This is a genomic window from Streptomyces sp. NPDC048172, assembly GCF_043202595.1.
Classification (GTDB): domain Bacteria; phylum Actinomycetota; class Actinomycetes; order Streptomycetales; family Streptomycetaceae; genus Streptomyces.
This window is the reverse complement of the sequence record NZ_JBIDAT010000001.1, coordinates 727,990-841,682: the sequence shown is the minus strand read 5'-3', so window position 1 is coordinate 841,682 and position 113,693 is coordinate 727,990. Positions and strand designations below refer to the sequence as shown.

The window sequence follows — 113,693 nt, the reverse complement described above, 5'->3', positions numbered from 1 at the left end:
CCGCCTGGGGCGACCACCCGTACCCCGTCTACGCGCGCTGGATCGAGCGGGCCGAGGAGCTGGCGGCGCGGGAGCCGGAGCCGTCGGTGGCCACGGCGGTACGCGCCAACCGGCTGGCCCTGGCCATGTACGGCGGCGACCCGGAGGTCTGGGGCCCCGCCGAACGGTTCCTCGGCGCCGCCGGACCCGGCACCGACCGCCGCCAGACGGCCCGCGCCTGCGGCAACTTCGCGGACGCCGCCACCTGCGTCGGCCACTACGGCGCCGCGCACCGCTTCCGCCGCGAGGGGCGGCGGCTGGCGGCCGAGTGCGGAGCGGCGTTCTTCGGCGGCATCGTGGAGGGCACCGCGCTCCGCCTCGACTGGTACGAGGGCCGCTGGCAGGGCCTCGCCGAACGGGCCCGGCACACCCTCGACCGGGTACGGGACGTCTCCGGCATCGCCGCCGACGCGCACCTCGTCCTCGGCCTGCTCGCCTGCACGCGCGGCGAGTGGGACGAGGCCGCCGCCGAACTGCGCGCCGCCGGTCTCGCCGACCCCGCGAACGCGCCCGCGCCGATACTGGCCACCGCCTCCGGCGCCATGGCCCGCCTGCTCCAGGCCCGCGGCGAGCCGGACGCGGCGCGTGCGGAGGCCGGGCGCGGCATCGCCAGGATCCGCCGCAAGGGCCTCTGGTCCTGGGCGGGCGACCTCGCGCCGCTCGCGGTGACGGTCCTGGTGCGCGGCGGACGCCTGCCGGACGCGGAACGGATCACCACCGAACTCGCCGAGGGCATCGAGGGCCTGGACGCGCCCCTGGCCTCGGCGGCGCTACGGGCCTGCCGCGGCGCCCTGGCGGCGGGCGACGGCCGTACCGGCGAGGCCGCCGCGCTCTTCGACACGGCCCGTACGGCGTACGCGGCGCTGCCCCACCCCTACGCGGCGGCGCGCGCCGGAGAGGCCGCGGCACGCTGCCGCCTGGGTACGGACGAGGAGGCCACCCCTCAACTCCTCACTTCTGCCGAGGAGTTCGAGGCCCTGGGCGCGACCCGCGACGCCGCGCGCTGCCGCCGCGTGCTGCGCGGCAACGACGTCGTCCTGCCGTCCCGGCGCGGGCGCCGCGGCTACGGCGACCAGCTCTCACCCCGCGAGCGGGACGTCGCGCGGCTGGTCGCGCTCGGCCACACCAACCGGGAGATCGCCGACGTGCTGTTCCTCTCCCCGCGCACGGTCGAGCACCATGTCGCCAAGGTGCTGCGCAAGCTGAACCTGGGCTCGCGGGCCGAGGTCGCCGCCACCGCGCTCTGATACCTACCGAATCCCGCATTGTTTCCGCGCCCTCTTCTGCCAACTGTAGGAGCGAACCGCGCCGTTGGCCCATACCAACGGCGTCCCCCACAGCAGGAGGAGAGGCATGCGAGGAAGACTGCTCCTCAGATCCGTCCTGGTGGCCGTACTGGCCGTGATCGCCGGAATGCTGGCCACCGGCGCCCAGGCCGCACCCCCGCCCCAAGACCAGGCCCAGACTCAGCTCAAGGGCGAGGGCATCACGGCCGCCGAGTTCAAGGAGATGACGACCCCCAAGACCATTCTCGCGGCGGCCAAGCTCCAGCAGGCGATGGAGCCCCCGCCGGGCGGCTGGGACGTGCCCAGCGACCGCGCCTACCACCTCGACGCGTCCTGCCAGGGGCAGGGCGGTGTCATCGGCCAGGGCGCGGCGGCCTGGAAGGGCCTGAACGAGACCTCGGGCGAGGACACGCCCGTGGAGTGCCGCAACAGTTACATCACCGACTGTGGCGGTGGCGGCAACATCGTGGGCTGCAACTGGGGTCAGGGGCAGCGCATCGCCCTCTACCTCGGCGGCGTCGGCGACCAGGCCCTGCTCGCCGCGCACGAGTTCGGCCACGACTGGTACGGCCACTCCAGCTACCAGTGCGCGGGCTGGGGCAGCCCGGAGGAAGTAATGGCCCCGTCCATATGCACGCTGAACAAGAAGAAAGAGCGCATCGACTGAGCCCGAACGTTCCCCGCGCCCCGTCAGGGGCGCGGGGACGCCGGTCCCCAGACGTCGGGGCTTGCCCCTTCTCCCTCAGGGGCGCGGGGAACTGCGCGACAAGCCACGACGCACTCGCAGTCCGCGAAGCACAGCCCGGGGCAACCCGAACCCGGCCCCGTTGCGCGGGGCACCCGGCGAAGGGGGCTGCGCTTGCCAACCCTGCTCCCCCAAGCTCTTCGAGCAGGGGGGACCCCCAGCGCAGACTTCCCAAGCACAGCGAGGGAGAAGCCAAGGCCTGCCAAGCTCAGCGGGGCGGAGGGAGAAGCGAGGTGGCGGGGTCAGAAGAGGCTGAGGAGGGCTTCGGTGGGGTCGGCTGAGGGGGCGCCGGATTCGGGGCGGGACATTTCGAACCAGACCGTCTTCCCACGGGGCGTACGCCGACTCCCCCAGCCAGAGCTCAGCAGATCCACGAGCTGCAGACCACGCCCGCCCTCGTCAGTGTCGTGCGCCCGACGGCGCCGAGGCTGGACGGGCCCGGCGTCCCAGACCTCGCACACCAGCGTGCGGTCAAGGAGAAGGCGGAGCCGGATGTCGCCCTCCCCGTACCGCATCGCGTTCGTCACCAGCTCGCTCACCAGCAGCTCCGCCGTGTCGCCGAGCGCGTCGAGCTGCCATTCGGCGAGCTGTTCGCGGGTGAGTTCGCGGGCGCGGGAGACGGAGCGGGGCTCGGCGGGGAGCCACCAGTCGCCGACGTACGCCGGGTCGAGGCCGTGCACGCGCGCGACGAGGAGCGCGATGTCGTCCTCGCCGTGGTGCACGTTCAGCGTGCGCAGCACACGGTCGGCGGTGTCCTCCAGCGGCTCGCTCGCGTCGGTGAGCACCGAACGGAAGGCGTCGAGGCCCTCGTCGAGCGGGTGGTCGCGGGACTCGACGAGCCCGTCGGTGTAGAGCGCGAGCATCGCGCCGTCCGGCAGCTCGACCTCGATCTCCTCGAAGGGCTCGCCGCCGACGCCGAGGGGCACGCCCTTGGGGACCTCCAGGAGCAGCGCGGGCTCGCCGGGTTCGACGAGGACGGGCGGCAGATGGCCCGCGTTGGCGAAGGTGCAGCGGCGGGAGACCGGGTCGTAGACGGCGTAGATGCAGGTGGCGAGGTAGACCTCGGACAGGTCCGTCTCGGCGGCGCCGGCCCGCTGGGAGCGGGAGCGCTGCGAGCGCGGGGTGCCGCCGAGGCCGCGGGCGATCTCGTCGAGGGCGCCGAGGACTTCGGCGGGCTCCATGTCGGTGAGGGCCAGGGTGCGCACGGCGCTGCGGAGTTCGCCCATGGCGACGGCGGAGCGCAGGCCGCGGCCCATCACGTCGCCGATGACGATCGCGGTGCGGTGGCCGGGGAGTTCGATGACGTCGAACCAGTCGCCGCCGACCTCGGTGGCGGGGTTGCCCGGCAGGTAGCGGCAGGCGATGTCGAGCCCGGCGGCCTCGGGGTCGTCGGGCGGGAGGAGGCTGCGCTGGAGGATGAGGGCGCGCTCGTGCTCCCTGCGGTACAGGCGGGCGTTGTCGATGCAGACGGCGGCGCGCGCGGCCAGCTCGGCGGCGAGCGCGCCGTCCCTTTCCCCGAACGGTTCGCTGCCCTTCGCGCGGGAGAACTGGACGAGGCCCAGCACCCGGTCCCTGGCCACCATCGGCACGGCCAGCGTGGACTGCACGACGGCGCCGAACTGGGCCGGGACCCCGCCGTCCTGTCCGGGGATGTTCTGCACGCGGCCGGTGCGCAGCGCGGCGGCGAAGGGCGAGCTGTCCGCGTAGCAGTGCGTCGAGCCGACCGTCACGGGCCCGGTGCCGCCCTGTTCGCCCGCGGCGCTCTGCGCGGCGGGGGACGAGGCGGGGGCGGGGGCGGGCGCGAAGGGGCCGTCGGAGACGGCGCTCGCGTAGGCGACGCGACGCAGCTCCCCGTGGGGCGCGGCGACCGGCCCGCCCCGTCCGCCGCCGGGCAGCCCGGGGCCTACGGTGCGGGGTTCCTCGCCCGCGAGCACGTCCTCGTAGAGATCGACGGAGGCGAGGTCGCAGAACTGCGGCACGGCGACGCCGAGCAGCTCGCGCGCCGTGGTCTCCAGGTCCAGCGAGTTCCCGATGCGGGCGCCCGCGGCGTTGAGGAGGGCGAGGGCACGGCGAACGTCGTCCGGTTTTCCCGCAGCCTCCACTGGCATGTCACTCAACGCCGCCCCTTCCCATGCCCGGTGTGCCCCCGGTCCGAGCAGTGTGACAGCCCCGGAGGGCCTGTGACCTGCTCTTCCCGATCGCCGCATGTTTTTCTGCCGCGTACGGCAAAATGCGCGCTTCCCCCGACGTTCACGGGGGTCACCTCTCTCTCCTAACCAGCGAACGCGGTGTCGAACCCCTGCGGAATGTCCCCTCCTCAGCCGCTCTCACACCCCCCGTCACACAGGCCACCGCACGCCTCCCCACGCCACCCCGCCGCACCTCGCGCGACGACCCCGGCAACGCCGTTCAGGGCAGCGGGAGTTCGAACCAGACGGTCTTGCCCGTGTGCCCGTGCCGGGTGCCCCAGCGGCGGGCCTCGCGGGCGACGAGCTGGATTCCGCGTCCGCCCTCGTGCTCCTCGGTGACGACGCGCTCACGCGGCGGCTCGCGCAGCGGGTCGGACACCTCGACGGTCAGCTGGCCCTCGCGCACCATCCGGACGCCGATGGGCCCGTGCGCGTACCGCAGCGCGTTGGTGACCAGTTCGCTGACGAGCAGCACGGCGGTGTCCTCCAGCGCGTCGAGCCGCCACTCGCGCAGGGTGGCCCGTACGGCCTCGCGGGCCCGGCGCACGGCGTAGCGCTCGGTGGAGAACGACCAGGCCACGGCGGTGTCCCGGGGCAGCGGGCCCAGCTCGGCCATGAGCAGGGCCACGTCGTCCGCGGTGCCCGCGTGCTCGGTCACGGGGTTGTCGACGAGCGCGTCGCACTCCTCCTCCAGCGAGCCGAAGCCGCCGGAGCCGTCGTGGCTGAGCCGGGCGCAGAGCCGGTCGATGCCCTCGCTGATGTCCTCGTCCCGGTTCTCGACCAGCCCGTCGGTGTAGAGGACGAGGACGCTGTCCTCGGGCACGTCGACCTCGGCGGAGACGAAGTCGACGCCGCCGACGCCGAGCGGGGCGCCGGAGGGCAGGTCGATGGTGCGGGCGCTGGCCGTGCCGTCGGGCGCCCGGGTGACCAGCAGCGGGGGCATGTGCCCGGCGCGGGCGACGGTGAGCGTGCCGCTGCCGTCGCCGCCGCCCCCGCAGCTCGGCGCGGGCTCGTAGACGGCGTAGACGCAGGTGGCCATGAGCGGGTCCTCGAAGCCCTGTGCGAGGTCGTCGCCGAGGTCGCTGACGCGGGCGAGCAGCTCGGCGGGCGGCAGGTCGAGCCCGGCCAGCGTCCGTACGGCCGTACGGAGCCGTCCCATGGTCACGGCGGAGTGCAGCCCGTGCCCCATCACGTCCCCGACGACGAACGCGACCCGGCCGCCCGGCAGCGGGATCACGTCGAACCAGTCGCCGCCCGCCTCGTTCCCGCTGCTCGCCGGCACGTAGCGGGAGGCGACGCGGATGCCGGGCGGCTCGGTGAGGTGCTGGGGCAGCAGGCTGCGCTGCAGCATCAGGGCGCCCTCGCGCTCGCGGGCGTACAGCCGCGCGTTGTCCAGCGAGGTGCCCGCGCGGTCGGCCAGCTCCATGGCGAGCGCGAGGTCGTCGTGGTCGAGCGGCGTGCGCTCGCCGCACCGGGCGACGGCGAGCAGCCCGAGCACGATGCCCCGGGCCCGCAGCGGCACCGCCAGCAGCGACCGCATGTCCAGGTCGATCGCGGTCCTGAGGCGGGGGTCGTTGGCGCGGACGGAGGAGATGATCTCTTCCTGCGAGGTGACGAGGTGGGGCGTGCCGGAGTCCAGCGCCATGCCGAAGAGGGAGCCGGGCTCGTACGTGGTGGTGTGGCTGAGCGCGAACATCCGCTCGACGGCCTCCCCCTCGTACCGCGCGGCGATGCCGACCTGGTGCAGCGGCGTACCGGGCAGCGGGTCGTGCCCCGGCAGGTCGCCGCCGCGCAGCACCTGGCCGAGCAGCAGCACGCCGGAGTAGTCGGCGAAGCGGGGCACCAGCGCCGAGGCGAGCGCCTGGGAGATGGCGCGCACGTCGAGCAGGTCGCCGAGTGCGACGCCGACGTCGTCCAGCAGCGCGAGGCGCTCGCGCGCGGTCTCGACCTTCTTCAGCGCCTCCAGCCGCTCGGTGATGTCCATGATCGTGCAGCTCACGCCGAGCACCTGGCCGCCCCGGTCGGTGAGCCTGCCGAACGAGACGGAGCGCGCCCCCTCCCCGTCGGGCGCGGGCAGCACCATGTCCACGACGGAACGGCCGGTCTCCAGCACGACGGACTGGACCCGGGAGATCTCCTCGGACATCGAGGGCGGCAGCACGTCGAGCACGGTCTTGCCGAGCAGCTCCTCGGGGCTGGAGCCGTGCAGCCGCGCGAGGGCGTCGTTGATGCGGACGAAGCGGCGGTCGCTGTCGAAGAGGGCGATGCCCAGCGGGGAGTACGCGAAGAGCGCGTCCAGCGCGGCGAGGTCGTGCTCGACGGCGCGCAGCCTGCTGGTCTCCACGATGTTCGCGAGCACGAAGGGGTGCCGCTCGGTGTCCTCCAGCAGCGTCGCGCGCCCCTCGCACTCCACGAGGTGCCCCTCGCGGTGCCGGATGTGGAGGATGCCCCGCCAGTGGTGCCGCTCGCGCAGCTCGGCCCGGATCCGCCCGTCGGCGTCGCCGCCCTCGACGAGCTCCTGGATGGGGCTGCCCGTGATCTCCTCGGGGCTCCAGCCGAGGATCTCCTCCGTCATCGGGCTCCACAGGACGATGTCGCCCCGGCCGTCGAGCATGACGATGCCGATCCGCAGGGTGTCGAGGAGCGACTCGGGCCCCTCACCGGGCTCGCTGGCCTCACCGGCCTCACCGGCCTCGCCTGCTTCACCGGCTCCTGTGCTCGTCACGCTGCCCACGCCCCCAGCTCGCGTAGCGGTCTCACCGGGCTTTTCCGGGCAAGATGGACTAATTATCCCTCTTGGCGTGGTGCCGGACCCCGGTGATGAGGCGGTGGAGTGAGAGCGGGAGGGGCGGGGACGGTCAGTGCCGGTTCTCCATGCGCTCCACGACGTATCCGTCGGGCGCGCCGGGCTCCCTCTCCTTGCCGAGCCGTTCCGCGAGGTGCTGGGCCTCGGCCCGGGTGGCGTAGCTGCCGACGCGATAGCGGTTGCCGTTGCCGTCCTGGCGTATCAGGAGCCAGGGGAGCACCACGTTGCTGTCGCCGCTCACACTTCGCATATGCCGGAGCTTACGCCCGACCCTCACTCAGTGCATTCAACTTTGCACAATGGGCCAACATTTTCGGCCACACGTTCGCCCCCGGTGACCACGAGGGTCCCCGGGGGCGTGAGAGGTGCGTGCGAGGCGCGCGAGCGAACGTACGCCCGGCTACCCCACGGCGGCTCCCCGGCTACCTCACCGGCAGGTGGTACGAGACCCGGAACCGGTCCGCCGGGACCACCACGTCGGCCGTCTCCACGGCCCGGCCCCCCGCGAAATACGTCCGCGAGATCACCAGCACCGCGTGGCCCGGGACGCCGCCCAGGTCGACGGTCTCCTCGGCGCGGCCGGGGCGGGAGGTGACCTCCTCCGTCACGTTGTCCACCACCACGTCGATGGCCGCCATGCGCTCGACCACGCCGCGCCCGCCCAGCGGGCCCTCCTCGGGGAGCATCACCGGGGTGCGCCCGGTCAGCCGCAGCGGCTCCCAGGACGTCGAGAGCATCGCCGGATCGCCCTCCATCCGGAAGAGATACCGGGTGCGCATCACCCGCTCCCCCGACTCGATCCCGAGGCGCTCGGCGACCAGGGGCGAGGCGTCCTCCTGCCCGCTCCGCGACTCCCAGGTGCCCTTCACGCGCTCGTCGGACTGCTCCTGGCGGAACGGCGTCGAGTCGCCGATCGACCGGTATCCCGTCCGGGAGATGCGGCGCGGCACGGGCGCCTCGCGCACATACGTCCCCGAACCGGAACGCCCCTCGACGAGGCCCTCGGCCATCAGCACCTTGCGGGCCTCCAGCGCGACGGTGTCCGAGACCCCGTACTCCTCGCGGATGCGGGCCTGGGAGGGGAGACGGGCGTGCGGCGGCAGCGAGCCGTCAGCGATCTTCTTCCGCAGGTCTCCGGCGACGCGCAGATATGCGGGCTGCTCACCGAATGGCACGTGCGCCCTCCCCGTCCTTGCACTTCTCTCGGCAGGTTGACAGTGAGCAACAGCTTGGCAACTCAGGGTTGTTGGCCGCAACAAACGGCCAAAGTTTCACCCGATGTGATGAGTTGCTGCTCAGGGAGCGCACAAGCCTCACGCCAGGCGCACATCTGCCCCTGCCGAAACGATCCCGCTCCCCCCGGCGTCACGGTCCGTACCCGGACGGCTGACGCGCGCCCGTCACAGCCGCCAGCAGCTCCCCCACGGACCCCGCGAGCCGCCGCGGCGTGAAGGTCCCGGGGTGCTCCAGCAGCAGGCGCGCGAGATTCTCCGCGTTGTCCCGCACGAGGTGCGAGAGCAGCTCCGCGTCGAGGCCGGACGCACCGGCGCCGACGCGGGCCAGACGGTCCTTGACGACGGCGAGGACCTGCCCCCGCACGCGCTCGCGCCCCTCGCGGACCGCCTCGCGCACGCCCTCCGGCGCCCCCTCGATCGGGAGCAGGACGAGCCGGGAGATCTCCGGCTCGCGCGCGACGCTCTCCAGGTACGAGGTCAGCCCCGCGGCGAGCGCGGCACCGAGCCCGTCCGCGTCCCGCGCGGCGGCGAGGGCCCTCTCCACGCGCTCGCCCGTGACCTCCTGGGCGCGCCGCATCACCGCCCGCTGCAGCCGGGCCCGGGACTCGAAGATCGCGTAACTGACGGACTTGGCCACCCCGGCCTCGGCCGCGACGCGCTCCATCGTCATGCCCTGCCAGCCGTGCTCGGCGATCAGCCGCGCCGCGGCGTCGAGGATCTGGGCGCGCCGGACCTCGCGCGGCAGACGGGCGGCGTAACGGCGGCGCTCCGCGCCGGAGTTGTTCGGACTGGTCACGTCCCGATTGTACTCAAACGAATATTCCCACTGGTACATTCAGCCCATGGGCGGACTCAGGCTCAACTCCCTTTCCGGACGGCGGGTGTTCCTCACCGGCGCGGCCGGCGGCATCGGCCGGGCGACCGCCGAGCGGGCCGCGGCCGAGGGCGCCGTGCTGCTCCTGACCGACCGTGACGCCGAGGGGCTGGCGGCCACCGCCGCGGCGGTGCGCGAGCGCGGCGGGACCGTCGCGTTCACCGGGGCGGCCGACATCTCCTCGTACGAGGAGGTGCGGGCCATGGCCGAGGAGATCCACGGCGCGGGCGGCCCCGTCGACGTCGTGATGAACATCGCCGGGATCTCCACCTGGGGCACCGTCCAGACGCTGGAGCACCGGCACTGGCGGAAGGTCGTGGAGGTGGACCTCATGGGCCCCGTCCACGTCATCGAGTCCTTCCTGCCCGCGATGACCGAGGCGCGCCGCGGCGGCCACCTGGTCAACGTCTCCTCGGCGGCGGGGCTGCTCGGGCTGCCGTGGCACGCGCCGTACAGCGCCGCCAAGTTCGGCCTGCGCGGGATCTCCGAGGTGCTCAGGTTCGACCTGCGCCGCCACCGGATCGGGGTGACCCTCGTCTGCCCTGGGGCCGTCGCCACGCCGCTCGCGGAGACCGTCGAGATCGTCGGCGTGGACCGGGACAGCGCGGCGATGCGGCGGCTGCGGGCCCGCTTCCTGGCACGGGCCGCCGCGCCCGAGGAGGTGGCGGCCGCGATCATCGACGGGGTGCGCCGCGGCCGCTACCTCGTGCACACCTCACGGGGCGTCCGCCTGCTCCACGGCCTGCAGCGCTACGCGCCCCCGCTGTACGTCCTCGCCATGCGGATCGCGAGCGCAGCCGTCGAACGACTGCTCGGCCCGGAAGCGCGTCGCGCTTCCCCTCCCGAGGGAGACCGCAACCACGGCCCCGCACACCGCCACGGAGGCCCGCGATGACCGGCCCGAAGCACCAGGCCGCCCCGGAGATCCGCGGGCCCCGCATCGCAATGCTGCAGCGCCACGCGCCCCCGCCGTACGTCCTCACCATGCGGACCGCAAGCACGGCCGTCGAACGACTGCTCGGCGCGGAGGCGCGCCGCGCTTCTCCCCGCGAGGGAAACCGCGACCACGGAGGCGCCCGATGACCCGTACGCCGCGCGAGGTCCCCGGCGTCGACGGGCCCCGCATCGCGCCGGGCTCCCGGCGCGAGGTCGGTGTCCCCGTCTGGCTGCTGAGCCGGGCCGCCGGGCTCGTCGCGGGCACCCGGCCGCCCGCGCTCTTCCTGGTCCTGGGCCGTCACCGGCGCCTGTTCCGTGGCTGGCTGCGGTTCGCCGGGCGGCTGATGCCCGGCGGGACGCTGCCGCGTCGGGAGAGCGAGCTGATCATTCTGCGCACGGCCCATCTGCGCGCCTGCGCCTACGAGTTCGAGCACCACCGGCGCCTCGGCCGCCGCGCGGGCGTGACCCGCAACGACCTCGACCGCGTCGTCGTCGGGCCCGCGGCGCCGTCCTGGACCCCGCGCGAGCGGGCGCTCCTCGCGGCGACCGACATGCTGCACGAGCGCCAGGACCTCGACGACGCCGCCTGGGCCCGGCTGCGGGAGCACCTCGACGAGCCCGCGGCGATCGAGTTCCTGCTGCTCGTCGGGCACTACCAGATGCTCGCGACCACCCTCACCACGCTCCGCCTCGAACCCGACGTCACGCTCCGGGGGCGGGATCTCCGTCCGTGGCGCGCATCGCGAAGAGCATGAGCGTCGCGCTGACGCGGACCGCGCCCTCGGTTCCCGGAGGCAGCGCACGCGCGTGGATCTCGGTCCCCAGGTCCACGGCCCGCTGCCGGATCTCCTCCCACGCCTCGGGGGCGACCCACACCTCGGCGTCCGTCATCTCGCCCCGTACGCCGGTGTCGCGCTGGACCGTACGGCGGCGGAGCTCGTCGGCGAGGGCCGCCGCCAGGACCGCGTACTCCTCCGCGCTGCCCTCGCCGAGCCGGTCGCCGCTCTCGGGGTCGTGCCGGTACCGCTTCGCCGTACCGCCCCGGACCGTGACCTCGCCGACGGCGTCCACGAGTCCGGCCGCGTGCAGCCTGCGCAGGTGGTAGCTGACGTTCGCCTGGGACTGGCCGAGGGCGCGGGCGGCCTCCGCGGCGCTGTACGCCTGGCCGGTCAGCAGGGACAGGAGTCGCAGCCGCAGCGGGTGCGCGAGCACCCGCAGGCCGCCGATCTCCTCGCGGGACGGGGCGGAGTCGGACACGCGCCCAGTCTGCCTCACGCGACCGGAACCCTCTGCTCCCCGCCCGTTCGGGAGCCGTCCTCCCCCTGTGCGCCCCGCACCGTCAGCCCCCGTACCTCCCGGCTGCACAGCGCCCCGACGGTGACCAGCGTGACGAGCGCGACCCCGGCCAGCAGCGTCGGCCGTACGCCGAACCGCTCCGCGAGCGGGCCCGCCGCCATCTCGCCGACGGGCAGCGCGAGGGTCGAGCCGAGCGCGTCGTAGGAGTAGACGCGGGCCAGCTTCTCCTGGGGGACGTTCTCCTGGAGCGAGAGGTCCCAGGCGACGCCGAACTGCTCGATGGCGACGCCGTTCACGAACATCGCGACCAGCAGCAGCACCAGCGTCGCCGACTCCGCCAGCGCGAGCAGCGGCAGCGCGTCCAGCGCGACGACGGCGACGCCGATCCGCAGCGCGTGCCGCGAGCGCGAGCGCGCCACCAGGAAGCCGCCCGCGAGCGCGCCCGCCATCTGCGTCGCCAGCACGAACCCCCACGCCGTACGCCCGAACGTGCCGTCCGCGACCGTCGGGCCCAGCACCTGGATGCCGCCCGCCGCCACCGCGTTCACCACGAAGAACTGGAGCACCACCACCCACACCCACGTACGGGAGACGAACTCCCGCCATCCCTCGCGCAGTTCGCGCAGCGGACGCGCCCGCTCCGCCGGGGCGGCCGCGAGGGCGAGGGCGAGGGCGCCCAGGCTGCGGCCCGCGAGCCCGTACGCGACCGCGGCCCCGAGGAACGCGGCGCCGTTGAGCGTCATCCCCCACCCCGGCCCCGCGAGCGCGGCGAGCATGCCGCCGAGCGAGGTCCCGGCGATCATGCCGGTGTTCACGCCCATCCGCGCGTACGCGTTCGCCGGGCGCAGCTCCTCGGGCGGCACGGTCAGCGGCAGCAGCGCCGCCGAGGCCGGTACGGAGACGGCCGCCACCGCGCCCTGCACGACGCTGAGCACGAGCAGCACGCCGAGCGACGCGTGGTCCGCGAGGACGACGACGCCCACCGCGCACTGCGTCAGCGCGGCGGCGAGCGCGGCCCCCTGCAGCACGAGCGCGCGCGGCAGCCGGTCGGCGAGCAGGCCGCCGAAGAGCAGCAGCGCCACGTTGCTCACCGAACGGGCGCCGACCACCACGCCCACGTCCACCGCCGAGCCGCCGAGGTCGAGCACGGCGAAGGCGAGCACCACGGGTGCCATCGCGTTCCCGAAGAAGGTCAGTGCGCGTCCCAGCGCGAGCCGCCGGAATGCCGGTCGGCGCAGTGTCGTCGTCTCCACGCGAGGAGTGTGCGCCGGGGGACGCCCTACTGTCAAACACTTCTTTGGGGGTCGTTGACGCTTGCGCTCAACCACGGTTGAACGGCGAGGCTGCGCACACCCGCATGTAAGGGTCCGAATGGGAGGTCACCCCTTGCCAGGAGAGCAGCCCCGTACCGTCGCCGACGCCGCCCGCGCGCTGCGCGCGGGCGCGACCAGCAGCGTCGCCCTCACCGAAGCCGCCCTCGCCGAAGCCGCCCTCGCCACGGCCGACGCGCTCGGCGTCTATCTCGCCCGCTTCGACTCCGAGGCCCTCGCCGCCGCGCGCCGCGCCGACCGCGAACTCGCCGCGGGCCTCGACCGCGGCCCCTTCCACGGCATACCGGTCGGCGTCAAGGACGTCCTCGCGACCGCCGAGGGGCCGACGACCGCGCAGAGCCTCGTCCCGCCGGACGTCGGGGACGTCGGGGACGCCGGGGACGCCGTCGCCGTCGCGCGGCTCCGGGCCGCGGGCGCCGTGGTCACCGGCAAGACGACGACCATGGAGTACGGCTGCGGGGTGCCGGACCGCACGAAGCCGTTCCCCGTGCCGCGCAACCCCTGGAACCCGGACCGCTGGACGGGCGGGTCGAGTTCGGGGACGGCGGCCGGGATCGCCGCCGGGATGTTCCTCGCCGGGCTCGGCACCGACACGGCGGGCAGCGTCCGTATGCCCGCCGCCTTCTGCGGGGTGACGGGGCTGGTCCCGACGTACGGCCTCGTGCCACGCACCGGCTGCGTGCCCCTCGCGTACAGCCTCGACCGCGTCGGCCCGCTGGCCCGCACCGCCCACGACTGCGGCCTGCTGCTGGACGTGCTCGCCGGGCCCGACGCGGGGGACCCGGAGTCGGCGGACGTACGGACCCCGCCGCGTACGGACCACTCGCCGGAGGACCTGGAGGGGCTGCGCGTCGGGGTCGTACGGGAGGGGCACGCGCCCGGGGACGCGGACCCGGCGGTGGCGGGCGCGTTCGACGCCGCCGTGCGCGAGCTGGAGGAGCTGGGCGCCCGGACGCGCGAGGTGGCGCTGCCGTACCTCGCGGAGATGATCACCGCCACCGTCGTGATCGCGACCAGCGAGGGGCTGGCGCACCACCGCGCCGGACTCGCCCGCCGCTGGGACGACTTCGGCGCGGGGACGCGCGGACTGCTCGCGCACGGCGCGCTGTTCTCCGGCGCCGACTACGTACAGGCGCAACGTGCCCGGCGCGCGGCGCGCGAGGCGCTCCGCGCGCTCTTCCGCACGGTCGACGTGCTCGTCTCCCCCACGGCCTCCCTCGGCGCCCCGCCCCTGGAGGCCCTGACGACGGCGGAGGGGCACCAGGACAACGAGACGCTCTTCGCGAAGGTCCACACGCCCTACTGGAACGCGGTCGGCCTCCCCGTGCTCGCCCTCCCCATGGGCTTCACGCACGACGGACTGCCGCTCTCGCTCCAGGTGGCGGGCCCGGCGTCCGGGGACAGGACGGTGCTGCGCGTCGGTGAGGCGTACCAGCGCCGTACGGCGTGGCACCTGCGGATGCCCCGGACGCCCTCGCGGCAGCTCGCCGAGGAGGCCGCGCGATGAGCCGGGATCCGGTCCCGGAGGCCGCCGTCGGTGCCGCGCTCGACGCGGCCGGACTGCCCGCCTCCCCCGCCGAGCGGCGCGCGCTGGCACGCGCGCTCCACGCCCTGCGCCCGGCGCTCGACGCCCTGCACGCGCTGCCGTTGGCGCGGACAGCGCTGCCCGCGACCCTCTTCCACGCCGGAACGGCGGACCGGTGAGCGCGCGCGAGGACGGCGGGTCGGGGTACGTGCTCGCGCTGGCGTGCGCCGGTTCGTTCGTCGTGGTCATGGACGCCACGATCGTGTCGGTGGCGCTGCCCGACATCCGTACGGGCCTGGGCTTCAGCCCCTCCGGACTGCCCTGGGTGGTCAACGCGTACACGCTCGCGTTCGCCGGATTCCTGCTGCTGGGCGGGCGGCTGGCCGATGTGTTCGGGCAGCGCCGGATGTACGCCGTGGGCATGGGGCTCTTCACCGTCGCACGGCTGGCTGCCGGACTCGCCGCCACGGACGGGCAGTTGCTCGCCGCGCGCGCCGCGCAGGGCCTCGGCGGGGCGCTGCTGATGCCGGTGACGCTCTCGCTGGTGACGACCACCTTCACCGAACCGGCGCGGCGGGCGCGGGCGCTGGGCACCTGGAGCGCGGTCGGCGCCGTGGGCGCCTCGTCCGGCCCCGTGCTCGGGGGCCTGCTGACCGAGTGGGCGGGCTGGCGGTGGGTGTTCTTCGTGACGGTCCCGGTCGGCGTGTGCGCGGTGGCGGCTGCGGGGCGTGTGCTGCCCGCGCGCGATCCGGGGCGTGCCGGTCGTACGCGCCGCCAGTTCTCCCGGCTGGACGTCACGGGCGCCGCGACCGCGACCACCGGCCTCGTCGGCGTCGTCTACGGGGTGATGCGCGCGCCCGACACCGGCTGGGGCAGCGCCCAGGTCCTCGGCCCCCTGGCCGCCGGGACCGCGCTCCTCGCGCTCTTCCTCGTGCACCAGGGGCGGTGGGCGCGGGAGCCGCTGGTGCCGCTGAGCCTCTTCCGGCTGCGGGCGGTCAGCAGCGGCAACGCGGTGATGTTCCTGCTCGGCCTCGGCTTCTTCGCGAGCCCCGTGCTGCTGTCGCTCTATCTCCAGGACGTGCACGGGTACGGGCCGTTGCGCGCCGGGCTCGCGTATCTGCCGGTCGGCGCCGCGATGTTCGTGGGCGCCACGGCCGCGAGCCGGGTCTCGCTCCGGCTGGGCCCGCGCCGGGCCGCCGCCGCCTCGTGCCTGCTGGGAGCGGCGGGGTGCGGCGCCGTGGCCGCGCTGACGGGCCCGCACGCCTCGTACGCGCTCTCCGTGATGCTGCCCGGCACGCTCTTCGGCCTCGGCACGGCCGCCGCGTTCACGCCGATCACCGTGGCGGCGACCAGCGGCGTGCCCGTACACCGGAACGGGCTGGCCGCCGGAGTGCTGAACACCGTCCGCCAGACCAGCGGCGCCGTCGGCCTGGCCGCGCTGAGCACGCTGGCCGCCGCGGTGACGGCGGCGGCCGAGGACCGCCCCTCTTCACGCGCGCCCTCCCGTACGGCGCTCGCCGAGGGCTACGCGACGGCGTTCGGCGCCTCGGCCTGCCTGCTGGCGGTCGCGGCGCTGCTGGCGTGGCTGACGATGCCTCGCGAACCACGCCGCGACGGCACCACAGGCAGCACCGGCAGCACCGGCAGCCCCACGGTCACGCGGCCGGAACCTCCGCCCACTCCCGGAATCCGGGACAGTTCTCGGGACTGGTCTCGTGGGGGCACGCGAGGAGGTGCGTGAGGTAGGCGTGCGCCGTGTCCAGCGCCGCGCGCCGCCGCTCGATCTCGGCGATCCGCTCGGTGACGGACCCCTGCCAGCCAGGGCCGGTCGCCAGGAGGCCGGCGATGTCCTCGACGCTCATCAGCCCCGTCTCCCGCCAGTGCTTGATGAGCGCGATGCGGTAGAGCTGGTCGGTGTCGTACCAGCGCTGCCCGCCCGCGCGCCGCCGTGGGGCGATCAGGCCGCGCCGTTCCCAGTAGTGCAACGTCGAGAGGGCCAGCCCGAAATGGTCGGCGGCCGCGCGAATGGGAGTGAGCGCCTCAGCCATGCCGCCAGCGTAACCAGTGCCAGGGGGCGGGCGGCGGTCGTAGGACGGAGGTCGGATGCGGTCCCGCCCACGGCTGGAGGAGCCGGGCGCGTACGGACTGCCAGGGTGAGCCCATGACGACGTCCCACACACCGCACACGACGCACACCTGGCCCGGCCATCTCGCCGTGGGCGCCGTACGGTTCGCGCGGCCGACGGCCCGTTACGACGCGATCGTGGCCTTCTACCGTGACGACCTGGGCCTCCCCGTCCTCGCGAGCTGGCGCGGCCACGCGGGATACGACGGCGTGGTCCTCGGCCTGCCCGGCGCCCCCGTCCAGATGGAGATCACCCAGCACGGCACGCCCCCGCGCATCCCCGAACCGGACCCGGAGAACCAGCTCGTCCTCTATCTGCGCGGCCCCGAGGCCCGCGACAGGGCCGTCGCCCACCTGGAGGCCCGCGGCCACACCCCCGTACCGGCCACGAACCCGTACTGGCCCGACAACGGCGCCGTCCTCTTCCAGGACCCCGACGGCTGGCTCGTCGTCCTGGCCCCCTGGGTCTTCGGCGAGGAACCGCCGCCGAGAGGTTGAGGAGCCGCCCGCCTCACGCGCCACGCGTACCGGGCGACGCGTACCGGGCGACGCGTACCGGGCGACGCGGACGATCATCTCCACCATGACGGACGTCAGCGTCGACCCTCAGCAGCACAAGGAGGACGTCCTCACGGAGCTGAGCCTGCTCTTCGTCGCCTGCACGCGGGCCAGGGAGGCTCTGCACGTGTCGTGGCACGGCCCCCCGAGTCCCTTCCTGGCCGAGACGTCGGAATTCGCGCGCTGAACGCCTCGGCCACACCCTCCGCGACAAGGACACCGACCAGTTCTGGCGTCCGCTCCGACGCCAGAACTGAGCCGTGAGGGCCTGGGGCCCTACCCGACGGCGGCCTCCGCCCCGTCCGCGCGTACCCCCGCCGCCTTCTCCCGCCGTACGGACAGCCGGTGGGCGAACTCCGAGAGCGCGAGGGCGAGCAAGGCGAGAGCCGCGGCGACGTACCCGAGGCTGGTCGCCCCCGCGGCGGCGAGGCCGATGCCGCCGACCGCGCCCGCCAGGGCGATGGCGAGGTAGAGGATCGAGGCGTGCAGCGACACGAGGACCGGCGCGAGGCCCGGGTTCAGGGCGATCAGCCGGTGCTGCTGGGGCGCGCTCATGCTGAAGCCCGCGACCGCGAGCACCCCGATGTAGCCGACCGCCGGGCCGAACGAGCCGGAGAACAACGGCAGTACGAGCAGGCATCCGGCGATCCAGAGCAGGCACAGCGCCATGACGCCACGCCCGCCGACGCGGTCCGTCAGTACGCCCGCCAGGTAGCTGCCGACGATCGCGACCACGCCGAAGGTCAGCATCAGCACGGCCACGCGCCCGCCGGACCCGCCGGTGGCCTCCGCGAAGATCTCGGCGATGTAGGTGTAGAGGACGTACACCGCGGTGAACGCGACCATCGTGGTGGCCAGCGTCGTCAGCGCCCTGGGGTCGGCGAGCGGCGCGAGACGGTGACGCAGGCTCTCCGGCGGCGGGGTCACGATGGTGCGAGGCACGAGGCCGAGCAGCGCGAGGATGCCGACGACGGCGAGTCCGGCGACGAACCACATCGTCGCCCGCCACCCGAACTGGCTGCCGAACGCGGTGCCGAGAGGCGCCCCGAACGCCGTCGCCGCCGTAAAGCCCGTCAGGACGACGGCGATCGCCCGCCCGCGCCGCTCCGGCGGCACCAGCGCCGCGCCCGACGCGGCGGCCACCGGCACGAACAGCCCCGTCCCCGCCGCCGCCACCGCCTGCGCCACCAGCAGCAGCCCGAAGGTCGGCGCGAGCGCGGCGCCGACCGTGCCGACGAGATAGACGAACGCGGCGCATACGAGCGTCACGCGCCGCGACCACCCCGCGGTGAACGTCGCCAGCACGGGGCCCAGGAGGGCACAGGCCAGCGCGTAGACGGTGACAACCTGGCCCGCTGTCGCGAGCGAGACGTCCAGCGAGGACTCCAGGTGCGGCAGCATTCCGGCCAGCACGAATTCATTCGTGGCGACGGCGAATACCCCGAACCCGAGAATGGGAACGCTCCACCGGGACACTTTTCCCGCCGTAACAGATTCCGCGTCAGACACCCGAATCCTCCAGTGATCAAGCCCCGTAAAACACTCGTCAAACCCCTCACATACTCGACGCCCCACTTCGCGAAGTCCAATAGCGGAATGATCTGACTGCTATACTCGCCGCTTATGGAGATAAGGCAGTTGGAGTATTTCGTGGCTGTCGCGGAGGAGCGGAGCTTCACGCGTGCCGCCGCCAGACTGCATGTCGCCCAGCCGGGTGTGAGCACCCAGATCCGCCAACTGGAGCGGGAGTTGAAGCAGGAGTTGCTCGACCGGTCGGGCCGCGCGGTGCGCCTGACGGACATCGGCGCCACCGTCCTGCCGTACGCCCGCGAGGCACTGGCCGCCCTCTCCCGGGTCCGCGAAGCGGTCGACGAACACGCCGGTCTGCTCCGTGGCCGGGTTTCCCTCGGCATGGTGACGTCCTCCGCCAGCGCCTACGATCTGCCGCGCCTTCTCGCCGAATTCCACAAGAAGCACCCGGCGATCGAGGTCACACTCGCCGAGGCGGCCTCCGACGAACTCCTGAATTCCCTCCACGCGGGCCGTTTCGACGCGGTCGCCATTTCCCCGCCGACGACGGACCTCCCGGACGTCGGCACCCTCACGGTCGCCGACGAACCCCTCGTCGCCGCCGTCGCCCATGCCCACCCCCTCGCCGGCCGCACCACCCTCCGCCTCGCCGAACTCCGCGACGAACCCCTCATCACCTTCCACGAGAGCGTCGGAGCCCGTGCCACGGTCGAGGCAGCCTGCACCGAGGCGGGCTTCCCACCCCGCATCGCCTTCGAGGCCAGCGACCCGGCCCTCCTCGCCGACCTGGCCACCACCAGCCTCGGCGTGGCGATCCTCCCCGCCCCCTACGCCCGCACCCGCCCCGACTCCCTCCGCACGATCCCCCTGACCGACCCCCCGATGCGCGCCCACATCCTCATCGCCTGGCGCACGACGGCCCCCATGACGCCGGCGACACGAGCCCTCGTCACACATCTACGGGACGCGGTGGAGGCACCCGGACCACTCCGCTGAACCGCCGTCGGACGAGGTCGTCGGCGACGGACCAGGGGCGAGCGAGCTACCAAAGTCGACGGCTCAGCGACTTTTGGCGACTGCCGGGCGGCCGGGGCCGTTCCTAGGCTTCTGTTCATGGTCAACGAGCAGCCCGCCCGCGAACGCACCGCCAAGTCTCCCGCCGGAGCCCCCACGAAGCTCGGTCACTCCCGTACCGACTCGGTCCTGCTCCTGGGCGGCCTGCCCCTCCTCGGCGCAGGACTCGGCCTCCTCCTCCCCCTCCTGGCCCGGCAGCTGGTCAAGCTGCCGACGCTGCCCGTGGAGAAGCTGATCGAGTTCGTGGCGACGCTCGACGAGACGTGGCACTTCCTGGTCCTGGCCGGTGCCGGTGCGGCGCTGGGCGTGGTGGGCGGCCTCCTCGCGCTCACGGAGTCGATGGAGATCACGCTCACCGATTCCCGGATCGAGGTCGAAGGGGACGGCACGGACGAGAGCTTCGCGCGCGACGACGTCTCCGCCGTCTTCGTCGACGGCAAGGAACTCGTCGTCCTGGGACGGGACTCGGGCCACCTGCTCCGGGGCGAGCCCGCGGCCGCCGCCGCCGAACTCGCCGCCGCCTTCCGCGCCCACGGCTACCCCTGGCATGACGCCGACCCGTACGCGGCCCTCTACCAGCGCTGGATCCCCCACTCCCCCGAGACGGGACCGGAGCTCAACGCCCTCCTCACCGCGCGCAAGGACGCCCGTAAGCGGAAGGACGCGGACGACGTGCGCGACCTGACCAGCGCCGCCGAACGCCTCGGCTACACCCTCCGCGACAAGAACACCGACCAGTTCTGGCGCCCGCTGGTCCCCGTCGGCGAGCAGCCGAGCCCCGTCGGCGAGTAGCCGGGGCTCGCCGTCCCTCAGGCCCGGACGGCCTCAGGCTCGGACCGCGGCGAACTCCCTGCCGGAGACGGCGCCCGGATCGCTGATCATCGTGCGGGCCTCGCGAGCGGCGAGCGTGACGCCGTTCGACGAGGCGAGCCCGGCCTCCCGGTGGGCGCGCTGATGGCGACCGATCGATGCCCGGATGATGACGCCCGTGCTGAGCCCGAGGAGAACGACGGCAGCGAGCGACCCCAGCATCAGGAACCCGGTGTCGACGCCCGCCCAGGTCGACACGATCCCGGCCACGAACCCCGCGAAAGCCACGTAGGACACGTAGAGGAAGACCTTCGCCCTTCGCTCGCCGGAGGCGCTGGCACGCTGCAGCCCCTCCTCCATGGCATCGAGCTGCTCGATCTTCGGCGTCCGTTCCGTCGCGAACTCCTGGAACAGCTGCTCGTGCTCCGCGCGGCCCCGGGACCGCTGCTTGATCACCGTTCCGTCGGCGGCGATATGCCACTGGATCGTCCAGGGCTTCTTCTGTTCCACGCTCCACACCGCCTCGTCAGCAGGCGACGGCCTTCACCTCGCCACGTGGGCGACGATGCTACTTCCTCGCTACTCCCAGCCGTTCCTGCTCCTCCTCCACGATCCGGCGGGCGAGCTCGGTGTCGGACACGTCCACCGCGTCCGACGTCGCCTCGGCCATGGCGCTGCGGCGGGCGTGGGCGTCGAACAGGCGGGTCTTGGCCTCCAGCATCCGCACCAGGCGCTCGTCCACACCCCCGGTGGCGAGGAGCCGGTGCACGCGCACCGGCCGCACCTGACCCATGCGATGGGCCCGCGCCACCGCCTGGTGCTCGGTGGTCGGCTTGAGCTGCGGCTCGCAGAGTACGACCACCGAGGCGGCCTGCAGATTGAGGCCGACCCCGGCCGTCTGGATCTGCGCCAGCAGCACGGCCGGGCCCTCGGCCGCCGCGAACTCGTCCACCAGCCGCTGCCGTCGCGCGGCCGGGACGTCTCCGGAGAGCGGCCCGAACACGGTGCCGCGCACTTCGGGGTCCGCGGCGAGCGCGTCGTCGACGGCGCGCAGCACGTCCTTGAAGTAGGAGAAGACAACGGTCCTCTGCCCGCTCTCCCCGGCCTCCCGTACGAGCTCGCACAGCCGTTCCAGCTTCGCCGAGCCCTCCGGGCGCAGGTAGGCGGCCCTGCGCATCGCCATGAAGTTGCCGGAGCGGACGGCGTCGCGGTACGCCTCCTCGTCCGTGGCGCTCAGCTCCTCCCACTCGTCGGTCTGCTGGAGGCTCGGCAGCTCGGTGAGCACGTCGTCCTGGTTACGGCGCAGATAGACGGGCGCGACGGCTTTCCGGAACGCCACGGACCCGGCCAGCGCGTCCCCCTCGCCCAGGGCCTCGGCGACGTCGCGGTGGAGCATTCCGACGAGGTTGCGGAACTCCGCGACCCGGTTCTCCATCGGGGTCCCGGTCATGAAGAGCACACGTGCGCAGTGGTCCGCCCACAGGGCGACGGCCTGGGACCGTTTGGCCTGCGGGTTCTTCACGGAGTGCGCCTCGTCCACGACGAGCAGGCCGATCTCCCCGCCGCCCGGCGCCGGAAAGCCGCGCAGTGCCTCGAACGTCGTGACCCCGACCCCGCCCCTCCCCTTCCAGTCGCTGAACGCCTCCTGCCGCTCGGGCCCGTGCAGCACGGTGACCGGCAGCGCGCTACGGGCCTCGATCTCCCGTACCCAGTTCACGAGAACGCTCGCCGGGCAGACGACCACGAAGTGGCTCTCCCCCTCGGCCGCCAGATGCGCCAGCACGGCGATCGCCTGGATCGTCTTGCCGAGCCCCATCTCGTCGCCGAGCACCACCTTGCGCTGCGCGAGCACGAACCGCGCGCCGAACGCCTGGTAGCCGCGGAGCGAGACCCGCCGCCGCGAGTCGTCCAGCCGCTGCGTCCGTACGCGCTCCGCGACGTCCTCCGGCAGAAAGCCCTGCGCCGCCGCCACGTCCGGCTGCCGCCCGGAGATCTCCGCGAGCAGGCTGTAGAACTCGGCGGAGCGCAGCTCGAACTCCACCCACGCCGCGGCCTCCGACACGGGCCCACGCAACAGATCGACCGAGGCCTGAGCCAGCAGCCCAGGCACCCCCTCCCGCTCCGCCTCGTCCAAGAGCGCGCTGATCTCCGCCACGGCGTCCCGCGCCCGAGCCCGCTTCTTCCGCCCGGCGACGAGCATCCGGAACCGCCCGGCAGCGGGCCGCGCCTCGGAGAGCAGAGGCCCAAGCCGCTCTACAAGCTCGGAGGCCCGATCGACGGCCCGCCGAGCCTCGGACCCGGCCTCCACGAGAAGGCACAGAGCCCGGACGAGCGCGGTGGTCCCCGCCTCGGGCCGGTCCACATCAATATGAACGGCGACCGTCTCGTGCACGGCCTCGGCCAGCCGCCGCGCCGCGGCGAGCATCTGCTCGACGGTGCGCTGCCCGACCCCCGGAATCTGCCGCAACCGATAAGGACTGGCGGCCAGCACGTCCCCCACACTGCTCAGCCCACTGGCCTCGACCCCCCGCAACCGCAACCGCCCCTCGGTCACATCCTGCAACCGAGCCACGGGAATCCGGCCCAGCTCCTCCTGAACCACAGCCTCCTGCAAGGGCCTGAGCGCCACCCGCACCCCTTCAACGGCGCCCCCGTAATCCCCCACGACCCCCCGAGCAGCCGCCTCCAGCCGCCCACCCTCACGAAGAACCCCCCGCTCCACCTGCCCCACGCGCCCGCCCCTCCCTCACCAACGATCGGGGCATCCTCCCACCGCTCCCCCCCCCCCCGCTTTCGCGGTCAGCGCCCTCTGCCGTTGGGAGCGTTGGAATGGCTGAAGGCGCCACGTAATATGCCATTGGAGGTAACGAGCATGGCGGCGACGCTGTACAAGGACACCGGGTACGTCCTGTCGCACCTGATCGAGGAAATCAAGCACGGCAGCATCGCGCTCCCGGACATCCAGCGCCCGTTCGTCTGGTCCGCTGCCAAGATCAGGGACCTCTTCGACTCGATGTACCGGGGCTATCCGGTCGGCACTCTGATGTTCTGGGAAACCGGCTTCGAGGTCGGGACACGGCAGATCGGCGGCCGCGAGAGCGAGCGCGTCCCGCGTCTTCTCGTCGTCGACGGCCAGCAGCGTCTGACCTCGCTGTTCGCCGTACTGACCGGGGAGCAGGTGATCACCAAGACGTTCGAGAACCGGCGTATCCGCCTGGCGTTCCGCCCGTCCGACGAGACTTTCGAGGTCACCGACGCGGCCATCGGGAAGGATCCCGAGTTCATCCCAGACATCACCGCCCTGTGGAACGGCAACTACAAGTCGACTCTCCGCGCCTTCTTCAAACGGCTCGCCGAGAGCCGCGGCACGTCGCCGACGCATGAGGAACAGGATCATCTCGAAGAGCGGGTCGACCGCGTCCGCGACCTTCGGGACTTCCGCTTCCAGGTGATCGAACTCGGAGCCACCGCCGACGAGGAACAGGTGGCGGACATCTTCGTCCGGATCAATTCCGAGGGCGTCAAGCTCAGCCAGGCCGACTTCATCCTCACTCTGATGTCGGTGCACTGGGAGAAGGGCCGACGCGAGCTGGAGTCCTTCTGCCGAGCGGCCGTCGACGCCACCGTGGCCGGCCCTTCACCGAAGAACCCGTTCCTGGAGCCGAGCCCCGACCAATTGCTGAGGGTCGGGGTCGGACTCGCCTTCAATCGCGGCAGGCTCCAGCACGTCTACAGCATGCTCCGCGGCAAGGACCTGGAGACCGGAGATGTGAGCCCAGAGCGCCGCACGGAGCAGTTCGAGGTCCTGCGTCAGGCCCAGAACGACGTCATCGACCTCACCAACTGGCACGAGTACCTGAAGTGCCTGACCGCCGCCGGTTTCCGCAGCCGCAAGATGCTCACCTCGGAGAACGCGGTCGTCTTCACCTACATCCTGTGGCTGATCGGCCGGGCCCGCTTCGGACTGGACTACGCGACGCTACGCGCGGTCATCAGCCGCTGGTTCTTCATGGCCCACACCACCGGCCGCTACACCACCTCGCCGGAGAGCCAGGTGGAGGCCGATCTCGCCCGTGTCGCCGCCCTGGACCCCGAGGTCCCCGACTCCTTCTGCGCGGAGCTGGACCGGATCGTGCGGTCCAATTTCACAGGGGACTACTGGGAGATATCACTGCCCAACCGGCTGGACACCTCGGCGTCCCGGTCCCCGGCGTTGTACGCCTACTACGCCGCGCTCAATCTGCTCGACGCCGAGCCGCTGTTCAGCAAGCTGAAGGTCCGTGACCTGATGAGTCCCGACGTGGTGACTCCCCGGGCGGTGGAACGGCACCATTTGTTCCCGAAGGCGTTCCTGGGCCGCAAGGGCATCACGAACACCCGACAGGTCAACACGATCGCCAACATGGCCTTCCTGGACTGGCCGGAGAACGCCAAGATCGGCTCTGACGACCCCCTCGACTACTGGCCGGCCATGACCCACGGCCTGGGCCCCGAGCGGCTCAAGCAGCAGGCGTACTGGCACGCGCTGCCGGTCGGCTGGGAACAGCTCGACTACACCACGTTCCTTGAACGGCGCCGGGTGCTCATGGCCCAAGTCGTCCGGGACGCCTTCGACCGGCTCTGGGGCGACAGAGCCCCCTCGACATCCACGGCCGTCGAAGACCTGATCCGGACCGGCGAATCCCAGACCGTCGAATTCAAGTCCACCGCCCGCTGGAGCGTCCGAGCCCAGCAACTCGACCGCAAGCTCGAACACGTCATCGTCAAGACCGTGTGCGCCCTCTTCAACGCCGAAGGCGGAGTCCTCCTCATCGGCGTCGACGACGACGGACACGCCCTCGGCCTCGAAGCGGACTGGAGCACCCTGGGCCCACGAGGCAACCGCGACGGGTACGAACTCTGGCTGAGACAGCTCCTCGACACCAACCTGTCCCAGCAGACCGCCGGCCTCGTCCGGATCCGGTACGAGACGATCGACGGCAAGGACGTGTGCGCCGTATCAGTGGCCGCCTCCGGCAAACCCGTGTTCGCCAAGCCGGACAACGGGAAAAGGGCCACGGACTTCTGGGTACGCATTGGCAACGCGTCGAAGCAGCTCCACGGCGACGACATGGCCACGTACCAGGCCCAGCACTGGGGCTGACGAGACCGGCGCGAAGTCGCGGTTGCACTACTGGGGGGTACGAGTGATAGACAGGGTGTGGTTGTGTCCCCTGAGGGGCCCTCAGTTGGAATCTGCATACGCGAAGCAGGGGGGAGCACGATGAAGTTCGACATGGGCAGTTCGACTCTCGGCACACTGACCCACGAAACGGACGGCTCAGCCGGTGATCTCACCACCCTGATCCAGTTGTTGATCTCTGCGGCCGAGCCGCTGGAGGGCAAGTTCAACGGGCAGGGAAAGATCGCGTTCGATGAGTTCAAGCGGAACTCCGACGATATCTCCAACGCGCTGAACAGCGCCCTGAACGCCATCCTTGGCGGGCAGTCCGGCATGGACCAGTCGTTCGGCGAAGGCGACCAGGAGCACGGCGACAACGCACGGCAGGCGATCGGCGCCGCCAACTTCGACGCGGCGCGATTCTCAGGTCGGTGACGCGATCGGTGCGGGCGACGCGCCCGTGGCACCGCACACCCAAACAGCTCGACCTGCCCGCGCGTTGGTAAGTCGGCAAGAGCGAGAGCCGCACCCATCCGAATTCAGCGGCTCACGATTCGAGGGGGTAATGCGCAATGGGAAGGTCCGATGACCGTCGCAGTTATGACACGGGGGCTTCCGGGGACGCGCAGACGAACATCACGGCGGTGATCTCCCGCCTGGAGACCGTGATCGGCCAGCGCGACCGGGCCGTGAAGCGTGCCATGGCGGACTTCCAGGCCGATGGAGTGTCCGATCAATATCACGGTGTGGAGCAACGGTGGAATCGCGCCGCGAGTGAAGTGCGCACCATTATCCACCTGTTGAAAGGCGTGCTGGAGAAGAACGACGGCACCGCCGCACAGACTTTGACGCGCGCGAAGAACGTGGTCGACAACATCGGCTGAGTTCCGGAGCCGCCCGGCGAGCGACCCTCGGGATCGCCGAGGCAATGGGGGGAGACAAAAGAGCATGACGGGTTGGGACATCAGAGCATCAGGCGTGGCCAGCACGCTCACGGAAACGGGAAAGGCGGCTGACAAGCTGCCTGGGCTGGCGAAGACGCTGGGGAAACACCTTCAGCAGGCCTCGCAGCATGCCGGAACCATCCGCTCAGGGTTGTCCAGTGACGGAGAGGTGGAACAGTGCGTCGCGGGGCAGCCTGGCCCATCAGGAGCCACGACGGGCCCCATCGCCGCGGCGCTGGCGCAGTTCGTCACGGCCAAGAAGGCTGACATCGAATACCTGGCCCAGCGCAGCGGAGAGTCGATGCAGGGAGCCGCTGACGCGACCAGCGCCTACCAGCGGGGCGACCTGGACATGGCGATGGACTCGCAGCGCGACGCCATGCTGGTCTCGGACCTCCCCAGCGACAAGGTCACCGTCGAAAGTCCCCGTAACTACTGGTAGCCACGTGGAGTAGGCCGACTGTGATCGACGCATCACTGGTACCGAGATTCACAGGAAATCTCTCACAGCTCGAGTCCGACGTGATGGACCTGCGTCTGAGCGCCAATGCCTTCCGGACGACCGGCCTGGCCGTGCACAGCCGCTTCCAGAGACTGGCGGGGTCCTACGAGGCGCCGGAGGCGGAGAAGCTGTTCCGCTCGACGAAGCCCGTCGCCGACAACGCGGACGACTTCGCGGCGGAAGTCGAGACAGTCGCGGACGCGCTCGACGAGTACGCCTCGGAGGTACGTCCGCTCGTCGCCAAGTTGAACCGGCTGCGCGGAAAGGCCGCCGCCTTCGAGAAATCGGTCGAGGACGACGAGAAGTGGACCGAGGACGACGACAAGGTCGATGAGCACGAGGCGCTCCGCGGCGAGATCAACGCGACGGTCGCCGCCTTCCAGGCAGCCGAAGTCGCCTGCTACAACACCATCATCGCGCTCGCCGGAGGCCATGATCTGAAGCTCGGCAACGGCAGCGGCGGCGGCTCGTGGACGTACGGGAACACCGCAGGCCAGCTCGACGAGCACGGGGCACCCTGGGGCACTCCGGAGACCGAAACGGCCGGTGGCTGGACCGACCCGCTGTTCTGGAAGGAGGCGGGCGCCGGGGCCAAGCAGTTCCTCTGGGACGGTGTGATCGTCGGCGGGGCCGGAGGCGCCATCCACGGCACCTGGAAACTGCTGACCGACCACAAGACACAGGCCCAGGCCTTCAACGTGCTGAAGGGCGCCGCCTCGTACGGCCTCTACCGGTGGGACGGCAAATACGCGCCGGGCTGGGTGAAGGAGGGGCGTGCCGGGCTCAAGGACTTCGGCAAGGCCATGGTCGCCTGGGACGACTGGAAGAAGAACCCGGCCAAGGCCTCGGGGATCACCTTCTTCAATGTCGCCACGCTCGGCAGCGGCGCCCTGCTGAAGACGGGCAAGGCCGCCCAGGCAGGCAAGCTCGCCACCGTCCCCGGCATGGCGAGGGCTGGACGAGTCACCGAAGCCGCAGGCAAGACAGGCTTGTACATGGACCCCATGACGCACGCCGTCAAGGGCCTCAGCCAGCTCCCCAAGGCGTCGTCCCTGCTCGATGGCCTACGCCGTTCCGACACGGTCCGCGCGGCCGACGGCGCACCGCACATCCCCGACGACGTGGTCGCCGTCGACCCCCATGGCAATTACGGCCTGCGCGCGGACGGCTCGATGGTCGAACTCACCGGAGCCAAAAGGACTTCGCCCCTGCATGAGGCCGCCCCTGAACTGACGGCCACGGAGCGCGCGGCACGCAGCACCGCAGACGAGCCCGCGGTCCCGTCCCCCGTACGCGAGGGCCAGGAACCGGCACTGGTCGGCGCCGACCACGCCCCACCGAACGCGGTCGCCCACGCGGGCGACTCGGGCCCGCCCGAGGGATCCCGAGGTGCCGGGGAAGCTTCCGCCAGTGGCAGCCAGCACGTGCCGGGCCAGGGAGGCGATGCCCCCGCCGGAGGCGGGCGGCAGGGAAGCGGAGCCAGCGGTGGCACTCCCCACCAGCCGGCATCCGGTGGTTCAGCGGATGCCGCGAGGGCGGCGGACGTCGAAATTCCCGGCCAGCGCCCGCCCGCCGAGCAGCCTTCCTTCATGCGCGAGGGGGACAATCCCTACGGCCCACGGGGTTCACTGACCCGGGAGCAGATCGAAGAGATCCAGGTTTATCGGGCTAACCATGAGCCCGGATATCGCGAGCACTACTACCGTATTGATGGCACTCGACGCCTCGTCGAGCGGGTCGATGAGAGTTGGTACGCCCCGCCGCAGCTCACTCGGTTCTCCGAAGATGGGCCATGGGTACGCGCCAAGGACGTGCCCGCGCCTCCGGCGCCGCATTTCCTGGACGCCGAGGAAGTCTCCGTGACCGCCGACAATCTGAAGCACAGGGCGCGGCGCGAGATTCTAGAAGAGGCCGCTTGGGCCCGTCACTCCGCCATCAAATGGGACAACTTCGCCTCAGAATGGAAGACCAACGCCGCCAAATCCCATGAACTTCATGGCACTCTCGAAACGGCCGGGGAATGGAGTGAAGCCAAAGGTACGTACAGGGAAGCCCACGTACACATGCGCGACAGTGCCGAGGATTTCGGTGAGGCAGTCGCCAGGAACCATTATATTGCGGAAAAACACTCGGGCCTCAAGGACGAGACTCTTCTCGGTCCGGCAAACGGAAACGACCGGTTCGACCAAGTATGGACGCATGAGGATGGACGCGTTGTCGTCGTCGAGGCCAAGAGTAGCCCCACCACCGAGCTGGGCAGGCGCACCATCTCAAAGGGTCGCCAAGTCTCCCAAGGCAGCAGGGAGTACTTCCTTGACATCGTGAATGCCATGAAGAAGCGCGGCGAGACGGATTTGGCGCGAACCCTGGAAAAGGCGCTCAAGCGGGGGAAGCTAGAATATGTGCTCGTCAAGGGCGGGAAGAACGCGCACACGTACACCGGATATACCTACCGCCGGTTCGACATCAGCAAGGGGACTCTCTCGTGACCGTACGGATCGATCGACATGGGCCGCCATCTGGGCCTGAGGCCGAACAGTACGCGGAGAAGATCGGTCGCTACGTCAGCGAGGACATTGACGAGCTTGAGGAGTCGACTGCCGCCATCGACGGGAATTTCAACACCTCGATCCTGAACCTGCAGGCCCGTTGTGTCATCGACCCCCGCTCTGCGACGGTCGAGACATGGGAGGCCGCGGTGGCGGCCATGCAATTGGGTTCCGCCCTGTTCGCCGTGACCGGTGTCAGCGAGGGTGTCATCGAGTGCAGGATCAGCCGCGAGACGCGCAGTCTTCCAGCTGCGGGCCCTCTCTCCACAGCGGACGCGGGCACATGGCTGCAGGCCTTCTGGCTGGCCGTTGTCTGCCGCGAGCGCGATCGGATGACGCAACTGTGCGAGGTCCCGCTGGACCGGTTGCGGGCGCCGGAGGGGCAGTACGACGAGTACATCTACCACTGGGTGGACACGCTGCAGACCTACTGGCTGCGCCGCCCGGGCCTGGTGGAGAAGCTGACGGCCACCTTCGAAGCGTCGCATACGTCCGTCGCCCGAGTGGCTCCGCCCGATCTGCTCGACGGTCTTCTCTATCCGCCGATCAATCTCTTCTACCACTTTGTCCGCAAGGACGAGGAAGGGTTCAGCCCTGCTCTGGCCGAGGCACTGAAGCTGCACAGGGCGTACTGGACCAGGACCGAGGAGCGGGCGGCGGACATCGAGGGAGCCGTCGCCCTCGGTCCTCTGGCAATCGCCTCCCTCGCCTACGACGGCGGCATCCCGATCGACGTCGAGTCCGACTATCTGCCCAAGCATCTGCTGGAGCACAGCTGGCTGGGCGAGTTCCCCACCTGAGCCGGGCGTCGACACGTATCGGAAGCGAGGAGAGCCTTGGCGGGGCAGGAATTCGACAGTCAGCTGCTGGAGTCCGTGGCGGTCCGGAGGCGGCGGCTGCGGGACGGCGTGATGTTCGGCGCCGAGCGGTCCCGGCGGACCGTGGATGAAGGGATCGGGAAGATCCTGGGCAGTGTCGCGCTCGCCGCCGTTCTGTGTGCGGGGTGCGTGGGGTGGTCGTTCATCTCCGAGCGCATGGCAAACGGGGGATTTTCGTCGCCCCGCACGGTGAATCCGACGAACTCGTCAACACACGGCTGAGGGAAGACAGATGGCGGGGATGGTCAACGGCGCCCCGGCGCGGGCGCGTACGGCGTTGTGCCGGGTGACTCTCGTGGGTGAGCGGCGCCGCGTCGATCTCGTCCTGCCCGCGGACGAGCCGGTGGGCCTGCTGCTCCCCGACGTGCTTCGGCTGCTGGGGGACCCGAGCAGCGAAGTCCCGCTTGTGCGGCGTCTGGTGACAGCGCAGGGCGATGTGCTCGCCCAGGACGTCACCCTGGCCTCGGCCGGAATCGCCGACGGCGCGGTCGTGCGGCTGGTGCGGGAGCAGGAGACGCCGCCCGCACCCGTGGTGCACGACGTGACGGACGAGGCGGCCGACGACGTCGACGTACGCGCGTGGCGCTGGGGTTCCGCCGCCCGGGACCGGACGGCTGGTGCCGCCTGTGTCCTGCTGGCTGTGGCCGCCGGGGTGTTCGCCCGGAGCGCGATGGGCGCGCAGGCAGCCGGTGTGGGGCTGCTGACCACGGCCGTCCTGGCCGCCATCGCCGGGTCTCTCGCGGCGCGTGCGGGGCGGGCCGGTCTGGGCGCCGCGCTGCTCGCCCTGTGCGGCGCGGTCGGCTTCAGCGGGGTGTGGGACCTGGCCGATGCCGGGCAGTGGAGCGGCATTGCGCGGTTGGCCGCTCTCGTCGGCGTCGTATCCCTCGTGCTGGCGTTGCTGGGGGCGTTCTCCGCGTTGGGACGCGGCGGGTTCGTGGGGGCCGTGACGGTAGCGGGGGTCGGCGGGGCCTGGTGGGTGTCCGCCGCGCTGGTGGACGGCTCTGCCGAACGGGCCGCCATCGCCCTGCTCGTCCTGTCGGTGGTCGCTCTTGGCGTGGTGCCGCGGCTGGCCCTGAGCGGCGCGGGCCTCACCTCGCTCGACGACCGGCGTGCGGGCGGCGCCTCGGTGAGCCGGCTCGACGTGACGACGGCGCTGTGCGCCACCCACCGAGGACTTGCTCTGGCGACGGTCGTGCTGGCCCTCTCAGCGGGAGCGGCCGGGTGGCTGGTGGCCCGCGACGCGTCGCCGTGGTCGGTGGCGCTGGCCGCTCTGCTGGTGATCGTGCTGTTCTCTCGCGCACGTGCCTACCCGCTGGTGATCGAAGTGGTGGCCCTCCAGACCGCCGGAACGGTCGTCGGACTGCGGCTGCTGTGGATGTGGATGGAGCGCGGCGAAGGGACGGAGGACACCGGCGGGGGCTCGGCGTACGGCGCCGTGGCCGCCGTGTGCGCCGCGGTCGCGCTGACGCTGGTGCTCCTCGCCGTACGTCCGCCGGAGCACGTGCGTGTACGGCTGCGGCGCGTGATGAACATGGTCGAAGCCATGGGCGTCGTCGCCCTGCTGCCCCTCGCGATCGGCGCCTTCGGCACCTACGGAAGGCTGCTGGACACCTTCTGATGACCCATGACGGCTGGCAGCGGCAGAGGCTGGCGGAACTGAGAGGTATGGCCGCTCCGGACAAGCCCGCCCCCGGCGAGGGTGAGGCGTCCGGAGCGCTGCTCCCGGCAGCGGATGAGAGAACGGTGGCCACACCTCTCGTTCCCGACACGGCCCCCGGCGCCGTCACGGACGGACGGGCACCGGCACGCCAGAAGGCCAACGGGACGGCGCCCGTCCGTACGAGGCCCGCCCCTGAGCCCGTACCCACCCTCGATCCCCGCCTCGCCTACGCCCAGGGGGCGCCGCTGCACGGCGAGCCTGTCGCGCGCCGTACCACGCGGGCCGTGTTCCGTACGGTCACCGGTTCAGCCGCTCAGGCCTCGCAGGAGTCCGAGGCCCTCGCCGCGGCGATCCAGCAGCCGGTGAACACCGGTCGGCAGATCGCGGTCTCCAGCATCAGGGGCGGCGCGGGGAAGTCGACGGTGGCGGCGCTGACCGGGCTGATCCTGGCGCACTACCGGAACGACCCGGTGGTCACGGTGGAGGCGGACCCGGCTCTGGGCACGCTGCCGATCCGGCTCGGAGCGGAATCCGTCCGCTGGACATGTGCTGACCTGGCCGAGGTCCTCGACCCGTCGATGCGGCTGACCGATGTGACCGGCTATCTCGTCCCCACCGATACCGGCGGATGGCTGCTGCCCGGCAGCCAGGGCATGGTGGGCAGCAGCCTCGATCTGGCCGCCTACCAGACGGTGATGGTCGCGCTGCGCCGCTACTTCGGGGCGACCGTCGTCGACTGCGAGACGCTGCCCGCCGAGGTGGCGCGCACCGCGCTGTCGGCCGCGCAGGCCCGGATCGTGGTGGTTCCCGCGACGGTGGAAGGCCTCGCCAGCACCCGCTCCGTTCTGGCGTGGATGGCCGCGCTGCCGCGCTCGCTGCTGCCCGGCACGGTCATCGCGCTGAATCAGACGACACCGGACGCCACGCTGGACATCGACAAGGCCAAGGACTATCTGCGTGTGGGCGGGGCCGATGTGGTGCACCTGCCGTACGACCGGCATCTGGCGGCCGGGGGTGCCATCCGGCTGCCGTTGCTCGCCGAGCACAGCAAGAACGGCGCGGCGCGGATCGCTGCGGAGGCGCTGACCAGGGCGGTGCGTTCGGGAACGTGAGCGTGCGGAGCGTCCTGGACGAAGCGACGGGGAGGAACACGAACATGGCCGGCGGGACGAGCACCAGAGTGGTCCACCGTCCTGCCAGGACCGTTCGGCCGCTGCCCGCCGCGGCCGAACGTCAGGTGGAGGCGCCCCCGAATCTCCCGGACGGCAAGGCGGGGTCCCCCATGATGGCGATGCTGCCGATGATGGGGATCATGGGCTCGGTCGTCATGATGACGATCATCCGGTCCAGCCAGTTCGCCGTGATCGGCGCGCTGGTCCTCGTGGTGGCGCTCACCGGCGGGGTCGTGCTCCTGCTGTCGCAGCGCGGCAAGGCCCAGCGCACCCGGCGTACCCAGCGCGAGCGGTACCTGGAGTATCTGGAGGAGCTGCGCGAGGAGCTGGCCCGCCAGGACCGCGAGCACCGCCGTGCCGCGCAGATCCTGCACCCGCCTCCGGAGGCGCTGCACGATCTGCTCAGCAGCCCGGCACGCCTGTGGGAACGCCGCCGCCCCGACACCGATTTCCTCCATCTCAGAGCCGGAACCGGTCTGGTGCCCGTACGGGAACTCCCCATCCGGGAGCATGGCGGCAGCACCGTACTGACACCTCCCGATCCGTTCATGCTGAACGAGGCACACGCGCTGGCGGACCGCTTCTCCACCGTCCCCGACCTGCCCCTCACCGTGCCGCTGGACCGGGCGGGCAACGTCAGTGTGGTGGGTGAGCGGGAGGACGTGCTGCGCCTCGTACGGGCGCTTCTGGCGCAGGCAGCCGTGGGGCACGCGCCGGACGACGCGGCGATCGCCGTGGCGTGCTCCGAGGAGCGCCTGGCCGACTGGGAGTGGGTCAAGTGGCTGCCGCACACTTCCATGTCCGACGTCTCCGACGGTCCGGTCGCCGCACGGCGCATCGCAACGGATCCGTCCCGGCTGGCTTCCCTGCTTTCCGGGGAGCTCCGGCAGCGTGCCTCGTACGCGGCCGAGGTGCGGCGCGGCCTGAGCGACCGGAACGCGCTGCGGCTCGTCCCTCGGCTGCTGGCGGTCAGCGACACCCACGGGGGCACGGCCTGCGAGCTGCCCCGGCCTGATGAGGCGGTGCCGTTGACGGAGATGGGCGTGACGGTCCTCCACCTGGTGGGCGAGCGTATCGACGAGCCCGGCGATGTGAGCCTGCGGCTGACCGTGAACGGCGACGCGCTGACGGTGGAGGATCTGCGCGGCGAACGCCCCCTCCTCACGTACGGCAGTGTGGATGAGATGTCCGGCGCGTGGGCTGAGGGGCTCGCGCGGCTGCTGGCACCCCTTCGGCTGTCGGCCGAGTCCGCCGCGGAGACTCCGCTGAGCGGCCCCGTCGACCACCCCGGGATGCTCGGTCTGAGTGACGCGTCGGACCTGGACCTGGAGAAGATGTGGCGCAAGCGGGACGGCCAGTCGTTCCTGCGGGTGCCCATCGGCGTCACGGACGACGGCGAACCGCTGCTGCTGGACCTGAAGGAATCGTCCGAACTCGGCATGGGACCGCACGGGCTGTGCGTGGGCGCGACGGGTTCGGGCAAGAGCGAGCTGCTGCGTACCCTCGTGCTCGCGCTGCTGGCCACGCACCCGCCCGAGGACCTGGCCATGGTGCTCGTCGACTACAAGGGCGGCGCCACGTTCGCGCCCTTCGAGGGCCTGCCGCACGTGGCGGGCATCATCACGAACCTGGAGAACGACGCCGGGCTCATCGAGCGCGTCCACACCAGCCTCGCCGGTGAGGTCAAGCGCCGCCAGCAGGTCCTCAAGGACGCGGGCAACATCGCCGACATCGGAAGCTACGCGGCTGCCCGCGCCGAGCGGCCCGAACTCGCCTCCCTACCGCACCTGTTCGTCGTGATCGATGAGTTCGGCGAGCTTCTCACCGCCAAGCCGGACTTCATCGAGCTCTTCCTCTCCATCGGCCGCATCGGCCGCAGCATCGGCGTCCACCTCCTGCTCTCCAGCCAGCGCATCGAAGGCGGCAAGCTCAAGGGCCTGGACACCTACCTCTCCTACCGGCTGGGCCTGCGCACGTTCTCGCCGGACGAGTCACGCACAGTGCTGGACACCACCGACGCCTTCCATCTGCCCCCGCTGCCGGGCTTCGGCTACCTCAAGGTGGACACATCCGTCTACGAACGGTTCAAGGCGGGGTACGTGTCGGGGCCGTACACCGGGCCGGCTGAGCGGCAGATCGACGACGGGCCCGCCGTCTGGGCGTATCCGGCCTACAACACGGGGGAAGACGACGGCCGGGACCGTACGGCGGCGACCGGTGATCAGGCACCGGCAGGCCGGCCCGTACGCGCCCAGGGGCCCACCACGCTGTCCCTGATGACGGACCGGATGCGGAACGCGGCGCCCCCGGTACCCAGCATCTGGCTCCCGCCACTCCCCCGGACGGTCACGCTCGACTCCCTCGCCGGACCGCTGGAGGTGAACAAGTCACGCGGACTGCACCTGACCGGCTGTCCCGGCGGTTCCATGAGCGCGCTCCAGGTGCCCCTCGGTCTGCTGGACGATCCGGAACGGCAGTGGCAGGGACCGTGGATGGCCGATCTGAACGTCGCCGGCGGCCACACGGCCGTCATCGGCGGCCCCCAGTCGGGCAAGACGACTCTCCTGCGCGCCCTCGCGCTCTCGCTCGCGCTCACCCATACACCGGGCGACGTCGGGATCTACGGACTCGACCTCGTCGGCGGCGGACTCCAGCCCCTCACAGGGCTGCCGCACATGGGCGGTGTCGCCGGACGCGCCGACCGGGAACGGGCCGTACGTACCGTCGAGGAGCTGCACGCCATGCTCGGCGCCCGGGAGGAGCTCTTCCGCGAACGCGGCATCGACTCCGTCGAGCAGCTGCGGCGGCTCCGGGCACAAGGAGATCTCAAGCAGCTGGCCTCCACGGACATCGTCCTGCTCATCGACGGCTTCGGCGCCCTGCGCGAGGACTTCGAAGAGCTGGAGGAGGGTGTCGCCGATCTGCTCCGGCGCGGCGGCGGGTACGGCATCCACGTGGTGGCCGGCATGCTGCGCTGGAACGACATCCGTATCGCCACTCAGTCGACGTTCGGCACCCGTATCGAGCTGCGCCTGAACGACCCGGCCGAGTCCACGGTCAAGCGCAAGCTCGCCGAAACCCTCTCCCCTGACGAGCCGGGAAGGGCGCTGACCGACTCCAAGCTGTTCGCGCACGCCGCGCTGCCCCGGATCGACGGATACGCCGATGCCGACGATGTCGGCGCGGCCCTCGAAGAAGCGGTCGCCGCCGTACGAGCCGCTTGGCACGGCCCTGTCGCCGCGCCGGTCCGCGTGCTGCCGACACGGCTGGGGGCGCATGAGCTGCCGGGACCGAGGGCCGAGCCCACCCGCCTGCCGATCGGACTGGACCAGCACAGGCTGGAGCCCACGCTCCTCGACCTGTTCAGCCACGATCAGCACCTCCTGATCCTGGGCGACGATGCCTGCGGCAAGACCAATCTGCTGCGGCTCATCTCCCATGGGCTGACCGCCCGCTACCGGGACGACGAGCTGGTCTTCGGCGTCATGGACCCGCGCCGCGGCCTGCGCGGCGCCGTCCCCGAGCCCTACCGGGGCGGCTACGCCCACAACAGCCGCGTGGCCTCCGCGCTCGCCGACGGCATCGCCAAGGAGCTCGACAAACGGCTGCCCGACGACACCCTCGACCCTGATTCGTCGGACGGCGGACCGGACTTCACCGGCCCGCGGATCGTCATCCTCGTCGACGACTACGACATCATCGCGAGCGGCGGCCAGCAGCCGCTCGCCCCGTTCCTGCCGTATCTGCCGAGCGCCGCGGACATCGGGCTGCACTTCGTGATGGCCCGCCGCGCCTCCGGGGCCTCTCGGGCGCTGTACGAACCGTTCCTCAGCACGCTCCGCGAATCCGGCACCTCGACCCTGGTGATGAACGGCGACCGCACGGAGGGCCAGCTTCTCCCCGGCCTCTCACCACGCCCCCTCCCGCCCGGGCGCGGCCTGCTCGTCCGCCGGGGAAGCTCCGGACCTCTCGTCCAGACCGCCCTGGCCCCCGACACGAGTGAGCAGCACCCATGACCCAGGATGTCATCGCCCTGACGCCGCACCGCCCGGATGTCTGGCATCTGACGGCGGGGCTGCTGGCGGCCGGTCCCGAGGCCCATATCGACGTGGTCGAGGAAGGGGCGCTGCTGCACCTGTGCGACCAGCGGGGCCACCCCCTCGCCACGGTGGAGGCTCCAGCGCTCATCCACGTACCGGGTGAGGCCGAACGCCTCCTCGGGGCATCGGCACGGGGCGTCCCGACCCCCGTGTGGTGGACGGAATCCCGGGCCAGCTCCATGAGCGCGGACGGCCCCACGGTCGCCCGCGCCATCGCCGAACGACTCGCCCTCACGCTCGACGGCACCGTCTGGCCGCCCCACGACGCCCCCTCGACCACGGCCGACGACCGCGGCGGCGTACTCGACCTCGACATGACGGCAGTGCCCGCACCAGCTGCCGCGCAGCCCGCCGTCGACGTACTGACCGACCGCGCCGCCGTGCTCCTCCAGGACCGGCATCTGGTGCCCGCCACCGCGTGGTTCACCGACGCGCTGCGCGCGGCGGTCGCCAGCGAGCGGACGCCTCAGCTCGTGACGCCCGCCACCACTCGCCTCACCCGCGCCACGCACGCCCTGCTCACCCAGACGGAAGGCCACTGGATCGTCGACGACGGTCCGGGCGACTACTACGACGGCTTCACAGGCATCCCCGCCCGATGGGAGGACGGCGCCTTCGCGCCCGTACTGCACGACGGTCAACCGTTCCCGCCTGTCGCGGCGTTCACCCAGCCGCCGGGCCTCGCCCCGTCGGACGGACACCAGCTCACCCTCACGTTCCGGCTGTGCCACCGGCCGACCGCGCGACTTCAGCTCGGAGGCGCCCTGGACGCCGCCTGGAACGTCCTCACCGGTCGCCCACCAGCGGGCTGGGGCACCGCGGAACCAGTGGCTCAGCCCTGGGACCCGGAGAAGCTCACCGCTTTCGCCCGCGAACGAGCGCCGCAACCGACCTGGTTCGTGACGGTCGGCGGACCCGACCGTCCTCTCCAGGCCACGACCCGCATCAGCCGGACCGTCAAGGGAGTCGAGGAGCAGACGACCCTGGTGCTCGGCGGCTCACCCGGCCGGGTCCCGGTCCTGGACGATCCGCGCGAACCCCTGCGCGCCCTCGCGGAACGCCTCGCCACCGAGCACGGCCTGATCACCCTGCTCGCCCAGCGGGGACCAGGCCGCGCCGACCTGACCGTGCCCCCGCACCACCAGGGCGCACCGGCCCCCGTCGCGTTCACCCTCGGCGCCCAAGAAACCGCCGAGACCGGCCTCCCCCACGCCCAGTGCCCCCCGGCCCCCCTCACAAGCCCCCACCGCCTGGGGGACGCCGCCCGTCCGGCACTCCACTACGACCTGCCGCACAACTCCCCCGCCTCGGGCTGGCAAGGGCTGGACACGCTGCTGGGGCACCTGCGAGGGGGCGCTAGCGGGACCCCGCTCACACGTTGAACCGGAACTCCACCACGTCCCCGTCCTGCATCACGTACTCCTTGCCCTCCATGCGCGCCTTCCCCTTCGCGCGGGCCTCCGCCACCGAGCCCGTGGCCATCAGGTCGTCGAAGGAGATGATCTCGGCCTTGATGAAGCCCTTCTGGAAGTCCGTGTGGATGACTCCCGCGGCTTCCGGGGCCGTGGCGCCCTTCTTGATGGTCCAGGCGCGGGCCTCCTTGGGGCCGGCCGTGAGGTAGGTCTGGAGGCCGAGGGTGTTGAAGCCGACGCGGGCGAGGGTGGCGAGGCCCGGCTCGTCCTGGCCCACCGTCTGGAGCAGTTCCAGGGCCTCCTCCTCGTCCAGCTCGGCGAGGTCGGCCTCCAGTTTGGCGTTGAGGAAGACCGCTTCGGCCGGGGCGATCAGCTCGCGCTGCTCCTGCTTGAAGGCCTCGTCCGTCAGCTCGTCCTCGTCGACGTTGAAGACGTAGATGAAGGGCTTGGTCGTGAGGAGGTGCAGGTCGTGGAGGGGGGCCGCCTGCTCCGTGCCCTGGCGGATGCCCGCCGCGAAGAGGGTGCGGCCCTCCTCCAGGATGGCCTTCGCCTCCAGGACGGCCTTGACCTCGGGCTGCTTGTCCTTCTTAACCCGGGCCTCCTTCTCCAGGCGGGGGAGGACCTTCTCGATGGTCTGGAGGTCGGCGAGGATCAGCTCGGTGTTGATCGTCTCGATGTCGTCCTTGGGCGAGATCTTCCCGTCGACGTGCACGACGTTGTCGTCCTTGAACGCGCGGATGACCTGGCAGATCGCGTCGGACTCGCGGATGTTCGCCAGGAACTTGTTGCCCAGGCCCTCGCCCTCGCTCGCGCCGCGCACGATGCCCGCGATGTCGACGAAGTCGACCGTCGCCGGGAGGACGCGCTGGGAGGCGAAGACCTCGGCGAGCTTGCCGAGGCGGGGGTCCGGGACGCCGACCACGCCGACGTTCGGCTCGATGGTGGCGAACGGATAGTTGGCCGCGAGCACGTCGTTCTTGGTCAGGGCGTTGAACATGGTCGACTTGCCGACATTCGGCAGGCCGACGATTCCGATCGTGAGCGACACGTGGCGACTACTTCCCGTTTTCCATGGCGAGGGGTGCTGAGTGGACGGCCACCCAGTCTACGGCCGGGCCGGCGGTGGCCACGGTCGTGGGCATGGAGTGATCGGTCCGGGGGCGCGCGGTGAAGAGCGGGGGCCTGACGGTGGCACGATCGGGGACATCGCGTGTCCATGACGGCCGTACACCGTACGTACGGCCTACCGTGGCTTGGTGGAGCAACGGAGCGCGCGCACGACCCAGCACGATCCGCGAGAGCGGCGGCCCGCGGCCGAGCCCGGAGAGGGGCGCGAGGAGGGACGGGCGGCCCCGCGCAGGCCGTACCGGAAGCCCCGGCTGCCCCGCCCCACCGACTCCGAGCGCGCACGCGGGGCGGACGGGGGCGCGTCCAGGCCCCCGGCCCGTTCCGGCCCGCCCGCGGCGGGCGGCCGTCGCGCCTCGGACGAGTCCGTCTCCGTGCACCGCGCGCGTGCCGCCTCGCCCGGCTCGCCCACCTCACCCGGCTCGCCGCTGGCCGCAAAGGCCGCCGCCGCGCTCGCCAAGCTGCCCGCGCCGCGGCTGACGGGGCTCGGCGCCGGGGTGTTCGCGGGGGTGCTGATGGCGCTGTGGGGGTGGCTGGACAGCCTGCTGTTCGACGCCTCGGCCGACGTCTACGGCGTCTTCTTCGTGCTGGTCTGCGTCGCCTCCGCGCTGTGGGTGCGGCCCGCCGAGCTCTACGCGGCGCCCGTCGCGGCGCCGCTCGCGTTCACGCTCGGCCTCTTCTGCGTGGGCGGGCCCGGCGACGGGATCGCCGGGCAGCTCCAGAACGTCTTCACCAACCTCGCGCTACACGCGGGCTGGCTGTACGGCGGCACGATCACCGCGGCCGTACTGGTGCTGGCGCGGCGGGTGGCGCTGAACGCCATCCGCCGCAACCGGGCGGCCGCCCGCCGCAGAGGCTGACCGCAGGGGCTGACCGCAGGAGACGGCGAGGGCCTACGACAGCAGCGGCTGCGCCGTCGTCCGCGGCGGCGCCTCGCCCTCCGGGGCCTCCGGGGCCAGGGCGTGGGCCGCGACGAGGCGGCGGGCCTGGTCCCCGTTCCAGTTCAGCGCGGCGAGCTGCATCGCCTCGACGTGCGGCGGCAGGCCGAGGCCCAGGTCGTCCGCGAAGAGCCGCTGGCAGCGCTTGATCACGCTGAGCGCGCTCGCCGCGTCGCCGTGGATGCAGTGGACGGCGGCGAGCAGCTCCCACAGCCGCTGCCGGTACGGCGCCTCGGCGATGGCGCTCTCGATGCGCAGGGACAGCAGCTCGGTCCGGTCGGCGAGGATGCAGGCCGCGAAGAGGTCCTGGCAGGCGTCGAAACGGGCGTTGTTCAGCCCTGCCACATGGGCGTTGAACCAGCGGGTGGGCGGCAGTTCCTGGCCGAACGGGCCGCGCCACAGGGCCAGGGACTCCTCCAGCGTGGTGACGGCCCGGGCGGCGTCGCCCCGCAGCAGCATGTTCCGGCCGTGGCGCGCGGCCAGGGTGAAGCGGGGCAGGTCGAACTCGTCGGGGTCGACCTGGAGCCCGTAACCGCTCTGGCCCCCTCGGTAGGTCTTGAGACGGTGACTGAGGCCCGGTCCCGCCTCGTCGAGACTGCGGCGCAGGCCGGTGAGGTGGCTGCGGATGTTGGCCGTGGCGGAGGCAGGCGGGTCGTCCCACAGCAGCTCGGAGAGCTCGGCGACGCCGATGGTCTGGCGGGGCCGCAGGAGGAAGGCGGTGAGGATCGCGCGCCTGACGGACGAACCCATCTCGTCGATTCCCCGGACTTGGAGCGGACCAAGAATCTTGAAGAGCATGTACCCGTCTCTTTCAGATCTGTCTCATCAGATCGTGGGGCGATGGCACCCCCTCCGCGCGGGGCGGTGTGGGGGCGGGGGAAGGCGACGTTCCTTGCGTCGCCGGGCCGGGAACGTCGGCCCGGTGGAACGTCGGACATCGCGCCGGGGGACGGAGAACCAGGGAAATGAGAGTGCCTGGCCTGCACGCGCGGTCCTGTGTGACGGTGTGACGACGGTGCGGTGTGGCGGTGGGCCTTCAGGCCGTTAAGAGGGTGACGCCTTACCTCGGCTGCCGCGACTGTTGCTGCGGCTCTCCGCGAGGGCGAACGGGCACTTCCGCACGGGGCCTTCGAGGCGCTCCCGGTACGGCGGACAATGAGGCTTCCGCACGGCTGTCTCCTGCTTGGTCAGGGCGTGGAGGGGCCGGCAGTTCCGTTCTTTGCACTGTCCCCCCGTAGACAATGTTAAAGGTTTCACGGAACACACATGTTGTCAACGGATACCTGTGGTGAATGCGTGAAGCATGCGCCGGAATTTTCGGTTCCGATTGCGAAAGCCATCCCAGGGGCGCACTACTTGCGAGTCAGGAATAACGAATCCCAGGAATAGAAGCCGCTATTCCGTAACGGTGTCGTCACGAACATCGCCCCCGGTCGTCGGGCCGGTCCGGGGCTGGCAGATGCGCGTCAGAGGGGTCGGCGCCGGAAGGCCACACCGTCGGAGCACGCCACCGATAATGGTCCAGGCCACTGGCGTCCGTACGCGCGGAGTTCAAGGAGTTCAATACGACGGGACGCGGGGTAATTGCGCGCTTCACCAGGAGTGTGAGCGCATTCACAGCGACCGGCCGGTAATTGAAAGGGGAACAGGGATTTCCCCGTACCGCCCCGGGGTAATTCCTCCCGTCAGGAAAGGCACAGCGCGTGCGCGGCGACCAGGCGCCGGGCCTCGTCGCCGTCCCAGTCCAGCGCGGCGCGCTGCATCGCCTCGACGCGGGGCGGCAGGCCGAGGCCGAGGTCCTCGGCGAAGAGCCGCTGGCAGCGCCTGATCGCGCTGAGCGCGCCCGGGGCGTCGCCGTGGACGCAGTGGACGGCGGCGAGCAGCTCCCACAGCCGCTGCCGGTACGGCGCCTCGGCGACGGCTCTCTCGATGCGGTACGCCAGCAGCTCCGTACGGTCGGCGAGGACGCGGGCGGCGAAGAGGTTCTGATACGCGTCGTAGCGCGCGTTGTTCAGCCCCGCCGCGTGGGCGTTGAACCAGCGCGTACGGGGCAGGTCGCGGCCGAAGGGGGCGCGCCACAGGGCCAGGGCCTCCTCCAGCACCGTGACGGCCTCGCCGGCCTGACCGGCGAGCAGCTGCGCGCGGCCGTGGCGGGCGGCACGCGCGAAGACGTGCAGGTCCAGCTCTCCGGAGTCGACGCACAGGCTGTATCCGCCGCGGTTGCCGCGTGAGGTCCTGAGGCGGCGGCTCAGGCCGGGGACCGCCGCGTCCATGCTGCGGCGCACACCGGTCAGATGGCTGCGGATGTTCGCCGTGGCGGAGGCGGGGGGCTCGTCCCACAGCAGCTGGGCCAGCTCCGCCGTGCCGACGGTCTCCTGGGCCCGGAGGAGCAGCGCGGTGAGCAGGGCCCGTCGCGTCGGCGAGCCGATCTCGTCCGTTCCCCCGATTCCGAGCGGACCAAGAATGGTGAACAGCATGCTCCCGTCCCTCTCGTCGATCCGGCTCATCGGTCCGGAAAAGCGCCTTCCGCACTCCGAACCCGGGCGCCGGTCGGCGCGGGGGTCGGAGTGCGGAGGAAAGAGCGCTCACGCCGCGGACGGGACGAGGAACGCGGCAGCCCTCTTGACTATCTCTTTACCTTTCCACGAGGGGCCCGGCGCTGTCAACGGACGATCACCGCACGGAAGTTGTGGTCACAGCCGTGGGTCACGCGTCCCGGCGCCGGATCGCCGCGTATCCCGCGATCCCCGCCGCGAGCGCCCACGCGACCAGCACGGCCATTCCGCTCCAGGCGTTCAGGACGGTCCCGGACGGCGGGTCCTGGTAGAGGGCGGCGTCACCGGCCGCGTCGGGGAGGAACTGGGCCACCTTCTTCACGCCGGGGATGTTGTTCAGGATCGTCGAGAGCATGAAGAAGAGGGGGATGAGGATCCCCAGGGTCAGCGCCGAGCTGCGCAGGACCGTCGCGAGGCCCATGGAGAACACGCACAGCAGCGTCGTGTAGAGCACCGCGCACGACAGGGAGCGCATGACGCCCTCGTCGGAGAGCCCCACGCTCCCCTCGCCGCCCAGCGCGAGCTGCGTGGCGAAGAAGCTCAGCCCCACGGTGACCAGGGACACGGTCAGCGCCGCCGCCGTGCCGGTCAGCAGCTTCGCGGCGAAGAAGACCGAGCGGCGCGGCACCGCCGTGAGCGAGCAGCGGATCGTGCCCGAGCTGTACTCGCTGCTGACGGCCAGCACGCCGAAGGCGACCAGCGCGAGCATCCCGAACCGCAGCCCGCTCAGGCCCGTGGAGATCGGGTCGAACTTCGCCCGTTCCGCGGCGTCCATCCCGTCCAGCGCGTTGCCCATGAAGATGCCGGTGAGCAGCCCGACGGCCACGCTCAACGCGGCGAAGAGCGCGAGGCACCACACGGTGGAGCGCAGCGTCCTGATCTTGACCCACTCCGCGGACATCGCCGCCGTCAGGTCGGCGCCCGGCGCCCGAGCGCCCGTGTCCGCCTCCGCCGTACGGCCGTCCGCACGGCCCTCCGTACGGCCGTCCTTCTCGTCCTTCACGTCCGCCGCCGTCATCGCCGCACCCCCGGCATCGCCGCCGTGTCCCCGGCCTCCGCGCCCGCCTGCGCATCCGTCGCGCGGAACTCCACCGCTCCGGCCGTCAGACGCATGAACGCCTCCTCCAAAGAGGCCGTCTGGGGACTGATCTCGTACACGGTCACCTGGTGCGCGGCCACGAGCGCGCCCACCGTCTCCTGCGTCGTCCCGGACGCCTCGATGGCCCCGTCGGGCCCCTCGTCCGTACGGATGCCCTCGTCCTTGAGGACGGCGCGCAGCCGCTCCGGCTCCGGCGTGCGGATCTGGATGAACGCGCGCGAGTTACGGGCGACGAAGTCGTCCACCGAGCACTCCGCGAGCAGCCGCCCCTGGCCGATGACGACCAGATGGTCGGCGGTGAGCGCCATCTCGCTCATCAGATGGCTGGAGACGAGGACCGTACGGCCCTCGCCCGCGAGCCGCTGCGCCAGTTCGCGGAACCACACGATGCCCTCGGGGTCCAGGCCGTTGGCCGGTTCGTCGAAGAGCAGCACCTTGGGGTCGCCGAGCAGCGCGGCGGCGATGCCGAGGCGCTGGGACATGCCGAGCGACATCCCGCCCGCGCGTTTCCCCGCGACGGTCGCGAGCCCGACGGTCTCCAGGACCTCGTCCACGCGCGCGTCGGGAATCCGGTTGCTGCGGGCGAGGCTCAGCAGATGCGCCCGTACGGTCCGCCCGCCGTGCGCCGATCTGGAGTCGAGCAGGGCGCCGACCGTGGTCAGGGGGCGCGGGAGGCGCTCGTAGGGCCTGCCCTCGATCAGGACGCGCCCGGAGACCGGCCGGTCGAGGCCGAGCATGGCGCGCATGGTGGTCGTCTTGCCCGCGCCGTTGGGGCCGAGGAAACCGGTGACCCGGCCCGGCTCGACGCGGAAGGAGAGGTCGTCGACGGCGACGGTCGTGCCGTACCGCACCGTGAGTCGCTGGACCTCGATCATCACTCTTCACCCCCTGTGCCGCCCTGCTGGGGAGCGGCTTCCAGGATCTCTCTGAGATCACTTTCGGCGGCGCGCACGCCCTTGGTGAGCGCGACGCCCGTCGCGTTCAGCACCACCTCGTCGACCCCGAGCGCCCGGTACTCGCCGAGCCGCGCGTGGATCTCCTCCGCGGTGCCGTGCAGGAACACCCCGCCGTCCACGAGTCGCACGGCGTCCTCCGTGCTCCCGTCGCCCTCCACCGCGATGCCCGAGCGGCGCAGCGCCTCCCGGTAGTGCGGCGCCTGTACGTGCGCGCCGCAGGCGGCGTGGGCCAGTCCGGCGGCGGTACGGCCGGGGCCGGAGAGCCCGACGGGGACGTACGCGGTGACCCACGGCCCCTCTCGGGCGGCGCCCTCCTCGCGCTGCCGCGCTTCCCGCTGCTGCGCGCCCTTGCGCAGCGCCGGGAGCAGCGTCCCGTCCAGGTACGAGGCGCTCGCGAGCCAGGTGACGGCCGTGTCGGCGGCCTCACCCGCCAACACGGCCATCCGTTCCCTGAGCACGCCCAGACCGACGGAGACGCGGGGCGCGGGCAGTTCGACGAGCCGCGCGCTCGTGGCGAACTCCGCGCCGTGCACCTCCGTCGCGCCGCCGGCCAGCAGGCCCCGCACGGTACGGACGTACTCGCGCGAGGCCCCGAGCTGACTGGCGTACGGCCTGCCCAGGAACGACCGTTGGCCCGCGATCCCGCCGGGCCCGAAGCCCGCGACGACGGAGCGCCCGGTGGCCAGTGCGACGGAACGGGCCTCCACGGCCGCCTGGTACGGGGAGCGGAGCGGCATGAGGGACACGCCGAATCCGCTGCGGACCCTGATCCCCTGCCCGGCGAGCCAGGCCACGAGGTGGTGGCTGTCCACCGCGAGGCCCTGGCCCTGCCAGAGGCGGTGGGCGCCGGAGCGCTGCGTGAGGAGCGCGAACGGCACGGCCTGTTCGGGCCGGGACAGCTGGGGCGGGAGCAGGAGCGAGTACCGCATCGGCATCAGCCCTTCACGGTGAAGGCGACCGGGATCGGCGCCTCCTCGGGGGCCGTGTGCAGCAGGAGGTCCGTGTCGCCGATCCCGGCCCAGCCGAGCATGTAGCCGAGCAGCGAGGAGCGGCCGCGGGCCCCGGTGAAGAAGCCCTGCGCGCGGGCGACGCCGAGGACGCCCTCCTGGTACGTCCGCGCCCGGTCCAGCAGCGCGGGCTCGTCCAGGATCCGGGCCGCGGCGATCAGCGACTGGACGACGCCGCTGCTGCCGTGGCAGACCGACAGGTCGAGGGGCCGGTCGGCGGGCAGCCGGGTCGCCTTGGCGACGAGGGCCTCCAGCCGTTCGCCGGTGAGCGCCTCGCGCCGTCCGGCGGTGGTGAGGATCTCGGCGGCGGCCAGCAGTTCACCGGCGGCGCCCTTGCACCAGCCGCGGTGCGGGGACTCCTCGCCGTCCCGCCAGCGGGCGAGCAGCCAGTCGGCGGCCTCCTCGGCCACGCCCCGGACGCCGAGGACCCGGCCGACGCGGGCGGCGGCCCAGTGCAGGCCGAGTCCGCCGTGGGCGACGTCGTACCAGTCCTTCGTGCGGGGCGCGTCGCGGTGCGAGAGGGCCAGGTCGGCCAGCGCGTCCAGCCGGTCGGCGCCGGGCGGGAGTCCGGACCCGGCCCGCTCCTGGTGGGAGAGCAGGACCATCAGCGCTCCGGCGGGCCCGTTCGCCAGGTCGGTCACCAGGTCGCCGGACGCGTCGCGCTCGCCGATCCGCTCCAGGACCCGCGACAGCCAGCCCGCGTCGATCTCGTCCGGGCGGGTCAGCAGCCGGGAGGAGGCGCCGGTGAAGACGGACTCGGCGGTCTCCATCAGGAAGCCCTCGCGGAACCGGAGGAGTTCGTCCAGCCCGCGCTCGGCGGAGTCGGCGGCGGGACGGAGCGCGGGGTCGTGCCGGGCGGCGCGGGAGAGGAAGGTGACGACCCCGCCGAAGTCGTGGAACGAGACGAACTCGCCCGCGCACACCGTGGGGACGCCCCGGTCGGGGCCGATGCCGCCGATCCAGCCGGAGACGTCGTCCCGGGAGTCTCCGCCGGACCCCTCGTGGACGACGCGGAGGTCGGCGACCGTCCCGGCGATCCCCTGCCACCAGCTCCCTGGCCGTACGCCCGTACGAGCCCCGTCCCCGAAGACGCCGTGCGCGGAGAGCCCGGCGGGGCGGTCGTCGCCGAACAGCTCGCTGAGGCACTCCTCCAGCAGGAAGCGGTGGTAGCGGTCGGAGCGGGCGCCGTTGAGGGCGACACCGAGCCGGGCCGCGTCGGCGGACGGCATCTCGAAGAAGCCGGGGAAGCTCGCCTGGTGGGTGGCCAGCTCGACCGAGTCGGAACGGGCCAGGAAGAGCGGCACGTTCCCGGTGCGCAGCGCGGTCCGCTCCTGCTCCATGACGAACGCGGCGGCCGCGGGCGGCACCGTGTCCGGGGACTGGGCGAGGATCCGCAGCAGGCGGTCGGCCTCGGCCTGGTCCGACAGGTAGGAGGGGTGGGTGGCCGCGTCGAGGAAGCGCCCGTAGACCATCGTCGGCCGCAGCACGGTGCGGACGGGGAAGCCCCGGTGGGCATCGAGGATCTTGTCGACGGCGTCGCTGCGGACGAACGCGAGCGCGTCGGTGTATCCGGCGACGAGGTCCGCGAAGTGGTCGCCCGCCGAGAGCGGCGCCTCACCGAGGCGCGGCACGTTGTCGCTCTGCTCGATGAGGACGGGCTCCCAGCTGACGCCGATGCCGTCCGACTCACGGTCGAGGACGACGGGCCGCTTGAGCTTCGCGGACTCGGTGGGGGTGACGCTCGCGCCCGACAGGTCGACGTCGAAGTGCGACTGGGGGTTCGCGACCGGGAGGAGCATCGTGTGGACGACGGAGAGCTTGAACTGGTTCGTCAAAGTGGAGAGGAACGAGGGCTCCGGCGGCGTGATGTCGGCCCGCAGCATCGTCTCGGTGTCGAGCAGGCAGGGGTGCTCGCCGCGCGCCGTGAGGTTCTCGTGGTGGAGGTCGCAGGCGCCGATGGCGCTGAAGACCGCGCACAGCGCGCCGAACCGGTAGAAGTAGCGGGCCACCTGCTCCGGTTCCGTCATGGGGCCCGCGACGGCGAACTCCTGCCAGCCGTGCGAGCCGACCGTGACGGAGCGCGGTATGCACCGCTCCAGGGAGTGCGTGAGATACGGGTCGGCCGCCGCGTACAGGTCCCGTACGAAGCGGTCGGACTCCAGCGCGCGCGGCTTGAAGGCGAGCTTGGTGCCGCTGGTCAGCTCGACGATGAGGACCTGACGGTTGTCGTTGTGCGCGTCGGAGCCGGTGGCCGTGGCCCGCGCGATCCGGTCCCCGCCCTCCTGCCGGGAGCCCAGCAGCCCCGCGGCGCGCAGCTCGGCCCGGTCCGCGCCGAAGGCCGTGAACATCTCGGCCCAGGCGTCGGCCATGTTGCGCAGCACCGTGGTGAAGCGCCGCTCGTAGACGGGGTACGTGTCGAGGATCCGCCGGCGGACGGCGGGGTCGGTGAGGTGCTCCTCGAACTGCCGGAGGGCGGTGTCGCTCTCCGTGCTGAAGGGAATGCCCCGCTCCTCGCGGAAGGCGTGGAACTCGCCGATCAGCATCCGGAACGAGCCCTCTTCGACGGTGAGGACCAGCGTCGCCCATATTCCGCTCAGGACGTCCTCGACGCATTCGGGCGCGGTCACCTCGGCGACGCGCTCGCGCAGCGCGTCCTCCACCGTTCCGCGGGGGGCGAGATGCAGATAGAAGGGCCGGAAGGCCGGTATCGAGACTTCTGGTTCTCTCATGTCGCCTCTCCTCCAACGAGAACGTCGACGGTCTTGTCCGGGTCCGTGTAGAGGTCCGCGTAGACCGCGCCCGTGGCGAGGAGTTCCGCGTGGCCTCCCCGCTCGACCACGCGGCCGCCGTCCAGCACGTAGATCTGGTCGGCGGACTTAATGGTGGACAGCCGGTGCGCGATGATGACCTGGGTCGCGCCGATGCCCTGGATGATTTCCGACACGCGCCGTTCGTTGACGGTGTCGAGCGAGGCGGTCGCCTCGTCGAGCAGCAGGATCGAGGGGCGCTTGAGCAGCGCGCGGACGATGGCGAGGCGCTGCCGCTGACCGCCGGAGAAGTTGGCGCCCATTTCCGAGACGACGGTGTTGAGCCCCATGGGAAGTTCCTCGACGAAATCGAGGATGCCGACGCTCTCGCAGTATTCCCGCACCTTCTCCACGGAGATGTCCTGGCCGAGCGTGAGGTTCTCCAGGATCGTCCGGTTGTGAAGGTGGACCTCCTGCGGGATGTAGCCGATCTGGCGGCGCAGCGCGTCCTTGTCGTACTCCTCCATCGTGAGCCCGCCGTACGAGACCGCGCCGCGCGTCGGCTCGTACAGGCCGCACATCACCCGGCCCAGGGTGCTCTTCCCGGAGCCCGAGGCGCCGACGAGGGCGATCTTCGCTCCGGGCTCGATGTCCAGCGAGACGTCGCGTACAACGAATTCGCTGTGCTGCGTGTAGCGGAAGCTCACGTCCTGGAGCCGGATCGAGGTCGAGGGGAGCTTCGTGCGCGAGCCGCCCGTCGATTCCGAGGGGGTGTTGGCGATGTCGTTCAGCCGCGCCATGTAGCGGGTGACCTCGGCGACCTCGGTGAAGGTCTGGAAAATCGAGTTCGAGAGCGCGAAGTACGTCGCTGACACGGCCTGTACGGCGATTCCCGCGCCCAGCGAGATGTGCCCGTGGCTCACGAAGTAGAGGCTGCAGAGCAGGAGCAGCATCGGGCCGAACATCTGGGTGGTGGTCGTGACGCCCGATATCCAGCCCTGCTGCAGCCGCATCCGGGACTTCATGGCGTCCAGCGAGGAGGCGTAGCTCTCGCCCCAGCTGTCGATGAACTCCTGCGAATAGCCGCCCATCTTGATGTTCGGGATCGAGACGATCGCGTCGAGCTGCGTGGACTGGCTCTTGCTCAGGTGGGCGATCTCGGCGTCGACGGCCTCGGCGACCCGCTGCCGCGTCCGCATCAGATGGAAGGCGTTCAGCAGGAAGAGCACGGTCGCTATCAGGCCCAGCCGCCATTCGACGACGAGCAGATAGATGTTGACGCACACCAGGGTCCCCACGTCGAGAATTCCCTGGGCGACGCGCGAGGAGAGCAGGTCCCGGATCGAATTGACGCTGTTGAGCCGGAACAGCAGCTCGCCGGGTTGTCGCGTGGCGAAGAATCTGTACGGCAGGGAGAGCAGCTTGGTGAAGACGTGCGTCATCAGATGCTTGCCGAGCAGCGCGACCACCGACGACAGGACGAAGATCCTGACGATCTGCAGCGCGAAGTACGCGACGGCCACGCCCAGCACCGCGCCCAGGACGAGCATCAGCCCGTTCAGATCGTCCCAGCGCCCGCTCTCGTCGACGGCCCACTCGGTGAGCATCGGAATGCCGAGCACCGCGCCGTAGCCGCTGAAGGAGAGCAGCGCGACCAGGGCGATGCGCTTGCGGGCGCCGTCCGCGAAGAGCGGGATGAAGCGCCACTCGGCGAGCGGCTTCTGCTTCAGCCGCTCGAAGCTCGGGCCGACCTCGGCGGAGACCACGATGCCGCTGAACCCGGCCTCCAGCTCCTCCCGGCTCAGCCGCCGCCGTCCGACGGCGGGGTCCATGACGACGGCCTTCTTGCCGTCGAACTTCTCCAGGACCAGGAAGTGGTAGTCCTCCCAGTAGAGGATCACCGGCGAGGTGAACTTCTCCAGCGCGGAGACGCTCTTGGCGCGGAAGAGGCGCGTCTCCATGCCGCGGGTGCGCAGGAACCGCGCGAGCTGCCCCGCGCTCAGTCCGTCGCGCCCCGCCTCCATGTCGCGGCGGACGCTGGAGATGTCCTCGGCGCGTCCGTAGTACCGCAGCAGCGAGACGCAGCAGCACAGCCCGCACTCGGTCTGCGTGACCTGGGTGACGGTGGGCATCCGGCGCGCGTGGCCCCGGCGGGCGGGAGTGGGGCTCATGTCCGGGGCTCCTCCACTGCGAGGGTGACGGGTGAGACGCGGATGTCCGGGTCCAGCCGGTTGGCGAGGTGCAGCGCGACTCCGGACGAACCGACCATGAGGCTGCTGGTGTGCGCGTAACGGCTGCGGGGGTCCGCGAGCTTGCGGCGGAAGACGTCCGGCGTCAGCCAGGAGCGCTCGACCCGGGTGAGTCCCTCGCGCAGCCGACCGTCGGGGTCGCCGGTGTCGCGGATCAGCTGCCGCAGGATGTCGTGGTTGCCCAGGTCGCCGTGGCACCAGGTGATGTTGCGCCCGAAGCCGTCCCTGAGCACGTTGCCCACGGCCGTCTCCCGCGCCCGCAGCGCGCCCTCGTCCCCGCTGAGCGTGGCGTACGCGGAGAGCCCGAGGGCGATCCCCGCGGAGCCGTGGCACCAGCCGGTGGAGAACTTCCCGGTCGTCGCCATGTTGGTGAACCAGTCACCGGCCGCCGCGTCGTGGAAGGCCCCGAGCCGGTCGTGGAGCCGCTCCAGCACGTCCTCGACGGCCCTGCGCCCCTCCGGCAGGTACGGGTACGCGCGGCTGAGGACGGCCAGCAGCCCGCTGACGCCGTGCGCGTACCCGGACTGGTCCAGCTCGGCGGGGTGGCGGTCCGCGCGCAGGGCGCCGGTCAGCAGCGCGGTCAGCTCCGCGACCGCGCCCTCGGCGTGCGGGCCGCCGATGGCCAGCACGCAGGAGAGCACGCCCGCCAGGCCGCCGATCACGTCCGGCGGCAGCTCCTCGGGCGGCTGGGCGCGCACCTGGTCGAGCACGAGGGGCAGCGCGCCCTGGGCCGCGCCGGTCCAGCCGTCCTCGCCGAGCAGCCGCCCGGCGGCGGAGAGCGCGAAGAGCGTCCCGGCCAGGCCCGTGTAGCCCGCGTACCCGGCCTGCTGGACGCTGCGCGTCTCGTACGTGTGGCCGGAGAGGATGTCGGCGACGGTGGCGAAGATCTGGCCCGCGAGGCCGCGGTACGCGTCGTTGCCCAGCACCCGGGCGCCCGCCGCGAGGGCGAGCGCGGGCCCGGAGCGACCGGTGTAGAGGTCGTACCCGAGCACGGTCGGCGGCCAGGGCCGGTCGATCTCGGCGGACGCGCTCGGCCCGACCCAGGTACGGGGCAGATGCCCGAACTTGTCGGCCAGCGAGGTGGCGAGGAGGTTCTCGCAGAGGCTGTCGAGCAGCGGGGCGAGCCCGGCGTCGTCGCTCTCCACGCGCACGGACGGCTCGGCGGACGGCTCGGCGGACGGTACGGCGGTCCGGGCACCCGTGAGGTGGTCGTCGGGGAAGCGGGAGGCGAAGGCGGAGTGGAGGAGCCTCAGCTGCTCGCCGAGCCCGAACTCGGAGAGCCGCGCGGTCTTCGCCAGCGCCGTCTCCAGCGGAGACTCGTCGAACTCCGCGCCCGTCGGCACCCCGTCGCCGTCCTCCGCCGCGACGCCCGTACCGGCGACGGTGAAGTAGGGGACGTCGCGCCGCGCGAGCTGCCGCAGCTCGGAGAGGACGAGGTGGCGCGAGGAGGTCTTGCTCGCGATGGCGATCCGCTTGAGCAGCGCGAGATAGGGCTCGTAGCCGTCGAGGGCCTTGGGGCCCGAGGTCATGCGCAGCGTCTGCCCGTACAGCAGCGTCGGGTTGTGCACGTAGCGGACGCGGACGCGCGCCGCGGTCTCCCGCAGCAGGGTGCGCCAGCCCTCCCGGTCGGTGAGCACCGCGCGGTAGACCCGGCTGAAGCCCTCGGCCATGCGCGCGCCGAGGGCGTGGGTCTCCTCCTCGGTCAGCGCGTCCACGACGGTCTGCCGCGACTGGCCCTGCGGCGCCTGGAAGGCGAGCCGCATCCGGTCGGTGTACGGGTCGATGAAGCGGACCGTCTTGAACGGCGAGCTGCCGTGCCCCCGTCCGCCGAGGAAGCCGAGGTCCACATGGCCCGCGGCCCCGTCCCCGTCGTTCTTGCCGACCATGACCAGGGGCAGGATGCCGATGCCGTAGATGGACTGCCCGAGGGTCTCGTACGCGTTCCCCGGCGTCTCCGGCGTGGGCCCGGCGTGCAGCCGCGAGGGGTGCAGGATCGTCTCCAGGTCGATGGGGACGGGGCCGCGCCGGGTCGGCACGATGTTCTCGAAGTGCATGTCGCGGGCGTTGAGCAGATAGAGCACGGCGGCCAGTTCGCCGCTCGCGTGCATGAAGTCGCCCGCGGCGTCGGAGACGTCCTCGGAGGGGACGAACTCGACGTAGCCGTACCGCTCCCGCTCCAGGACGGAGGCGGCGGCGAGCGTCGTGCCGTACCGCTCGTTGAGGCGGCGGGCGAGGGTGGCGTAGGCGGCCTCGCAGGAGACGTCCCTCGGCTTGTAGACGAGCCGCTTGCCGGAGGCGAAGACGAGGACGGAGACGCTGCGGCCCCGGTTGTGGACGTCGCCCTCGGAGAAGCCGCAGGAGACGATCAGGTCGGTGTCCGCGATCCCGAAGGCGCGCGCGATGTCGTCCCGGTCGGCCCGCAGCCGCGCGCACAGCTCCCGTACGCTCTCCGCCTCGTACCGCAGCACGGTGCGCGTCACCTCGCGCAGCACCGGGAACGAGAGCCCGCTGACGTCCTCGAACGAGGTACGCGCTGACCGCTCGACGAAGTCGTCGTACCGCTCCTCGGGGCTGCCCCCCACGAGCAGCCCCTCGGCGCGGGCGTGGTTGAGGGCGGCGACCAGCGGCCGGGTCCACAGCTCCCGCACCCGGCCCTCGGCGCGGCCGAGGACCTGGCGCAGCGTCGCGCGCGGGTCGTGGAAGAGATCGTGGCGGAGACCGTCGCCGGGCCCCAGCGGATCACGGTCCGCGACGGATGCGGCCACGGTCCGCATCACGTGCTGGAAGGGGTATTCCTCGGGCTCGGCGAGCCACTCGTCCACGACCGCGCGCGTCGCGGCGTCGGGCGTCGCGGCGTCCGGCGCTGGGGGCGCCGGTGACGGTGGCGGCGGTTCATCGGCACGGAGGGCGCCGGTGATGTCCCCGTCCCACTCCGCCAACGGCGCGATGGTCTCCTCGAATTCCGCGCTGTCGAATTCCGGATAGTACGTGGCTGGAGATGTCACTGTGTTCTCGCTCTCCCTCTCCGCGCGATGGTGCCGCCCTGGGCGGAATGGGAGCCCGGAGAATTCGGCGGACCCCCATTCCGCCCGACTGTGCTATGCGCTCAGTACGCCGTGCGGCGTTCTCAGCACTTGCTGCTGCAGGCCGACGACGGGCAGACCGTGACGGTCGCGGCGGTGACGCAGGTCCAGGACGACGTGGTGATCGTCGGGTGCGTACCGCCGTGCGCCTCCGAGTCGGCCAGCTCGGCCAGCTCGGCCTCGTCGTAGGCGCCGAGGAGGTCCTTGTTCTCCTTCATGGAGTTTCCCTTTCTGGGTGGTGGGACGGTCAGTTGCAGGAGCGCATGCATTCCTTGGTGAGCGTGCACCACCAGCCGTTGTTGCCGGCGGCGTCGCTCAGCGAGAACGTGTTGGTGCTGCAGGCGCCGTACGCGACACCGTCGAAGTCCTGCTCGGAGAATTCCTCGAGCAGGGAAATGTCGCCCTGGTACTCGTGACCCATTGCTGTCCTCCTTGATTACGGACATGGACCCGCCGGCCCCGGTCCGTTCCTCACGCACCGGACCGGCGGTGCGTGAACCACCCTGGAGCCCGTCCGTTCGCGTGCGGCATCGCTCCCGCACGGGCTCCACACAGGACGGTGCACCCGCGCCGCACGCCGCCCGCACCCGTTGCGCATACGCCGGGCATGTGCGGAGCACAGGCACCGGAAGAGGGCAGAAGAAAGCCGGGGCCGGTCCTCGGAAGGACCGACCCCGGCGGGGCTGAGCGTAGTGGTGTCAGGTCAGGACTGGAGCTTCTGCGCCGCCTCCGCGCGCAGGTCGCGCCGCAGCTCCTTGGGCAGCGAGAACTGCATGTGCTCGTCGACCGGCTTGACGATCTCGACGTCCTCCCAGCCGCGCTGGGCCAGCCACTCCAGCACCTCGTCGACCAGGACCTCGGGGACGGAGGCGCCGGAGGAGAGGCCGATGGTCTCCACGCCCTCCAGCCACGCCTCGTCGATCTCCCCGGCGTTGTCGACCAGATGGCCCGCCTTGGCGCCGTGCTGGAGCGCGGTCTCGACCAGGCGGACCGAGTTCGAGGAGTTCTTGGAGCCGACGACCAGCACCAGGTCGGAGCCGGCGGCGACCTGCTTGATGGCGACCTGGCGGTTCTGCGTCGCGTAGCAGATGTCGTCGCTGGGCGGCGAGAGCAGGTTCGGGTAGCGGCCCTGGATGGCCTCCACCGTCTCCATCGTCTCGTCGACGGACAAGGTGGTCTGGGAGAGCCAGACGACCTTCTCGGGGTCACGGACCTCGATGTTCTTCACATCGTCGGGACCGTCGACCAGGGTGATGTGCTCGGGCGCCTCACCGCTGGTCCCGATGACCTCCTCGTGGCCCTCGTGACCGATCAGGAGGATGTCGTAGTCCTCCTTGGCGTACCGCACGGCCTCCTTGTGGACCTTGGTGACCAGGGGGCAGGTGGCGTCGATGGTGGCGAGCTTGCCGCGCTGCGCCTCCTCGTGCACCACGGGGGCCACGCCGTGCGCGGAGAAGATGACGATCTCCCCCTCGGGCACCTCCTCCGTCTCCTCGACGAAGATGGCGCCCTTCTTCTCCAGGGTCTTGACCACGTATTTGTTGTGGACGATCTCGTGGCGCACGTACACCGGCGCGCCGTACTGCTCCAGAGCTTGTTCGACGGCGATTACGGCTCGGTCCACGCCGGCGCAGTAGCCGCGAGGGGCGGCGAGCAGGACACGGCGCGAGGGCGTTGCAGTCATACAGCCATCGTACGGGCGTGAGGCCGCCGCGTGGCCCGCCCTCCGTTCCCCGGTGTACGGGACGAAGTACGGCAAGCTGGGCGCATGCCTGGAGCCCGCAACCGCACAGCGGCATTCTTGGGCGGCGATCTGCAGGGCAGCCTGCGCCGCAGCCTCACCCTCCGCGACCTCATCGTCTACGGCCTGCTCTTCATCGCGCCCATGGCCCCGGTCGGGATCTACGGGGCGCTCGACGCCCGTAGCCACGGCGTGGTCCCGCTCGTCTACGTCGTCGCCACGATCGCGATGTCCTTCACCGCCTACTCGTACGCCCGCATGGTCCACGCCGTACCGCAGGCGGGGTCCGTCTACGCCTACGCCCGCGCGGGACTCGGGGACGCGCCCGGCTTCGTCGCCGGGTGGATGATGATGCTCGACTACCTGCTCATCCCGGCCGTGGCCTATCTCTTCTCCGGCATCGCGATGGAGCAGCTCGTGCCCTCCGTCGACCAGTGGGTGTGGACGGCGCTCGCGGTCCTCGTCTCGACGGCGCTGAACCTGTCCGGGGTGCACAGGGCCGCCGCCGTGGGCTTCGTGATCCTCGTCATGGAGATCGCGGTGCTGCTGGTCTTCTGCGTGACGGCCGTGGTCGTCCTCGTGCAGGACGGGCCCGCGCGGGGCGACTGGCTCACGCCGTTCACCGGCGACCGGGACTTCTCCCTCGTGGCGGTGCTCGGCGCGGTCTCGGTCGCGGTCCTCTCCTTCCTCGGCTTCGACGCCATCGCGAACTTCGCGGAGGAGGCCACCGGCGGCAGGGGCCGCGAGGGGGACGGCCCCTCGCTGGTCGCGCGGGCGCTCGTGTGGTGCCTGGTCCTGGCGGGCCTGCTCTTCATCGCGCAGACGTATCTGGCGGCGCTGCTGTCCGAGGAGTCCTCCCGGAAACTCGCCGACGACCCGGCCTCGCAGGGCGCGGCCTTCTACACGGCGGTCAACGGGGCCGTCGGCGAGTGGCTGGAGAAGACGATCGCCGTCAGCAAGGCGATCGGAGCCGCGTTCGCCGCGCTCGCGGGGCAGGCGGCGGCGGGCAGGCTGCTGTACGCGATGGCCAGGGACGGTCGGCTGCCGAAGGCCCTCTCGCGGGTGCACCAGGGCACCGGGGTGCCGCGCCGCACGCTGCTGCTGAGCGCGGTGCTCACCCTGTGCGCGGCGGTGTGGGCGGCGCGCACGGCCGAGGGCCTGGACCGGCTGGTCTCGGTCGTGGACATGGGCGCGCTGACCGCGTTCTGCCTGCTGCACCTGTCCGTCGTCGGCTACTACGGGCTGCGGCGCGGTGCCGCCGACCACGCCATGAGCCCGCTGCGGGACTGGATCGTGCCGCTCGTGGGGCTCGGCATCATGATCGCCGTGATCGTGACCGCCAGCAGGGAGGCGCACTACGTCGGCCTGGTGTGGCTGGCGGCGGGCCTGGTCGTGGCGTACGTCCTGCACCGCCGCGACAGACTGAGCGGCGGGCTCGGCGGCGGCCCCGGCGGACTCGGCGGTCCCGGCGGACCGGGCGGGAATGTCGGCGGGACGGCCTAGCCTTCTCGTATGGCTCTCACCACGTCAGCGGAGACACCGGTCCCGGTCAGCGAGGTCTCGCGGCTGATCCGGGGGTGGATCGACCGGCTCGGCGCCGTGTGGGTGGAGGGGCAGGTCATCCAGCTCTCGCCGCGCCCCGGCGCCGGAATGGTCTTCCTCACCCTGCGCGACCCCTCGCGGGACGTCTCGATCAGCGTCACCTGCTTCCGGCAGGTGTACGAGCAGGTGAAGGACGTCCTGACCGAGGGCGCCCGGGTCGTCGTCCACGCCAAGCCGGAGTGGTACGAGAAGTCGGGGCGTCTCTCGCTCCGCGCCGCCGAGATCCGCCCGGTGGGCGTGGGCGAACTGCTCGCGCGGCTGGAGCGGTTGAAGAAGGCGCTCGCGGCCGAGGGGCTGTTCGCGCCGGAGCGCAAGCGGCGGCTGCCGTTCCTGCCGAGCCGGATAGGGCTGATCACCGGCCGCGCCTCGGACGCCGAGCGGGATGTGCTGCACACCGCGCGCGAGCGCTGGCCCGCCGTCCGCTTCGAGGTGCGCAACACGGCGGTCCAGGGGGCGTACGCGGTCCCGCAGATCATCGACGCGCTCCGCGAGCTGGACGCCAGCAGCGAGGTGGACGTCATCATCATCACGCGCGGCGGCGGCGGCATGGAGGACCTGCTGCCGTTCTCGGACGAGCGGCTGGTGCGGGCCGTGGCCGCCGCCGGGACGCCCGTGGTCTCCGCGATCGGGCACGAGGCGGACCAGCCGCTGCTCGACCTGGTCGCCGACCTGCGCTCGCGGACGCCGACGCACGCCGCGAAGGACACCGTGCCCGACGTCGGCGAGGAGCACGAGCGGGTGCGGGCCCTGCGCGAGCGGGCCTGGCGGGTGATCACCGGCACGCTCGACCGCGAGGAGCGCGGGCTCGACGACGTGCTGAGCCGCCCGGCGATGGCGGACCCGCACGCGATGGTGGAGGGCCGGGAGGACGAGATCGCCGCCGCGCTGGACCGCGCGCGGCGCGTGCTGGGCCACCGGCTGGACCGCGCGGAGGACGAGCTGGCGCACACCCGGGCCCGGGTCGTCGCCCTCTCCCCCGCGGCGACCCTCCAGCGGGGATACGCGGTGCTGCAGCGCGGCGACGGCGCCGTCGTGCGGGACGCGGAGGACGTCACCGAGGGCGACAAACTGCGGGCCCGGGTGGCGAGCGGCGAGTTCGGCGTGACCGTCACACCCCCCGCATAGGCTGGTCGTATGACGACGAAGGAAGCGAGCGCGGCAGCCGGAGGAGCGGAGTCCTCGCTGAGTTACGAGCAGGCGAGGGGCGAGCTGGTCGAGGTCGTGCGGCGGCTGGAGGCGGGCGGCTCCACGCTGGAGGAGTCGCTGGAGCTGTGGGAGCGCGGCGAGGAGCTGGCGGGCATCTGCCGCGAGTGGCTGGAGGGCGCGCGGGCCCGGCTGGACGCGGTGCTGGAGGCGGAGGACGAGGACGCCGGGGAGGACGGGGCCGACGAGGAAGAGGACGAAGACGACGAGGGTGACGAAGCGGAGTAGAGGGCGGCATTCGTCACACCTGATTCAACATTGAACTACTGGTGGCTACACTTACAGGTGAACGACGCATTCCGCATGCGACACCCCCGTAGGAAAAGGCACCACTCCATGGCTCTCGCCCTCGACCCCGCCGCCCAGGACCTGCTCTTCCGTGAGGCCCGGACGGCCAACACGTTCACCGACGAGCCGGTCACCGATGAGCAGGTCCAGGCGATCTACGACCTCGTGAAGTACGGGCCGACCGCCTTCAACCAGTCCCCGCTGCGCGTCACCCTCGTCCGCTCCCCCGAGGCCCGCGAGCGCCTGGTCGCGCACATGGCCGAGGGCAACCGGCCGAAGACCGGCACGGCGCCCCTGACCGCGATCCTCTCCGTGGACATCGACTTCCACGAGCGCCTGCCCGAGCTGCTGCCGCAGGCCCCGCACCTCAAGGACGCACTCTTCGGCGAGCAGTCGGTCCGCGAGTCGGCCGGGTCCCTCAACGCCGCACTCCAGGCCGGGTACTTCATCGTGGGCGTCCGCGCCGCCGGGCTCGCCGCGGGCCCGATGACCGGCTTCGACGCCGAGGGCGTCAACAAGGAGTTCTTCGGCGACGGCCGCCAGAAGGTGCTGATGGTGGTCAACATCGGCAAGCCGGGCCCGGACGCCTTCAAGCCGCGCAACCCGCGGCTCGCCTACCAGGACGCGGTCGTCTCGGTCTGACCGCTCCTCCCCATGAACCGCCCCCCGCGCGACATCCCCCCCCTCGCGCGGGGGGCTTCCCCTATTTCGCGGAGGGCGAGGAAGAGGACGAGGGCGAGGACGAGGACGAAGGCGGAACGATCTTCTCCTTACGGGCCTCCAGCGCGCCCGCGAGCTGCGACAGCTCCTTGAACGAGGCCGTGCCGGTGACGACCGTAGTGGGCTTGCCCTCCCCGGACTTTCCGGACTTTCCGGACTCCTTCAGCACGAGCGCGTCGTACTTCTCGCCCTTGTAGCGCACCCACTCCCGGCCGCCGAGGCGCTCGGTCCCGGCGGTCTTCTTCGCGCTGTGCGTGACCCGGGAGATGTACCGGTCCGCGCGGGGCTCGTCGCTCTGCTCGACCGCCGCGTACTCGTCGCGGGGCGTCACGAAGCCCAGGTGCCAGGCGGAGCCGTCGGCGTTCTTCGCCCCGTCGGCCGCCGCGTACCGCACCGAGGTCGCGCGCCACTCCTTCGACAGCCCCACGGGCCCGGCCACCGGGTACGGGGCCGCACGGCGGGCCGACTTCAGCTCGATGCCGTAACTCACCGTCTTCACCGGGTCCTTGTCCTCGTCGTGCGGGACGAAGAGGTAGATCACCCCCGCCGCGAGGACGATGACCGCGAGCGAGATCACCATGTCCCGGACGGTCTGCCTGCCGCGCTTCTTGTCTGCTGCCACGCCTCCATCGTCCCTTATGCCGGTCCGGCGCCGGGCGCCAGGGGGGCTCCACAATCCGCTCATACGTGGGCACCCCTGCTCACTCTGCCGCCGCCCGGTATTGTCATAAGCACCCTCACCCAGCAAGGCACGGCCGACGTCGCCGTACAGAAAGGTGTGTTCCGATGACCGAACACCACCACCTGCCCTCCTCGCTCGAAGTGGATCCGGAAGCGCCGGACCGCAACCTCGCGCTGGAGCTCGTCCGCGTCACCGAGGCCGGGGCGATGGCCTCGGGCCGCTGGGTCGGCCGCGGCGACAAGAACGGCGCGGACGGCGCCGCCGTCAAGGCGATGCGCACCCTCGTCTCGACCGTCTCGATGAACGGCGTGGTCGTCATCGGCGAGGGCGAGAAGGACGAGGCCCCGATGCTCTTCAACGGCGAGCGGGTCGGGGACGGGACCGGCGCCGAGTGCGACGTCGCCGTGGACCCGGTGGACGGTACGACGCTGACGGCCAAGGGCATGGCCAACGCGGTGTCGGTGCTGGCGGTCGCCGAGCGCGGCACGATGTTCGACCCCAGCGCGGTCTTCTACATGGACAAGCTGGTCACGGGCCCCGAGGCCGCCGAGTTCGTGGACATCACCGCGCCCCCGGCCGTCAACATCCGCCGGATCGCCAAGGCGAAGGGCTGCGCCAACGAGGACGTCACCGTGGTCGTCCTCGACCGCCCCCGGCACGAGGGGCTCGTGAAGGAGATCCGGGAGGCGGGCGCCCGTATCAAGTTCATCTCGGACGGCGACGTCGCGGGCGCGATCATGACCGTGCGCGAGGGCACCGGCGTGGACCTGCTGCTGGGTGTGGGCGGCACGCCGGAGGGCATCATCGCGGCCTGCGCGATCAAGTGCCTGGGCGGCGCGATACAGGGCAAGCTGTGGCCCAAGGACGACGAGGAGCGGCAGCGGGCGCTGGACGCGGGCCACGACCTGGACCGCGTGCTGAGCACGGAGGACCTGGTCAGCGGCGAGAACGTGTTCTTCGTCGCGACCGGCATCACCGACGGCGACCTGCTCCGGGGCGTCCACTACCGCGGCCAGCGGGCGTACACCCAGTCACTGGTGATGCGCTCCAAGTCCGGGACGATCCGGCAGATCGACTCCACGCACCAGCTCTCGAAGCTGCGCGCCTACAGCGCCGTGGACTTCGACAGGGCGCGCTGACAGAGGGCAAGATCGCTGGATGCCGATACGAGACACCCCCTCCACCCCCCTCGCCGACCCCGCCGAGGAGCGGGCCCGGCTCCTCTCGCGGCGCCTGCCGTTCTGGTACGGCCCGTCGGCGGCCGTCTCCCTGGCGGCCTTCGGCGTCGGCATGAGCGCCCTCCACCTCGGCGGCCGTACCAGCGCCTGGGCGTGGGCCGCCCCCGCGGGCCTCGCCCTGGCGCTGGGGCTGGTGCTGGTGCGGCGGCGCGTGCTGGGCCCGCGGAACCGCACCCCGGAGCGACGCCGCTCGGTGGCACTCGCCGCCGTCGCGGCGTTCTTCGGGACGGCGGCGGTGTGCACGGCGCTCGGCCTGGGGACCGACGCCACGATCGCCGCCGGCGCCACGGTCCTGGGCCTCGGCGCCTGGGCACACGCCGTACGCCGCAACATGCTGATCACCCGCCAGCTCCGCGCCCTGGACTGACCCCGCCGCCCCTCAAGAGCCGCGCTTGACCACGCCTTGAGGGGCACGGCCCTGTGTCCGCTATGCGGCTCCGCCACGTGGGCGCGACCGGTCACGACACGTCGGGGCTTGCCCCATAAGGGGCGCGGGGCTGTGCTTGTTTTGCGGCTCCGCCGCGTGGGCGCGACGGGTCACGGCACGTCGGGGCTTGCCCCTTCTCCCTAGGGGCGCGGGGAACTGCGCGACAAGCCACGACGCACTCGCACCCCGCGAAGCACAGTCCGGGGCACCCCGGGCGCGGCCCTGTTGCCGGGGCACCCGGCGCAGGGGGCTGCGCTTGCCAACCCTGCGCCTTGCGCAGACTTCCCAAGCTTCGCGGAAGAGCAAGGGGCGCGGGGAACTGCGCGCCCAGCCACCCCGCACGGCGCGGCCTGCGAAGCACAGGCAGGGGCAGCCCCTACCCAGCCCCCGGACGGGGGGGCGAGGCAGACCGGGCGGCGGACGAGCGAGGTCTAGGCGATGCGGGGGACCTCTGTCTGAGGAGACCCGGCGGTGGCGTTCGCGTTGGCCATCCGGCGTCGCCGGGTGAGCACCACGCGGCGCTCGGCGGCGGTGAGCCCGCCCCAGACCCCGTAGGGCTCGGGCATGACGAGGGCGTGCTCGCGGCACTCCAGCAGCACCGGACAGCGGGCGCACACCCGCTTCGCCGCCTGCTCCCTCGACAGCCGCGCGGCCGTGGGCTCCTTGGAGGGAGCGAAGAAGAGCCCGGCCTCGTCCCGGCGGCAGACCGCGTCCGCGTGCCAGGGGCCCGCTTGGTCATCGCGCACGGGCGTTCGCTGGGCGGGGACGGTAGCGGCTGCCGGCAGGGACTGATGCGGCGTTTGCAGCACGGTCTGCTCCTGACAAGACGACGGAGTTTCCCCTTACATCCGTCTTGCTGCGCACGGCAGTTCGCGAGGCAGCCGTACGAGAGACGATGCCCGAGCCCTACCCGCTGTGCGCGGTGGTATGCATTCCGTGGCGCCTTGCGGAACGGATCGTGAGGGCCCTGTGAGCGGCGCGTGCGCGAAGTGGGAGCGGTCTCACGGCTCCTTGCGGAAGCGCTCCCGCAGATCCCTGATGATCTTCCCGCGCTTGGGCTTGGCGTCCACCCCGCCGAAGATCCCCGCGCCCTGCACGAGCACCACGGGCGCGTTCGGATCCGGGGAGTCCATCACCTGGATGTCGAAGCCGCCGAAGATGCCCGAGCCCTTCTGCTGGAGCGTGACGTTCTCCGGGACGCGGATGTCGATGCCGCCGAAGATCGCGGTCGCGTTGATCACCAGATGCGGGTGTTCGAAGATCGCCTCGGAGAGGTCGATCTCGATGCCGCCGAACATCGCGAAGGCGTTGATCTTCCGCGGCACGCGCCAGCGCCCCTTGCGCACCGAGCCGCTGAAGATCGCGACGAGGTTCTCCTTCGGTCCGAACGCCGCGCCGTGCATCGCCCCGTGCCCGTACGCGGGCCCCGAGGAGTACGAGGCGGAGAAGGAGGCCGACGGGCCCGTAGAGGCCGCCCCGCGCAGGCCGTCCTCGGAGCCGCGCGCCGCGGGCAGGTCGCGGACGATGGGCTCCAGGGCGCCGACGGTCTTCGCCGCGTAGACCGCGTCGAGCCGCTCGCCGTGCTCCTCCGCGTCGAGCCGCCCCTCGGCGAGCGCCTCGCGGAGGATGTCGGCGACCCGGTCACGGTCGGCGTCCGAGGCGCGCACGTCGCCCTCGGCCACGGGCGCCGGGGCCTGGGGCTTCTCGACGGCCGGGGCGGGCTTCTTCTCAAGCGGGGCGTCTTCAGTCACGGCGCCAGCGTACCCAAACGCGATAGATCGCGACTACCCCCACAGCTCCCCGGTCCCCCGGCGTTCTACGCTGTGAGACGCGCTCCCACCGTCGAGAGCCGTAGCGAGAGGAAGAAGCACCCCCCATGACTGGTACGCCTGGTACGTCCGGTACGCCTGGTACGCCCGGCAAGTCCGGTAAGCCGCAGCCGGAGTTCGCCTACACGGACCTCCTCCCCACGGACGGGGACCCCACCCCGTACCGCCTCGTCACCGCGGAGGGCGTGAGCACCTTCGAGGCGGACGGGCGGACGTTCCTGAAGGTCGAGCCCGAGGCGCTGCGCAAGCTGGCGGAAGAGGCGGTCCACGACATCCAGCACTACCTGCGGCCCGAGCACCTCGCGCAGCTCCGCCGCATCCTCGACGACCCGGAGGCCAGCGCCAACGACCGCTTCGTCGCCCTCGATCTGCTCAAGAACGCCAACATCGCGGCGGCGGGCGTCCTCCCGATGTGCCAGGACACCGGCACGGCGATCGTCATGGGCAAGCGCGGCCAGCAGGTGCTGACGGCGGGCGGCGACGAGGAGGCCCTCTCGCGCGGCATCTTCGACGCGTACACCGAACTGAACCTGCGCTATTCGCAGATGGCCCCGCTGACGATGTGGGACGAGAAGAACACCGGCTCCAACCTCCCGGCGCAGATCGAGCTGTACGCCACGGACGGCGACGCGTACAAGTTCCTCTTCATGGCCAAGGGCGGCGGCAGCGCCAACAAGTCCTTCCTCTACCAGGAGACGAAGGCGGTCCTCAACGAGGGCTCGATGATGAAGTTCCTGGAGCAGAAGATCCGTTCGCTGGGCACCGCCGCGTGCCCGCCGTACCACCTCGCGATCGTCGTCGGCGGTACGAGCGCCGAGTACGCCCTCAAGACCGCGAAGTACGCCTCCGCGCACTACCTCGACGAGCTGCCGACCGAGGGCTCCCCCACCGGCCACGGCTTCCGGGACACCGAGCTGGAGGAGAAGGTCTTCGAGCTGACGCAGAAGATCGGCATCGGCGCGCAGTTCGGCGGCAAGTACTTCTGCCACGACGTGCGCGTGGTGCGCCTCCCGCGGCACGGCGCCTCCTGCCCCGTCGCCATCGCGGTCTCCTGCTCGGCCGACCGGCAGGCCAAGGCGAAGATCACCGCCGAGGGCGTCTTCCTGGAGCAGCTGGAGACCGACCCGGCGCGCTTCCTCCCGGAGACGACGGAGTCCCAGCTCACCGAGGGCGCCGGGGCCGACCTGGACGCGGTGAGGGTGGACCTGGCCCGTCCCATGGACGAGATCCTCGCCGAGCTGGGCAAGCACCCGGTCAAGACCCGCCTCTCGCTCACCGGCACGCTCGTCGTCGCGCGCGACATCGCCCACGCCAAGATCAAGGAACGGCTGGACGCGGGCGAGGAGATCCCCCAGTACCTCAAGGACCACCCCGTCTACTACGCGGGCCCGGCCAAGACCCCCGAGGGCTACGCCTCCGGCTCCTTCGGCCCGACGACGGCGGGCCGTATGGACGCCTACGTCGAGCAGTTCCAGGCCGCGGGCGGCTCCAAGGTCATGCTCGCCAAGGGCAACCGCAGCAAGCAGGTCACCGACGCGTGCGCCGCGCACGGCGGCTTCTACCTCGGCTCCATCGGCGGCCCGGCCGCGCGCCTCGCGCAGGACTGCATCAAGAAGGTGGAGGTCCTGGAGTACGAGGAGCTGGGCATGGAGGCCGTCTGGCGCATCGAGGTCGAGGACTTCCCCGCGTTCATCGTCGTGGACGACAAGGGCAACGACTTCTTCGCGGACCCGTCCCCGGAGCAGACCTTCGTGACGTCGATCCCCGTACGAGCGGGGAACTGATCCCCTTCTCGTGAACCTCTTCTCGTGAGCCTCTTCTCGTGAGTTCCTCGGGTCTGTGGGTCGTGGGGGCGATGTCCGGCGCGGACATCGCCCGCCTCGCCCCGGACACCGTCCCGGCGATCCGGCACGCCGCCGCGAGCCCCGTGCTGGCGGCGGCCTGGCGCCGCTGGGAACGCGACGCCGCGCCGGGCGGCGGAGCCGTGCCCGTATGGCGGGAGGACGGCTACAACACCGATGAGGCCCTGCGCCTCCTCGACATGGTGAACGGCTCACCCCTCGACGCGCTCGACTCGCTCGGCGCGCTGGACGTCATCGACTGGTGGAACGAGCTCGACACCGACATCGAGCCCTTCACCTCCAGCGCCCGCAAGGACAACCCGGTGGCGGCGCTCTTCCACGCCCTCGGCCCGGAGCGCGCCGCCGCGCTCCCCGGCTGCCTGGGCGACGCGGTGCTCACCGCCGCCGAACTCCGCGCCGCGCTCCCCCGCGTGGAGGCGGCCCTCGCCTTCACGGCCCCGGAACGCGAAACGGCGCTCGCCCGCGCGGCGGACTGGCCCGAGGCGGAGGACCCGGCGGCGCTGCTGGACGAACCGCTCCGAGTCCTCCGCGAGGCCGCGGCCTCCGCTCTCGGCCTCTTCACGGCCCGCATCTGGATCTGAGCCTCTTCAGCCCTCGTCGGCCAGCGCCTCCGCGGTCAGCGTGAGGTGCCGGTCCAGCACCTCGGCAGCCGCGTCGGCGTCACGGGCGAGCGCGGCCTCCTCCAGCAGACGGTGCTCGCGGATGCCGTCCCGGCCCGGGTCGCGCTGCGCCGACCAGCGCCGGGCCAGCTCGCTCGCCGTCCACATCCGGTCGAAGGTCTCCAGCAGTACGGCGTTGCCGCAGCCCTCCAGCAGCGTGCGGTGGAAGGCCCGGTGGGCCTCGGCCCACGCGGCGCTGTAGAACTCCCCCTCGCCCTCGACGTACACCGGCGTACGGCTCAGCCGGTGGTGCGCGGCGCGCACGCGGGCCTCCCAGTCGACGTCGCCGCGCGCGACGGACATGCGCAGCATCACCGGCTCGACGGCGCGGCGGGCCTCCGCGATCTCCTGCCAGCGGCGGTCGGAGAAGGCCGGGACGGCGAAGCCCCGGTTGGGCAGCCGGTCGGCGAGCCCCTCCCCCGCCAGCCGTACGAGCGCCTCGCGTACGACCGCCAGGCTCACCCCCCGCTCCTTGGCGAGATCCTGCGGCTTGAGGGGATCACCGGGGGCGTGGTGCCCGCGCATGATCGCCTCTCGCAGCTCTGCGTGGACCTGCTCGGAAAGCATCTGTGCCATGAGGGTCAGCATAGACGATCGCGAAGATAATCGATTTTCTATGCTACGGTCGATTCACTGGCGGGGCGCGGACAAGCCCCCCGCCCCCATGGCACCCGCTGAAAGGAACGACGCGATGAGCGCCAACGACCCCTTCGCCCGCCTCCCCCAGGCCGCCTCCTTCACCGTCACCAGCACCACCGTCGCCGACGGCGCCCCCTGGCCGCCCGAGCAGCACTCCTCCGGCGTCCCCGGCGGGAAGGACGTCTCCCCGCAGCTCTCCTGGAGCGGAGCCCCGGAGGGCACCAGGAGCTACGCCGTGACGGTCTACGACCCCGACGCGCCCACCGGCTCCGGCTTCTGGCACTGGGCCGTCACCGACATCCCCGCCACCGTCACCTCGCTGCCGGAGGGCGCGGGCGACGACACCGGCTCGGGCCTCCCCGAGGGCGCGTTCCAACTCCCCAACGACGCCCGCGCGCCCCGCTACCTGGGCGCGGCCCCGCCCGCCGGACACGGCCCGCACCGCTACGTGACCGTGGTCCACGCCCTCGACACCGAGTCCCTCGGCATCCCGGCCGACGCCACCCCCGCCGTCCTCGGCTTCACCATGGCCGGCCACATACTCGGCCGCGCGGTACTGACCACCACCGCCGAGACCCCCGCGACCCCATGACCCACCTCATCGACGCCACGGAGATGTACCTCCGCACCGTCCTGGAGCTGGAGGAGGAGGGCGTGGTCCCGATGCGCGCCCGCATCGCCGAACGCCTGCGCCAGAGCGGCCCCACGGTGAGCCAGACCGTCGCCCGCATGGAACGGGACGGCCTGCTGCGCGTAGCCGACGACCGCCACCTCGAACTGACGCCCGGCGGACGTCTCCTGGCGACCCGCGTGATGCGCAAGCACCGCCTCGCGGAATGCCTGCTGGTCGACGTGATCGGCCTGGAGTGGGAGCAGGTGCACGCGGAGGCGTGCCGCTGGGAGCACGTAATGAGCGAGGCCGTCGAACGCCGCCTCCTCCAACTCCTCGACCACCCCACCGAATCCCCGTACGGCAACCCGATCCCGGGCCTGGAGGAACTGGGCGAGGGCCCCGGCCCCGGCCCGCCCCCGGACGAACTGGTCCCCCTCAGCACCCTGACCCCCGGCACGAGCGCGGTCGTACGCCGCATCGACGAACCCCTCCAGACCGACCCCCGCCTCCTCCGCACCCTCCGCCACGCCGGAATCCACCCCGGCGCCCTCGTCCACGTCACCCCGTCCCCGGACGGCGTACGCGTCGGCAACGCCGAGCTCCCCCTCGGAACGGCCGCACACGTACTGGTCTCCGAGACCTGAGCACCCACCTTCCCGTACGGACGAAGGGCGGATGCTGGGGAATGCCGGTCGGGTGCGCGACGCTGAGCGTTATGGAGGTGTGCCGAGACATGACGGAGAACAGCGACACCAGCGAGAGCAACACCGCGTATCGGATCGAGCACGACTCGATGGGGGAGGTGCGGGTCCCGGCGCACGCCAAGTGGCGGGCGCAGACGCAGCGGGCCGTGGAGAACTTTCCTGTGAGCGGGCAGCGGCTGGAGCGGGCGCACATCGAGGCGCTGGCGCGGATCAAGGCCGCGGCCGCGGTGGTGAACGGGGAGCTGGGGGTGGTCGACAAGGGCATGGCCGAGGCCGTGCGGGAGGCGGCCGAGGAGGTGGCCGCCGGGAGGTGGGACGAGCACTTCCCCGTCGACGTCTTCCAGACCGGCTCCGGGACCTCGTCGAACATGAACATGAACGAGGTCGTGGCGACTCTCGCCACCGAGCGCCTGGGGGCGGACGCTCACGCGGACGTTCATCCGAACGACCACGTCAACGCCTCGCAGTCGTCCAACGACGTCTTCCCGTCGTCGATCCACATCGCCGCCACCGCCGCCGTGACCGGCGATCTGATCCCGGCGCTGGAGCACCTCGCCGCCGCGCTGGAGCGCAAGGCGGAGGAGTTCGCGGAGGTCGTGAAGTCGGGGCGTACGCACCTGATGGACGCGACACCGGTGACGCTGGGCCAGGAGTTCGGGGGATACGCGGCCCAGGTGCGGTACGGGGTGGAGAGGCTCTCCGCCTCGCTCCCCCGCCTCGCCGAGCTCCCCCTCGGCGGTACGGCCGTCGGGACCGGCATCAACACTCCGCACGGCTTCTCCGCCGCCGTGATCGCGGAGGTGGCCCGGACGACCGGACTACCGCTGACCGAGGCCCGTAACCACTTCGAGGCGCAGGGCGCGCGGGACGCGCTCGTGGAGACCAGCGGCCAGCTCCGGACCATCGGCACCGGACTGACGAAGATCGCGAACGATCTGCGGTGGATGGCCTCAGGCCCCCGCACCGGACTCGCCGAGATCGCCCTGCCCGACCTCCAGCCGGGCTCCAGCATCATGCCGGGCAAGGTCAATCCGGTGATCCCCGAGGCCGTGCTGATGGTCGCGGCCCAGGTCACCGGGAACGACGCGACCGTGGCCGCCGCCGGAGCCGCCGGCAACTTCGAGCTGAACGTGATGCTCCCGGTCATGGCGAAGAACCTGCTGGAGTCGGTCCGGCTCCTCGCCAACGCCTCCCGCCTCCTCGCCGACCGCACGGTCGACGGCACCACCGCCAACGCCGAACGGGCCAGGGAGTACGCCGAGTCGTCCCCCTCCGTCGTCACCCCGCTCAACAAGTACATCGGCTACGAGAACGCCGCGGCCGTGGCCAAGAAGGCCCTCGCCGAGCGCAAGACGATCCGCGCCGTCGTACTGGAGGGCGGGTACGTGGAGCGCGGCGACCTCAGCCTCGAACAGCTCGACGAGGCCCTGGACGTGCTGCGGATGACGCGGCCGTAACCGATTTCATGGGAGGGCCAGTTCGAACCAGACCACCTTGCCCGTCGAGAGGCGCGTGGCGCCCCAGCGGCGGGCGAGGCGGTTGACGAGGTAGAGGCCGCGGCCTCCCTCGTCCGTGGCGCGGGCCTGGCGCAGGCGCGGGAGCTGGGGGACGTCGTCGCCGACCTCGCAGCGGAGGGTGTCGGTGCGCAGCAGGCGGAGGGTGATGGGGCGTTCGGCGTAGCGGACGGCGTTGGTGACGATCTCGCTGACGAGGAGCTCGACGGGCTCGGTCAGCTCCTCCAGGTCCCAGCGGGCCAGCGCGCGGCGCGCCAGGCGGCGGGCCTGTCCGGCGGTCTGGGCGCGCGGGTCGAGGAACCAGTACGCGACGTCGCTGGGCGCGATGCCGTCGAAGCGGGCCGCGAGCAGGGCGATGTCGTCGTCGCGGTCGCCGGGGCCGAGGATGTCCAGGACCTCGTCGCAGAGGGGTTCGAGCGGTGCCGCCGCGCCGGGGCGGGTGAGGCGGGCCGTGGCGGCGAGGCGCTCGCGCAGGTGCTCGATGCCCGTCCAGACGTCGCGCTGCCGGGACTCGACCAGGCCGTCGGTGTAGAGGAGGAGGGTGGCCCCCGCCGGGGCGTCCAGCTCGACGGCCTCGAAGTCGACGCCGCCGACGCCGATCGGGGCGCCCGCCGGTATACGGAGGACCTCGGCGCGGCCGCCGCGGTGGAGCATCACGGGCGGCGGGTGGCCCGCGTTCGCGACGACGATGCGGTGGGCGACGGGGTCGTAGACCGCGTAGAGGCAGGTGGCCATGCGGTCGCTGCCGAGGCGCTGGGCCTGCTCGTCGAGATGGTGCAGGACCTCCTGCGGCGGCAGGTCGAGTCCGGCCAGCGTCTGCGCGGTGGTGCGGAGCTGGCCCATGATCGCGGCGGAGGTCATGGAGTGGCCCATCACGTCGCCGACGACGAGGGCCACGCGGGAGCCGGGCAGCGGGATCGCGTCGTACCAGTCGCCGCCGACGCGCGCGGTCTCGGCCGCGGGCAGATAGCGGCTGGCGAGCTGGACGCCGGTGGGCTGCGGGAGCTCGTCGGGGAGCATCGTGCGCTGCAGCTCGTCGGCGATGTACGCCTCACGCCCGTACAGCACCGCCTTGTCCACGCCGAGCGCGGTGTGCGTGGCGAGCTGGGCGGCGATCAGGAGGTCGTCCGGCTCGAACGCCGGGCGGTCGGGGCGCCGCAGGAAGACGGCGGCACCGATCACTCTTCGGCGCCCGCGCAGGGGCGCGAGGACCGCGCGGTGCCCGCCCGGCACGTCCCGCCCCGGGCCGAGGAGTTCGGGCAGCGCCGCACTGGCCGAGGGCGAGTCGGCGAAGACGGGACGGACGCCGCGCAGCACCTCGGCGAGGGGACCGCCGGGCCGCACCTCCGCGAGCTCCGAGGCGGCGGGGCCCGACTGCCCCTGGCCGCCCGCCGCGCCCGCGACCGCGCGCCCGGCGTCCTGGCCCGCGCTCCCCGCGCCGAGCAGCGGCAGCATCGGGACGGCACCCAGCGCACCGGCGGCGGGGTCGTCCTGCCCCGTCGTCCTGGCCTCGGGGATCTGCGGCTGGGTCTGCGTGAACTGCGGGTACTCGGGGATACGGTCGCTGCGCCGCAGCCGCAGCACGACGGGGCCCGTGGGCCGCTCGTCGCCGACGGGCAGCGGGTCGCGCAGATAGACGAGGATCGCGTCCGCGTACGCGGGCACGCTCGCCCGGCACAGGCCGAGCACCGTCTCGTCGAGGTCGACGCCGCGTGCGATGCGGCGGGTCGCGGCGCCCACGAAGCGGAGCCGGTCGCCGCCACGCCGCTCGCGCTCGGCGCGCTCGCCCTCGCTGGGCTCCTGCTGCCCCGCGCCCTCCGCCGGGAGGGGGACGGAGGCCGACACGGAGCCGGAGGACGTGGCGGACGCGGCCGCGGGCGCGGGGGACGGTTGCGCGGCCTGCTGCGGCGCGTGCTCCTCCGGCGCCTCCGGCCGGGGGCGGCTCACGGCGTCATGGCCCAGCGGACCCGCCGGGCCGCCGGACCCGGCAGGGCTCGCGCCCGCCGGGTTCCCCTGGCCGCACCGGGAGTTGCCCGCAGGCGGGGGCGGCGTCGGCTCGGTGGCGCTCGCCGCAGGCTTCTCGTGCTCCGTCACGCGTTCGGTTTCCATCCATCCGGGGCTGCGCGTCGGCGCACGCCCAGCGCTGGGTGCTCGCGGTCTAGCGGGCTAGCGGGCTCGGGGGCTCGCGGTCATGGGCGTCGTCGGCAGTGCAGGAAGAGCTGGATCTCGGGGGGTACGTCGGTACTCGCCGGAGCGTACGCGTAGGCGTCCTCGCTCGCGATCTCGAAGCCCGCCTCGCTCACGATCCGCCGCAAATCGTCTCGCAGATAGCCGGATACCCGGATCGTGTTGCCCAGGAACGGAATGGAGAAGTCGTCCACGTCCGCCTCCACCATGGCGATCACCAGCGGGCCGTCGTCCCGGATCTGCTCGTGCAGCATCCGCAGCGCGAAGGGAATCTCCACGCGCGGCAGCATCAGCAGGGAGAAGAAGGCGACAGCCCCGTCGAAGGGGACGAGGTCCGAGGACTCCAGGTCCGCCATGTCGACGCGGAGGAACTCGCCTTCCGGAACGTTGTCGTGGCACAGCTTCAGCATCGCAGGTGACACATCGATGCCGGTCACCCGGTGCCCCGCGTCCGTCAGTTGGCGTGCCGTGGGCAGTCCTGTGCCGCAGCCCACGTCCAGCACCCGGGAGCCGGGCGGGAGCAGGTCGGCGAGCCACTGCCCGGCGGCGATCTGCCCCTCCTTGTGCGGGAACGCCTCGTCGTACCGGTCGCCGATGGCGTCGAACGCCTCGGCCTGGCCCGACCTGTCGATGCTGGCCCGGTCGAAGGACCCGTAGGCCCCGTGGTACGCCCCGTGCCCGTCGCTGCCGCTCACGAGTGGGCTCCTCTCTGACCGTTCTGACCGTCTGCCAAGTCCTCGGGGGGCGAGGGAAGTTGTCGTGGCCATACGCTTACGGATGTTGATCCTACGTTTGCAGTATGGGGGCCTATCAAGGGGCATTGGGAGGTCGGTGCAGGCACGTGTTGAACGATCCCCCTGTGCGCCCCCTCCGGTCCCAGTCCGCGGGGAGCTCCGGCACGGGCCAGGAGGGGTCCGGGCGCCACTTCTCCCAGCCGTCGGCGAAGGGCGCGCCCCATGCCCGGATCGCGGCGACGGCCTCACGCCCCGCCTCGCGTACGCGCGCCGCCTGGTCCGCGCTCATCAGTCCCGCGCGCTGGGCCTCGGCGAACTCGTCCTCGTCGTGCCACTCGTAGTGGCCGTCCGGGTGGACGGCCAGGTCGAGGAAGTGGTCCTCTGAGTCGACGCCGCCCGCCCAGCGGCGCAGCGGCTCCTCCAGGTTGACGTAGTAGTTCTTGAAGACCCAGTCCGGCTCCCAGAACAGCCACACCGACCAGGGCTCGCCCGGCCGCGCCAGCTTGAGCACGCCGGTGCCGAACCAGGGCGAGAGCGTCGTTCTGCGTGGTTTGGTGTAGCGGGTGGCCAGGGGCTCGCGGTGGACGGGCGTGCCGTCGGCGAGTTCGGGCTTGACGCAGAGCGTGCCGGGGGCCAGCCAGACCGCGAGCAGCTCTTCGTCGTCCCTGACCACGGTGACAGGGCGGCAGATGTGCGGGTGCGGGCTGCCGTTGGCTCGGTAGCGCCACAGGATGTGGGTGCCGGGTGACCAGTGCGCCGTCATGCCCGAATTCTAGGTGCGCCCCCCACCTTTCCCCGGCAGGGCCCAACCAAAAGAGGGTCCCCCTCTCCCACCCCGCACCCCCGACGAGGCAGACCCCTGCTTCTCCCTCCACCCCACGAAGCTTGGGAAGCCTGCGCTTCTCCCCCCGCCCCACTGCGCTCGCCAGGCCTGCGCTTCTCCCTCCCGCGAAGCTTGGGAAGTCTGCGCAAGGCGCAGGGTTGGCAAGCGCAGCCCCCTGCGCCGGGTGCCCCGCGTACAAGAGCCGGGTTCGGGGTGCCCCGGGCTGTGGTTCGCGGGGCGCGCCCGCGTCGTGGCTTGGCGCGCAGTTCCCCGCGCCCCTAATCGGGCAAGCCCAAGAGTCTTGAACCGGTCGCGCCCCGCGGCGGAGCCGCACAACAAACACAGGCCCGCGCCCCTGAGGGAGAAGGGGCAAGCCCCGAAGTCTTGGGCCCGGAGCGCCCCGCGGCGGAGCCGCAAAACGAACACAGGCCCGCACCCCTGATCGGGCAAGCCCCGATGTGTTGGAACCGAGCCGTCAGGTCGAGGGCTGGAGCAGGGTGACTCCGGAATGCGCGCAGCGGGCGGGGAGCGTGGGTGGGGCTTCTTGGTCGGTGATGAGGGTCCAGGCGTGGGAGGGACGGGCCCAGGAAGGGGCCGGCGGGGCCTCAGGCGTGAGCTTCGTGGCGTCGGCCAGGACGAAGACGTGGGCGGCACGGGCGGCGACGCGTTCCTTGACGGCCGTCTCCTCCAGCGTGGGCTCGCCCACACCCAGCGCGGGGTCGACCACGTCGGCCCCGAGGAACGCCGCCGCGAACGAGAGCCGCTCCAGCGCAAGATCGGTCAGCGGCCCCACGAGCCCGTGGCTCAGTGGGCGTACGCTCCCGCCGAGCATCACCACGTCGATGCCGGGCGCGTCGGCGAGCAGCGCCGCCGTCTCCAGGCCCCGGGTGACGACGAGCCCCTCGTGGCCGCCCTCCGCGAGCCGCCGGGCTAGCGCCGCGCATGTCGTGCCCGCGTCGATGAAGACCGCGCCGGAGCGGGGCACGAGAGGTGCGGCCGTCGCCGCGATGGCGGCCTTCGCGGCGGGCCGTACGAGCGCGCTCTCGGCGACCGGCCGTTCCTGGAATGCCTCGGGGACCACGGCCCCGCCGTACGTACGCGCGACCTTGCGGTCCTCGGTGAGCCGTCCGAGGTCGCGGCGGACCGTGGACGGCGAGACGTCGAGCGCGGCGGCGAGTTCGTCGACGTGCGTGGTGCCCTCGCGCAGCAGCCGGAGCAGTTCGTCGTGGCGTGCGCGGGTGCCCCGGCGGGCGCGGGGCGTACGGGAGGGGTCAGCGTCAGTGGCCATAGGTCTCACGGATCAGCGGGGCGAACGGGGCGTAGTCGACGGCCGCGAGGTAGGCGGAGAGCATCGTGGCGTGGTCGGCCCTGCCGGTGCCCGCGATGTCGAACGCCGTGCCGTGGTCGACGGAGGTGCGGAGGATCGGGAGGCCGACCGTCACCGAGACGGTGCCGTCGAAGTCGTAGGTCTTGGCCGGGATGTGGCCCTGGTCGTGGAAGTGCGAGAGCACACCGTCGTAACGGCCGGTGAGGCCCTGGTGGAAGACGGAGTCGGCGGGGACGGGGCCGGTGACGTCGAGTCCCTCGGCGCGCGCGGCCTCCACCGCCGGGGCGAGGTGGACGATCTCCTCGTCGCCGAAGGCGCCGTTCTCCCCGCCGTGCGGGTTGATCGCGGCGACGGCGAGTCGCGGGCGCTCGGTGCCGAAGACGCGCAGCGCGGTGACCGCCTCCCGGATCGAGTGCCCCACGCGCTCCTCGGTGATCTGGTCGAGGGCCTTGCGCAGCGACACGTGCCTCGTGGTGAAGAAGATGCGCAGGTGGTGGTCCCGCGCCGCGCTGCCGCGCACCACGAACATGGTGTCCTGGCGCGTCACTCCGGTCAGCTCCCCCAGCATCTCGGTGTGCCCGAGGTGCTCCGAGCCAGTCTGCCAGACCGCCTCCTTGTTGATCGGGCCCGTGACGATGCCGCTGACGGCGCCGTCGAGGGCCGCGCGGGTGGCGACCTCGATCGCGGTGACGGCGGCGCGTCCGGCGCGCGCGTCGACCGCTCCCCACTCCGGCACGTCCGTGCCGAGCACCCCCGTGTCGTACACGTCGATGACGCCGGGCCCGGCGGGCGCGGCGGAGAAGTCGCTCACTTCGCGCACCTCCACGTCCGCCCCGGCGGCGCGGGCGCCGCGGCGCAGGGCCTCCGCATCGCCGACGGCGATCCCGTGGTGCCCTTCCGCGCCCGCGACCTGGGCGAGCGTACGCGCGGTGATCTCGGGCCCGATGCCCACGGGGTCGCCGAGGGTGAGGGCGAGGACGGGACGGTTCATGACGCTTCCTCCTGCGAACTCGACGTGCTGTGACGCGCTTCGATGTCTGCCGTTCCCGCCGCCGCGCGGACGTGCCGGCGGGCCGCCGCCGCTGCACGTCTCAGGTGGGCGACGCAGGCGACGGTCGTCCCCGCGTCCCCGACGAGCCCGCCCTTGGTGACCACGGGCAGCCCTGCCCATGGTCCTCCTACGAACGTGCCCGCGACGGCCAGCGGCACCAGCTCCTCCTCGACGTCCAGGCCGCGCGCCGAGAGCCCGGCGAAGAGCGCGGCGGCGACGTCGCCGCCGGTGGCGAAGAGCCCGTCGACCGTGTGCCGTTCGAGCGCCCGGCGCACGGTGCGGGCGAGCACGCCGGGGAGGCGTTCGGCGTCCTCGGGGCCGATGCGGTCGACGACGTCCGCGTCGTCGAGGACGGTGGCGAGCAGGACGATGTCGTCCGGACCCGCCGCCGACAGGGCCGCGTCGAGGGCGCCTTCCACCTCACCGGCGGCGGACGCGGACGCGTGCGCGGCGGGCATCCGTACGACCGTGACCGGGAACTCGGCGCGCAGCCGGGCGAGCTGGAGGCGGGTGAGCCGGGTCGCGGAGCCGGAGACGGCCAGCACGGGCGCCCCGGCCGTGTGCCGGGTGAGTCCGAGGGCGCGGGCGAGCGCGACGGAGCCGGGGCCCGGGTCGACGCCGACCCAGACGAGGTCCTCGCCCCCTCCCCGTACGGCCGCCGTCGCGGCGCGGTCCAGGTGCTCGGGGGTGAGGGCGTCGGCGATCAGGACCTCGGCGCCGTCCGCGAGCGCGCGGGCCACGAGGTCGCGCGGATCGCCGCCGTCGGTGCCGGTGACGGCGGCCAGCGGGAGGTGCGCGGTGCGCAGCGCGGCCTGGCGCCGCAGCAGGGTCGCGACGTCGGAGGTGGGCAGGGGCGAGCGGGGGTCGCGGGCGAGCTCGGTCTCCTCCAGCCGTACGCCGTCGAGGAGTTGGCACCCCTGTACGGTCAGCCGCCCCGCGTCCGGGTGCGCGGGGGCGCAGAGCGCGACGGCTCGGCGCCCGGTCGCCTCCCGTACGGCGGCCAGCGCGGCGGCGGTCGTCGCGCCGAGGTTGCCGCGCAGGGTGGAGTCGACGCGGTTGCTGAACAGCGCCCGCGGCCCGGCCGCCCGTACGAGGTCCCGCATACGGGCGGCCGCGTGCTCCGGCGGGCTGTGCCGGGTGTCCGTGCTGACGACCACCACGTCGAAGCGGTCCGCGAACTCGGCCGCCGCGGCGGCCGGCTGATCGGCGCCGAGCGTGACGGCCCGCAGGCCCGTACGGGCGAAGGCGGCGGCGGTCGCGTTCGCGCCGGTCAGGTCGTCGGCGACGACGAGCACGCCGTGGCCCCGCCCTCCCCCGGCGCTCACAGGACCGCGCTCCCGACCAGGAGCAGCGGCAGCGAGCCCAGCCAGACGGCGGTCGTGATGCCGGACCAGCCCTTGAGGGCCGCGACGCCGTCGAGACCGGTGAAGCGGGTCACGACCCAGAAGTAGGAGTCGTTGAAGTAGCTGAAGACCATCGAGCCCGCGCAGCAGGCGAGGGCCGCGAGGAGCGGGGAGATGCCGAGCCCGGAGACGAGCGGCGCGGAGACCGACGCCGCGGTGATCATCGCGACGGTGCCGGAGCCCTGCGCGAGCCGTACGAGCGACGCGATCAGGAACGGGACGAGCACGCCCGGCAGGCTCCACGAGGCGATGGTCTCCGCCATCTCGTCGCCGACGCCGGAGGCGCGCAGCACCTCGCCGAGCGCGCCGCCCGCGCCGGTGATGAGGATGATCAGTCCGGCCGAGGCCGCGGCCTCCGAGAGCCAGCCGCCGACCTGCGTACGGGTCGTCCAGCGCGGCAGCAGCACATAGACGGCGAGGACGAGGCCGATCAGCAGCGCGACGACGGGGTTGCCGACGAAGGCGAGGGCCTCGGCGACGGGCGAGGGGTCGTACTTCTTCTCGTCGCCGACCGCGTTCTGCGCGTTCTGGTCGAGCGCGGTGGCCACGGTGTTGGCGACGATGAGCGCCAGCGGGACGAGGAGCGGGAGGAAGGCCGTCCACGCCGACATGCGGTGCGGCTTGGCGCCCTCCGGCGGCGGGCCGAGCGCGGCGGCGGGGTCGCGCTCCTCGCCCTCCTGCTCCTGCCCCAGTCCCTGCTCCTTCCCGTAGACGGCCTCGCGCACCTCGGGGAGGAGCTGGTCCTCCAGCCTGGGCCCCATCCAGCGGGCGTAGAGCACGACGACGGGGAGCAGCAGCAGCGAGAACACCAGCCCCGCGAGCACGAGGCCGCCCAGGTCGGCGCCGAGGATGCCCGCGACGCCCAGCGGGCCGGGGGTCGGCGGGACGAGGTGGTGGGTGAGGGTCATGCCGCAGCCGAGGGCCAGCGCGAGGGTGACGTAACCGGCGCGCTTGCGGCGGGCGATGGAGCGGGCCAGCGGATTCATGATCACGTAACCCGAGTCGCAGAAGACCGGGATCGAGACGACCGCTCCGGTGCCGCCCATCGCCCACGGCTCGCGGCCCTTGCCGAGCGCCTTCACGAACGCCTTGGCCAGCGCGTCGGCGGCGCCGGAGACCTCCAGGATCTTGCCGAGCCCGACGCCGAGGCCGATCACGATGCCGATCGAGCCGAGGGTGCTGCCGAAGCCGGTCGTGATCGCGTCGATGACCTTCGTCGCGGGTTCGCCCGCGACGAAGCCGGTGACCAGGGCGGCGACGAGCAGGGCGAAGAACGCGTCCAGGCGGGTGCGCAGCACGATCACGACGATCGTGGCTATCCCGAGGACGAGTGCGGCGAGCAGTTGAAGATCCACGATGACCTCCTCCGAGCGGTGCGCCCATCATGAGGCGCGTACCTGCTCAGAACAAGCACTTGGACGGGATCTTTCTTGCGCACTTCGCGCAACTCAGGAAACGGAACGGCCCGCACCCGACGCGGGGAGCGTCGAGCACGGGCCGTTCGCGGCTGTGCGGAGGAGGGGCTCAGGAGGCGAGCTGGGCCTCTGCCTCCAGGGTGGTGCCGACCGCCTGGACGACGGAGGCGATCTTGAACGCCTCCTGGATCGTCTCGCGGTCGACCCCGGCCTTGCGCAGCACCTGCTCGTGGGAGTCGAGGCACTGGCCGCAGCCGTTGATCGCGGAGACCGCGAGGGACCACAGCTCGAAGTCGGTCTTCTCGACACCGGGGTTGCCGATGACGTTCATCCGCAGCCCGGCACGGAGCGTGCCGTACTCCGGGTCCGACAGCAGGTGCCGGGTGCGGTAGAAGACGTTGTTCATCGCCATGACGGCGGCGGCGGACTTCGCGGCGGTGTACGCCTCGTCGCTCAGGTTCTCCTTCGCCTCGGGCTCCAGCGCGCGCAGCGCGATGCCGGAGCGGGAGGCGATGGCGCAGGCGAGCACCGTGCCCCAGAGCTGCTGCTTGGGCAGCTCCGAGTTGCCTATGACGGAACCGAGGTTGAGCTTGAGGTCCTTCGCGTACTCCGGAAGGGCCTGCTTCAGGTCATCGAGCGCCATGGGTGATCACTCACCGGCCAGCAGCTTGACCGGGTCGAGGGTGTCCTCGCCCTGGGTCCAGTTGCAGGGGCACAGCTCGTCGGTCTGCAGCGCGTCGAGGACCCGGAGGACCTCCTTCGGGTTACGGCCGACGGAACCGGCGGTCACCATCGTGAACTGGATCTCGTTGTTCTGGTCCACGATGAAGACGGCGCGCTGCGCGAAGCCGTCCTCGCCCTCGATGCCGAGGTCACGCATGAGCTCGTGGCGCGAGTCGGCGAGCATCGGGAAGGGCAGGTCGGTCAGGTCCGGGTGGTCCTTGCGCCAGGCGTGGTGCACGAACTCGCTGTCACCGGAGAAGCCGAGGATCTGCGCGTCACGGTCGGCGAACTCGTCGTTCAGCTTGCCGAAGGCGGCGATCTCCGTCGGGCAGACGAAGGTGAAGTCCTTCGGCCAGGCGAAGACGATCTTCCACTTGCCCTCGTAGGTCTTGTGGTTGATCTGCTCGAACTCCTTGCCCTTCTCCAGCGAGACACAGGCAGTCAGATCGAACTCGGGGAACTTGTCACCGACAGTGAGCAACGCGCACTCCTTGCAGGGCGAAATGCCCTATACGCCAAACTAGCGGGGCATTTCAACGGGTTGGACCCGACCACCTAACCACAGGCGGCATTGATCGCGGAAATAGCTAAGGTGGGTGGGGTTGATCGGAAGCCCTTATGAAAGCGAGCCAGTGGTGAAGCCCACTCTGTCCCAGTTGCGGGCGTTCTCCGCCGTCGCGGAGCACCTGCACTTCCGCGAGGCCGCGAGCGCGATCGGGATGAGCCAGCCCGCGCTCTCGGGCGCGGTGGCCGCGCTGGAGGAGACGCTGGGTGTCCGGCTGCTGGAGAGGACCACCCGAAAGGTACTCCTCTCCCCCGCCGGCGAACGCATGGCCGTACGGGCGCGGGCCGTGCTGCACGCCGTCGGCGACCTGCTGGAGGAGGCCGAGGCCGCGCGGGCCCCGTTCACCGGGGTGCTGCGGCTGGGCGTGATCCCGACCGTGGCGCCGTATCTGCTGCCCGCCGTGCTCGGGCTCGTCCAGAAGCGCTACCCCGCGCTGGACCTGCAGGTCCACGAGGAGCAGACGTCCTCGCTGCTCGACGGGCTCGGCCAGGGGCGGCTGGACCTGCTGCTGCTCGCGATGCCGCTGGAGGCGCCCGGCGTACGGGAAGTCCCGCTCTTCGACGAGGACTTCGTGCTGGTCACACCCGAGGACCACCCGCAAGCGGGCCGCCGCGACGTGCCGCGCGCGCTGCTGCCCGAGCTGGACCTGCTGCTCCTGGACGAGGGGCACTGCCTGCGGGACCAGGCGCTGGACATCTGCCGCGAGGCCGGGCACACGGAGGGCGCCCAGGTCTCGACGAGCGCGGCGGGGCTCTCGACACTGGTCCAGCTCGTGGCGGGCGGCATGGGCGTCACGCTCCTGCCGCGTACCGCTGTCCGCGTGGAGACCAGCCGTAACGGCTCGCTCCGTACGGCGTACTTCGCCGATCCGGCGCCCTCGCGCCGGGTCGGCCTCGCGATGCGGACCGGGTCCGCGCGGGAGGACGAGTTCACCGCGTTCGCCACCGCGCTGCGCACGACGCTGAGCCGGCTGCCGGTGCAGGTAGCCGCGTAGAGCCGAGTGGACCGGCCGTCCCGGTCCCGCCTCAGCCGCCGTGGCGCATTTCGCGCGGGCTCACCCCGTAGCGCTGCCGGAAGGCCGTGCTGAGGGCGCTGGCGGAGGAGAAGCCGGAGGCGTGGGCGAGGTCGGCGATGGTGAGGTGGTCGCACCCGGCGGAGCGCAGGCGGTCGCGGACCAGGCGGAGACGCTCCTCGCGGATGAGTTCGCGGGGCGTGGTGCCCGCGCGCTGGAGGGCGAGCTGGACCTGGCGCAGGGACCAGCCCAGCCTGCGGGCCACCGTGCCGCCGGTGAGGCCGGGATCGGCGGCGTGTTCGCGCACGTACCGGCGTACGTGCTTCTCGACCCCGGCCAGGTGGCCGGAGGCGTCGGGGCGGTCGTCGCCGGTGGCGAGCATGCACAGCATCTCGACGATGCGGTCGGTGACCGCGTCGAAGTGCCCGGCTGTGAGGTTGTCGCGCTCGGAGTAGAGGGTGCCCAGCATGCTGCTGATGACGCGCCCGAGGCCGGTGGTGAGGTCGGGGACGGTCGCGAGCGGGGACCGGCGGCTGAGCGGGCCGTCGATCTCGCGGGCGGGGACGGTGAGCAGGAGGGCGCCCGTGTTCGCGGCCTGGCGGCACTCGAAGGGCGCGCTGAAGGTGATCAGGGCGCCGCTGCCGGGGGCGAGGGAGGTCTCCTGGCCGTCCTGGCGCAGGAGCATGCTGCCGCCGAGCGGCACCAGGAAGCGGTAGTCCTCGTCGGGGTCGGCGCGGATCTGCCGTGCCGTACGGGCGTACTCGATCCGGTCCGACCAGTAGCGGACGATCTGGTACGTGCTCGTGCGCTGGCAGACCGTCCGGCCGCGGAAGTCCTCGGTGTGCGGGTAGGCGTACGCCATCCGCGACTGGTAGCCGCCGGTGCGCTCGTGCCAGTAGCGGGCCCGCTCCGGCGGCGCGACGTCGCCGGTCCTCAGCGTCTCCACCGTGTACGTACCTGTCGTCGCGGACACCGAACTCCCCTTCCGGCTCTCTGCGCGGCTGCCTGACCGCTCCGGGCTCGAAGGGTAGTGCAGGGTCCGCTTGTCTCCGGCAGGGCGCTGCGTATGGCGGAAACTTCCCTGCGCCCACGCGGAAGAACGGGGCACGGAGCCGCGGTTAGCATCCTCCGGCCCGTAGGTTTACATCTGCCTCTAGGACACCGATGAGTTACGACATACCGGAGGCGGTGCTGCTGTGGTGCCTCGCCACCGGCCTGCTCGCCGTCACTGTTCTGCTGGTCCGGCAGAACGGGATCACCGCGCGGACGCGTCGGCGGAACGCGGAGCTGACGGAGGCTCTGCGGGCGCGTGACGCGGAGGTCCGGCACCTGGTGGCCGTACGGCTGCCCGCCGTGGAGGGCGCCCCGGCGCACGACGGCACGGGCCGGAGTGTCCAGCGCGCCGGGCTGCGGGACGAGCGGCTGGCGGGCACGGACTTCGCCGCCGGTCTCGAAGGCGTCCTGGAGCGCTTCACCGGCGCGGTCGCCCACGCGCAGGCCCGCGCCGACCGCTCGGCGAAGGCCGCGCTGAAGACCTCGATGCGCGCCGTCCAGGCGCTCGCCAGCGAGCAGCAGGTCGCCATCTCCGCCATGCAGGAGCGGCACGATCACCCCGACGTCCTGCGGGACCTGCTGGAGATCGACCACACGAACGCGCAGTTCGGGCGGCGTGCCCAGGCCATCGCCGTGCTCAGCGGCTCCTGGCCGGGACGGCAGCGCGCGGCCTCCCCGCTCACCGATGTGGTGCGGGGCGCGAAGTCGCGCATCCGCGACTACCGCCGGGTCCGGGTCCACGGCCGGGCCGACCTCGCCCTGGAGAGCCGCGCGGTGGAGCCGGTCGTCCTCGCCGTCGCCGAACTGCTCGACAACGCCGCGCGGCACTCGCAGCCCAGCACCGGCGTCGAGGTCGACGTCCAGGCGGTGCACAACGGCGCCTGCGTCGTCATCGACGACGCGGGGGTCGGCATGGACCGGCAGGCCACGCGGCAGGCCGCGCTGCTGCTGTCGGGCCAGAAGGCCGTGAACGTCACCCAGCTCGACGATCCGCCGCAGTTCGGCTTCGCGGCGATCGGCGTGCTCGCGGCGCGGTACGGCTTCGAGGTGTCCGTCGACACCCGGTCCCCGTACGGAGGCGTACGTGCCGTGCTGTTCCTCCCCTCGCCCCTGCTCACCCACGTGACCGGCGAACCGGCGCCGCCCACGCCCCCGACGCCCCTCGCGCCCCCGGCCCCCGCACCGGCGGGCGGCACCGAGGCGGCCCTCGGGACCACCGCGGGCGGCCTCCCCAGACGGCGCCGAAGAACCCCCGCGCAGAGCGCCCCCTCGCAGAGCGTCCCCTCGCCGAGCGTCCCCGAGCAGCACGCCACCCGCGGGGCCCAGCAGCCGCAGGGCCGTACGGCCGCCGAAACCGCCCAGCGCATGGGCGCGTTCGCGCGCGGCACCCGCCATGGACGGGCAGGCCGCGCCTCCCCCGACCACGAAAGGTCCACAGAAGAATGACCGAGTCCACGACCAACGAGCTGGGTTGGATGCTCGACGAGGTCCTCAGGGTGCCGGAGGCACTGCACGCGATCCTGCTCTCGGCCGACGGCATGCTCCGGGCGCACTCGGCGGAGATCGGCCGGGACGACGCCGAGCGGCTCGCCGCCGGGCTCTCCGGCGTGCAGTCGATCAGCCGCAGCACCGCCGAGTTCTGCGGCAGCGCCGACACGCCCTGGCAGCAGACCCTGATCGAGTTCGCGCACGGCTACGTGTTCCTGGTGGCCGCGGGCGAGGGCGCCTACCTGGCGGTGTCCACCACCGAGAACGTGGACATGGAGGCGGTCACGTACCGCATGCACAAGCTGGTGGACCGGCTCGGACGCGAGCTGACCAGCCCGGTCCGGACGGACACCGGCAGCTTCCTGTGACACCGCCCCCGAGGGAACGGAGGGGAGAGCGGCTGGTACGCCCGTACGTCCTCACCGACGGCCGCTCCCAGCCCACCCGCAACACCCTGGACCTGGTCACGCTGCTGATCGCCACGGACGACCGGCCGCTGTCCGGGCTGGCCCCGGAGAAGCGCGGGGTGATGGAGCTGTGCCGGCCCGGGGCGCTCTCGGTCGCCGAGGTGGCCGGTCATCTCGCGCTGCCCGTCAGCGTCACCAAGGTGCTGGTCGCCGATCTGATGGACAGCGGCCACCTCGTCACCCGCGCGCCGGTCCCGGCCGCCCAGCCATCCGACATCCGCATCCTCCAGGAGGTGCTCGATGGGCTCCGCGCCCTCCTCTGACGGCTCCGGCCTCCATCTGCGACGTACGGTGCGGACCGCCGCGAAGCTGCTGGTGGTCGGCCACTTCGCCGTCGGCAAGACCACGTACGTCCGCACGCTGTCCGAGATCCGGCCGCTGCACACCGAGGAGGTCATGACGCAGGCGGGCGCCGTCGTCGACGACCTGGCCGGGGCGCGGGGCAAGACCACCACCACGGTCGCCATGGACTTCGGGCGGCTCACGCTCAGCGACACGCTCGTCCTCTATCTCTTCGGCACGCCGGGACAGCAGCGCTTCACCCAGCTGTGGCGGGACATGACCCGCGGCGCGCTCGGCGCGCTCGTCCTCGCCGACACCCGCAGCCTCGGCAGCTCCTTCGAGGTGATGGGGGTCCTGGAGGAGATGGACCTGCCGTACGCCGTGGCGGTCAACCAGTTCGAGGGCGCGCCCGCCTTCGCGCTCGAAGAGGTGCGCGAGGCGCTCGACCTGCTGCCCGGCACCCCGCTCGTCCGCTGCGACGCGCGCGACCGCGTCTCCTCCACGCACGCGCTGATCTCGCTCGTCGAGCACCTCCAGTCCCGCAGAGCAGAACCCCGTCCCCTGGAGCAAGCGTGACCTCTCCCCCCGCACACGGCGCCCCGGCCCCCGGTACGGCGCCGCCGCCTGGCTGCCCCGCGCACGCGGGAGCACCCGCGGGAGCGCCCGCGGCGTCGCTGTACTCCCCCGAGTTCGCCGCCGACCCCACTGCCACGTACGAACGGCTGCGCGCCGCGGGGCCCCTCGCGCCCGTCGAGCTCACCCCCGGCGTACGCGCCCGGCTCGTCGTCGGCTACGAGGCGGCCCTGCACGTGCTGCGCAGCCCGGAGACGTTCTCCAAGGACGCCCGGCTGTGGGCCGACTTCGCGAACGGCACGGTCCCCCCGGACTCCCCGGTCCTCCCGATGATGGCCTTCCGGCCGAACGCCCTGTTCACCCACGGCGAGGAGCACCGCAGGCTGCGCGAGGCGATCACCGACAGCCTCGCGCGGGTCGAGGCGGACGCGCTGCGGGGGTACGTCGAGCGCGCCGCGGAGATGCTCATCGACCGTTTCGCACCGGCCGGACGGGCCGATCTGCTCGGCCAGTACGCGCGGGTCCTGCCGCTGCTCGTCTTCAACCAGATGTTCGGCTGCCCGCCGGAGATCGGCGACAGGCTCGTGCAGGGCATGTCCGGCATCTTCGACGGCGTCGCCCCCGAGCGGGCGAACGCGCTGCTCACCGGCTCCGTCCTCGAACTCGTCGCCCTCAAGCGCGCGCGGCCCGGCCCGGACGTGACGTCCTGGCTCATCGCCCACCCCGCCGGGCTGAGCGACGAGGAGCTGCTGCACACGCTGGTCGTCCTCATGGGCGCGGGCACCGAGCCCGAGCAGAACCTCATCGCCAACAGCCTGCGGCTGCTGCTCTCCGACGACCGCTTCGCGGGCGACCTGGCGGGCGGCAGCATGCCCGTCGAGGACGCCCTCGACGAGGTCCTCTGGACCGATCCGCCGATGGCCAACTACGGCGTGCACTACCCGATGTACGACACCGTGTACGAGGGCACGGTCCTGGCGAAGGGGACGCCGCTGGTCATCAGCTTCGCCGCCGCCAACAACGACCCGGCCCTCGCCGCCGACCGGCACGCGGGCACGCGCGCGGGCAACCGCGCCCACCTGGCGTGGAGCGCGGGACCCCACGTCTGCCCCGCGCAGGGCCCGGCCCGGCTGATCGCCGGAGTGGCCATCGAGACGCTCCTGGACCGGCTGCCCGACCTGGAACTGGCCGTACCCGCCGCGGAACTCCAGTGGCGGCCGGGGCCCTTCCACCGCGCGCTGGCCACCCTGCCGGTGCGCTTCCCCCCGGCCTCCGCCGCCCCCGCCACCTCCGCGCTCGCCCTCGCCTTCGGCCCCGGTCCCGCGGCCCGCCGTCCGGGGGAGAGCGGGGGCGGGCCGCCGCGGGCGGCGGACGTGCCCGGCACGCCGGACACCCCGCGCGGACGCGGGGTGTGGGCGGGCCTGCGGGCCTGGTGGCGCGGGGACTGAGGGGCCGTCAGCCCAGGCGTACGGGGAGCGTGCGGTGGCCGTTGGAGATGAAGGAGTCCACCGGCTCCAGCTCCTCCGGCGGCACCGCGAGCGCCAGGCCGGGGAACCGCTCGAAGAGCGCGGGGAGGGCCGTACGCGCCTCAAGGCGTGCCAGCGGGGCGCCGAGGCAGAAGTGCGCGCCGTGGCCGAAGGCCAGGTGCTCCTTGTCGGCCCGGGTCACGTCGAAGACGTCGGCGTCGAAGCCGTGCCATCCCGGGTCCCGCCCGGCCGCGGCGTAGGAGGCGAGGATCGCCTCGCCCGCGCGGATCACGTGGCCTTCGCCCGCGCCGCCCACGTCGATGTCCGCCACCGCGTACCGCAGCGGGACGCTGGCCACCGGGGCGTCGTGCCGCAGCGTCTCCTCGATCACGTCGTCCCAGCCCGCCCGGCCCGCCCGTACGTGCTCCAGCTGCCGGGGGCGGGTGAGCAGGGCGTGGACGGCGTTGTCGAGGAGGTTCACGGTGGTCTCGTGGCCCGCGCTGACCATCAGCAGCAGGGTGTCGATCAGCTCCTGCTCGCTGAGCCGGGTGCCGTCCTCGTCGCGGGCGGCGATCAGCCCGCTGGTGAGGTCGTCGGCGGGGCTCCCCCGCTTGAGCCGCACGAGATCGCCGAGGAGCGTGTGGAAACCGGCGTAGGTGGCGGCGGCCTCCTCCGGGTCGGCCGAGGTGTGGAAGACGCTGTCCACGAGGGTCCGCAGCTGCGCGCTCCACTCCTCGGGGAGCCCGAACAGATCGGTGATCACCTGGATCGGCAGCGGATAGCAGAACGCCTCCCGCAGGTCCACCACGTCACCGCGGCGGCCGGAGTCCGCGACGCCGTCGAGCAGCCCCGTGACCAGCTCCTCGACACGGGGCCGCAGCGCGGCCGTTCGCCGGGCGGTGAACGCCTTGGCGACCAGGGTGCGCAGTCGCCTGTGGTCGCCGCCGTACGCCGTGAACATGTTCCGCACCGCGACCCAGGTGAAGAGCGGCCACTCCGGGGAGATCTCCCCGTTGATCCATCGCGGCCAGTGCTGACGCGGGTCCTTCGAGACACGCGGGTCGGTCAGCAACTCCCTGAGCAGCGCGGGACCGGTGACCGCCCAGGCGGTCACCCCGCCCGGGAGTTCGACGCGCGCCGTCGGCCCGCTCTCCCGTATCCGGGCGGCCTCCGCGTGGATGTCCCGACCGGCCGGGTCCATCACCACCGGGGATTCGGTTCCCATCATCGTCTCCCATGCGCTCGAATCCTCCACGACGATCGATGACGCTATGGCGCGGAACGGATCCGGAGGGAGACGCGGACGGCCCGCTGCGCGCGTTCGCAAATTCCCTACGCGCGGGCCAAAGCGGCGCCGCCCCTCACTCCTCGGCAGGAGGACGGCCCCGGGGCGGATGCGGGCGGGCCTCCTTGGGGAGGCGGCCCGCATCGCGCAGGGCCTTGCGCAGGAGGAAGTCGATCTGCGCGTTCGTGGAGCGCAGTTCGTCCGCCGCCCAGCGCGCCAGCGCGTCGTGCACCGCCGGGTCGAGCCGGAGCAGCACCTGTTTGCGCTGGCCGCGCTGGGGCCGCCGGGGGGGCTCGGTCACTGGTAGAGCGACCCGGTGTTCATGACGGGCTGCGGCGAACGGTCGCCGCACAGCACCACCAGAAGATTGCTCACCATCGAAGCCCGCCGCTCCTCGTCCAGCTCGACGAAGTCCTGCGCGGTGATGCGCGCGAGCGCGTCCTCGACCATCCCGCAGGCCCCCTCCACGATCTGCTTGCGCGCCGCGACCACGGCGCCGGCCTGCTGCCGCTGGAGCATGGCAGAGGCGATCTCCGGAGCGTACGCGAGATGCGTGAAGCGCGACTCGATGATCATCACTCCGGCCGCCTGCACCCGCGCGGTCAGCTCGACGGCGAGCTTCTCGGTGATCTCCTCCGCGTTGCCCCGCAGGGAGAGACCCGTCTCCTCGTGCGCGTCGTACGGGTACTCGATCGCGATGTGGCGGACCGCGGCCTCGGTCTGCGTGGAGACGAACTCGATGTAGTCGTCCACGGAGAACGTGGCCTGCGCGGTGTCCTCGACCTGCCAGACCACGACGGCGGCCAGCTCGATCGGGTTGCCGTACGCGTCGTTGACCTTGAGGACGGCGGTCTCGTGGTTGCGGACGCGGGTCGAGATCTTGTGGCGGCTGGTGAGCGGGTTGACCCAGCGGAGGCCGTCGGTGCGGATCGTGCCCGTGTAGCGGCCGAAGAGCTGGACGACGCGGGCCTCGCCCGGCGCCACCATGTTCAGCCCCGACATCGCGAAGACCGAGCCGATCAGCAGCAGCACGCCCAGCACGATGAGGACCGCGCCGACGCCGCCCGAGCCGCCCGAGGCGAGCGCCCCGCCGCCGACGACCGCGCCGACGCCGATCAGGAAGCCGACCAGGCCGAGGAGGAGCGCGAGCCCTCCCGGGATGCTGTGCGCCGTCACCTCGCGCACCTCGGGCGTCGGCATCTCCGGCATTCCCGGTGTGCCCGGCGTCTCGTCGTTCATGGACATGAGCGGTCCCCCGTTTCGCTGTGGTCACCGGCCGTCTATCACGGCCCTAGCAAAGTGATATCACTTTAACGGATGGACCCCGCACATGGCGAGACCCCGGCCGGCACGGGGGACCAGCCGGGGCCTCGGTCCCGGGGGGGGCGGCGCGGACGCCCTACTCCGTACGGAGTCCGTCCGGCCGCATCAGCCGCCACAGCGGCGGCAGGCTCACCAGGGTCACCACGACGATCATCGCGGCGCCGCCCGCCACGATGGGCAGGAACCCGAACCAGTGCTCGACGGGTCTGCCGACCATCCGCAGCAGCACCCAGCCCAGCGCCGAGCCGAAGGCCACCGCCAGCGCGAGACCGAGCACCACGGGCACGGCCGTCTGCCACAGCACCGAGGCGCCCAGCGTGCTGCGGCGCGTGCCGAACGCGACGAGGACCGCCAGCTGCCGCCTGCGCTCGCGGAGTTGCTCCATCATCGAGACGATCATGCTGAGGCCGATGAGGACCAGCACGCCCGTGGCGGCGGCGAGGACGGCCCGCTTGATGCCCTCGTAGAACTCCCGCTCCGAGGTCTCCACGAGACCGCCCACGTAGAAGTCGGGGCTGATCTGGTACAGCGCCGTACGGGCACGCTCCACGGCCTCCGGGTCGTCCGTGTCGACCCGCATCCAGCCCTCCAGCGTGGGGAAGTCCGTCTTCTCCGCGGCGAACGCGCCGGGGGTGGCGAGCACGCCCTCCACGGACGCCTCCTCGGCCATGTGCCTGCCCCGGACGTCCCGGGCGGAGGCCGGGACCCGCCAGTCGAAGGTGTTCCGCTCGGCCCCCTCGCTCGTGTCGAACCGCACCTTCTCGCCCGGCTTCGGGATCCTGACGTCCGCCACGGGCTTCCCCGCGCGCGGGGCCACGAACACGTCGCCGTCGCGGCACGAGCCGACGGTGGCCATCTTGCGGAGCATCGCGCAGGTGCCCACCGAGACCGGGACCGTCGTGTCCTGGCTCCCCGGCGTGTACCCGACCACGTCCACGCGGGCCACCATGGCCTCGACCCCGTCGGTGTGCTCCAGCTCCCGCTGGAGGGAGGCCGCCTGCCGGGCCGTGGACGTCCCCCCGGAGATCATGTACGTCCCCCTGTCGACGTCCGCCCCCGGGAGGTCGGCGCTCGCGCCGGTGAAGAGGATCTGGAGGGCGACCGCACCGGCCACCGCGATGGTGATGCCGCTGACCGCGCGGGTCGCCGAGCCGCTGCCGAGCTGGAGCCGCCGCACGGCGAGCTGCCAGGACGGGAAGCCGCCGCGCAGCCTCCCCACGATCCGCTCCACGACCCAGGGCAGCAGCAGCGCGACGCCGCCCAGCAGGAGCACCACGCCGAGGATGATGCGGGGCTTGTCCAGCGCGGCGCCGCCGCGCTCGCTCACGGCCGAACCCGCCAGCGGCAGGAGCAGCAGCATGCCGATGACCGGCGGGGCCAGCCGCCACCACAGGCGGCGCGGGCGCGGCTCGCTCTCGCGCACCACGCCCAGCGGCTCCACGGCGATCGCGCGCATCGCGAACTGGGCGACCGTGACCGCCACCACGGGCACCCCGAGGGCGATCAGCGCGACGATGGGCCCGCTGGGCACCACGTCGGCGGGGAAGACGCTCAGCCCGAACAGCGTGACCTGGCCGACGGCCGCGCGCAGCGCCAGGAACAGCCCGCCGCCCAGCAGCAGTCCGAGCACGGCCCCGACCAGGGACTCGCCCGCGACCATCCGGTGCGACATCCCGATGTCGGCGCCGACCAGCCGCAGCGCGGCCAGCCGCTGGTCGCGCCGCTCGCCGCCGAACCGCGCCGCCGTGCCGATGAAGACCGCGACCGGCATCACCAGCACCGCGCACGCGACGACGACGAGCAGGAGCAGCACGGGGCCGATCGGGCCCTCGTCGACCGTGCCGCCGAAGGCCGAGTACCGCTGGGCGTCGTCCTTGGGGTCGAGCTGGTCGGCGCCCGCGTAGAAGGCGAGCTCGTGCGGGCCGAGCAGGCCCTCGTCGCCGATGGTGCCGACGATACGGCCGTCGAGCCGCCGGATCAGCTCCTTGTTGCCGTCGTCGGCCAGCACCTTCTTCAGCGCGGGCGAGACGACCATCTCGCCGGGCGCGGGCAGCCGTCCGACGCCGGGCGGCTTGACCGGGTCGTTCCCCTCGGCCTCGACCAGCTTCCCGTTGACGTCCTTGCCGTGGAACGTGGTGCCCGCGTCGGCCATCAGCAGGGAGTGCGGGCCGCTCCGGGGCTCGCCGGTCCCGCCGCTCGTACGGGCGTCCTCGCGGACGTCCGTCTCGTGCAGCACGCTGGGCACGGAGGCGGCGAAGAGCAGCACCGCGACCCCCAGCCCGACGCCGACGGCCGTGAGCGCCGTACGCACCCAGCCCTGGCGTCCGCCCGCGAGCGCGAAACGGCCGCCCATGACCAGGTCGCGCGCCCAGGCCCGCGGCCCTCTCGGGCGCGCGTCCTCGCTCATATACCGGTCCCGTGATCCTTCACCCGGCCGTCGCGGACGACGACCTCGCGGTCGGAGTAGGCGGCGACGCGGGTCTCGTGGGTGACGAGGACGACCGCGGCGTCGGTGTCGCGGGCGGCGCGGGTGAGGAGCTGCATGGCCCGCTCGCCGTTGAGCGAGTCGAGCGCGCCGGTCGGCTCGTCGGCGAAGAGGACCCGGGGGCGGCCCGCGAGGGCGCGCGCGATGGCCACGCGCTGGCCCTGGCCGCCGGAGACCTGGCCGGGGCGGTGGTGGCGGACGTCGTCGACCTCCAGGCGCTCCAGCCACTCCCGCGCGGTGGCCTCGGCGCGCTTGCGCGCGGCGCCCGCGAGGCGCAGCGGCAGCGCCGCGTTCTCCAGGCAGGTGAGCTCGGGGACGAGCTGGCCGAACTGGAACACGAAGCCGAACTCCGAGCGGCGCAGCGCGCTCCGCTGGGAGTCGGACATCGCGGACACCTCACGCTCGCGGTAGAGCACAGTGCCCGCGTCCGGCGGCACGATGCCCGCGAGGCAGTGCAGCAGCGTGGACTTGCCCGAGCCCGAGGGTCCCATCACGGCGACGACCTCGCCCGCCTTGATGGAGAAGTCCGCCCCGTCGAGCGCCGCCGTCGCGCCGTACGTCTTCCGCAGCCCTTGCGCCGACAGCAGCGCGCCGCGCGGCCCTGAGCCGGTGCCGGTGGCCTCGGCGGCGGGGGCAGGGTGCGTGGCCGTCATGCACCGACCTCCTTCGCGAGCCGGTCGAGCCGCGCGGCGGCCGTCTCCAGCCAGCGCAGGTCGGCCTCCAGGTGGAAGAGCGCGTGGTCGCAGATGAGCTGGTCCGCGAGGTCGCCCTCGGTCTTGCGGCGGGTCAGCTCGCGCATCAGCCGCAGATGCTCGGCGCGCTGCGTGTCCAGCAGCTCCGCCCCGTCACGCCCGGTCAGCAGCGCGAGGACCAGCTTGGTGTAGAGCGTGCTCTGCAGATACGGCTCGGGCTTCTCGGGGCGCGAGAGCCACCCCTCGACGTCGGTGACCCCGGCGTCCGTGATCGCGTACCGCTTCCGCTCGGGGCCGCCCCCGGGCTCGATCCCGTCCACCTCCACCAGGCCGTTCTTGAGGAGGCGGGACATGGTCGAATAGACCTGCCCGTAATGCAGCGGCCGGTCGTGACCGAACTTCTCGTCGAAGGCCCGCTTGAGGTCGTACCCATGACGGGGCCCGGTCTCCAGGAGGCCGAGCAGGGTATGGCTGATGGACATGGACCCACTCTAACCGAGGCGTATACACCATGTGTATACGCCTCGGGGAGCGGGATCGGCACAAGAGCCCTCAAGAGCCGGAATCAGCCGCCGTTGACCTTGGCGGACACCCGGTCGCCCAGCTCCTTGTCGACGTTCCGCCAGTACTGGACCGCGCGCTCCAGCACCGGACCGCTCACGCCGCCGAGCAGATGCCCGGAGATGTTGTTCACCAGCCGCTCGCGCGCCGCGTCGTCCAGGACCTGGCGCACCAGCGTGCCCGCCTGGCCCCAGTCGTCGTCGTCCCGGCGCAGCGTGTACGCGTGCCGGACCATCTCGCTCTCCTCCACGCTCCAGCCGACCGGCGGGAAGCGCCCGGGGTCGGCCGCGGGACCGCCGTAGGAGTTGGGCGCGTACGGCCGGGACACGTTCGGCGTCACGTACCGCATCGGGCCGTCCTTGGCGTACGAGTTCGGCTGGACGTGCGGCCGGTTGGGCGGCAGCTGCGCGTAGTTGGGCCCGATCCGGTAGCGGTGCGTGTCCGGGTACGAGAACAGGCGGCCCAGCAGCATCTTGTCCGGCGAGGGGGCGATGCCGGGCACCAGGTTCGAGGGCTCGAAGGCGGCCTGCTCGATGTGGATGAAGAAGTCCTCCGGATTCCGGTTCAGCGTCATCCGGCCGACGTCGATCAGGGGATAGTCGCCCTGCGGCCACACCTTGGTCAGGTCGAAGGGGTTGAACCGGTAGTCCGGCGCCTCGTCGAACGGCATGACCTGGACCTTCAGCGTCCAGGACGGCAGGTCGCGCCGGTCGATCGCCTCCCACAGGTCCCTGCGGTGCAGGTCGGCGTCCTCACCGGCGAGCCGGTCGGCGTCGTCCTGGGTGAGGAAGTCGATGCCCTGGTCCGTCTTGAAGTGGTACTTCACCCAGAACTTCTCGCCCGCCGCGTTGATCCACATATAGGTGTGCGAGCTGTACCCGTTCATGTGGCGGTACGAGCTGGGGATGCCGCGGTCGCCCATCAGCCAGGTGACCTGGTGCGCGGACTCCGGGGAGAGCGTCCAGAAGTCCCACTGCATGTCGTTGTCGCGCAGCCCGCTGCCGATGTGGCGCTTCTGGCTGCGGATGAAGTCCTGGAACTTGATGGTGTCGCGCACGAAGAAGACCGGAGTGTTGTTCCCGACCATGTCGTAGTTGCCGTGCTCGGTGTAGAACTTCAGCGCGAATCCGCGCGGGTCCCGCCAGGTGTCCGGGCTGCCCTGCTCCCCCGCGACGGTCGAGAAGCGCGCGAGCATCTCCGTCCGCTTCCCGGGCTGGAACAGGTCGGCCTTGGTGAACTGGCTGACGTCGTTCGTCACCTCGAAGACGCCGTACGCGCCGCTCCCCTTCGCGTGCACCACGCGCTCGGGGACCCGCTCGCGGTTGAACTGGGCCATCTTCTCGATCAGATAGTGGTCCTGGAGAAGGATCGGCCCGTCGGCTCCGACGGTGAGCGAGTGCTCGTCGCTCTCCACCGGGTTGCCGACGTTGTTGGTGGTGTAGTCGCTCATCGAGCGTCCTCCCGTGTACGAGGGTGTACGAGGGCGTACGAGGGTGAGGTACGGGACCCGGGACCGCCTTCCCCAGGAAAACCCGCCGACAGGATGTCGGCAACCGGGTGGGGACACCCACGGGGGCAACCCGGCCACCCCCCGCTGCGTCCGCGATCACGGACGCCGATACTTACCCGGGGACGAAGAGCCCCCAAGGGCACCGAAGAGCGAGAAAGCGAGCGATGCGGGACATGGCGGGCGCCACGCGCCGGGTGATCAGGCGTCTCCTGAGACGTCCGTACTGGGATCCGCCGCACCCCTCCTGGGTCGTGCGCCGCTGGCCGGGGCTCGCCGGGATGTGGGGCGCGACCCTCTTCTTCTGGCTCTCCCTGACGCCCTCGCTCGTGCCCCGCCCCTGGTACCTCCAGGGCGTGATCGGCGGCATCACCGCCGCGATCGGTTACGCCATCGGAGCGCTCCTGTGGTGGCTGCTGCGGCTCGCGCTGGGCTGGGCCCTGCGCAGGACGTGGCGCCTGCCCTCCCGCGTACGGGCCCGCGCCTGGCTGGCGTACTACGTGCTCAGCGTCGGCATGACCATCGCCGCGCTCTCCTGGAGCGCCGACGCGCAGCGCACCCTGCGGCGGCTCCAGGAGATGCCGGAGACGCTGACCTGGCACTCGATGATGATCGCGCTCATGGCCATCGCCATCTGCTGGGCGCTCGTCGCACTCGCCCGCGCCGTACGGCTGGCCACGCGCAAGCTGATCCGGCTGCTGGGCCGCTACGTCCCCCGCCCCCTGGCCATCGGCGCCGGGCTGCTGATCAGCGCGACCGTCGTCACGGTCGGCACCCGCGACGTGATCTTCGAGCGGGGCGTCATCGACATCGCCGCGCACTTCGCCGAGGGCACCGACGAGGGCACCAAGGACGGCATCGTCCAGTCCGGCTCCCGCTACGTCTCCGGCAGCCCCCGCTCGCTGGTCCGCTGGGACGACCTGGGGTACGAGGGCCGCAACTTCACCGGCTCCTCCCTCTCCCCCGGCGAGATCACCGCCGTCACCCGCCGCCCCGCCAAGCAGCCCATCCGGGTCTACGTCGGCCAGGAGTCCGCCGACGGCTTCACCGCCCGCGCGAAGCTGGCCGTACGCGAGCTGGAGCGCACCGGCGCCTTCGACCGCGACGTCCTGGCCATCGCGGGCACGACGGGCCGGGGCTGGGTGAACTCCACGGACGCCGAGCCGCTGGAGTTCCTGCACGGCGGGAACACCGCGATCGTGGCGGTGCAGTACTCGTACCTGCCGAGCTGGGTCTCGTTCCTCGTCGACAAGGAGCAGGCGGGCCGCGCCAACCGCGCCCTGGTCAAGGCCGTACGGGAACGGTGGCTCCAGGATCCGCCGAGCCGCCGCCCCAAGCTGCTCGTCTTCGGCGAGAGCCTGGGCGCGTACGGCATCGAGGCGGCCTTCGACGGGCCCGGCGATCTGCTGGCCAAGGTCGACGGGGCGCTGCTCGCCGGGCCGCCGAACTTCTCCCCCATCCGCCGCGAGCTCACCCGCGAACGCGACCCCGGCAGCCCCGTGTGGCGCCCGGTCTACGACAAGGGGCGCAACTTCCGCTTCGCGCAATGGCCCCGGAAGGACCTCGCGCGGCCCGGCCCCTGGGCGAAGACGTGGAAGCGCCCGCGCGTGGTCTACCTCCAGAACGCCTCGGACGCGATCGTCTGGTGGTCACCCGACCTCGCCCTCAACCGCCCCGAGTGGCTCCGCGACCCCGTGGGCCCGGACGTCACGGGCGCGGTCGACTGGTTCCCGTTCGTCACGTTCTGGCAGACGACGGTCGACATGGCCGTCTCCTACGGCGTCGATGCCCCGCATGGCCATCGGTACGGCAACGGTTCCGTCGAAGGCTGGCTGGCCGTCGCCAGACCCCATGGATGGACCGCCACCGACACGGCCCGCCTCCGTCACCATATGGCCCTTCGGGAAGCGCCGTACTAGCCCGTGTCCTCTTCTCGGGGAGGCCGATGAGGGGCTGCCCCTGCCCGTGCCCGGCGGGCTGCGGATACGCGTCGGCTGGGCGCGCAGTTCCCCGCGCCCCTTGAGCGGCACTTCGGACGTGCCCCGTCAGGGGCGCGGGGAACTGCGCGAGCGGCCACGACGCGCCCGCGGTCCGCAGCGCGCAGCAAGGGGCTGCCCCTTCCCGGCGCCCGGAAAGAGAATCAGCTCCCTGCCGGGGCTGCGGGCTTGTCTTCCGGAGAGACCGGAGGGGAAGGGGCGGCTTCCACTTCGCGGAGCGCCTGCTCCTGGGCGTAAGCCTTGAGGTAGCCGACGACCGTGTTGACGACGGCGACGAGCGGCACCGCGACCACCGCTCCGGGGATGCCCGCGATCAGCCCGCCGCCGGTGACGGCGAGGACCACGGCCAGCGGATGCACCCGCACCAGCCGCCCCAGGATGAACGGCTGCAGGATGTGGCTCTCGATCTGCTGCACCGCGAGCACCACGGCCAGCGCGAGGACCGCGCTGAAGATGCCGTTGGTGACGAGCGCGACGACGACCGCCAGCGCGCCGGAGATCACCGCACCGACGATCGGGATGAACGCGAACAGGAAGATGAAGACGGCGAGCGGCACCGCCATCGGCACATCGAGGAAGTAGAGGCCGACGCCGATGAAGACGGCGTCGATGAGGGCCACTATCACCGTGCCCCGCACATAGCCGGTCAGCGTCTTCCACGCGCGCGGGCCCGCGCCCGCGACGCCCTCGCGGGCCGCCGCCGGGACGAACTTGAGCGCCCAGCCCCAGATCCGCTTGCCGTCGTAGAGCAGGAAGAGCGTCGTGAACATCGCGAGCACCGCGCCCGAGAGGAACTCGACGACGACGGTGACGCCCTCGATGCCGGCCGAGGTGACTTCCTTGCTGTTGTCACCGAGCCAGTCGGAGAGGTTCTTGGCGATGTCGTTGATCTGGTCCTCGGAGACATGGAACGGCCCGTTCAGCGCCCAGGTCTTCAGCTCCTCGATGCCGTCCTGCACCCGGTCGGTGAGCGTGTCGAGGTTCTCCATGACCTGCCACACCACGAACCAGCCGACGAGCCCCATGACCACGAAGCCGCCGATGAAGGTGATGGCCGTCGCCAGTCCCTGGCCGAGACCGATCCGGCGCAGCCGCGCCACGGTCGGCTGGAGGAGGGCGGTGATCAGCAGTCCCGCCGAGAAGGCGATGATCAGCAGGCTTATGGTGCTGACCACCTTCATCAGCACCCAGATGACGCCCGCCAGGACGAGCAGCCGCCATCCGGCCTCGGCCGCGACCCGGACGCCCCACGGCACAGCCGCCGCGGGTTCCGGTTTCGCCGCTATGGCCGGGGCGTACTGAGGCGGGGGCGGCACCAGGGCCTCGCCGCTCTTCTCCTCGGCCGAGGCGTCAGCCGCGGCGTCGGCGGCGGCCTTGCCCGCGGCGCGGTCGTCCTCGGCGGCCGTGTCGCCCTGGGCCTCGGCCTCCACCTCGTCCCGCCGCTCGGCGGCACGCTCGGCCCAGCGCTGCACCGCCGACCTGAGCCTGTCCCGTCTGCTCGCCATTCCGGTTCCTCCGCCCCCCTTGCCAGCTCGATCGCGTACGCGTGTGAGGGACGACGTTACCCGGACCGATGGTTGCTTCCGTACGACGACGCCCCCCGTGGAACCTTCACGGTCCACGAGGGGCGGTCGTACGAGGCCGTGTGACGGCCGGGTACCTCAGTACCGGGTACTCAGTACCAGTTGTTCGCCTGCCAGAAGTCCCAGGCACCGCACGGGCTGCCGTAGCGGTCGTTCATGTAGTTGAGGCCCCACTTGATCTGGGTCGCCGGGTTGGTGCGCCAGTCGGCGCCCGCGGAGGCCATCTTGGAGCCGGGCAGCGCCTGGACCAGGCCGTAGGCGCCCGAGGAGGCGTTGGTCGCCCGGTAGTTCCAGGTGGACTCGTGGTCCACGATGTTGGAGAAGCACTGGTACTGGCCGGAGCCGACGATCTGCTTCGCCATCGACTGCACTTCGGCGGTCGTGTAGGAGCTCTTGCTGGGGAAGCTGGCGTCCGAGTCGCCGCCGCCCCCGCTGCCCTTGTCCGAGCGGTCGGAGTCGCGGCTCGCGGCCTGCGTCTCCAGCTTCTCCCGCTTCTTGGCGTCGGCCTTCGCCTTCTTCTCGGCGGCGGCCTTCTTCTGGGCCTTGTCCTTCTTGGCCGCCGCGTCCTTGGCGGCCTGCTTGCGAGCGTCCTCCTCGGCAGACTTCTTGGCCTTCGCCTGCTCAGCGTTGGACGCGTTGTCCGCCTGCTGGTTGAGGGAAGCGGTCTGCACCTGGGTCTGCTGGTCCGCAGGTATGTCTGCGAGGAGCGTCGCGTCAGCGGCGGTGGCCTCGACGTCGTTCGACGTCGAACCCTGGTCGCTGCCCGAGGCCACACCGACGACGGCGCCGACGGTGGTGACCGCGGTGGCGGACGCCACGGCGAATCCCCGGACCGAGATCCGAGCAGTCACACGGTTTCCTTCCAACACGCCCGCTGGGGTGACCGCGCGGGCTCAATCGTGCCCCTGGCACTGACCTCCCTCGTACATGGCCACGAGAGGTACTGGCCCGGCTGGATCCCCCGAGAGGAGAGCCTGCGTGGTGCTTCGGGCGGCATACGGCGCTACTGCTGTTCAGTTCTGTACTGCTCTGCGGTGTCGCACCATTGGTGGTGCGGGTGTGCCGTATGCGGGGCCTGACAGAACCCACACCCTGCCGGACGCGGACGCACGGAGGCAATTCTGTGTTGCGTGGGAAAGCTCACACGGCGTTTGGGGCTGAGGAATCGAGGAAACGCGGGCGCAACCGGGCCCCGTGGGGCTAGGCTGCTGCACCCTTCCCCACGGGGCCCGGCTTTCGCTCGGTTTTACCCCTGTATCAAAAGCCGCTATACGCGCCCCTCTTCGAGCATTTCGGTCACGAGAGCGGCGATCGGTGACCGTTCGGAGCGGGTCAGCGTGATGTGGGAGAAGAGGGGGTGCCCCTTCAGCTTCTCCACGACGGCGACGACCCCGTCGTACCGTCCCACCCTCAGATTGTCGCGCTGCGCGACATCGTGGGTGAGCACGACACGCGAGCCCGCGCCGATCCGGGAGAGCACCGTCAGCAGCACGTTGCGCTCCAGGGACTGGGCCTCGTCGACGATGACGAACGCGTCGTGCAGCGAGCGGCCCCTGATGTGGGTCAGCGGCAGCACCTCCAGCATGCCGCGCCCCACGACCTCGTCGATGACCTCGCGGCTGGTGACGGCCGACAGCGTGTCGAAGACCGCCTGCCCCCACGGGTTCATCTTCTCGGCCTCGGTGCCCGGCAGATAGCCGAGGTCCTGCCCGCCCACCGCGTACAGCGGACGGAAGACCATCACCTTGCGGTGGTGGCGGCGCTCCAGCACCGCCTCCAGACCGGCGCAGAGGGCCAGCGCGCTCTTGCCCGTACCGGCCCTGCCGCCCATGGACATGATGCCGACGTCCGGGTCGAGCAGGAGATCGAGCGCGATCCGCTGCTCGGCGCTGCGGCCCTTGAGCCCGAACGCCTCCCGGTCGCCCCGCACGAGCTTGATCCGCCCGTCGGCGGCGACCCGGCCGAGCGCCTTGCCCTTCTCGGACTGGAGGACCAGCCCGGTGTGCACGGGCAGTTCGGGCGCGTCGGCGGGGAGGGCGATGCTCTCGGCGGCGAACAGCTCGTCGATGTCCTCGCCGGGGAGCGTCAGCTCCGCCATCCCCGTCCAGCCGGAGTCGGTGATGGCCAGCTCCGCGCGGTACTCCTCGGCGAGCAGGCCGACCGAGGACGCCTTGATGCGGAGCGGGAGGTCCTTGGAGACGACGGTGACGTCGAACCCCTCGGCCTGGAGGTTTCTGGCGACGGCGAGGATCCGCGAGTCGTTGTCCTCCAGCCTGAACCCGGCCGGGAGCACGGTGGTGTCCGAGTGGTTCAGCTCGACCCTGAGGGTGCCGCCCTGGTCGCTGAGGGGGATCGGGGCGTCGAGCCTGCCGTACCGGATGCGGTACTCGTCCAGCTTGCGGAGGGCCTGCCGGGCGAAGTAGCCGAGCTCCGGATGGTGGCGCTTGGCCTCCAGTTCGGTGACGACGACTAGGGGAAGCACGACCTCGTGCTCGTCGAAGCGGTCCATGGCCGCTGGATCGGCGAGCAGCACGCTGGTGTCGATGACATACGTGCGCCGGTCGGACTCGCTGCGCTTCTTGCTGGTCACCACGGTGGGACGTACCCCCTCGGATGAGGTCGGGGAGCGACGGCGTCGCGGGGGAAGAGACCGGACCTGGCCCGCGCGTTCCGGGCCGGGAACCGGCCCTCCGCGTCCGCCGGCCGAACCGGGATCGGGCCTTGCGGCCTCCCGGTCCGGGCGGCTGTCCGTGGTCTGCAAACGGGCCTCCCGGGGACCGGCCCGTGAGGGGCACGGTCTGGAATGGATATTCCCCTGGGAATGCCACCCCATGCAACGACCTTTACGGGCCACCCAAAATGGGACAGATCCGTCTGAATTTCCCCTGGCGCGTCCCCCGTACAGCGGGGTACCTGTCCCCTATATAGGGGTCGGCTCTGAGGGCCTAGTTTCCGTAGCGCCGGTGGCGGGCCGCGTAGTCGCGGAGAGCGCGGAGGAAGTCGACCTTACGGAAGCCGGGCCAGAAGACTTCGCAGAAGTAGTACTCGGAGTGCGCGCTCTGCCAGAGCATGAAGCCCGAGAGGCGCTGCTCGCCGCTGGTGCGGATGATGAGGTCCGGGTCGGGCTGGCCGCGCGTGTAGAGGTGCTCGGAGATGTCCTCGACCGTGAGGGACTCCGACAGCTCGTCGAGGCTCACGCCGCGCGAGGCGCGCTCGGACATGAGGGAGCGGACGGCGTCGGTGATCTCCTGGCGGCCGCCGTACCCGACGGCGACGTTCACGAGTATCCCGTCCCGGTCCCCCGCCTCCTGCTCGGCCTCCTTCAGCACGCGCTGCGTACGCGCCGGCAGCAGGTCGAGCTGACCGGCGTGGTGCACCCGCCAGCGGCCGTCGGCGGCGAGCTGGCGCACGGTGTCCTCGATGATGCCCAGCAGCGGGACGAGCTGGTCCTCGGTGCGGTTGAGGTTGTCCGTGGAGAGCATCCAGAGGGTGACGACCTCGACGTCCGTCTCGGAGCACCAGCCGAGCAGCTCCTGGATCTTGTCGGCACCGGCCTGGTGCCCCTGCTCCGGCGTGCCGCCCGAGGCACGGGCCCATCGTCTGTTGCCGTCCAGGATGACGCCGATGTGCTTGGGCACCTGATCGTGGTCGAGACGGTCCTCCACCCGGCGCGCATAGAGCTTGTACACCAGGTCGCGCAGCTTCATGGGAATGGCCAGCCCCTCCGTGCCGAGTCGGGAATTCCGAGAGCTTACTGCCGCTCGGCCGGGCGTACGAAGTCGGGCCGGTCAGAGGCCGATGAGAGGATTTGGCATATGACGCAGCACGTACCATTCCCCTCGCCCTTCCCCTCCCGCCCCTCGACGAGCCTCCACCGGGCCGACGACGCGCGGTACGACGCGATGGAGTACCGGCGCACCGGGCGGTCCGGGCTGAAGCTGCCCGCGATCTCGCTGGGGCTGTGGCACAACTTCGGTGACGACCGCGCGCTGGAGACCCAGCGGGCCATCCTGCGCCGCGCCTTCGACCTCGGCATCACCCACTTCGACCTGGCCAACAACTACGGACCGCCGCCCGGCTCCGCCGAGCTGAACTTCGGCAAGCTGCTCCACCAGGACTTCCTGCCGTACCGGGACGAACTGGTCATCTCGACCAAGGCCGGGTACGACATGAACCCGGGCCCGTACGGCGAGTGGGGCTCGCGGAAGTACCTGCTCTCCTCGCTCGACGCCTCGCTGCGCCGGATGGGCCTCGACTACGTCGACATCTTCTACTCGCACCGCTTCGACCCGGACACCCCGCTGGAGGAGACGATGGGGGCGCTCGCCTCCGCCGTCCACCAGGGAAAGGCGCTCTACGCCGGGATCTCCTCGTACAACGCGGCCCGTACCCGCGAGGCGGCCGGGCTGCTGCGCGAGATGGGCGTGCCGCTCCTGATCCACCAGCCCTCCTACTCGATGATCAACCGCTGGACCGAGGAGGACGGGCTGCTCGACGCGCTGGAGGAGGTCGGCGCGGGCTGCATCTCCTTCGCGCCTCTGGCCCAGGGCATGCTCACGGACAAGTACCTCTCCGGCATCCCGGAGGGCTCGCGCGCCTCGCAGGGCAAGTCGCTGGACCCGGGGCTGCTGACCGACGAGGTCGTGCGCCGCCTGGGCGGGCTGAACGCGCTCGCGGAGCGGCGCGGCCAGTCGCTGGCGCAGATGGCGCTGCGCTGGGTGCTGCGCGACCCGCGGATGACGTCGGCGCTGATCGGCGCGAGCAGCGTGCGGCAGCTGGAGGCGAACGTCGAGGCGCTGCGCGCGGCACCGCTCGGCGACGACGAGCTGGCCGAGATCGACGCGCTCGCGGTCTCGGAGCCCGGGGCCAACATCTGGGCGGCCAGCAGCGCCGGTTGACCGTCGGCTCGACCGTCGGCGGCACCCCCGCCGGAAAGAAAAGCGGGCCGGTCCGTGGGGGGATACGGACCGGCCCGAGGGGGGGTTTCCACCATAGCCCCTCAGGGGCGATGCTCAGCGCATCAACAACCGTGTCGGTCAAGCGGATCCACCGGGGCTCAGGCGGCCAGCCCGCCCAGCGCGACCCCCGCCAGAGCCCCGAGCACCATGAAAGGCCCGAAGGCCAGGGCCGTACGGCGACCGGCCCGCCGGGCCAGTATCAGCGCGACGCCATAGACGGCCCCCACCAGAAAGCCCAGGAAGGCTCCAGCAAACAACACATCCCAGCCGTACCACCCAAGAGCTACCCCGAGCGCGAGCGCCAGCTTGACGTCGCCGAAACCGACCGCGCGGGGGCTGATAACAAAGAGGACAAAATACGCGCCGGACAGCACGATGCCCCCCATCCAGGCCCGCGCCCAGCTCCCCTCCGCGCCCGGCAGCAGCGCCGCCAGCCCCAGCAGGGCGATCGCCCCGACGGCGAGCGGCAGGGTCAGCACGTCGGGCAGCCGGTTCACCCGCCGGTCCACGACGGAGAGCAGCAGCCCGAAGGGGACCATCAGCAGCCATACGGCGAGCTCGGGGCTCGCCCCTACGGCCGCCGCGAGCCCGGCAGAGACGAGTGCGCCCGTGACGGCGAGTGCCCCGCCCCCGCTCCCGTGCGCCCCGGCGTGCCCGTCGCCCCCGGCGCGCTCGCCGTACCCTCCGCGCTCCGCCTCGCAGCGGGCAGGCCCGACCCACGCCCGTACGCGCCCCTGCTCCGCGTAGGCGTGCCCGTCGGGACAGACCTCACGCCATGGCTCCTCGGGCTCGACGGACAGCCGGTACACGGCACGGGGCAGCAGCGCTCCGACGACGGCGCCGTACGCGCCGGCGCCCGCAATCAGTACCCACGGCAGCAACACACGGTGAGCCTACGCTCCCCGGGGGGCCACCCCGTCAGGGGCGCAGCCCCGTAAGCGACGGTGCCCCTTCAGGGGCGCGGGGAACTGCGCGCCCGGCCACGACGCACCTGCGGGCTGCGACGCACCTTCAGGGGCACCCCGTTCCCAGCGCCTGGACAGGGGCTGCCCCGTGAGGTGCGTCGCAGTCCGCCGCTGCGCGGTGGCTTGTCGCGCAGTTCCCCGCGCCCCCGAGGGGGCGCCCTCTACTCGACAGGGCGGGGCTCGGTGCCCCGGAAGATTCGGCGGTACGCCTGTGGGGTGGTGTCGAGGCGCCGCAGGAAGTGGTGGCGGAGGCCCGCCGCGTTGCCGAACCCGGCACGGGCGGCGAGCGCGTCGACCGTGAGGTCGGTCTCCTCCAGCAGGTGCTGCGCGAGCAGCAGCCGCTGGCCGAGCATCCACTGGTACGGCGTCGTGCCGGTCTCCTGGAGGAAGCGGCGCGCGAACGTACGGGGTGCCATGTGGGCGCGGGCCGCGAGCCGCTCGACGGTGACGTCCTCGTCGAGATGCCGCTGCATCCAGCTGAGGGCCGCACCGATCGCGTCGTCCTCCCGCACCGGCGGCAGGGGGTGCTCGATGTACTGGGCCTGGCCGCCCTCGCGGTGCGGCGGGACGACCATGCGGCGCGCGATGGCGTTGGCCACCCGGTTGCCCTGCTCCTTGCGGACCAGGTGCAGGCAGGCGTCGATGCCCGCGGCCGTACCGGCGGAGGTGATGACCGGGTCGGCGTCGACGTAGAGCACGCCGGGCTCGATGAGCGCCCCGGGGTGACGGCGGGAGAGGGTGTCGGTGTAGCGCCAGTGCGTGGTGCAGCGGCGCCCGTCGAGCAGCCCGGCGGCGCCCAGCACGAACGCGCCGGAGCAGACGCCCAGCACCCGCGCGCCCCGCGCGACGGCGGCGCGGAGGGCGTCCAGCAGGTCGGCGGGGAAGTCGCGTTCGATGTAGTCCTGGCCCGCGGGGACGGCGATGAGGTCGGCCTCCGCGAGCCGTTCGAGGCCGTGCGGGGTGTCCATCGTGAAGCCGGGGTGGGCGCGGATGGGCGGGGGTTCGGCGGCGGCTAGCGCGAAGTCGTACACCGGCAGCCCCTGTTCGCTGCGGTCCATGCCGAACACCTCGCAGACGACGCCCAGTTCGAAGGCGTTCACGCCATGGGTGAGGACGGTCACCACGTTCGTCAGCATGCCGCCAGTGTGGCAGTAATTCGATGCCGGGCGACAGTCCTGCCACTGCCGCGGCGGGGCCGTGGGCGCGAGGCTTGAAGCATGCAGAACGCACTCGAAACCACCCTCAATGTCCTCATCTCCCTCACCCTGCTGGCCCTTCTGCTCGGCCCCGAGATCGTCGGCCACCTCCGCGAGCGCCGTATCGACCGCCAACTCCGGGATGCGGAACGGGGAATCCGGCCCTCGGAGGGAACACTCCCGGACAAGGCCCCGAAGAGCCCGAAGGCGGGGATTGCGGTGCATCTCACACCGGTCGCGAAGAGGCCCGGATGCCGTGACGACGACACCTGCACCGCAGCCTGACCAGGGGAACCAGACGCCCCGTAATCCCCCGGCCGTTGTCAGTGGGGGGCCGTACTGTAGGGGGCATGGAACCGACTTCCTCCGTGCCGCCCGCGTCCGCGTCCGCGGCGAACGAGGCCATCCGGGAGTTCGTCGCGGGCCGTACCGACTGGCCGAAGGACGCGCTCGCCGAGCTCGACCGGCTGCGCGCCGAGTGGCGCCGCGCCGTGCGCGCCGAAATAGTCAGGGCCGCCTGAGCCGTAGCCATAGGGGCTCGGTCGCGAACGGGCAAGAGGCGTAGACCTTTTGTCCTGCAGGGGTCTCGTCAGTCGCCCCTTGATCCGGAAACATGTTCCCGGTGAAGAAGCTGCTGGAGATGTGGCGCGGGCGTGGCGGGCAAGGCGGCCAAGGGGACCCCGAAGAGCCGGGCGACCAGGCCGAGTTCGACGGCCCCGAGGAGCGGGCGCGGCGCGGGCGCTGGCGGCTGGTGGTCGCCGGGGCGCTCTTCGCGACGCTCATCCTGCCCAAGGTCATCAGCTCCGCGAGCTACACGGATCCGGCGCTCGCCCAGCCCTCCCCCAGCGGCTCGGCGTCCACCGTCCCGGCCTATCCGTCCTCGGGCCCGACGCGCGGCCCGACCGTCTCCCCCAGCCTCCCTTCTCTCCCGACGACCGCGCCCTCGTCCTCCCCGTCCTCGGACTCCGGCTCCGGCATGCCGAGCCCGCCGACGAACGCGGCGCCCTCTCCCACTCGTACCGGCGGCGCCTCCGGCGAGGACTCGGCGGCGGCCGCCTTCCGCGGGGTCCGCGCGGGCCAGTGCCTCACCGTGCACAGCACCGGCAAGGGCTGGAGCCGCGAGGCGCCGACGAAGGGCGCGCGGGTCGGCTGCGGCAGCGAACGGGCGTACGTCCGGGTGACCGCCGTCCGCGACGACCGCGCCTCCTGCCCCGACGGCAACGGCCGTGGCGCGTGGGCCTCTTCGGACCGGGGCGGCGGCCGTACGGTCGCGCTCTGCCTCACCCGGCAGTTCCGCGTCGACGAGTGCCTGCTCGCCGAGGGCGGCGGCGGGGAGATGCGGGCCGCGCTGATGTCGGCGCCCGCGTGCGGGGGCAAGCCCTCGAAGCCGTACGACAGGGTGCTGCGGATCACCAGCATCCACGCCAAGGACGGCGGTGCGCCCAAGGGGCTGTGCACGCGGGGCGACGGGGACCGCGAGCGGTACTGGACCTGGCGCGTGGACGGCGGGCGCTACACGCTCTGCGCGCGGGAGGCGTGACCCCCGCCAGAGGTCAATCCGCTGCCGTGTCGCGGGCGTTGCGCCGGGTCGCCGCCACCATCGCGACACCGCCCAGCACCAGCGCGAACGGCAGCGCGAATCCCGCCAGCGCGAAGTAGGGGATGCCCGCGAGGACCAGGACCACGCAGTACGCCGCGCCCAGCAGCGAGAGCACGCACTGCGTCCGGGGCGGCCCGTCCCTGTTGAACCGCACGACCAGCGCCGCGCACACGGCCGCCCACAGCGCGGCGCGGGGCTCGTGGAGCGTCAGCGCGTCGGCGGCGTCCGCCGCGAACCGGTACCAGCCCTGGTCGCCCAGCGAGTCCTGGAGGCGGGGGAAGTCCTCGGCGTACGACGGCAGTTCAGCGCCCGCGCGCACCTTCTCGCCGAGCGCGGCCACGTCCTCCCGTACGAACTCGCTGACGAGCAGCAGCGCCGCGCCGAGCGCCTGGGCGACGCCCGCCGCCCAGCCGATCGCCCACCGCCGGACTGCGGGAAGCGGCGCCGTGACGTCCGCCCCGCCCGCCGACTGGTCCGTCGGCCGGTCTGTCGGCCGGTCCGTCGGCCGTTCAGCCGCCCCGCCCGTCGACTGGCCCGCCGATGCGTCCGCCGACCCGCCCGCCGTCCGGTCCGCCGACCGGTCCTTCGGCTCGCCCGCCGACCCGCCCGCCGATCCGTCTTCCGTCTCCACGACCGTCGCCTCCGCCACGTCCCCATCCTTTGCCACGCCCACCCGCCCCCAACCCCCTGAGCCTCACCCTCTGTTAATGATCACCCCAAATCCATGCGGGGTCGAGGCGTGCGCGCGACGCGGATACGCTCCCGGGCATGGCCGACCCCCTCAGCAAGCTCCTGCCGTACGGCATCGGCGGGCTGGCGGTGCTCGCGATCGTGCTGTTCCTCGCGAACGCGTACTTCGCCGAGCTGGCCAAGGGCCTCGCGGGCCGTACGCCGGACGCCGTACTGCGCCTGCTGCGGCGGCAACGCCGGGTCGGCGGACGCCAGTTGCGCCGGTACCGCGCCCGTGCGATCGACCGCCACCGCCGCCATCAGCTCGGCCTCATCGAGGACGACACCGTCGACATCCGCCAGATCTACGTGCCGCTGCGCTGCGCCGATACGGGCGACGAGCTGGCCCCGACGGTGCGTGCCGCGCAGCGGTGCGTGGTGCTGGGGGCGCCGGGGGCCGGGAAATCCCTGCTCCTGAAGAGCGCGATCCTCGACTGGGCGGCCGAGGAGGAGGACGACCAGGGCATCCCCGTCCTGCTCGATCTGCACCGCTGCAACAGCTCGGACGCCTCGTTCGAGGAGATGGTCGCCGAGCAGTTCGAGTGGGGGCAGGTGCAGAACGCGGCGACGTACGCGCGCAACGCCCTCGACGGCGGCCAGCTGCGGATCTTCTTCGACGGCCTGGACGAGGTCGCCCCCGCCGAGCTGGAGAAGGTCGTCGGCAAGCTGAAGGACTTCGGCTCCCGCTACCCCGACTGCCAGATGACGGTCACCTGCCGCGCCGCCTCCTGGACGGGTCAGCTCACACCGGACTTCTCGCGGGTGCTGCGCGTCGCGGAGTTCGACGACCCGTCCGTACGGGTGTTCCTGCGCCGTTGGCATGCGCTGGGCCCCGCGAGCCGGTTGACCGGAGTCGAACAGGTCCTCTCCGCGCTCCGCGCCAACCCCGAGCTGATGCGGCTCGCGCGCAGTCCGCTGATGCTCACGATCATCGCCTGGCTCCAGTCCGAGACCCGCGCGGAGGAGGTGGGCCCCCTCCCCCACTCGCGCGCCGCCTTCTACCGCCTCGCGATCGAGCACCTGCTCGACCGGGACCGGCGCCTCAACAGGGGCGTCGCGCTGGGCCGTTACCACGCGCAGCGCAAGCTCATCGCCCTCCAGCGGATCGCGCTCACGCTCCAGGAGACGTACGCGACGCGCAGCGACCGCCTCGTCATCGACCGCGCCGCGCTCGACCGGGTGCTGACGGAGATCCTCCCGAACTGCAACCTTTCCGAGGCCGACCGCGATCCGTTCTTCGAGGAGATCGTCCAGCGCAGCCAGCTGATGATCGCCGTCGACAGCATCGGCAACCGCTTCAGCTTCCCGCACCTGACCCTCCAGGAGTTCCTCGCCGCCCAGGCCCTCCACGACCAGCCGGACCGACTGCTCCGCAACTACCGCGCGGACCCTGCCGGGTGGCGGGAGACCGTGAGGATGTGGTGCGCGGTCGCGAGCGTCGACTGCACGGGGGTGGTGCGTGAGCTGTGGGAGGGCGGCAGTCCGGAGGGGCGCGAGCTGGCGCTCGCGTGCCTGGGGGACGCCGTGCATGTGGACTCGGGGCTGGCGGACGGGATCGTGGAGAGGGGTCTGGAGGAGTTCCGGGGAGGAGGGAACGGAACCGTCCGGTTCGATTCCGCTCTCGCGGCGCTTGCGGCGAGCCCCACGCCGCGCGGGGAGCGGGTGCGCGAGGAACTCATCGCGATACTCGAACCGTCCAGCTCGTCGATCGACCTGCTGCAGGTACGGGCCCCGACCGCCCTCGCGCTCTCGGGCCACGTCGACGCGGCCGAGGCGCTGGCACGTTGCGCCGAGGAACGCGGCGGAGACGGGGAACCGTACGCCCGCATGCTGCTCCTCACGGGCGAGGTCGCGATCCCCGCCGTCGGACAGGCGGCCGGACCCGGTGAGCAGGTCTGGGCCGTCGATCTGCTGGCCGAACTGGTCATGGACGACGCGATGGAGGCCGTGAAACCGCTCGTCGGCGCCCTCGTGTACGACGGTCCCTCGGCGTGCCGCGCCGCCTGGCGACTGGCCTCGCTGATCGACGACCCGGCGGTGGAGGAGACGATCGGCAAGCTGCCGGTGCCGGATTGGCCAGGCCACAACGACGATTCCTTCGACTGGATCTGGGAGCCCTTCGCCGCCGGGCCGGTGTCCCCACTACCGCGCATCGTCGGGCGCGTCGTCCGGCTGATGGGGGCCGAGCCCGAGGCCGACGCGTGGCTCCATTGGAGCGGCGAGCTGCCCCCACGCCCGAGCGACGCTGCCCTGCGCGAGGCGGCACGCGGCATCGACACCGTCTCACCACGGATCGCGATCCCGGTGATTGGGACCGATATGGATCGGCGGTACCAAGCGGAACTCCATGAGGGGGCCCTCGCGGAGGTACGGGGCGACCGGCGCCGTCGGCTCCGCGCCCTGGTCCGGCCCGGGCACTCCCTGTCAGAGACTCTGCTGAGCCAGCATCTCCGCGGCTTCGAGAGCGTCCCCGCTCTGCGCGACGCCGTCCTCACCGTCCACGGAGGGCGCACTCTCACCCCGCACCGGCTCCTCCTCGACCGTCTGCCCGAACAGGTGCAGGCACATGTCCTGGCGGACTTCTACGGGGACCTGCCGGGCCCGCCGGTCCACGATCCGAGCGCCTGGGCCTCCGTGAACCAGCCTCCTCCCTCCGACCCAGCGCGCTTCCGGATCACCGCGTTCCTGCTGTTCGTCGTGGGCGTCGTGCTTCCCGTGGGCGTTCCCGGCGTGTGGTCCGGGCTCACGGACCCCTGGGGCCCGGAGTGGTGGGCCTGGGTGGCCGGGCCGTCGCTGGCCCTGGGGGCGGTGCTGAAGGTCTGCTCGTACGCGACATGGTTCCCGATCGGCCCGTACGTCCTCTGGGACACCCTTGACGACATCGCGCCCTGGCTCGTCGCACTGCCCGGCCTCGCGTACGTCTCAATGGCTGGATTCTCGGCGCTCGCGGCGGAGTTCACCTGGCCCTGGACCGCTGGTTGGCTGCTGATGACGGGCGTGCCGGCCTGGGTGGTGAACAGACTCGCTCACCGCCGAGAGCGGGCGATCGACAATCCCTTCCGCCGTTGCCTCCAGGCCGTCGAGGACAGCCGCTGACCGCAAGGCCCCGTACCGTCGTCCCCATGCCAACGGAAATCGCCTGGTCCGACGCCAACGCCCGCCGTCTCGCCCGGAACGGGCTCACCGAACCCGCCCCCGCGCAGAACGTGTCGCCCGCCGACGTCGCCGCCGACATCCTCGGCGCGCACGCGCAGGTGATGTCCGCCGGAGAGGTGTCGCTCGCGATGCGGATCGACGGGGCGACGCGTACGGACGTGCAGGACGCGCTCTGGAACGCGCACACGCTCGTGAAGACCCACGGCCCGCGCGGCACCGTGCACCTGCTGGCCACCCGCGATCTGCCGATGTGGACGGGCGCGCTGTCCGGGATCCCGCGCCGGGCCGGGGCGCCGACGAAGGGGAAGGACGGGCGTCCGGTGCTCACCCCCGAGCAGGAGTCCGAGGTCGTGGAGGGGATCGGGAAGGCCCTGGCCGAGGACGAGTTGACGGTGGACGAGCTGACCGAGGCGCTGGCCGGGATCGTGGGGAGCTGGGCGGCGGACCCGGTGATGGACGCGTTCCAGACGCACTGGCCGCGCTGGCGCGCCGCCACGCACGTCGCGGCCCACACGGGGGCGCTCTGTTTCGGGCACAACCGGGGCCGCAAGGTCACGTACACCAACCCGCACCGCTGGCTGCCCGGCTTCCGGCCGCTGCCCGCCGAGGAGGCGCACGCCGCGCTCGTCACCCGTTATCTGCGGGCGTACGGACCGGCCGCGCCCGCGCACTTCGCCAAGTGGCTCGCGGCCCCGGCGGGCTGGGCGACTGAGCTCTTCGCCGCCTTGGAAGGCGGGGGCGCGCTGGAGCGGGTGACGCTGGAGGGCGCGGACGCGTGGCGCGTGACCGGGGATGACGGCAGGGAAGAGGGAACGGCGCCGCCCGCTCCGCGCGTACGGCTGCTGCCCTACTTCGACGCGTTCGGCATCGCGAGCCACCCGCGCCCCCTGCTCTTCCCCGGCCGGGCCTACGAGCGTGCCCTCGCGGGCGGCCAGGCGGGCAACTATCCGCTGCTGCTCCTCGACGGCGTCGTCGGCGGCGTCTGGCACCAGCGGCGGTCCGGGCGGCGGATCCAGGTGACCGTCGAGCCCCTGGACACGCTGAAGCCGCTGGACGCGGAGCAGCACGCGGCGCTCGAAGCGGAGGTCGCGCGGCTCGGGCGGATCCTGGACGGGCGCCCCGAGCTGACGGTCGGGACGGTGACGGTGGGTGCGCACGCGTAACGCGCGATCCGGCGTTTTGCCTCAGAGGCAAAAACTTTGCCTCTGAGGTCAGGTACGTGCCTTAATCGAGAGCATGAACCAGTACGCGCCACAGATGCGGCGCATGCGGCAGCGTGGCGGGCTCACCCTGGAGGCCGCCGCGCAGCGCGCCGGTCTCTCGCCCGCGCACCTGTCCCGCCTGGAGACGGGGAAGCGCCAGCCCTCGCTGCCGCTCCTCCTCACCCTCGCACGTGTCTACGGTACGACCGTCGGCGAGCTGCTCGGCGAGAGCCCTGCCGTTCCGAACCCGGTGGTGCGCGGCGAGGAGATGGAACCGGTGGACGCGGGCGGCTGGCGCTACCGGCAGGCGGGCCTCGCGGGCCGGGCCATGCAGGCCCTCCGCATCCATGTGCCGCGCGGCCCGCAGGGCGATCTCGTACGGGTCCATCCCGGCGAGGAGTGGCTCTACGTCGAGAGCGGCGCCCTGCGCCTCACCCTGGGTGAGGCCGAGGAGATCCTGCACCCCGGGGACTCGGCGCACTTCGACTCGCTCACCCCGCACCGTCTGGAGTCCGCCTCACCCGGGGGGACGGACCTGCTCTTCGTCCACACCCTGCTCCAGAGCCCCGCTTCCGACCTCTGCATCCACGCAGCCCCCAGGGGAGGCCGACACCCATGACCAAGGCCAGGGACAAGAGCAAGGACAAGCCCAGGGACGACACCGGCGCCGAGCGCGGCGAAGGCCGCTTTCCGCGCGGCCTCGCGCTCCGCCTCTTCGCCTATCTGATCGCGGGCCACCTGCTGGCGGCCTTCCTCTACCTGCTCTTCGAGGTCGGCGGCGGCAAGTAACCGGCGGCCAGCGCGGGCGGCAGTCGGCAGTCGGCAGTCGAAAAGCGGTGGGTGAGGGACCGGCCGTCGCCCTACGGTGGGCCCATGAGACTGACGGTGCTCGGCGGTTCCGGCGCGTGGCCCACCGCCGACCAGGGATGCGGCGGTTTCCTCGTCGAGCACGACGGCTTCCGCCTCCTGATCGACCCCGGATACGCCACCTTCTCCCGCCTGCTGGCCTCCGGCCACTCCGCCCACGCGGTCGACGCCGTCCTCGTCAGCCACGGCCACCCGGACCACTGCGCCGACCTCAACCCGCTGCTGCGCGCACGCCAGTTGGCCGACGCACCAGCCCCGCCGCTGCCCCTCCACGCCCCGCGCGGCGCGCTCGACGCGGTCCTCGCGCTCGACAAGCGGAGCATGCTGGCGGGGTCGTACCGCCTCCACGAGTTCTGGCCGGAGCAGGGTGGCACGTGCTTCGAGATCGGTCCGTTCCGCGTGGAGGCCTCGCTCCTTCCGCACTTCGTGCCGAACGCGGGCCTCCGCCTCACCGCGCCGGACGGCACCGTCCTCGCGTACACCGGCGACACCGGCCCGAGCCCGGACGTCGCCCGCCTCGCGCGCGACGCGGACCTGTTCCTGTGCGAGGCGACGTACGTCCACGAGGTCCCGGACCCGGGCGACGCGCCGTACCTCCTCACGGCGGCGCTCGCGGGTACGTACGCGGAGCGCGCGGGCGCCCGTGAGCTCCTCCTCACCCACCTCTGGCCGGGCACGGCCCCCGCCGCCGCGCTGGCCTCGGCGGCCGTCCGCTTCGGGGGCCCGACCCGGGTGACGGCACCGGGCCTGACCGTAGAAGCGGGAGGCGGAAAATGATCACTTGGCACCGCGTCACCGAGG

At 72.1% G+C, this 113,693-nt stretch carries 103 protein-coding genes (2 of these 103 only partly in view); 52 read left to right on the top strand and 51 right to left on the bottom strand.

The annotated features are described in order from the left end of the window. Both ACGF3A_RS03830 and ACGF3A_RS03825 read left to right on the top strand, forming a co-directional pair. On the top strand, positions 1-1,286 hold the end of the coding sequence (locus tag ACGF3A_RS03830) for an ATP-binding protein (protein ID WP_393725440.1). It extends 1,588 nt beyond the left edge of the window; the window shows 1,286 of its 2,874 coding nt (coding positions 1,589-2,874); its start codon lies beyond the left edge, outside the window; it ends in the stop codon at positions 1,284-1,286. A 106-nt stretch (positions 1,287-1,392) separates the two neighbouring features. Next, positions 1,393-1,992: a hypothetical protein gene (locus ACGF3A_RS03825; RefSeq protein WP_393725438.1), complete on the top strand. Its 600-nt coding sequence runs from the start codon at positions 1,393-1,395 to the stop codon at positions 1,990-1,992. 320 nt (positions 1,993-2,312) lie between these two features. Here the strand turns inward: ACGF3A_RS03825 and ACGF3A_RS03820 are convergent, their stop codons facing one another. The 5 genes from ACGF3A_RS03820 to ACGF3A_RS03800 all read right to left on the bottom strand — a co-directional run bounded on the left by ACGF3A_RS03820 (position 2,313) and on the right by ACGF3A_RS03800 (position 9,096). Further along, complete coding sequence (locus tag ACGF3A_RS03820; RefSeq protein ID WP_393725436.1) at positions 2,313-4,187, bottom strand: SpoIIE family protein phosphatase; 1,875 nt, start codon at positions 4,185-4,187, stop codon at positions 2,313-2,315. A 292-nt stretch (positions 4,188-4,479) separates the two neighbouring features. Then, entirely contained in the window at positions 4,480-6,984 is a 2,505-nt protein-coding gene (locus tag ACGF3A_RS03815; protein ID WP_393725434.1) for a SpoIIE family protein phosphatase, read from the bottom strand. Positions 6,985-7,117: 133 nt separating this feature from the next. Beyond that, entirely contained in the window at positions 7,118-7,315 is a 198-nt protein-coding gene (locus ACGF3A_RS03810) for an SPOR domain-containing protein (RefSeq protein WP_393725432.1), read from the bottom strand. A 172-nt stretch (positions 7,316-7,487) separates the two neighbouring features. Further along, positions 7,488-8,240, bottom strand: coding sequence for a GntR family transcriptional regulator (locus ACGF3A_RS03805; RefSeq protein ID WP_393725430.1), 753 nt, complete (start codon positions 8,238-8,240; stop codon positions 7,488-7,490). 190 nt (positions 8,241-8,430) lie between these two features. Continuing rightward, complete coding sequence (locus ACGF3A_RS03800) at positions 8,431-9,096, bottom strand: TetR/AcrR family transcriptional regulator (RefSeq protein WP_393725428.1); 666 nt, start codon at positions 9,094-9,096, stop codon at positions 8,431-8,433. A 46-nt stretch (positions 9,097-9,142) separates the two neighbouring features. On the opposite strand from ACGF3A_RS03800, the gene ACGF3A_RS03795 reads away from it, so the two are divergent. From ACGF3A_RS03795 to ACGF3A_RS03785, 3 genes are read left to right on the top strand one after another with little or no spacing between them, the layout of a single operon-like run. Further along, on the top strand, positions 9,143-10,069 hold the full coding sequence (locus tag ACGF3A_RS03795) for an SDR family oxidoreductase (protein ID WP_393725426.1): 927 nt from the start codon (positions 9,143-9,145) through the stop codon (positions 10,067-10,069). After that, positions 10,066-10,257, top strand: coding sequence for a hypothetical protein (locus tag ACGF3A_RS03790; RefSeq protein WP_393725424.1), 192 nt, complete (start codon positions 10,066-10,068; stop codon positions 10,255-10,257). Before ACGF3A_RS03795 ends, ACGF3A_RS03790 begins: the two co-directional genes overlap by 4 nt. Further along, on the top strand, positions 10,254-10,865 hold the full coding sequence (locus tag ACGF3A_RS03785) for a carboxymuconolactone decarboxylase family protein (protein ID WP_393725422.1): 612 nt from the start codon (positions 10,254-10,256) through the stop codon (positions 10,863-10,865). Before ACGF3A_RS03790 ends, ACGF3A_RS03785 begins: the two co-directional genes overlap by 4 nt. Here ACGF3A_RS03785 and ACGF3A_RS03780 read toward each other — a convergent pair. After that, positions 10,813-11,367, bottom strand: a complete 555-nt coding sequence (locus tag ACGF3A_RS03780) for a helix-turn-helix domain-containing protein (protein WP_393725420.1) — start codon at positions 11,365-11,367, stop codon at positions 10,813-10,815. The two genes, ACGF3A_RS03785 and ACGF3A_RS03780, sit on opposite strands and share 53 nt — an antisense overlap. 14 nt (positions 11,368-11,381) lie before the next feature. Beyond that, on the bottom strand, positions 11,382-12,659 hold the full coding sequence (locus tag ACGF3A_RS03775; protein WP_393725418.1) for an MFS transporter: 1,278 nt from the start codon (positions 12,657-12,659) through the stop codon (positions 11,382-11,384). Positions 12,660-12,792: 133 nt separating this feature from the next. Between ACGF3A_RS03775 and ACGF3A_RS03770 the strand changes: the two genes are divergently transcribed. Genes ACGF3A_RS03770 through ACGF3A_RS03760 form a run of 3 tightly spaced genes read left to right on the top strand, consistent with a single transcriptional unit; the run spans position 12,793 to position 16,003 of the window. Next, positions 12,793-14,244 (top strand): amidase, encoded by a 1,452-nt coding sequence (locus tag ACGF3A_RS03770; RefSeq protein ID WP_393725416.1) that lies wholly within the window; start codon positions 12,793-12,795, stop codon positions 14,242-14,244. After that, positions 14,241-14,441, top strand: a complete 201-nt coding sequence (locus ACGF3A_RS03765; protein WP_393725414.1) for a hypothetical protein — start codon at positions 14,241-14,243, stop codon at positions 14,439-14,441. Before ACGF3A_RS03770 ends, ACGF3A_RS03765 begins: the two co-directional genes overlap by 4 nt. Beyond that, entirely contained in the window at positions 14,438-16,003 is a 1,566-nt protein-coding gene (locus tag ACGF3A_RS03760; RefSeq protein ID WP_393725412.1) for an MFS transporter, read from the top strand. The genes ACGF3A_RS03765 and ACGF3A_RS03760 overlap by 4 nt, the downstream gene beginning before the upstream one ends. Here ACGF3A_RS03760 and ACGF3A_RS03755 read toward each other — a convergent pair. Then, complete coding sequence (locus ACGF3A_RS03755) at positions 15,918-16,310, bottom strand: MerR family transcriptional regulator (RefSeq protein ID WP_393725410.1); 393 nt, start codon at positions 16,308-16,310, stop codon at positions 15,918-15,920. The two genes, ACGF3A_RS03760 and ACGF3A_RS03755, sit on opposite strands and share 86 nt — an antisense overlap. 113 nt (positions 16,311-16,423) lie before the next feature. Between ACGF3A_RS03755 and ACGF3A_RS03750 the strand changes: the two genes are divergently transcribed. Continuing rightward, positions 16,424-16,885, top strand: a complete 462-nt coding sequence (locus tag ACGF3A_RS03750) for a VOC family protein (RefSeq protein ID WP_393725408.1) — start codon at positions 16,424-16,426, stop codon at positions 16,883-16,885. An 85-nt stretch (positions 16,886-16,970) separates the two neighbouring features. Then, positions 16,971-17,132, top strand: coding sequence for a hypothetical protein (locus ACGF3A_RS03745; RefSeq protein ID WP_393725406.1), 162 nt, complete (start codon positions 16,971-16,973; stop codon positions 17,130-17,132). Positions 17,133-17,221: 89 nt separating this feature from the next. Here ACGF3A_RS03745 and ACGF3A_RS03740 read toward each other — a convergent pair whose 3' ends face one another. Then, on the bottom strand, positions 17,222-18,421 hold the full coding sequence (locus tag ACGF3A_RS03740) for an MFS transporter (RefSeq protein WP_393725404.1): 1,200 nt from the start codon (positions 18,419-18,421) through the stop codon (positions 17,222-17,224). Between the two features lie 147 nt (positions 18,422-18,568). Here ACGF3A_RS03740 and ACGF3A_RS03735 point away from each other — a divergent pair, with 147 nt between their 5' ends. Together ACGF3A_RS03735 and ACGF3A_RS03730 are read left to right on the top strand one after the other, a co-directional pair. Next, positions 18,569-19,471 (top strand): LysR family transcriptional regulator, encoded by a 903-nt coding sequence (locus tag ACGF3A_RS03735; protein ID WP_393725402.1) that lies wholly within the window; start codon positions 18,569-18,571, stop codon positions 19,469-19,471. 117 nt (positions 19,472-19,588) lie between these two features. Next, positions 19,589-20,341 carry a hypothetical protein gene (locus ACGF3A_RS03730; RefSeq protein ID WP_393725400.1) on the top strand — a complete coding sequence of 251 codons (753 nt, stop codon included), beginning with the start codon at positions 19,589-19,591 and terminating at the stop codon, positions 20,339-20,341. Positions 20,342-20,374: 33 nt separating this feature from the next. On the opposite strand, the gene ACGF3A_RS03725 is transcribed toward ACGF3A_RS03730, so the two are convergent. Together ACGF3A_RS03725 and ACGF3A_RS03720 are read right to left on the bottom strand one after the other, a co-directional pair. Continuing rightward, complete coding sequence (locus ACGF3A_RS03725; protein ID WP_393725399.1) at positions 20,375-20,869, bottom strand: hypothetical protein; 495 nt, start codon at positions 20,867-20,869, stop codon at positions 20,375-20,377. A 58-nt stretch (positions 20,870-20,927) separates the two neighbouring features. Continuing rightward, a complete protein-coding gene (locus ACGF3A_RS03720; RefSeq protein ID WP_393725397.1) occupies positions 20,928-23,090 on the bottom strand; it encodes a DEAD/DEAH box helicase in 2,163 nt (720 codons plus the stop codon). A 141-nt stretch (positions 23,091-23,231) separates the two neighbouring features. On the opposite strand from ACGF3A_RS03720, the gene ACGF3A_RS03715 reads away from it, so the two are divergent. The 11 genes from ACGF3A_RS03715 to ACGF3A_RS03665 all read left to right on the top strand — a co-directional run bounded on the left by ACGF3A_RS03715 (position 23,232) and on the right by ACGF3A_RS03665 (position 38,707). Then, positions 23,232-25,502, top strand: a complete 2,271-nt coding sequence (locus ACGF3A_RS03715) for a DUF262 domain-containing protein (protein WP_393725395.1) — start codon at positions 23,232-23,234, stop codon at positions 25,500-25,502. A 120-nt stretch (positions 25,503-25,622) separates the two neighbouring features. Then, a complete protein-coding gene (locus tag ACGF3A_RS03710) occupies positions 25,623-25,955 on the top strand; it encodes a hypothetical protein (protein WP_393725393.1) in 333 nt (110 codons plus the stop codon). 137 nt (positions 25,956-26,092) lie between these two features. Next, a complete protein-coding gene (locus ACGF3A_RS03705) occupies positions 26,093-26,404 on the top strand; it encodes a pore-forming ESAT-6 family protein (RefSeq protein ID WP_393725391.1) in 312 nt (103 codons plus the stop codon). Between the two features lie 64 nt (positions 26,405-26,468). After that, the gene (locus tag ACGF3A_RS03700) at positions 26,469-26,906 is read left to right on the top strand and encodes a DUF6507 family protein (RefSeq protein WP_393725389.1); all 438 of its coding nucleotides are present in this window, start codon (positions 26,469-26,471) and stop codon (positions 26,904-26,906) included. 20 nt (positions 26,907-26,926) lie between these two features. Then, positions 26,927-29,455 (top strand): hypothetical protein, encoded by a 2,529-nt coding sequence (locus tag ACGF3A_RS03695; protein ID WP_393725387.1) that lies wholly within the window; start codon positions 26,927-26,929, stop codon positions 29,453-29,455. Then, on the top strand, positions 29,452-30,315 hold the full coding sequence (locus tag ACGF3A_RS03690) for an immunity 49 family protein (RefSeq protein WP_393725385.1): 864 nt from the start codon (positions 29,452-29,454) through the stop codon (positions 30,313-30,315). Before ACGF3A_RS03695 ends, ACGF3A_RS03690 begins: the two co-directional genes overlap by 4 nt. 36 nt (positions 30,316-30,351) lie before the next feature. Beyond that, complete coding sequence (locus tag ACGF3A_RS03685; protein ID WP_393725383.1) at positions 30,352-30,615, top strand: hypothetical protein; 264 nt, start codon at positions 30,352-30,354, stop codon at positions 30,613-30,615. Between the two features lie 19 nt (positions 30,616-30,634). Further along, positions 30,635-32,011, top strand: coding sequence for an EsaB/YukD family protein (locus ACGF3A_RS03680; protein ID WP_393727123.1), 1,377 nt, complete (start codon positions 30,635-30,637; stop codon positions 32,009-32,011). 125 nt (positions 32,012-32,136) lie between these two features. Further along, positions 32,137-33,165, top strand: coding sequence for a MinD/ParA family protein (locus ACGF3A_RS03675; RefSeq protein WP_393725381.1), 1,029 nt, complete (start codon positions 32,137-32,139; stop codon positions 33,163-33,165). A gap of 44 nt (positions 33,166-33,209) precedes the next feature. Continuing rightward, positions 33,210-37,241 (top strand): type VII secretion protein EccCa, encoded by a 4,032-nt coding sequence (gene eccCa / locus ACGF3A_RS03670; RefSeq protein ID WP_393725379.1) that lies wholly within the window; start codon positions 33,210-33,212, stop codon positions 37,239-37,241. Continuing rightward, positions 37,238-38,707, top strand: a complete 1,470-nt coding sequence (locus tag ACGF3A_RS03665; RefSeq protein ID WP_393725377.1) for a DUF6177 family protein — start codon at positions 37,238-37,240, stop codon at positions 38,705-38,707. The genes eccCa and ACGF3A_RS03665 overlap by 4 nt, the downstream gene beginning before the upstream one ends. On the opposite strand, the gene ychF is transcribed toward ACGF3A_RS03665, so the two are convergent. Further along, the gene (gene ychF, locus ACGF3A_RS03660) at positions 38,697-39,785 is read right to left on the bottom strand and encodes a redox-regulated ATPase YchF (RefSeq protein ID WP_393725375.1); all 1,089 of its coding nucleotides are present in this window, start codon (positions 39,783-39,785) and stop codon (positions 38,697-38,699) included. The genes ACGF3A_RS03665 and ychF overlap by 11 nt on opposite strands. Before the next feature lie 208 nt (positions 39,786-39,993). Here ychF and ACGF3A_RS03655 point away from each other — a divergent pair, with 208 nt between their 5' ends. Continuing rightward, positions 39,994-40,722 (top strand): DUF6542 domain-containing protein, encoded by a 729-nt coding sequence (locus ACGF3A_RS03655; RefSeq protein ID WP_393725374.1) that lies wholly within the window; start codon positions 39,994-39,996, stop codon positions 40,720-40,722. A 33-nt stretch (positions 40,723-40,755) separates the two neighbouring features. On the opposite strand, the gene ACGF3A_RS03650 is transcribed toward ACGF3A_RS03655, so the two are convergent. The 11 genes from ACGF3A_RS03650 to ACGF3A_RS03600 all read right to left on the bottom strand — a co-directional run bounded on the left by ACGF3A_RS03650 (position 40,756) and on the right by ACGF3A_RS03600 (position 56,180). Then, positions 40,756-41,550, bottom strand: coding sequence for a BTAD domain-containing putative transcriptional regulator (locus tag ACGF3A_RS03650; RefSeq protein WP_393725372.1), 795 nt, complete (start codon positions 41,548-41,550; stop codon positions 40,756-40,758). A gap of 935 nt (positions 41,551-42,485) precedes the next feature. Next, positions 42,486-43,307: a BTAD domain-containing putative transcriptional regulator gene (locus ACGF3A_RS03645; protein ID WP_393725370.1), complete on the bottom strand. Its 822-nt coding sequence runs from the start codon at positions 43,305-43,307 to the stop codon at positions 42,486-42,488. Between the two features lie 199 nt (positions 43,308-43,506). Continuing rightward, on the bottom strand, positions 43,507-44,373 hold the full coding sequence (locus ACGF3A_RS03640) for an ABC transporter permease (protein WP_393725368.1): 867 nt from the start codon (positions 44,371-44,373) through the stop codon (positions 43,507-43,509). Continuing rightward, positions 44,370-45,329 (bottom strand): ABC transporter ATP-binding protein, encoded by a 960-nt coding sequence (locus ACGF3A_RS03635; protein ID WP_393725366.1) that lies wholly within the window; start codon positions 45,327-45,329, stop codon positions 44,370-44,372. The genes ACGF3A_RS03640 and ACGF3A_RS03635 overlap by 4 nt, the downstream gene beginning before the upstream one ends. Beyond that, complete coding sequence (locus tag ACGF3A_RS03630) at positions 45,329-46,345, bottom strand: LLM class flavin-dependent oxidoreductase (protein WP_393725364.1); 1,017 nt, start codon at positions 46,343-46,345, stop codon at positions 45,329-45,331. Before ACGF3A_RS03630 ends, ACGF3A_RS03635 begins: the two co-directional genes overlap by 1 nt. Then, the gene (locus ACGF3A_RS03625) at positions 46,345-49,146 is read right to left on the bottom strand and encodes a DUF4135 domain-containing protein (RefSeq protein ID WP_393725362.1); all 2,802 of its coding nucleotides are present in this window, start codon (positions 49,144-49,146) and stop codon (positions 46,345-46,347) included. The genes ACGF3A_RS03630 and ACGF3A_RS03625 overlap by 1 nt, the downstream gene beginning before the upstream one ends. Next, entirely contained in the window at positions 49,143-51,335 is a 2,193-nt protein-coding gene (locus tag ACGF3A_RS03620) for a peptidase domain-containing ABC transporter (RefSeq protein WP_393725360.1), read from the bottom strand. The genes ACGF3A_RS03625 and ACGF3A_RS03620 overlap by 4 nt, the downstream gene beginning before the upstream one ends. Further along, positions 51,332-54,418, bottom strand: coding sequence for a type 2 lanthipeptide synthetase LanM family protein (locus ACGF3A_RS03615; protein ID WP_393725358.1), 3,087 nt, complete (start codon positions 54,416-54,418; stop codon positions 51,332-51,334). The genes ACGF3A_RS03620 and ACGF3A_RS03615 overlap by 4 nt, the downstream gene beginning before the upstream one ends. A gap of 122 nt (positions 54,419-54,540) precedes the next feature. Beyond that, complete coding sequence (locus ACGF3A_RS03610; protein ID WP_393725356.1) at positions 54,541-54,714, bottom strand: class II lanthipeptide, LchA2/BrtA2 family; 174 nt, start codon at positions 54,712-54,714, stop codon at positions 54,541-54,543. Positions 54,715-54,743: 29 nt separating this feature from the next. Then, positions 54,744-54,917, bottom strand: a complete 174-nt coding sequence (locus ACGF3A_RS03605; protein WP_393725354.1) for a plantaricin C family lantibiotic — start codon at positions 54,915-54,917, stop codon at positions 54,744-54,746. A gap of 282 nt (positions 54,918-55,199) precedes the next feature. Continuing rightward, entirely contained in the window at positions 55,200-56,180 is a 981-nt protein-coding gene (locus ACGF3A_RS03600; protein ID WP_393725352.1) for a 4-hydroxy-3-methylbut-2-enyl diphosphate reductase, read from the bottom strand. A gap of 84 nt (positions 56,181-56,264) precedes the next feature. Between ACGF3A_RS03600 and ACGF3A_RS03595 the strand changes: the two genes are divergently transcribed. The 4 genes from ACGF3A_RS03595 to ACGF3A_RS03580 all read left to right on the top strand — a co-directional run bounded on the left by ACGF3A_RS03595 (position 56,265) and on the right by ACGF3A_RS03580 (position 59,972). Next, positions 56,265-57,740: an APC family permease gene (locus ACGF3A_RS03595; protein WP_393725351.1), complete on the top strand. Its 1,476-nt coding sequence runs from the start codon at positions 56,265-56,267 to the stop codon at positions 57,738-57,740. Between the two features lie 9 nt (positions 57,741-57,749). Beyond that, positions 57,750-58,964 carry an exodeoxyribonuclease VII large subunit gene (xseA, locus tag ACGF3A_RS03590; RefSeq protein ID WP_393725349.1) on the top strand — a complete coding sequence of 405 codons (1,215 nt, stop codon included), beginning with the start codon at positions 57,750-57,752 and terminating at the stop codon, positions 58,962-58,964. A gap of 9 nt (positions 58,965-58,973) precedes the next feature. Next, positions 58,974-59,270, top strand: coding sequence for an exodeoxyribonuclease VII small subunit (locus ACGF3A_RS03585; RefSeq protein ID WP_393725347.1), 297 nt, complete (start codon positions 58,974-58,976; stop codon positions 59,268-59,270). Positions 59,271-59,378: 108 nt separating this feature from the next. Further along, positions 59,379-59,972: a malonic semialdehyde reductase gene (locus tag ACGF3A_RS03580; protein WP_393725345.1), complete on the top strand. Its 594-nt coding sequence runs from the start codon at positions 59,379-59,381 to the stop codon at positions 59,970-59,972. Between the two features lie 61 nt (positions 59,973-60,033). Here ACGF3A_RS03580 and ACGF3A_RS03575 read toward each other — a convergent pair whose 3' ends face one another. Further along, the gene (locus tag ACGF3A_RS03575) at positions 60,034-60,672 is read right to left on the bottom strand and encodes a DUF4245 domain-containing protein (protein WP_393725344.1); all 639 of its coding nucleotides are present in this window, start codon (positions 60,670-60,672) and stop codon (positions 60,034-60,036) included. A 164-nt stretch (positions 60,673-60,836) separates the two neighbouring features. Here ACGF3A_RS03575 and glpX point away from each other — a divergent pair, with 164 nt between their 5' ends. Beyond that, positions 60,837-61,871 (top strand): class II fructose-bisphosphatase, encoded by a 1,035-nt coding sequence (glpX, locus tag ACGF3A_RS03570; protein ID WP_393725342.1) that lies wholly within the window; start codon positions 60,837-60,839, stop codon positions 61,869-61,871. 19 nt (positions 61,872-61,890) lie between these two features. Then, positions 61,891-62,337 (top strand): hypothetical protein, encoded by a 447-nt coding sequence (locus ACGF3A_RS03565; protein WP_393725340.1) that lies wholly within the window; start codon positions 61,891-61,893, stop codon positions 62,335-62,337. Between the two features lie 491 nt (positions 62,338-62,828). Here ACGF3A_RS03565 and ACGF3A_RS03560 read toward each other — a convergent pair whose 3' ends face one another. Further along, entirely contained in the window at positions 62,829-63,206 is a 378-nt protein-coding gene (locus ACGF3A_RS03560) for a WhiB family transcriptional regulator (RefSeq protein WP_393725338.1), read from the bottom strand. 192 nt (positions 63,207-63,398) lie between these two features. Beyond that, positions 63,399-64,148, bottom strand: coding sequence for a DUF1707 domain-containing protein (locus ACGF3A_RS03555; RefSeq protein ID WP_393725336.1), 750 nt, complete (start codon positions 64,146-64,148; stop codon positions 63,399-63,401). A 125-nt stretch (positions 64,149-64,273) separates the two neighbouring features. On the opposite strand from ACGF3A_RS03555, the gene ACGF3A_RS03550 reads away from it, so the two are divergent. Together ACGF3A_RS03550 and ACGF3A_RS03545 are read left to right on the top strand one after the other, a co-directional pair. Continuing rightward, complete coding sequence (locus tag ACGF3A_RS03550; RefSeq protein ID WP_393725335.1) at positions 64,274-66,010, top strand: fumarate hydratase; 1,737 nt, start codon at positions 64,274-64,276, stop codon at positions 66,008-66,010. Positions 66,011-66,048: 38 nt separating this feature from the next. Further along, positions 66,049-66,669, top strand: a complete 621-nt coding sequence (locus tag ACGF3A_RS03545; protein ID WP_393725333.1) for a hypothetical protein — start codon at positions 66,049-66,051, stop codon at positions 66,667-66,669. Positions 66,670-66,675: 6 nt separating this feature from the next. On the opposite strand, the gene ACGF3A_RS03540 is transcribed toward ACGF3A_RS03545, so the two are convergent. Next, the gene (locus tag ACGF3A_RS03540) at positions 66,676-67,314 is read right to left on the bottom strand and encodes a GntR family transcriptional regulator (RefSeq protein WP_393727121.1); all 639 of its coding nucleotides are present in this window, start codon (positions 67,312-67,314) and stop codon (positions 66,676-66,678) included. A 124-nt stretch (positions 67,315-67,438) separates the two neighbouring features. On the opposite strand from ACGF3A_RS03540, the gene ACGF3A_RS03535 reads away from it, so the two are divergent. The 3 genes from ACGF3A_RS03535 to ACGF3A_RS03525 all read left to right on the top strand — a co-directional run bounded on the left by ACGF3A_RS03535 (position 67,439) and on the right by ACGF3A_RS03525 (position 70,160). Continuing rightward, the gene (locus ACGF3A_RS03535) at positions 67,439-67,978 is read left to right on the top strand and encodes a YbhB/YbcL family Raf kinase inhibitor-like protein (RefSeq protein WP_393725331.1); all 540 of its coding nucleotides are present in this window, start codon (positions 67,439-67,441) and stop codon (positions 67,976-67,978) included. Beyond that, positions 67,975-68,643 (top strand): metal-dependent transcriptional regulator, encoded by a 669-nt coding sequence (locus ACGF3A_RS03530; protein ID WP_393725329.1) that lies wholly within the window; start codon positions 67,975-67,977, stop codon positions 68,641-68,643. Before ACGF3A_RS03535 ends, ACGF3A_RS03530 begins: the two co-directional genes overlap by 4 nt. An 89-nt stretch (positions 68,644-68,732) precedes the next feature. Further along, on the top strand, positions 68,733-70,160 hold the full coding sequence (locus tag ACGF3A_RS03525) for a class II fumarate hydratase (RefSeq protein WP_393725327.1): 1,428 nt from the start codon (positions 68,733-68,735) through the stop codon (positions 70,158-70,160). A gap of 6 nt (positions 70,161-70,166) precedes the next feature. On the opposite strand, the gene ACGF3A_RS03520 is transcribed toward ACGF3A_RS03525, so the two are convergent. The 9 genes from ACGF3A_RS03520 to ACGF3A_RS03480 all read right to left on the bottom strand — a co-directional run bounded on the left by ACGF3A_RS03520 (position 70,167) and on the right by ACGF3A_RS03480 (position 80,361). Then, positions 70,167-72,326 (bottom strand): SpoIIE family protein phosphatase, encoded by a 2,160-nt coding sequence (locus ACGF3A_RS03520; protein WP_393725325.1) that lies wholly within the window; start codon positions 72,324-72,326, stop codon positions 70,167-70,169. An 80-nt stretch (positions 72,327-72,406) separates the two neighbouring features. Then, on the bottom strand, positions 72,407-73,099 hold the full coding sequence (locus ACGF3A_RS03515) for a class I SAM-dependent methyltransferase (protein WP_393725323.1): 693 nt from the start codon (positions 73,097-73,099) through the stop codon (positions 72,407-72,409). Between the two features lie 115 nt (positions 73,100-73,214). After that, positions 73,215-73,901 carry a DUF402 domain-containing protein gene (locus tag ACGF3A_RS03510; protein WP_393725321.1) on the bottom strand — a complete coding sequence of 229 codons (687 nt, stop codon included), beginning with the start codon at positions 73,899-73,901 and terminating at the stop codon, positions 73,215-73,217. A gap of 535 nt (positions 73,902-74,436) precedes the next feature. Further along, on the bottom strand, positions 74,437-75,249 hold the full coding sequence (locus ACGF3A_RS03505) for a DeoR/GlpR family DNA-binding transcription regulator (protein WP_393725319.1): 813 nt from the start codon (positions 75,247-75,249) through the stop codon (positions 74,437-74,439). Continuing rightward, the gene (gene pdxA, locus ACGF3A_RS03500) at positions 75,239-76,279 is read right to left on the bottom strand and encodes a 4-hydroxythreonine-4-phosphate dehydrogenase PdxA (protein ID WP_393725317.1); all 1,041 of its coding nucleotides are present in this window, start codon (positions 76,277-76,279) and stop codon (positions 75,239-75,241) included. Before pdxA ends, ACGF3A_RS03505 begins: the two co-directional genes overlap by 11 nt. Then, complete coding sequence (locus tag ACGF3A_RS03495; protein WP_393725315.1) at positions 76,276-77,664, bottom strand: four-carbon acid sugar kinase family protein; 1,389 nt, start codon at positions 77,662-77,664, stop codon at positions 76,276-76,278. Before ACGF3A_RS03495 ends, pdxA begins: the two co-directional genes overlap by 4 nt. Further along, complete coding sequence (locus ACGF3A_RS03490) at positions 77,661-79,097, bottom strand: GntP family permease (protein WP_393725313.1); 1,437 nt, start codon at positions 79,095-79,097, stop codon at positions 77,661-77,663. Before ACGF3A_RS03490 ends, ACGF3A_RS03495 begins: the two co-directional genes overlap by 4 nt. Before the next feature lie 169 nt (positions 79,098-79,266). Further along, positions 79,267-79,800, bottom strand: coding sequence for an alkyl hydroperoxide reductase (locus ACGF3A_RS03485; protein WP_393725312.1), 534 nt, complete (start codon positions 79,798-79,800; stop codon positions 79,267-79,269). 6 nt (positions 79,801-79,806) lie between these two features. Further along, positions 79,807-80,361, bottom strand: coding sequence for a peroxiredoxin (locus ACGF3A_RS03480; protein ID WP_393725310.1), 555 nt, complete (start codon positions 80,359-80,361; stop codon positions 79,807-79,809). Positions 80,362-80,515: 154 nt separating this feature from the next. Between ACGF3A_RS03480 and ACGF3A_RS03475 the strand changes: the two genes are divergently transcribed. Continuing rightward, on the top strand, positions 80,516-81,439 hold the full coding sequence (locus ACGF3A_RS03475; RefSeq protein WP_393725308.1) for a LysR substrate-binding domain-containing protein: 924 nt from the start codon (positions 80,516-80,518) through the stop codon (positions 81,437-81,439). A 31-nt stretch (positions 81,440-81,470) separates the two neighbouring features. On the opposite strand, the gene ACGF3A_RS03470 is transcribed toward ACGF3A_RS03475, so the two are convergent. Further along, the gene (locus ACGF3A_RS03470; protein WP_393725306.1) at positions 81,471-82,430 is read right to left on the bottom strand and encodes a helix-turn-helix domain-containing protein; all 960 of its coding nucleotides are present in this window, start codon (positions 82,428-82,430) and stop codon (positions 81,471-81,473) included. Positions 82,431-82,621: 191 nt separating this feature from the next. Between ACGF3A_RS03470 and ACGF3A_RS03465 the strand changes: the two genes are divergently transcribed. From ACGF3A_RS03465 to ACGF3A_RS03445, 5 genes are read left to right on the top strand one after another with little or no spacing between them, the layout of a single operon-like run. After that, positions 82,622-83,956: an ATP-binding protein gene (locus ACGF3A_RS03465; RefSeq protein ID WP_393725304.1), complete on the top strand. Its 1,335-nt coding sequence runs from the start codon at positions 82,622-82,624 to the stop codon at positions 83,954-83,956. After that, entirely contained in the window at positions 83,953-84,366 is a 414-nt protein-coding gene (locus tag ACGF3A_RS03460) for a roadblock/LC7 domain-containing protein (protein WP_393725302.1), read from the top strand. The genes ACGF3A_RS03465 and ACGF3A_RS03460 overlap by 4 nt, the downstream gene beginning before the upstream one ends. Continuing rightward, positions 84,363-84,728, top strand: a complete 366-nt coding sequence (locus ACGF3A_RS03455; RefSeq protein WP_393725300.1) for a DUF742 domain-containing protein — start codon at positions 84,363-84,365, stop codon at positions 84,726-84,728. Before ACGF3A_RS03460 ends, ACGF3A_RS03455 begins: the two co-directional genes overlap by 4 nt. Then, positions 84,706-85,323 carry an ATP/GTP-binding protein gene (locus tag ACGF3A_RS03450; RefSeq protein WP_393725298.1) on the top strand — a complete coding sequence of 206 codons (618 nt, stop codon included), beginning with the start codon at positions 84,706-84,708 and terminating at the stop codon, positions 85,321-85,323. The genes ACGF3A_RS03455 and ACGF3A_RS03450 overlap by 23 nt, the downstream gene beginning before the upstream one ends. Continuing rightward, a complete protein-coding gene (locus ACGF3A_RS03445; protein ID WP_393725296.1) occupies positions 85,320-86,768 on the top strand; it encodes a cytochrome P450 in 1,449 nt (482 codons plus the stop codon). The genes ACGF3A_RS03450 and ACGF3A_RS03445 overlap by 4 nt, the downstream gene beginning before the upstream one ends. Positions 86,769-86,775: 7 nt before the next feature. Here ACGF3A_RS03445 and ACGF3A_RS03440 read toward each other — a convergent pair whose 3' ends face one another. The 7 genes from ACGF3A_RS03440 to ACGF3A_RS03410 form a co-directional block, all read right to left on the bottom strand. Continuing rightward, entirely contained in the window at positions 86,776-88,011 is a 1,236-nt protein-coding gene (locus ACGF3A_RS03440; RefSeq protein WP_393725294.1) for a cytochrome P450, read from the bottom strand. 136 nt (positions 88,012-88,147) lie between these two features. Continuing rightward, positions 88,148-88,372, bottom strand: coding sequence for a hypothetical protein (locus ACGF3A_RS03435; protein WP_393725292.1), 225 nt, complete (start codon positions 88,370-88,372; stop codon positions 88,148-88,150). After that, the gene (locus ACGF3A_RS03430; protein ID WP_393725290.1) at positions 88,369-89,316 is read right to left on the bottom strand and encodes an SPFH domain-containing protein; all 948 of its coding nucleotides are present in this window, start codon (positions 89,314-89,316) and stop codon (positions 88,369-88,371) included. The genes ACGF3A_RS03435 and ACGF3A_RS03430 overlap by 4 nt, the downstream gene beginning before the upstream one ends. A gap of 154 nt (positions 89,317-89,470) precedes the next feature. After that, positions 89,471-91,801 carry an ABC transporter permease gene (locus ACGF3A_RS03425; protein ID WP_393725288.1) on the bottom strand — a complete coding sequence of 777 codons (2,331 nt, stop codon included), beginning with the start codon at positions 91,799-91,801 and terminating at the stop codon, positions 89,471-89,473. Further along, complete coding sequence (locus tag ACGF3A_RS03420) at positions 91,798-92,532, bottom strand: ABC transporter ATP-binding protein (RefSeq protein WP_393725286.1); 735 nt, start codon at positions 92,530-92,532, stop codon at positions 91,798-91,800. Before ACGF3A_RS03420 ends, ACGF3A_RS03425 begins: the two co-directional genes overlap by 4 nt. After that, complete coding sequence (locus ACGF3A_RS03415) at positions 92,529-93,053, bottom strand: PadR family transcriptional regulator (protein ID WP_393725284.1); 525 nt, start codon at positions 93,051-93,053, stop codon at positions 92,529-92,531. Before ACGF3A_RS03415 ends, ACGF3A_RS03420 begins: the two co-directional genes overlap by 4 nt. Before the next feature lie 83 nt (positions 93,054-93,136). Then, entirely contained in the window at positions 93,137-94,582 is a 1,446-nt protein-coding gene (locus tag ACGF3A_RS03410; RefSeq protein WP_393725282.1) for a catalase, read from the bottom strand. Positions 94,583-94,806: 224 nt separating this feature from the next. On the opposite strand from ACGF3A_RS03410, the gene ACGF3A_RS03405 reads away from it, so the two are divergent. Beyond that, complete coding sequence (locus ACGF3A_RS03405) at positions 94,807-96,558, top strand: alpha/beta hydrolase (protein ID WP_393725280.1); 1,752 nt, start codon at positions 94,807-94,809, stop codon at positions 96,556-96,558. Positions 96,559-96,779: 221 nt separating this feature from the next. Here ACGF3A_RS03405 and ACGF3A_RS03400 read toward each other — a convergent pair whose 3' ends face one another. From ACGF3A_RS03400 to ACGF3A_RS03385, 4 genes are all read right to left on the bottom strand, one after another. After that, positions 96,780-98,141: an AI-2E family transporter gene (locus tag ACGF3A_RS03400; protein ID WP_393725279.1), complete on the bottom strand. Its 1,362-nt coding sequence runs from the start codon at positions 98,139-98,141 to the stop codon at positions 96,780-96,782. A gap of 170 nt (positions 98,142-98,311) precedes the next feature. Then, entirely contained in the window at positions 98,312-99,070 is a 759-nt protein-coding gene (locus ACGF3A_RS03395) for a transglycosylase SLT domain-containing protein (protein ID WP_393725278.1), read from the bottom strand. 416 nt (positions 99,071-99,486) lie between these two features. Further along, a complete protein-coding gene (locus ACGF3A_RS03390) occupies positions 99,487-100,812 on the bottom strand; it encodes a PhoH family protein (protein ID WP_393725276.1) in 1,326 nt (441 codons plus the stop codon). 352 nt (positions 100,813-101,164) lie between these two features. After that, positions 101,165-101,926, bottom strand: a complete 762-nt coding sequence (locus tag ACGF3A_RS03385; RefSeq protein WP_393725274.1) for an isoprenyl transferase — start codon at positions 101,924-101,926, stop codon at positions 101,165-101,167. Between the two features lie 108 nt (positions 101,927-102,034). Between ACGF3A_RS03385 and mgrA the strand changes: the two genes are divergently transcribed. Beyond that, a complete protein-coding gene (mgrA, locus tag ACGF3A_RS03380; protein ID WP_393725272.1) occupies positions 102,035-103,117 on the top strand; it encodes an L-glyceraldehyde 3-phosphate reductase in 1,083 nt (360 codons plus the stop codon). A 158-nt stretch (positions 103,118-103,275) separates the two neighbouring features. Here the strand turns inward: mgrA and ACGF3A_RS03375 are convergent, their stop codons facing one another. Next, positions 103,276-104,055 (bottom strand): prepilin peptidase, encoded by a 780-nt coding sequence (locus ACGF3A_RS03375; RefSeq protein WP_393727120.1) that lies wholly within the window; start codon positions 104,053-104,055, stop codon positions 103,276-103,278. A 248-nt stretch (positions 104,056-104,303) separates the two neighbouring features. Then, on the bottom strand, positions 104,304-105,278 hold the full coding sequence (locus ACGF3A_RS03370; protein ID WP_393725270.1) for a helix-turn-helix domain-containing protein: 975 nt from the start codon (positions 105,276-105,278) through the stop codon (positions 104,304-104,306). 81 nt (positions 105,279-105,359) lie between these two features. Here ACGF3A_RS03370 and ACGF3A_RS03365 point away from each other — a divergent pair, with 81 nt between their 5' ends. The 3 genes from ACGF3A_RS03365 to ACGF3A_RS03355 all read left to right on the top strand — a co-directional run bounded on the left by ACGF3A_RS03365 (position 105,360) and on the right by ACGF3A_RS03355 (position 106,878). After that, a complete protein-coding gene (locus ACGF3A_RS03365) occupies positions 105,360-105,623 on the top strand; it encodes a hypothetical protein (protein ID WP_393725268.1) in 264 nt (87 codons plus the stop codon). A 65-nt stretch (positions 105,624-105,688) separates the two neighbouring features. Further along, positions 105,689-105,859, top strand: a complete 171-nt coding sequence (locus tag ACGF3A_RS03360) for a hypothetical protein (protein ID WP_393725267.1) — start codon at positions 105,689-105,691, stop codon at positions 105,857-105,859. Between the two features lie 101 nt (positions 105,860-105,960). Beyond that, complete coding sequence (locus ACGF3A_RS03355) at positions 105,961-106,878, top strand: hypothetical protein (protein ID WP_393725265.1); 918 nt, start codon at positions 105,961-105,963, stop codon at positions 106,876-106,878. A gap of 13 nt (positions 106,879-106,891) precedes the next feature. Here ACGF3A_RS03355 and ACGF3A_RS03350 read toward each other — a convergent pair whose 3' ends face one another. After that, complete coding sequence (locus tag ACGF3A_RS03350) at positions 106,892-107,587, bottom strand: hypothetical protein (protein ID WP_393725264.1); 696 nt, start codon at positions 107,585-107,587, stop codon at positions 106,892-106,894. 119 nt (positions 107,588-107,706) lie between these two features. Between ACGF3A_RS03350 and ACGF3A_RS03345 the strand changes: the two genes are divergently transcribed. From ACGF3A_RS03345 to ACGF3A_RS03320, 6 genes are all read left to right on the top strand, one after another. After that, entirely contained in the window at positions 107,707-110,763 is a 3,057-nt protein-coding gene (locus ACGF3A_RS03345; protein WP_393725263.1) for an NACHT domain-containing protein, read from the top strand. Between the two features lie 26 nt (positions 110,764-110,789). Beyond that, positions 110,790-111,986, top strand: a complete 1,197-nt coding sequence (locus ACGF3A_RS03340) for a winged helix DNA-binding domain-containing protein (protein WP_393725261.1) — start codon at positions 110,790-110,792, stop codon at positions 111,984-111,986. A 73-nt stretch (positions 111,987-112,059) separates the two neighbouring features. After that, the gene (locus ACGF3A_RS03335) at positions 112,060-112,644 is read left to right on the top strand and encodes a helix-turn-helix domain-containing protein (RefSeq protein WP_393725259.1); all 585 of its coding nucleotides are present in this window, start codon (positions 112,060-112,062) and stop codon (positions 112,642-112,644) included. Continuing rightward, a complete protein-coding gene (locus ACGF3A_RS03330; RefSeq protein WP_393725257.1) occupies positions 112,641-112,814 on the top strand; it encodes a DUF6126 family protein in 174 nt (57 codons plus the stop codon). Before ACGF3A_RS03335 ends, ACGF3A_RS03330 begins: the two co-directional genes overlap by 4 nt. An 84-nt stretch (positions 112,815-112,898) precedes the next feature. Then, entirely contained in the window at positions 112,899-113,669 is a 771-nt protein-coding gene (locus ACGF3A_RS03325) for an MBL fold metallo-hydrolase (protein WP_393725255.1), read from the top strand. Next, positions 113,666-113,693 carry the 5' end (the start) of a GNAT family N-acetyltransferase gene (locus ACGF3A_RS03320; RefSeq protein ID WP_393725253.1) on the top strand. Its footprint extends 506 nt past the window's final position, so only the first 28 of its 534 coding nucleotides appear in the window; its start codon is at positions 113,666-113,668; its stop codon lies beyond the right edge, outside the window. The genes ACGF3A_RS03325 and ACGF3A_RS03320 overlap by 4 nt, the downstream gene beginning before the upstream one ends.

Excerpts from the sequence above, each read along its gene's own strand:
- eccCa (WP_393725379.1), top strand. The coding sequence starts at position 33,210 with ATGGCCGGCGGGACGAGCACCAGAGTGGTCCACCGTCCTGCCAGGACC.
- ACGF3A_RS03635 (WP_393725366.1), bottom strand. The coding sequence starts at position 45,329 with ATGATCGAGGTCCAGCGACTCACGGTGCGGTACGGCACGACCGTCGCC.
- ACGF3A_RS03370 (WP_393725270.1), bottom strand. The coding sequence starts at position 105,278 with ATGCTGACGAACGTGGTGACCGTCCTCACCCATGGCGTGAACGCCTTC.
- ACGF3A_RS03465 (WP_393725304.1), top strand. The coding sequence starts at position 82,622 with ATGAGTTACGACATACCGGAGGCGGTGCTGCTGTGGTGCCTCGCCACC.
- ACGF3A_RS03510 (WP_393725321.1), bottom strand. The coding sequence starts at position 73,901 with ATGACGGCGCACTGGTCACCCGGCACCCACATCCTGTGGCGCTACCGA.
- ACGF3A_RS03640 (WP_393725368.1), bottom strand. The coding sequence starts at position 44,373 with ATGACGGCGGCGGACGTGAAGGACGAGAAGGACGGCCGTACGGAGGGC.
- ACGF3A_RS03430 (WP_393725290.1), bottom strand. The coding sequence starts at position 89,316 with ATGTCCATGAACGACGAGACGCCGGGCACACCGGGAATGCCGGAGATG.
- ACGF3A_RS03425 (WP_393725288.1), bottom strand. The coding sequence starts at position 91,801 with ATGAGCGAGGACGCGCGCCCGAGAGGGCCGCGGGCCTGGGCGCGCGAC.
- ACGF3A_RS03520 (WP_393725325.1), bottom strand. The coding sequence starts at position 72,326 with ATGGAAACCGAACGCGTGACGGAGCACGAGAAGCCTGCGGCGAGCGCC.
- ACGF3A_RS03345 (WP_393725263.1), top strand. The coding sequence starts at position 107,707 with ATGGCCGACCCCCTCAGCAAGCTCCTGCCGTACGGCATCGGCGGGCTG.
- pdxA (WP_393725317.1), bottom strand. The coding sequence starts at position 76,279 with ATGAACCGTCCCGTCCTCGCCCTCACCCTCGGCGACCCCGTGGGCATC.
- ACGF3A_RS03340 (WP_393725261.1), top strand. The coding sequence starts at position 110,790 with ATGCCAACGGAAATCGCCTGGTCCGACGCCAACGCCCGCCGTCTCGCC.
- ACGF3A_RS03810 (WP_393725432.1), bottom strand. The coding sequence starts at position 7,315 with ATGCGAAGTGTGAGCGGCGACAGCAACGTGGTGCTCCCCTGGCTCCTG.
- ACGF3A_RS03700 (WP_393725389.1), top strand. The coding sequence starts at position 26,469 with ATGACGGGTTGGGACATCAGAGCATCAGGCGTGGCCAGCACGCTCACG.
- ACGF3A_RS03605 (WP_393725354.1), bottom strand. The coding sequence starts at position 54,917 with ATGGGTCACGAGTACCAGGGCGACATTTCCCTGCTCGAGGAATTCTCC.
- ACGF3A_RS03750 (WP_393725408.1), top strand. The coding sequence starts at position 16,424 with ATGACGACGTCCCACACACCGCACACGACGCACACCTGGCCCGGCCAT.
- ACGF3A_RS03735 (WP_393725402.1), top strand. The coding sequence starts at position 18,569 with ATGGAGATAAGGCAGTTGGAGTATTTCGTGGCTGTCGCGGAGGAGCGG.
- ACGF3A_RS03650 (WP_393725372.1), bottom strand. The coding sequence starts at position 41,550 with ATGGGTTCGTCCGTCAGGCGCGCGATCCTCACCGCCTTCCTCCTGCGG.
- ACGF3A_RS03625 (WP_393725362.1), bottom strand. The coding sequence starts at position 49,146 with ATGAGAGAACCAGAAGTCTCGATACCGGCCTTCCGGCCCTTCTATCTG.
- mgrA (WP_393725272.1), top strand. The coding sequence starts at position 102,035 with ATGACGCAGCACGTACCATTCCCCTCGCCCTTCCCCTCCCGCCCCTCG.
- ACGF3A_RS03595 (WP_393725351.1), top strand. The coding sequence starts at position 56,265 with ATGCCTGGAGCCCGCAACCGCACAGCGGCATTCTTGGGCGGCGATCTG.
- ACGF3A_RS03485 (WP_393725312.1), bottom strand. The coding sequence starts at position 79,800 with ATGGCGCTCGATGACCTGAAGCAGGCCCTTCCGGAGTACGCGAAGGAC.
- ACGF3A_RS03335 (WP_393725259.1), top strand. The coding sequence starts at position 112,060 with ATGAACCAGTACGCGCCACAGATGCGGCGCATGCGGCAGCGTGGCGGG.
- ACGF3A_RS03540 (WP_393727121.1), bottom strand. The coding sequence starts at position 67,314 with ATGCTTTCCGAGCAGGTCCACGCAGAGCTGCGAGAGGCGATCATGCGC.
- ACGF3A_RS03620 (WP_393725360.1), bottom strand. The coding sequence starts at position 51,335 with ATGAGCCCCACTCCCGCCCGCCGGGGCCACGCGCGCCGGATGCCCACC.
- ACGF3A_RS03385 (WP_393725274.1), bottom strand. The coding sequence starts at position 101,926 with ATGAAGCTGCGCGACCTGGTGTACAAGCTCTATGCGCGCCGGGTGGAG.
- ACGF3A_RS03790 (WP_393725424.1), top strand. The coding sequence starts at position 10,066 with ATGACCGGCCCGAAGCACCAGGCCGCCCCGGAGATCCGCGGGCCCCGC.
- ACGF3A_RS03460 (WP_393725302.1), top strand. The coding sequence starts at position 83,953 with ATGACCGAGTCCACGACCAACGAGCTGGGTTGGATGCTCGACGAGGTC.
- ACGF3A_RS03450 (WP_393725298.1), top strand. The coding sequence starts at position 84,706 with ATGGGCTCCGCGCCCTCCTCTGACGGCTCCGGCCTCCATCTGCGACGT.
- ACGF3A_RS03600 (WP_393725352.1), bottom strand. The coding sequence starts at position 56,180 with ATGACTGCAACGCCCTCGCGCCGTGTCCTGCTCGCCGCCCCTCGCGGC.
- ACGF3A_RS03680 (WP_393727123.1), top strand. The coding sequence starts at position 30,635 with ATGGTCAACGGCGCCCCGGCGCGGGCGCGTACGGCGTTGTGCCGGGTG.
- ACGF3A_RS03525 (WP_393725327.1), top strand. The coding sequence starts at position 68,733 with ATGACGGAGAACAGCGACACCAGCGAGAGCAACACCGCGTATCGGATC.
- ACGF3A_RS03765 (WP_393725414.1), top strand. The coding sequence starts at position 14,241 with ATGAGCCGGGATCCGGTCCCGGAGGCCGCCGTCGGTGCCGCGCTCGAC.
- ACGF3A_RS03665 (WP_393725377.1), top strand. The coding sequence starts at position 37,238 with ATGACCCAGGATGTCATCGCCCTGACGCCGCACCGCCCGGATGTCTGG.
- ACGF3A_RS03535 (WP_393725331.1), top strand. The coding sequence starts at position 67,439 with ATGAGCGCCAACGACCCCTTCGCCCGCCTCCCCCAGGCCGCCTCCTTC.
- ACGF3A_RS03565 (WP_393725340.1), top strand. The coding sequence starts at position 61,891 with ATGCCGATACGAGACACCCCCTCCACCCCCCTCGCCGACCCCGCCGAG.
- ACGF3A_RS03705 (WP_393725391.1), top strand. The coding sequence starts at position 26,093 with ATGGGAAGGTCCGATGACCGTCGCAGTTATGACACGGGGGCTTCCGGG.
- ACGF3A_RS03585 (WP_393725347.1), top strand. The coding sequence starts at position 58,974 with ATGACGACGAAGGAAGCGAGCGCGGCAGCCGGAGGAGCGGAGTCCTCG.
- ACGF3A_RS03825 (WP_393725438.1), top strand. The coding sequence starts at position 1,393 with ATGCGAGGAAGACTGCTCCTCAGATCCGTCCTGGTGGCCGTACTGGCC.
- glpX (WP_393725342.1), top strand. The coding sequence starts at position 60,837 with ATGACCGAACACCACCACCTGCCCTCCTCGCTCGAAGTGGATCCGGAA.
- ACGF3A_RS03745 (WP_393725406.1), top strand. The coding sequence starts at position 16,971 with ATGACGGACGTCAGCGTCGACCCTCAGCAGCACAAGGAGGACGTCCTC.
- ACGF3A_RS03530 (WP_393725329.1), top strand. The coding sequence starts at position 67,975 with ATGACCCACCTCATCGACGCCACGGAGATGTACCTCCGCACCGTCCTG.
- ACGF3A_RS03365 (WP_393725268.1), top strand. The coding sequence starts at position 105,360 with ATGCAGAACGCACTCGAAACCACCCTCAATGTCCTCATCTCCCTCACC.
- ACGF3A_RS03400 (WP_393725279.1), bottom strand. The coding sequence starts at position 98,141 with ATGGCGAGCAGACGGGACAGGCTCAGGTCGGCGGTGCAGCGCTGGGCC.
- ACGF3A_RS03715 (WP_393725395.1), top strand. The coding sequence starts at position 23,232 with ATGGCGGCGACGCTGTACAAGGACACCGGGTACGTCCTGTCGCACCTG.
- ACGF3A_RS03580 (WP_393725345.1), top strand. The coding sequence starts at position 59,379 with ATGGCTCTCGCCCTCGACCCCGCCGCCCAGGACCTGCTCTTCCGTGAG.
- ACGF3A_RS03505 (WP_393725319.1), bottom strand. The coding sequence starts at position 75,249 with ATGGCCACTGACGCTGACCCCTCCCGTACGCCCCGCGCCCGCCGGGGC.
- ACGF3A_RS03440 (WP_393725294.1), bottom strand. The coding sequence starts at position 88,011 with ATGGGAACCGAATCCCCGGTGGTGATGGACCCGGCCGGTCGGGACATC.
- ACGF3A_RS03550 (WP_393725335.1), top strand. The coding sequence starts at position 64,274 with ATGACTGGTACGCCTGGTACGTCCGGTACGCCTGGTACGCCCGGCAAG.
- ACGF3A_RS03710 (WP_393725393.1), top strand. The coding sequence starts at position 25,623 with ATGAAGTTCGACATGGGCAGTTCGACTCTCGGCACACTGACCCACGAA.
- ACGF3A_RS03410 (WP_393725282.1), bottom strand. The coding sequence starts at position 94,582 with ATGAGCGACTACACCACCAACAACGTCGGCAACCCGGTGGAGAGCGAC.
- ACGF3A_RS03360 (WP_393725267.1), top strand. The coding sequence starts at position 105,689 with ATGGAACCGACTTCCTCCGTGCCGCCCGCGTCCGCGTCCGCGGCGAAC.
- ACGF3A_RS03630 (WP_393725364.1), bottom strand. The coding sequence starts at position 46,345 with ATGCCGATGCGGTACTCGCTCCTGCTCCCGCCCCAGCTGTCCCGGCCC.
- ACGF3A_RS03645 (WP_393725370.1), bottom strand. The coding sequence starts at position 43,307 with ATGAGCCGGATCGACGAGAGGGACGGGAGCATGCTGTTCACCATTCTT.
- ACGF3A_RS03420 (WP_393725286.1), bottom strand. The coding sequence starts at position 92,532 with ATGACGGCCACGCACCCTGCCCCCGCCGCCGAGGCCACCGGCACCGGC.
- xseA (WP_393725349.1), top strand. The coding sequence starts at position 57,750 with ATGGCTCTCACCACGTCAGCGGAGACACCGGTCCCGGTCAGCGAGGTC.
- ACGF3A_RS03795 (WP_393725426.1), top strand. The coding sequence starts at position 9,143 with ATGGGCGGACTCAGGCTCAACTCCCTTTCCGGACGGCGGGTGTTCCTC.
- ACGF3A_RS03325 (WP_393725255.1), top strand. The coding sequence starts at position 112,899 with ATGAGACTGACGGTGCTCGGCGGTTCCGGCGCGTGGCCCACCGCCGAC.
- ACGF3A_RS03785 (WP_393725422.1), top strand. The coding sequence starts at position 10,254 with ATGACCCGTACGCCGCGCGAGGTCCCCGGCGTCGACGGGCCCCGCATC.
- ACGF3A_RS03330 (WP_393725257.1), top strand. The coding sequence starts at position 112,641 with ATGACCAAGGCCAGGGACAAGAGCAAGGACAAGCCCAGGGACGACACC.
- ACGF3A_RS03610 (WP_393725356.1), bottom strand. The coding sequence starts at position 54,714 with ATGAAGGAGAACAAGGACCTCCTCGGCGCCTACGACGAGGCCGAGCTG.
- ACGF3A_RS03405 (WP_393725280.1), top strand. The coding sequence starts at position 94,807 with ATGCGGGACATGGCGGGCGCCACGCGCCGGGTGATCAGGCGTCTCCTG.
- ACGF3A_RS03755 (WP_393725410.1), bottom strand. The coding sequence starts at position 16,310 with ATGGCTGAGGCGCTCACTCCCATTCGCGCGGCCGCCGACCATTTCGGG.
- ACGF3A_RS03730 (WP_393725400.1), top strand. The coding sequence starts at position 19,589 with ATGGTCAACGAGCAGCCCGCCCGCGAACGCACCGCCAAGTCTCCCGCC.
- ACGF3A_RS03415 (WP_393725284.1), bottom strand. The coding sequence starts at position 93,053 with ATGTCCATCAGCCATACCCTGCTCGGCCTCCTGGAGACCGGGCCCCGT.